Raw genomic sequence first — 98,384 nt, forward strand, 5'->3', positions numbered from 1 at the left:
TGGCCGGCCTTGCTGCCGCGCTTGATCAGATCGACACCACCACAGCCCGGGCAATCCATCACCTGCCTCCACGCAAAATCACCCCCATAGCAGAATCTCAAAAGCGTTCCGTGTAAACACTCCCCCCTCAAGGGGGGAGATCGACAAGAGGCAAGAACCCTGCTCCATCAGCAGCGTCGGAGATGGGCGAGGCGATGCCCCATCCGATCTCCCCCCTTGAGGGGGAGATGCCCGGCAGGGCAGAGGGGGGTTACGCCAGATCAGAAGATCTTGGCGAACTCTTCGACGTTCTTGGCATCGTAGATGAACGGATCGGCCATGGCGCCTTCGTTCTTGTCGTCGAGCTTGACGGTGCCCATGCGGCCCATTTTCAGTTCCGCGCCGGGCTTGGCTTCCGCGCCGCCGATCAGGTCATAGGCGATCATGGTGGCGGAATAACCGAGGTCGATCGGGTTCCAGATCGCGAAGGACTTGGAGGCGCCCGACTTCACATGGCCGGCCATTTCGGAGGGAAGTCCGAGGCCCGTGACGTTGATCTGGCCGATCTTGCCGGCGTCGGTGACGGCCTGGGCGGCGGCGACGATGCCGACGGAGGTCGGCGCGATGATCGCCTTCAGGTTCGGATGCGACTGAATCAAGCCCTGCGTCTCGCGATACGACTTGTCGGCAAGGTCATCGCCATAGACGGTGGCGACCACGTTGATGCCCTTGTAGTTGGGCAGCACCTTGGTCATTTCCTCGATCCAGACGTTCTGGTTTGTCGAGGTGGCGGTTGCCGACAGCACCGCGACGTCACCGCCCTCCGGCAGGTTATCGGCGGCGAGCTTGATGATCATGTTGCCGATCAGCGGGTTCGACGACGGGTTCAGGTGCATCGAGCGACCTTCGGGTGCGACGCCCGAATCCCAAGAGATGACCTTGATGCCGCGGTCCATGGCCTTCTTGAGGGCCGGTACGAGCGCATTGGTGTCGTTCGCCGAAACGGCAATAGCATCGACCTTCTGGGCGATCAGCGAGTTGATCACCTCGATCTGGCCTTCGGCGGTCGTCGTCGTCGGGCCGGTATAGATGACCTCGACGTCGCCGAGTTCCTTGGCGGCTTCCTGCGCGCCCTTGTTGGCGGCCTCGAAGAAGCCGATGCCGAGCGCCTTGACGACGAGGGCGATCTTCTTGGTTTCCGCCTGCGCGGTGGCCATCATCGCGACCGAGACGGCCGCGGTCACAAGCAATGTCTTCAGAATTTTCACGACTGTTTCCTCCCAGTGAAAATCAACCCGCCGGCGTCATGCCGACGACGGTGCATTCTGCGTTTTGGCGTCGGTCTGAACGTTTGCGACGATCAGGTTGACGCCGGCCTCCTCCAGCATCGCGGCATCCCTGTCCTCGATGCCCGAATCCGTGATGACGGTTGCGATGCGCTTCAGCCCGCAGAGAATGAGGCTGGAGCGCTTCTTGAACTTGGTGGAATCGACCAGAACGATGAGTTCGTCGGCCTGGTCGATGAGCTTCTGTTCCGCCTGGATGAGCAGCGGATCGGCCTCCATCAGGCCGAGCGGCCCGAGGCCCTGCGCCCCCATGAACATGCGGCGCGCATAGAAATTGCGCGTCACGTCATTGTCGAAGGGGCTGAGCACGATGTTCTGCTCGCGGTAGATGGTGCCGCCGGAGAGCATGATCGTGTTCTTCGAGTGCTTCAGCAGGTGTTCGGCGATGTTGAACGAGTTGGTGAAGACCTGCATGCGGCGGTTGGTCAAAAAGTGCACCATCTGGAACGTCGTCGTGCCGCCGTTGATGATGATCGGGTCGCCGTCCTCGCAGAGCCCGACCGCCTCCTTGGCGATCGCCTGCTTCTGGCGGGTGTTCAGCGTCTCGTTCACCGTGAAGGGCCGGCCGGCGAGGCCGACGAATTGCGGCGGATGCAGCGCCTCGGCGCCGCCGCGCACCCGGCGCAGCTTCTTCTGCACGTGCAGGGCTGCGATATCGCGGCGGATCGTCGCTTCGGAACTGTCGGTCAGGTCCACCAGTTCGGGCACGGTGACGACCGGCTTTTCCTGAACGGCGGACAGAATGATCCGATGTCTTTCCTTCTCGTGCATGGTTCCTCCAGTGCTGGCAATGCTTCCATCAGGAATGCGCAATGTCAATCACGATCAATCATATTTTTTCATTGTGCAGCGCAATATGACTGTTTTTGATCGTTTATGATTGACATCCGCGAAGTTTCCGTGAGATTTGAAAGCATGCCTTCAAGCGCGGCGATAGCCTTGCGCATACGAAACACCGGGAGGAAATGCCGATGCTGGAGAAGAACCAGGGCGCACGCCTTGCAACCCTGTGGGATGACGCAAAGGCGTCGACGATGAGCGAGCCCGAGCGGCTGCTTTATCGCTCCAACCTGCTCGGCTCCGACAAGCGCATTACCAATTACGGCGGCGGCAACACCTCGGCAAAGGTCATCGAGAAGGATCCGCTCGGCGCGGGCGAGGTGGAGGTTCTCTGGGTCAAGGGCTCGGGCGGCGATGTCGGCACGATCAAGATGGACGGCTTTGCCACGCTTTACATGGACAAGCTGACTGCGCTGAAGGGGCTCTATCGCGGCCTGGAGCATGAGGATGAGATGGTGGGTTACCTCCCCCACTGCACCTTCAACCTCAACCCGCGCGCCGCCTCGATCGACACACCGCTGCATGCCTATGTGCCGAAGAAGCATGTCGATCACATGCATCCGGACGCGATCATCGCGATTGCCGCCGCAAAGAACAGCCGCGAGCTGACGCAGCAGATTTTCGGCGACGATATCGGCTGGCTTCCCTGGAAGCGGCCAGGCTTTGAACTGGGCCTATGGCTCGAAAAGTTCTGCCTGGAAAACCCGACGGCGCGCGGCCTCGTGCTGGAAAGCCATGGGCTCTTCACCTGGGGCGATACGGCCAAGGAATGCTACGAGGTCACCATCGAGATCATCAACAAGGCGATCGGCTGGTTCGAAGAAAACAACACGGCGCCGGCCTTCGGTGGTGCGGTGAAGCCGGTGCTGGCCGCTGCCGAGCGCCGCGCGGTTGCAGAAAAGCTGATGCCGATCATCCGCGGCATGATCAGCGAGGACGAGAAGAAGGTCGGCCATTTCGACGATGGCGAGGCCGTGCTGGACTTCGTGACATCCAAGAATCTTGCGCCACTTGCGGCTCTCGGTACGAGCTGCCCCGACCATTTCCTGCGCACGAAAATCCGGCCGCTGGTGGTGGATTTCGATCCGGCCAATCCGGATATCGACAAGACGCTCGCCGGCCTCGCCGATGCCGTCGCCGCCTACCGTGCCGATTACGCCGCCTATTACGAGCGCTGCAAGCGGGACAACAGCCCGGCCATACGCGATCCGAATGCGGTGGTCTATCTGGTGCCGGGTGTTGGCATGATCACCTTTGCCAAGGACAAGGCGACGGCGCGGATTTCCGGCGAATTCTATGTCAATGCCATCAATGTCATGCGCGGCGCCTCTGGTGTGTCGGACTATGTCGGCCTGCCGGAGCAGGAAGCGTTCGACATCGAATATTGGCTGCTGGAAGAGGCAAAACTCCAGCGCATGCCGAAGCCGAAGAGCCTCGCTGGCCGCATCGCGCTCGTCACCGGCGGGGCCGGCGGCATCGGCAAGGCGACCGCCAACCGGCTGATGGCGGAGGGCGCCTGCGTGGTGCTGGCCGATATCGACGAGACGGCGCTTGCCGCCGCGCAAAACGAGCTTGCCGGCCGCTACGGCAAGGATGTCGTTCGCTCAGTGGCCATGAACGTCACCGACGAGGCGCTCGTGGCGAAGAGCTTTGCCGATACGCTGGTCGAGTTCGGCGGCCTCGACATTCTCGTCTCCAATGCCGGCCTCGCCTCCTCCGCCGTCATCGAGGAGACGACGCTGGAGCTGTGGAACAAGAATATCAGCATTCTCGCCACCGGTTATTTCCTCGTTTCGCGCGAAGCCTTCCGCATCTTCCGCCGGCAGAAGGCGGGCGGCAACGTGGTCTTCGTCGCCTCCAAGAACGGCCTTGCCGCCTCCCCCGGCGCCTCGGCCTATTGCACGGCGAAGGCCGCCGAAATCCATCTTGCCCGTTGCCTCGCGCTGGAAGGTGCCTCCGAGCAGATCCGCGTCAACGTGGTGAACCCGGACGCCGTGCTGCGCGGCTCGAAAATCTGGACCGGGGAGTGGAAGGAACAGCGCGCGGCGACCTACAAGACGGATGACCTGGAGGCGCATTATCGCGAGCGCTCCATGCTGAAAATGTCGGTCTATCCGGAGGATATCGCCGAGGCGATCTATTTCCTCGCCTCCGACATGTCGGCGAAATCGACCGGCAATATCGTCAATGTCGACGCGGGCAATGCCCAGTCCTTCACGCGCTGAGGAGATCGACCGATGACGATGATTTCCCAGGACGTGGTTTCGCGCGAGAACGACAGGCGTCTTGCCGATCTAAAGAGCGACTATCAGCATCTCGGCGCGCAGCTAACCCGTCGCGGCGTCGATATCGATGCGCTGAAGCGCAAGGTCGCGGCCTATGCGGTCGCGGTTCCCTCCTGGGGCGTCGGCACCGGTGGCACGCGTTTTGCGCGTTTTCCCGGCGAGGGCGAGCCGCGCAACATCTTCGACAAGCTGGAGGATTGCGCGGTCATCCAGGAACTGACCCGCGCGACGCCCACGGTCTCCCTACACATTCCGTGGGACAAGGTGACGGACCTCAAGGAATTGAAGGAACGGGGCAATGCGCTCGGCCTCGGCTTCGACGCGATGAACTCCAACACCTTTTCCGATGCGCCGCAGCAGGAGCATTCCTACAAGTTCGGTTCGCTCTCCCACGCCAATGCCGCGACGCGCCAGCAGGCCGTCGAGCACAATCTGGAATGCATCGCCATCGGCAATGCACTCGGCTCGAAGGCGCTGACGGTGTGGATCGGTGACGGCACGAACTTTCCGGGGCAGGCGAATTTCACGAAAAGCTTCGAGCGCTATCTCGATGCGATGAAGGCCATCTACAAGGAGCTGCCGGAGGATTGGCGGCTCTTTACCGAGCACAAGATGTACGAGCCGGCCTTCTATTCGACGGTGGTGCAGGACTGGGGCAGCAACTACCTGATCGCCCAGGAACTCGGCCCCAAGGCCTATTGCCTCGTCGATCTCGGCCACCATGCGCCGAACGTCAATATCGAGATGATCGTCGCCCGGCTCATCCAGTTCAAGAAACTCGGCGGCTTCCATTTCAACGATTCGAAATATGGCGACGACGATCTCGATACCGGCTCGATCGATCCCTACCGGCTCTTCCTCGTCTTCAATGAGCTGGTCGATGCGGAGGTTCGAAAGGCCGAGGGCTTTGCGCCGGCGCATATGCTCGACCAGAGCCACAACGTGACGGACCCGATCGAAAGCCTGATGCGCAGCGCCATGGAAGTCTGCCGTGCCTATGCGCAGGGGCTGATCGTCGATCGCGCGGCGCTCCTCGGCTATCAGGACGGCAATGACGCGCTGATGGCCTCCGAGACGCTGAAGGCCGGCTTTCGCACCGATGTCGAGCCGATCCTGGCCATGGCGCGGCTGGAGTCCGGCGGCGCGATCGATCCGGTCGCGACCTACCGGGCGGCGGGTTACCGGGCGAAGGTCACCGGCGAGCGGCCGGCGGTGGCGAGTGGGGGCGGCGGCATCGTCTGAGCGGCTGAAGAGAAGTTTTCAAAGCCCCTTGCTTTCCGGAAAACGGCTGCCAGATTGGGCAGTGACAGAATGATGCTGTCAAAGGGAGCATTCCATGGGCATTGAAAGCATTCTTATTTTTCTCCTCATCGGCGCCATTGCGGGCTGGCTTGCGGGCCTGATCGTCTCGGGCTTCGGCTATGGCCTCATCGGCAATATCGTCGTCGGCATCGTCGGCGCCTTCATCGCCGGTTTCCTGTTTCCCCGGCTCGGCTTCTCCATCGGCGGCGGTATCCTCGCCGCGATCATCAACGCCACGATCGGCGCGGTGATCCTGCTCGTGCTCATCAAGGTTCTCAAGCGCGCCTGACCAAGGCGCAAGAATCCAAAAGGCCGTGGCGGGAAACCACCACGGCCTTTTCGTTTCAGTTGACGCTTACCGGCTTGGAGCGCATGCGCGATACCGTCTCGCGCTCGGCGCGCTTGCAGCGCATCGGCGGCAGGCCGCGATCCATCAGCGCCATATCCTCCAGCACCATGTCGCCCATCTTCTTGAAGGCGCTGTCGAGCGCGCCGGCGCGGTGCGCCGAGCGCACGAAACCGGCAAGCGTTCGCACAGGATGATCGAGCGGCAGTGGTTCCTCCGGATAGACATCGCTTGCCGCAACGATATGGCCGGATGCGACGGCCGCCATCAGCGCCGGGAAATCGACCACGTCGGCGCGGCTGAGCAGGATGAAACCCGCGCCCTTGCGCATCGAGGCGAAGGCCTCGGCCCCGAGGAACCCCTTGTTCTCGCTCGTCACCGAGGCGACGACGAAGACGAAATCGCTCATCGCCAGCACTTCGGAAAGCGACGCCGGCTCGACGCCCGCTTCGCGCAGCATCGATGGCGGCAGCCAGGGGTCGAAGACGCGGATTTTCGCGCGGAAGCCGGAAAGCACGCGGTTCAGCGCCCGGCCGAGATCGCCGAAGCCGACGATGCCGATTTCGGAGCCGGAAAGGAGGCGGGCGGACTGGTTGCCCTCGCCGCCCCAGAGCTCTTTGCCCTCGCGGAAGGCGACGTCCGCATCGATCACCCCGCGCGCAAGGTTCAAGGCCATGGCAAGGCCGAGTTCCGCGACCGGCTCGGCAAAGACCTGTCCCGTCGTCACGACGTGGATGCCGCGCGAAAACAGGATTTCGTAGGGCATGTTGTTGAGGAGATTGCTCTCGACATTGAGAATGGCGCGCAGTTTCGGCATGCGCGCCAGCGTCTCGGCGGAGAGCGGTGGCTGGCCGAGGATGTAGCGCGCCTCGCCGAGCACATCGTCGGAAAGCCCGCCGATGTTTTCCGGATCGGCCTCGACGATGTGGTAGGTCCTGCGCAGTTCGGCCTCGGCCTCCCGCGTGAAGATCAAGTCCAGCGAGCGCGGCTCGGGCGCGCTGATCACCAGCGGCAGGGGGGCATCGGTCATGGCTGCTCCGGAGAATGGATGGGGGAATGTTACCAGTCGAGGCCGCGCAGGTTGCGCTCGCGCGACAGCGGCATGCCGCTGCCCGTCGTGGTCACGCCGCTGCGCGTGCAGTCATAGACCGTGCGGCCCCAATGCTGCTGCGTGCTGTTTTCCGGCGGCGGAATGTAGCGCGGCGTGCAGTCCACCCGCTCCTCGGCTTCATGCTCCTGCGTCGTCACGACACCGGGCAGGTCATGAAAAACCTGCGCCTGCGCGGCGGCCGGGGCAAACAGGAGGGTCAGGGCGACAAGGGCCAATCGTATCTTCATCGTCTCTTCCGGCCGGCGGCCGGTCCTTCGTCTTCCACAAAGAAGTACCGCGAGCCGGAAACATGCGCTATAGGCCTCACGATAATCGTGCAGCTTAGATGGGGTTTTTCATGGTAAGTGCAATCCGCTATCACGAAGGCGACATTTCCGCGGCGGATGCGGCCCGCTATACCGGCGCCATCGCCATCGACACCGAGACGCTCGGCCTCATCCCGCGGCGCGACCGGCTCTGCGTGGTGCAGCTTTCGCCGGGCGACGGCACGGCGGATGTCATCCGCATCGCCGCCGGCCAGAAGGAGGCGCCGAACCTGACGGCCATGCTGGAAGACCCGGCCCGCCAGAAGATTTTCCACTACGGCCGCTTCGATATCGCCGTGCTGTTCCACACCTTCGGTGTCACCACCACGCCGGTGTTCTGCACCAAGATCGCCTCGCGGCTGACGCGCACCTATACCGACCGGCATGGCCTGAAGGACAATCTCAAGGAAATGCTCGAGGTCGACATTTCCAAGCACCAGCAGTCCTCCGACTGGGCGGCCGAAACGCTGTCGCCCGCGCAGCTCGAATATGCCGCCTCCGACGTGCTGCACCTGCATGCGCTGCGCGACAAGCTGAATGCGCGCCTCGTGCGCGACGGCCGGCTGGCCCATGCGGAAGCCTGTTTCGCCTTCCTGCCGACCCGCGCCAAGCTCGACCTCATCGGCTGGGAAGAGACCGACATTTTCGCGCATAGCTGAGCCTTTTCGTGCAGGAGCAGCACCAGACCGGGCCGACGCTGGAGCCGCTGCGCCGCGCTATCCGCGGCCGGCTGGCGGCGTTGCCGTCGGGCCTTGCAGAATTCGTGCTGTTCGGGCTGAAGCAGGCCTGGGCCTGCCTGTTCGGCGGGCTGATGCTCGGGCTGATCATCCTGACGAAACTCGTCTGGCAGCCGGACTGGCCGATCCATCGCTACGACGCGCTGTTCGTGATGGCGCTCGCCATCCAGGTCACCTTCCTCAAGCTGAAAATGGAGAGCTTCGAGGAGGCGAAGGTCATCCTGATCTATCACCTCGTCGGCACGGCGATGGAGATCTTCAAGGTCCATATGGGCTCGTGGGTCTATCCCGAGGAGGCGCTCATCCGCATCGGCGGCGTGCCGCTGTTTTCCGGCTTCATGTACGCCTCGGTCGGCAGCTACATGGCGCGCGCCATCCGCATCTTCGACATGCGCTTCACCCACTTTCCGCCTTTCTGGGCGACGGCGCTCCTGGCGATTGCCATCTACGTCAATTTCTACATGCACCATTTTTTCATCGACATCCGCATGGTGCTCTTTGCGGCGACGGTGCTGCTGTTCTGGCGGGTGCGCATCTACTATACGGTCGAGCAGAAACCGCGATGGATGCCGCTCGTGCTTGCGGCTTTCTTCACCAGCATATTTCTCTGGATCGCCGAAAACATCGGCACGGCAACGGGTGTCTGGCTCTATCCGGGGCAGAAGACCTGGCACATGGTGCCCTTCACCAAGCTCGGCTCGTGGTATCTGCTGCTCTATGTCAGCTTCGTGCTGGTGACGGTCGTCTGCCGGCCGCAGCCGCCGGATACCCCCGAAATCCGACGGGCACAGGCTTAACGTTCGGTTAATCGCCTGCGGACTATCCTCCGGCAAGACTGGAGGTTGCCATGTTGACACCCCTGCAAAGCGCGCAGTCCACCGCCGCCGTCTCGGCGATGCAGTCGATCGTCGAGACGATCGAGGATCGGCGCCGCGAGGAAGCGGAAAAGACCAGCGGACGCAAGACCGATGACGTCCTGCAGCCGGCGGCCCTGCGTTCGGATGACACCGCGCGGCAGGCGAATGCCCGCATCAACGAACATTTCTTCGGCAGCAACGGCCGCGGCGAGGATACGCTCGCCAAGCTGATCTCCCGCTTCAGCGACGCGCTCGGCGTGACGCAGCAGGAGGGCGAAACGTCCCGCGCCTTCGCGCAGCGCCTTTCCGACATGCTGACGCTCGTCGACGGCATCGCGCTGCCGGCGAAGGGCAGCACGCTCGGCGGGCTCGGCACGACGCTGACCGCCGTCAAGCAGGCGATGGCCGGCCCCTCGGACGACCAGACCGCCAACCTTGTCGCCCGCCTCGCCTTCGCCTCCGGCGTGGAGCAGGGCGAGGAGGAAGCGGACGCCGATTTCGAAAAACGCCTTTCCAACATGCTGACGCGCCTGCGCGGCGAATTGCCGACGGACGTGGCGACGCTGGAAAGCAAATCCGGCCTTTCCGACCTCGGCCTCAAGGCGACGGATCTCGTCGCGGCGATCCGCAGCCCCTATGGCGCGGAAGCGGAGCGCGTGAAGGAAGCGCTTGCCGAGAAGGCGCGCGACGAAAAGGCGCTGACGCCCGAGATGCGCAAGGTGCTCGCCCGTCTGGAAGACACGGCCGACCCGAAGACCATCGAGGAACTCAAGCTCGACCGCACGAAGCGCGACCCGACCCGCGTCGAGGATGCCGAGACCCGCGCCGAGCGCGAGGAAACGATCCGCTCGCTGGAAGCCGGCGAGAAGCTCGAAGACGTCCAGAAGCTGCAGGACGCCGTCGGCCGCGCCCATGAGGATGCGACGAAGGGCAAGACGGACGGCAAGGCAGCGGACGACCCGGCAAAAGCCGCAGTCGACACGATCCAGTTGCTCGCAGCCGGTGCCGCGGCGACGGCACTTGCCGAGAAGACGCCGGCGAAATCCGACAAGGCCGCGACCGACGTCAAGGACATCACGGCGGAAACCGTTCGTGATCTCGATGCCGCCAGCGTGCGCGAGCAGGAGGAACGGGAAGAGGCGAAGAAGGAAATCTTCACGCTGCGCGTCGACGACAACGGCATCTACGACCTCATCACCCGCCAGCTCGTGGCCTGACGATCAGGGCTTGCGCCGCACGATTCCGAGCCGGGCGATGACTTCCGGCGGAATGGCATAGCGGCGGACCGCATCCTTCTGGCTGCGCAGGCCGCACATTTCCCGCTGGATGAAGAAGGCCCAGACTTTGTCTGCCGCGTCGTTCAGGAGGTCCTCGCGTTCCAGCTCGGTGCAGCCGGCGGCGAGGCGCTCGGCGAGCAGCGCCAGTGCCTTCTCGACCTTCAGCCCGTGCCGGCCGAGCGCATCCGCCCGTTCCGACATCAGCTCGTATTCCAGGATGTTCAGCCCCGTGTCCTTGGTGAAGGAGGGGGCGAGCGCCTGCGGCGGGCGTACCGTCATCTCTCGTCTCCAGTCATCGAAGCCAAGATGGAGCGGCGGACGCCCGTCTGCAAGGGGATCAGGCGGCGCGGGCGCGTACCTCGTCGAAGGTCCAGCCGCGCAAAAGCTTGCCGTCACGCCAGACCGGCTGGAGCAGGTTTTCGCGGCCGACCAGCTGGTCGATGCGCGCGGCTTCCAAGCCGCCGACGCCCGTAACCACCGCCTGCCGACCGGCCTTCGAGGCTTTCAGGTTCATCGTCGCCGGGCGCTTGTAGACGTCGTGCCAGGCGCCGGCCGTATCCTGCCGGGCATTGGCCTTCATGGCGAAGGAATAGGTGTCGCGGTTGACCTTCTGCAACAGCCCCGCGCCCATGCCGAAGGCGATGTTTTCCGCGGAGAAGCCGAAGGCCTCCAGCCGGCCAAGGATCAGGCCGATATCGGCGGGTGAAATGCCGTCGCCCTGGATGACGCGCACGCTGTCGTCGAGCACCTTGTAGCCCTTGGCATTCAGGTGCGTGCCGAAGGCATAGGCGAGCTGGCGCACGACCTGCACCGGTGTCTCCACCGGATCGCCGCTGTCGGGCCGCACGACCAGCGTGCCACCCGCCGTCTGCACCCGCTCCTTCAACTGCTTGCCCCAGATTTCCGCGACGGCATTGTTGATGTCGTAGCTGTCGGAGACGACGGCATAGAGGCCCTTCGCCCCGAACTTGTCGATCATGTTGCCATAGGCTTCCGCCTCGTGTTCCTGGCCCCAGGAGGTCATGGTCGAGTGTTCGGAGGCCGGGATCGAGAAGCCGGCCATGTCGGCGCCGTAGTAGCGGCGGGCGAAGAGCACGGCGCTGACCGTATCCGTGCCCATGAAGTTGACGAGATGCGCCGCACCGCCGATGCCCGCCTGCTCGAAGCTCGTCGTGCCGCGTGCGCCAAAATCATGCAGGCGGAAGGGGAGGACGGCGGCCGGGTCGTCGCAGGTCTTTTCCAGGATCGGCTGGATGATCTGCTTCACCTTGCGCGAATTGGAGGCGACCGTGCTCGGATACCAGATGGCGCGCAGAAGCGAGGTCTCGATATAGGAGGTCAGCCAGTAGCAGGCAGGATCGGTGTTCACCACCTGCACGACCGGAACGCCGCGGCGCACCATGGTTCCCTCCGGCAGCGCCTCGATCAGGAGCGGCAGGAAACCGCCGTGCTTGTTGACGATATGCGCCCAGCCCTCGCGGTTGAATGGCAGGCCGTGCGCCGTCACGATGCCTTCGGCCTCCTCGATATCCCCGCGCGTGACCGGCTTCGACAGATAGTCCTTGAGGAACATCTGGAGGCCGAAGAACAGCACTTCCGGCTGCTCGGAATGGCCGCGTGCCTCGACATAGGAGGAAATCGCGCGCGTTTCCGGCGGATATTGCAGGTAGTGGCTGAACTTGTAGCTGTCGGTGTTGAGGATGGGATTGGTGAGGTTCATCGAGGGGGTCTCCGCCGCATCCGCGGCCCGCAAAACACCGGCGGCCAACAGTGCCGAGAAGATTTACGCGAGCTGAGCATAAGGGGCAAGGCCCGTTTCGCGCGACAATTCGGGATGAACAATGCTGCATGCGCGAAGCGTTTCTGCACGCGTTAGCAATTCGTTAACCATAAAATGCCAATTCTAATGGATAGGAAGTTGTTCGGAACATCGGGCTCACCCGTCCGGCACAGTTGCAGCGGTTCAGTGCTTCGCCGGGTTACCCGTCGCCTCCGCAGAAATGCCCGGTTCGTCCGGGCCGAAGATCATCACCTCGCAGCGTCGCGCATGATGCGCCATCCGACGAACGATGGAACATTGGCAGGCTTTGCGATGCGGATAGCATCGGCCGGGAAGGACAGGAGGCGGGCATGCTGCCACGAGTGGCACCTACGACCGGGGCACTACAGCCCTCCCTCGCCCTTCAGGCCGGCACCCCCGTCGAGGCCGCCGTCAAGCCGCAGCTTTCCGCCGCCGCCCTCGCCAATCTCCGCGCCGAGGTGCTGCTGCGCCTCATCGAGACCATGCTCAAGCACATGCCGCGCACGAGCGAGCCGAGCCCGAGCCGCGACCTGCTCGAGACGCTGCTTGCCGCGCTGAAGACCCTGCCCGGCCGGGAGGGCGAAGGCGGACGCAAGCTTGCCGACATCCTCGCCAAGCTGCCACCGGAACTTCGCCCCGCCGTGGAAAAGCTGATCGGCACCGTGCTCTCCGCCATGCCGACGCGCAGCCTCGTCGAGGTGGTGCGCAACCCGAACGGACCGGAAGCGCAAAAGCTCGCCATCCTGCTGACGGCAAGCCTCGATGCCGACGATCTTCCCACCGCCGGCGCGGAACGCCAGCAGAAGCCGCTCGGCCTCACCGCCCAGCAGCTCGCCGCCGTCGGCCGCCATGGCCCGCAGCAGACCGCGCAGGCGACGCAGATCGCCGGCGATGCCCGCGCCCTCCAGACCGTGCTGAAGCGCATCTTCGATCTCGACAGCGGCAGCAAGCCGCGGACCGTGAGCACGGCGCGCGCAGTGGAGACGGAGCTGGCCCGCCCCGCCGCCCTCGCCGGCTCGAACCGCCTGCCGGTTCAAGCGAATACCACGGTGCGGACGGAACTGCCCGTGCCGGCTCCCATCGCCAAGGTCGCCGACCGGCCGCCGGTGGAAGCAACCGAGGCCGTGACGCGCGACAACGTCGATACGGAAGAAACGCAGAAAGCGGCCCCGGCCGTGAAGCGGGACGAGATACCCGCCAAGGCGCAGACCGCCAATGCGGCCGGCCAGGCGCTCGCCCGTAGCGTGCTGCAGGCCGTGGCGCGCGACCTGCCGCAGGCACTCGTGATGCAGGCCGTCGCCCATCTCATCGAAAACCTCTCGCCGGAAGAGGCAAAATTCCTGCAAGCACTGCTGGAACAGCCCATCGATCCGCCAGCGGAGCATAGCCTCAATCCCCTCCGCACCGAACTGCCGGAACAGGTTGCAGAACAGGCAGTGCAGGCCGAAACGGTCGCCGATGGCGGCAAGGTGCGCGCCGAGACCGCACAATCGACCCCTGTCCTGCCGCGCCAGACGGCCGAGCTGGACGACGCCCTGCCGCTGCCGCAGGCCCGGGAAACCGTCCGGGCCGCCGTCGCAGCCGACACGACACCCGAGAGGCTGCTTGCAGCGACGGTCTTGCCGCGCGAGGGCGTGCCGCTTGCCTTCGTGCCCTACCTGCCGGCGGAAGAGGACCTTGAATGGTTCGAAACCCGCGACACGGAGAAGGACGAAGAGCAGGCGGGGGGTGAAGGCGAAGGGGACGGCGAGGATGCCGACCCCGATGCCTCGGGCGACGAACCGGAAGAGGTCACCCCGGAAACCACCGACATGGTGCGCCGGCGCGAGAAGACGGCGGAGATGGTCGGCGTCATCGAGCCGGGCCTCGTCTTCTACCAAAAACTCGGCGACTACTGGACCTGAACGAAAAAGCCCGCGGAGATCGCTCTCCGCGGGCTTCTTATTTTTCAAGCAAGCAAGGCTTACTCGGCGTTGTTGCGGTTCTTCAGAGCCGCGCCGAGGATGTCGCCGAGCGACGCGCCAGAGTCCGACGAACCGAACTGTGCGACGGCTTCCTTCTCTTCGGCGATTTCGAGCGCCTTGATCGAAAGCTGGATCTTGCGATCCTTCTTCGAGAAGTTCAGCACGCGGGCGTCGACGGTCTGGCCGACCGAGAAACGCTCCGGACGCTGTTCGTCACGGTCACGCGACAGATCGTTGCGGCGGATGAACGAGGTGAGGTCTTCGTGGTTGACGAGACGCACTTCGATGCCGCCATCGTTGATCGCGATGACTTCAGCCGAAACGACGGCGTTCTTGCGCAGGTCGCCAGACGCAGCGGCGTCGCCGACCGAGTCCTTGCCGAGCTGCTTGATGCCGAGCGAGATGCGCTCCTTGTCGACGTCCACATCCAGAACGACAGCCTTGACGACGTCGCCCTTGTTGAACTCCTCGATGACCTGCTCGCCCGGACGGTTCCAGTCGAGGTCGGAGAGGTGCACCATGCCGTCCACGTCGCCGTCGAGGCCGATGAACAGGCCGAATTCGGTCTTGTTCTTGACTTCGCCTTCGACTTCCGTGCCAGCCGGGTGGCTGTGCGCGAAGGCCTGCCACGGGTTCTCGAGGGTCTGCTTGAGACCGAGCGAGATGCGGCGCTTCGTCGGGTCGACTTCGAGAACGACCACGTCGACTTCCTGGCTAGTGGACAGGATCTTGCCGGGGTGAACGTTCTTCTTGGTCCAGGACATTTCGGAGATGTGGATCAGGCCTTCGATGCCCGGCTCCAGCTCGACGAACGCACCGTAGTCGGTGATGTTCGTAACCGTACCGGAAATCTTCTTGCCGGTCGGGTACTTGGTGCCGATGCCATCCCACGGATCCGACTCGAGCTGCTTCATGCCGAGCGAGATGCGGTGGGTTTCCTGGTTGATGCGGATGATCTGAACCTTGACCTGCTGGCCGATGGACAGGATTTCCGACGGATGGTTGACGCGGCGCCAGGCCATGTCGGTGACGTGCAGCAGGCCGTCGATGCCGCCGAGGTCAACGAACGCACCGTAATCGGTGATGTTCTTGACGACGCCGTCAACAACCTGGCCTTCTTCGAGGTTCTGAACGATCTCAGAACGCTGCTCGGCGCGCGATTCTTCGAGAACCGTGCGGCGCGAAACGACGATGTTGCCGCGACGCTTGTCCATCTTGAGGATTTCGAAGGGCTGCGGATTGTGCATGAGCGGCGTGACGTCGCGGATCGGACGGATGTCGACCTGCGAACGCGGCAGGAAGGCAACGGCGCCGTCGAGATCGACGGTGAAGCCACCCTTGACCTGGTTGAAGATGACGCCTTCGACGCGCTCGCCGGCTTCGAACTTGACTTCGAGCTTGGCCCAGCTCTCTTCGCGGCGAGCCTTTTCGCGCGAAAGAACAGCTTCGCCCAGCGCGTTTTCGATGCGCTCGACATAGACTTCGACTTCGTCGCCGACCTTCAGCGTGCCGTCCTTGGACTTGGCACCGAATTCCTTCAGCGGTACGCGACCTTCGACCTTGAGGCCGACGTCGACGATGGCGACGTCCTTCTCGATGGCCGTAACGATGCCCTTGGCGACATAGCCTTCGGCCAGGTCGTTAGACGCAAAGGATTCCTGCAGAAGGGCTGCGAAATCTTCGCGCGTGGGGTTTGCTTGAGACATGAAAACTCCTGGTGTGCCACTCGGGCACGGGCGCCGGGGGTTAGCGTTGATGATAAACGGAGCTTTGTCCGCTGCCTCGTGAGGCAGCAAATCCGGCGCGGGGACAGGCTTCGTTCTAGTGCTTCAGAGCGGCGTCGATGATCGATTTAGCCGCCGAAAACGCCGCCTCTATACTCATTTCCGAGGTATCAAGCAAGTGCGCATCGTCGGCGGGGCGAAGCGGGCTGTCGGCACGGCCCATGTCGCGCTCGTCGCGGCGGCGGATATCGTCGAGGATCGTCTCGAAATCGGCCACCCCGCCGCCCGCCACGATCTCGTCCAGCCGGCGCGTCGCGCGCACTTCCGGCGAGGCCGTGACATAGAGTTTCACCGCCGCATCGGGGCACACCACCGTGCCGATATCGCGACCGTCGAGCACCGTGCCGGGCTCGCGCGCCGCAAAACCGCGCTGCGCCTCGACCAGCGCCCGGCGTACCGAGGGCATCACGGCGATTTTCGACGCCGCCTCACCGATGTCATGGGCGGACAGCACCGTGCGATCGAGCCCGCCGAGATCGAGATTGCGCGCCACACCGGCGGCCACCGCCTCGTCGTCGAGCGGCAGCCCGCGATCGATCAGCGCCTTCGCCGTCGCGCGGTAGGTCAGGCCCGTATCGAGATGATGAAAGCCATAGTCCTCCGCAATGCGGCGCGACAGCGTACCCTTGCCGGCAGCGGCGGGACCATCGATGGCAATCGTTTTCATAGAACACCCATGTGTCACATGTTTTTCATGAAGGGTGTTAGCGGAAGACGAGGGGCGATGCCAAGAGGCAAGACGCATGGCGTAAATTCATGAGCCGGCATCGCCATGCGCGAGCGTCAATCGTTCACCTCGATCTTCGCCCCAAGCCCCGCCATCAGATCCATGAACTCCGGGAAGCTCGTGGCGATCATCGTGGCGTCGTCCACGGTCACGGGATGTTCCGAAACGAGGCCCATGACGAGGAAGCTCATGGCGATGCGGTGGTCGAGATGGGTGGCGACGGCCGCACCCGCGGCATTGCCGAGACCCTTGCCATCCGGGCGACCGCGCACGACGAGCGAGGATTCGCCCTCGTCGCAATCCACGCCGTTAAGCTTGAGGCCGATCGCGACGGCCGAAAGCCGGTCGCTTTCCTTGACGCGCAGTTCTTCGAGGCCGTTCATCACGGTCGTGCCCTCGGCAAAGGCAGCGGCGACGGCGAGCACCGGATATTCGTCGATCATCGACGGCGCGCGGTCTTCCGGCACTGTCACGCCCTTGAGCTCGGAGGAGCGCACGCGCAGGTCCGCCACGTCTTCGCCGCCGGCAAGGCGCGCATTCAACACTTCAATATTGGCGCCCATTTCCTGCAAGGTGAGGATCAGGCCGGTACGGGTCGGGTTCATCAGCACGTTGAGGATCGTGATGTCCGAGCCCGGCACGAGGAGCGCCGCCACCAGCGGAAAAGCTGTAGAGGACGGATCACCCGGCACGTCGATGACCTGGCCGGTGAGCTTGCCGCGACCTTCAAGCCGGATCGTGCGCACGCCGTCCGCATCCGTCTCGACGGAGAGGTTGGCGCCGAAACCCTGCAGCATCTTTTCGGTGTGGTCGCGCGTCATGATCGGTTCGATGACCGTCGTGATGCCGGGCGTGTTGAGGCCGGCGAGCAGCACGGCGGACTTCACCTGGGCGGAGGCCATCGGCACGCGGTAGGTGATCGGCGTCGGGGTCTTCGGGCCATGCAGCGTCACGGGCAGGCGGTCGCCGTCGACAGACGTCACCTGCACACCCATTTCGCGCAGCGGATTGAGCACGCGGCCCATCGGGCGCTTGGTGAGCGAGGCATCGCCGATGAAGGTGGACGAGAAATCGTAGACGCCAACGAGGCCCATGGTCAGGCGGCAGCCGGTGCCGGCATTGCCGAAATCGAGCGGCGCTTCAGGCGCCAGCAGCGCGCCATTGCCGAGGCCGTTGATGATCCACGTGTCGCCATCCTTGCGGATCTTGGCGCCCATGGCCTGCATGGCCTTGCCGGTGTTGATGACGTCCTCGCCTTCGAGCAGGCCGGTGATGCGCGTCTCGCCGCTGGCAAGGCCGCCGAACATGAAGGAGCGGTGGGAAATCGACTTGTCGCCGGGGATGCGGACGGTCCCGGAAAGGCCTGAGGATTTGCGGGCGGTTGCGGGCCGGCTGCTTGCGCCGTGCGACATGGGCGTCTTCCTTATATACATCCACCGCTCCCCGGAGAGGATCGCCCGGGGAGAACGCGGGCTTGCTATCACAAACGATTTAAAGCGTCATCATCCCGCCGGAAAACATTCGTCCGGGATCGGCGGCCGTTTCCTCCCGAAGTTTGGCTTTGACAGGATTGCCCAAGACGACTATGGGGACCGGCTAATCATTCTACCGTTCAACGCGCCGGCAACCCGGCCCCGCCGGAAACATACGGCACAGAGAAGGCTTCGACTGTGGCAAAAGCGGAACTCGGAACCAAACGCATCGATCCGGAAACGGGCAGGAAGTTCTACGACCTGAACCGCGATCCGATCGTCTCCCCCTACACGGGCAAGTCCTACCCACTGTCCTATTTCGAGGAAACGGCGGCTGTCGCCGTCCTCGAAAAGGCTGAAGAAGAGGACGTCAACGAAGTCGATACGGAGAACACCGAAGTCGAACTCGTCTCGCTCGAGGATGCCGATGACGAAGCAGCGGCCGGCGACGACATCCCGGATCTGGGCGACGACGACGTCGAAATCGATGGCGACGAGGACGATACCTTCCTGGAGCAGGAAGAAGACGACGATGACGACATGACCGGCCTGATCGGCGTCACCGGCGACGAAGACGAAGTTTAAGCTTTTGATTTTCCGGCCGGTTTCAAAAAAACCGGCCGGATCTCATTTTTCGGCTTGCCATCTCCGATCACCGGAAGTAATAAGCCGCACACCGAACGGACACACCGCTTCGGTTCCCGGAAAACCGGCCATGCCGGACCCGTTATGGGGCTATAGCTCAGCTGGGAGAGCGCTTGCATGGCATGCAAGAGGTCAGCGGTTCGATCCCGCTTAGCTCCACCAAATTTTTACCAAGCCATTGAAAACTAAAAAGACCTTGGTTCCCAAGGCTTTGCGTTAACGCGACTGGTACATCTCGTGCTACATCTTGGGAGCATGAACGAGATGGCAAAACTAGACGACGGTTTCGTGCTGCGCGGCTCTGTCTGGCAGATACGGAAGATCATTCCCGAAGAGCTTCGGCCCTATTTTGATGACCGAGACCCAGGCGACGACCGCAAGCCTCGCAAGGAATATAAAAAGTCTCTCCGATCCGGCGACCGCACCCAGGCAATGGAGCAGTTTCGAATCGAGTCGGTGATCTTCGATGAGAAGATACGCGCCGCCAGGTCGAAGCTTGCCGTGGCGACTGTCGATGAAATCCGCATCGAACCTGAGACAATTACACCTGATGAGCTGCGCCGATCGATCCTGCTGCAAGACCTACGGAACCGTGCAGAGTTGTTTGCGGCAGCGGAAAAGGATTTGGAGGGATTCTGGCGAGGTGAGCTGATCGCATTCCCGCCGACCGAAGTCACCAGCACATTCACCCGCAACAGCATCATGGGCGCTCTTCCAGATAAGAAAGCGTCCCTGAGTTCGCTCGACTGGGAGGGCCTGCTATCGTATTGCATCCGATACCGGAACAAGCTCGCCCTGATCGCCGTGAACCAGGCGATAATGCGTGGCGACGTCAACAGCATGCTATCGCTGGCGGGTGGGGACATCCTTGCAGCTCATGCCCTTTTGCTGACCAAGCGCGATACGCTGGAAGAATTGGCCAAGGAAGGCGTTAAGCCGCAAACCGACGCTCTACCCTTGCCCACCGCATCAACCACACCCACGCCGCTCCCTGCGCCAATGACGACCGTTGCTCCAGGCGGCGTTCCTCTGCTGTCTGACGCAGTGATCAGTTGGTATGAGGAGAAGGAGCGTACTAAGAGCTGGACGGACACGACTCGGAAGGCTCACCAAGTCGCGATGCGACATTTTATCGATGTCGCCGGGGATAGACCGATTAATGCCTACAACAAGGGCCATGGTCGCGCGTTCAAAGAGCTTCTGCTCCGTCTCCCATCGAACTTCCATAAGAAAGGTCCGTTCGCGAACCTGCCGCTTCAAAAGGTCGCCGAAAAAGCTGCCGCAATGAAGCACAAGGATTTGATGTCGACGGCGACCGTGAATGGCATCCTGAGAAAGGTATCGTCGTTCTTCACCTGGGCAATGGGTCACTATGACGAATGCCATCGGAACCCACTCGACAAGATGACAGACCGCATCACCGTCAGCGCTCGAAGTCAGCGCAACGCCTTCGACGTGACGCAGTTGAAGACCATATTCCACGCGCCGCTCTACAAGGGGTGCAAAAGCGAAAGCCGTCTTCACACAGCCGGTGACATCGTCCTTCGCGATCATGGACGGTTCTGGGTGCCTCTCCTGGGCTTGTTCACAGGGGCGCGGCTGGGTGAAATCGTCCAGCTTCACACTGCTGACGTCAAAGAGAAGAACGGCATCCATTACCTCGATCTATGCGAGACGGTCGGCGTTTCAGATCACCCCAAACGCCTGAAGACGGACAGCAGCAAGCGAGAAATCCCGCTTCACCCGAAACTGATCGAATTCGGCTTCCTCCACTTCGTAAACGCTAGACGAAAGGCACGCCATGTGCGGCTCTTCCAGGAGCTGGTGAATGAATCGGACGACATGCTCTCCAACAAGATGTCAAAACAATTTGGCTACTGGCTCGACCAGACTGGCATTGAAGCCGAGGGCGACGTGTTCCACAGTTTCCGCCACACATTCAAAGACGCCTGCCGCAACTCAGGTGTGCCAGAAGAGATGTCAAAATCCCTCATGGGCCATGAGCAGGAAGGCATGTCAGCCCGCTATGGCGATGGCTTCTATTTGAAGACGCTCGCTGCCGAGATGGAAAAGGTGAGCTATCCTGGATTAGACTTAACTCATCTTAAGTTTTCCAGGATTACGAACTCCTAGCGTACATTTCGTTTTATTTGGCGCGGAAATGATGGAATAAATCCTACCTCAAAGGGTAAACGCCATGACCGAATTTACATCGTTGAGTATTGATGGGTGGCGGCAGTTTGATTCCGTTCAACTCGACCTGTCAAAGCAGATCACCGTATTAACCGGCCAAAACGGGTGTGGCAAAACAACATTGTTGAATCTGCTCAACCGGCACTTCGGCTGGAGCTTGAATTTTATCTCCACGCCTCTGTCCAGCAAGCGCACAACCAGACGCATATGGTCTGACCTGTATCGTTCGAAAGAAGAAGATTCCGATATCGACGAGAATTCCAATCCCCAGGTTGAGATTGGAAAAATTGGATACGCTGACGGCAGTTATTGCCACCTGACGATCAACAGCCTGGTCGCTGCACAATATGACATGCAGTACAATGGAATGCAGACTGTCCTCGGCTTACACATTCCGTCTCATCGCCCCGTGGCGTCTTACACCAGCGTTCCAAACATACCAACGGACCCAAGAACCGCTACCCAAGAGTACCAGCAGTATCAGCAGCTATTGATACAATTTTATGGGGGGCAGAGAGCCGAAAATCCTGGAAAAATCCAAAAGCAGTCCCTGATTTCTTTCGCTGTTTTCGGTGAAGGGAATTCGTCGGTAACACCCAACCTGAAAATCATGCATCACTATCAGCAATTTCAGGAAGTCTTGCGAAATGTTCTACCAAAATCGATTGGGTTCAAGCGGATAGAGATCAGAATGCCTGAAGTTGTCCTGGTAACCGACTCAGGTGACTTTACGCTTGATGCAATGTCCGGCGGCGTGAATGCGATATTCAGCATTGCGTGGCAGATACATATGTTTGCCCAGGATCAAACGGAATTCGTTGTAACTATAGATGAGCCTGAAAATCATCTGCATCCAAGCATGCAGAGGACCTTATTGCCGAACCTAGCGAAGGCGTTTCCCAGTGCCAAGTTCATAATCTCCACCCATAGTCCGTTCGTCGTATCAAGTTTTCCAGATGCGAACATTTACGCCCTGGTGCGAAATGAGCGGTCTAGGGTGGAATCGGTGCTCCTGGATTTAATGGATGTATCAGGTACCCCTAACGAGGTGCTTCGCGAAATATTGGATGTCGGCTCGAACCTTCCGGTGTGGGTGGAGGACGCCGTAAGCAGCGTAATCGAGCAGACGGCTGACCTCCCCCCGGAAGAGAAAGCAAAAGCAATAATGGCGCAGCTGGAGCGGCTCGGAATTGCAAATGCAATTGCTGAGTATGGGAACAAGTCGCCGAATGCGTAACATAGCAAAACTACCTATCCCAGGTATCCTGGAGAACAACTGGGTCGACTGGACAAATCAGTATAAAGCAGACAAATCGAACAAAACAAAAAAATATAGATATCGTCATGCTGATATTAAATCAACTCTCGTTGAGGAAACTGGAAGTAAATGCATTTATTGCGAAAGCAAGATAGGGCACAATACTCCAGGGGACGTCGAACACAAGACGCCCTCAAGCGTTGATGTTGAGAAACACTTTCTTTGGGAAAATCTCACGATCGCATGCACAGAATGCAACCGAAGGAAACTGGCATACTTCGACGTCGACAAGCCTTTCCTTGACCCTTACGAAGGTGATGTAGAGGGACGCATAATGCACCTTGGGCCTGTCGTCGGGTGGCACCCAGGGGATGAAGCTGCCGAGATATCGGTCAGAACACTTGAACTGCATGACAACAGTCGAATGGAACTCATCAAGAGAAAAATCGAGGCAATCGATAATCTGAACAATCTAGTAGCGCGCTATCATAAAGTGGATGGAGTGATGAAAGATTTGATGCTGATTTCAATACAAAAACTGAAGGATACAAAGTCCGAATATTCCGGAATGATAAATACTGTTTGCGATCGGTACGGATTATAGTGCCGTCACATAGAATAAAATTCGCTAAATGGATTAATTACACAGATGCTTGTCGATATTTTTGCTCGCCGATACGAGGAACGTCAGCTTCGTGAGGCGTTCGATGAGCGGGACAGCCGCTTGCTTGTCCAATCGTTTCGCATCCTGGCAGAGGACCTTTCGCCATATTACATGGACGGCAAGGAGAACCCAACATCCGTCAATTTCTGGACGACGCTTGAAAGCAGCCTATCGCGCGAACTTGGTGTTAAGCAGCTTTCCGAGCACTGGTCATCATATACCTCAAATGGGCGAATTCAGACGTTTAAAAATACCCTGCTCGCAGTCTGCGAAAGGTGGCTGACCCAGGCGCCTGCCGGTTCGCCTGACACCTTCATGAAGGAGCGATTGAGCCTTATCGAACTTGGCTTCCGCGCCAAAGAAACCGATATCGCGGCAATGAATGCGAGCGAGATATCAGATGGCGAAAAGCTATTTGCCTCGTTGACCAGCCCTGGACTGAGACTGCCGGGGAACCCGGAAGACAGCGTCCGTGCTCGGCGTACTATGCGAACGAAGACATTTTATAGCGCCGTCGAAGAGTTAAACACTCGCTTCCGCCAAGCCAGATATCCGCTGAACTACCATAATGGCTTCATTCAGATAGTGACTGACGATCTCGTGCAGACAGAAGTTGAAACCCCTTTTTGGTCTCTCCTGGCAGACCCGCAATGGCAGAACGTCGATATCGACATGAAAGAGGCGCTTGACCTTCGTGACAGCGATGGGCGAGACCCCGCCTTCTATGCGGCGCGAGCACTTGAAAGCACTATCAAGATCATCTCCGACGCCAAGGGATGGACCCATGGGAAAGAGAAGGGTGCCCATAACTATATCGAAAATCTCGGCTCGAAGACCAATGCGTTTATAGCACCCTGGGAAAGCGCCTCAATCAAGGATTTCTTTACACACGTTCGCAACCCGTTCGGGCACGGGGCTGGGAGCGCTGAAATGCCTTCTTTAAGTCGCCCGCAGACCGAGTGGGCGATTGAGTTCAGTATGTGTTGGATCAAGAATCTCATCCGCCGCCTATAGTGTTCCCCGCCTCACATCGCTGCTATAGCGCGGCGCCCGCTGCCATTCAGATTCTTTGTGCGCCACCGGGCGCAAGATGCCGTAGATTTCATGGATTCTAGCCAGGGACACGGTCAGGACACCAAATGCCTCCCTGTTGGCAGCCTCTGCCGTCTGGATAACTGTCGGCGGCAGACCACGGCGCCGGAGGATTTCCCCAGCGGTCGTGAAGCGCAGATATGCGTTGCGGGCGACGGTATGCTGCTCTTGGAGTTCCGTTTCCAAGTCGATTGTCATTTCAATGCCCCCAGTTGAGCCAACAGGGCGGCGGTCGACTGATCATTCTCCGCAAGGTCGCCGGGGCTGAAAGTGATGGATAGCAGGTCGACCAGCTTGGAAACGACGGTGACAGCTGTCTTCGCATCGGCAGCGGCTTTTGCCTGGGCAAGGGCGGTCAGGAGGCTGTCGATCAGATAGTTCCGTGCGAAACCCAGGTCCGCGAGGTCTTCCGCCCGCACCGAGTTACCCTCGTGCAGCGACAGAAGGTTTTCGCGCTGTGATTTGAAGGTGTCGATGGCAGCGGCAACGTCTGGACGGTTTTCGAGCCGATAGCCGTTTACTGTAGCGCCAGCATATCCAGCGGCCTTGTACGCCTTTTCGACAGATAGGCCCTGGGCGCGGTGTTTCGCGAAGGCAAGTTGGCGGGTCAGAAGTCCGCGAGAGGTCATTTGGCGATCCTTATTGGTCGTGTTTTTGTATGGATCGACAGGCCGATTGCCTGACTATCATCTATTAGCCATTCTACATCAAAGCGGGTAAATCATCAATAAAATTGATTGATGGCTCAATAGGGTCACGCTAGTTGAAGCCCGTGACAGCTACTGGGTGCAGGCGCGACCCCCAGGGGGTACGAGGGTTTGGGTCCCCGGCGCCGAAAGATTTCTAAGGGGGTGGGGTCAGATGCCCAGGCCGACCCGCAAGAGCAGGTAACCGAAAAACAGAAACATAACGGTTTCAGCCAGCTTGATGATGAAGCCGCTCATGCTACGACCTCCTTCTTCTCGACTCGCTTGGCAAGGCGGGAGAGTGTCGACCTGGAGCAGCCTGTTGCCTGCACGATGCTGTTCCAGGACTGCCCGCTGGCGAGCATCTTGACGATAGCAGCATTGCGGTCAGCATCTTCACGGCGCCCCTTGTAAGCGCCTTCCGACTTCGCTTTGGCGATGCCCTGAGACTGGCGACGACGACGATCTTCATAATCCTTGCGGGCAATCGCTGCGAGCATGTCAAGCATCATTCCGTTGATGGCGTCCAGCATACGGCTATGGATGTCGTCTTTATCGGCGGTGGCGAGCATCCAGGACGTCGGCAGGTCGAGCGCGACCACCTTTACATGCTTTGCCTTGATCTCCGCCTTGAGGGCTTCCCAGTCGACAGTATTCAGGCGGGACAGCCGGTCGACCTGCTCGACCAAAAGAATGTCCCCAGGTCTGCAATCCTTCAAAAGCCGAAAAAGCTCTGGGCGCTTCAGGGAGGCGCCGGATTCATTCTCTACGTACGAGGCGGCGATTGTCAGGCCGCGCTCATCAGCGAACCTCTGTAGGTCGGTGCTGGCGCGGTTGGCATCCTGGTCTCTGGTGGACGCTCTCAGGTAGGCTCGAACGAACATGAAAACTCCATACGGTTCGTTTTACATGGTTCGATCTTAATGGTTCTGCATAAGTAGTCAATCGCAATATAGCGAACCAATCAAAATATAGTTCGGCTGATGTATACCCATAAAGAACCACTTATTCGATAATATCTGAATATAAATCTATATTTACATAATTATTTTACATATTAAATTATAATACTGGCCGCAACGTCGCCTATTCCATTATAAAATTTCTGATGTTCGCGCTGGAAATAAATGATTTTATTTCGGAAAAACTAAAATCCGCCACGCGGTAAATCAAAATCGGTTTCCGGTAATTTGAAATCGAGCGCGAGCCGTCTCAAATTTTCAGCATAGGTTTTTGCTGCGAAAAATCCGCGTTCCGTGGTCGGATTGAGGGTGTCTAGCGAAGATAGAGAGCAATCACGACAACAGCGACGATGATAGCGGCAAAGGCGATCCACGCCCACCGAGACATGGGACTGGGGGTGTAGTCGTTGCCCGGTCCTGGTGACTTATCCCATCCGCTGACCATGGCAACCTCTTGTTCCCACCAAGGAACTCACCCTACAACTTCCGAGATGAAAATCGAGGGGAGTCGACTGTGCCTGGTGAAGAAACGGCAAGGGAATGGACAGATGCCGAACTGATGGCTTGCGTCGTCGCCTATCGCGAAATGCAAGTTGAACAAGTCGCCGGGCAACCAGTGAACAAGACGGCAAAACGTAACCAGGTTCTGGCTACCACGCTGACGTCGAGATCGGCAGGGTCATACGAGTTTCGGATGTCGAACATCAGTGCGGTGGTGGATGAGCTAGGCCTTCCGATCCTGATCGGCTACCAACCGCGCCGTAATGTGGGCGCTAAGGTTACGGCCAAACTGTTGCCAATGATTAATTCCGTATGGCAACGCCAGCAGTCTTCTGAAGCTCCGACAGCCGACCCCGAAGCGCTCCAGACCCGCGTGAAGTCGGCGCGATCGAAAGTCAAAGCAAACGCGGCAATGCCCCCGCCGATCAATCCGGTAAGCGGTAGCAAGGTCGAGTCGACCACGACGAGGTTCGTTCGCGATCCTAACGTGATCGCCTGGGTGCTTGTCATGGCAGCTGGCAAGTGTGAAGCCTGCGGCGACCCCGCACCATTCTTACGTGATGATGGGGAACCGTACCTGGAGGTTCACCATGTCCGCCCGCTTGGCGAGGGCGGGCCAGATAGCGCCGACAACGCAGTGGGGATTTGCCCGACGTGCCACCGCCGATTTCATCATAGTGTAGACAAAGATCGCTACCGCCGCGAGACAATAAAGAAGGTCACGCGCCTGATCAATTATCCTGCTCTGACGATTGATGAAGAGATTTCATAGCGACTTTGGCACTAACAAATTTGCGAGTTGAGCGAGCATGAGCGGCGCCTATGGTTTTCGGACAACCAAGGAGCGATGAATGACCAAAGACCAGATTGCCGACTTCATCCACGACGTGGTCGACGCCGGATGCGATCCTGTTGCCGTGGGTGACAATTGCTGGCTGTATGGCGATGCGGACTTACCGCCAGAAACGGCGCTAGCCCTTCAGCCGACACTCAGCGAAATAGACCGCCGCTATGGCGACCGGGACCACCTGCATTTCGAGATCATCGACCATCTTCATTCGATTGGCAGGTCGTTTCGGCTTACCTGACACTCAGGGCGCCAATGAGCGCGAAATATGCATTGCCTGCCCCTTCTGCCCCTTTCCAGAGGGGCAGCTGCCCCTTCGAATTACGCAACGAATTCATGGTGATAGTGTGTAAACGGGGCAGAAGGGGCAGATCTCTCAACCTTTATATATGGCCGTAGATTCTGTTTTATTTTTCTTCTGCCCTATGCATCGAACGGGTTGAGTTTTCTGCCCCTTCTCCCCCGTCGACACCCTAACAATCTGATTTTACACAGCAATTTCACAGGGCAGACTACCCCTTCTCCCCTTTCCAAAGGGGCAGACCGCAAATGAGAAACGCCCGCTCGAAAGCGGGCGCTCGATCACACTCAACACTCCACCCAGTCAAACTGGCACGAATGTAAATCGCTTGCTGCCGTCCGTGGTGCCGTCGATACCGAAACGCACAGCCTGCATTGTACGCAGAACGTCACCGTTTTTCGTCTTTTCCCAGCCCGATGCACCATTGCGGTCGACCCAAGAGCGATGGGATAATTCAAAAGTTCTCGCCTGGAGGCGTCCTAGCCTTTCGCTAAGCTGCTTCGACTGAACAATGTTCGGATCACGAAGGCCCAAGGCACCAAGGTCGACCTTGAACCCTTCATCATCCTCGTCATCGCCGAAGTCAGCCTTCGCCGCCTTGAGGACGTCGGCAGCAGTAAACCCCTGGGGGACCGCCTGCTTCTTCCCGTGCTGCGTCTTCTCGACCAATCTGTTGCTGGCGCGAGCACTCGCCTGCTTGTCTTCCAGCATCGCAAGCAGCGCCTGCATGAATCCGGTCTCGGCGTCGGTATCCTGCTTCTTTGCACCACGGAATGCGCCTAGGTTCGAAAGGAACCCGTCGACCCCTGCGGCCTCCAGGATACCGCCCATCACGCGGGCGTAATGCTCGAACGATGCGAATTGAAGGTCTGCGAGGTGGCATCCCTTGGCGAACCAGTTTTGGACGATCACGAGGCACGCCCAGACCAGTTTGCCACGGTTGTCTGCCATCCAGGTTTGAAGAGGATTGTGCCGAAAGCTCCTACCGGTCGTCGGGTCGACCGACTTGGCATCGAGGCGGATAGGGACGATGCGGCGAACCTGTTCATCTTCCATTTCGATGTTGTTGGAAGTGAACACGATCTGAGACCGGACTCTGGCTTCAAAGTTCTGGTTTCCGCCCAGGATGCGGTCGGACCAAACGTCTGCCGTGATCAACGACGCCAAAGCGCCGCCTCTCAGCTTGCCTTTGATGTTGTCGAATACCAGGAGGGAAACGCCTGCCATGAGCTTTGACGTGATGACCTTGCGCATCTCCTCGTCATTCGACGTGTAGGGCTGCATGGCAGCGCGAGCGCCGTTCGCGATGATGCTTGCGGCATCAGTCAGCAACGATGCGCCTGTGCCTGGGGAAGGCTTGTCGACAAGATAGGCGGGGGCAGCACCGTCGAACAGATCACGGACGAACTGATGGAGAAGGAACGCCAAGGCGTTTGCCTTCGAACCCCGTCCGGTGTCATCGGTGGCATTTGAGCCGTCGAAGTCATCCGTAAACGGAAAACCGCCCAGGACGTCGACCATGAGCAATTCCAACGCCTCTGCAACGTCATCGTCAGACGGCTTATCCTGGATCGGGTCGACCTCCAAACCTCGAAGGTCGAAATAGTATTTCAGATTCTGAGCATACCCACCGCCGCGATGAAGGGTGCCATCGCGAGCGTGAAGCGGAATGCGGGTGAACCTCAGAAGTTCCGGGAAAAGTCCCTTGCCCTGCCCCATGATGTCACGAAGCACGTCTAGAGGAAGTGAGACATCCCGCTTCTTCCCGTCGCTCGTCTCGCTCAGGACGATGACAGCGCGATTGCATTCATATGCCATCCGGTCGGGCGTCAACTCCTCCAGGGTCATGCCGCCGTCAGCAGCCGCAACCGTGCGGTAGCGACCGCCATTGTAGTCAAACATGTATTCGGGGGTGTTGCGTAGAGCCAGCCCGCGTCTTGTTTCCTCGCCCTGACGTTCGAACCCGTCACTGGTGAAAATGGTCGGCTTTGGATTGCCCTTGATAGTCGCGGCGCGTGAGGCCTTGGCATGATCTAGCCTTGCTCTCGACCTCGCGTCCTTTAGGAGTTGATTGAATTGCGCGACACTCAACGGGATGTTGCGCTTCAAGTCATCTTGGGTTTTCAGCTCTAGCGCCTTGTTGTCCGCCTTCGCCATCTCCGCAAAGACTTTAGCGCAGTCATCACTGGCAATGTCGCGGTTTGACTTGAAGGACGATAGCGCCAAGTCAAAGACCTCTTGATCGAATGACGGTTTTTCGGCTTCAGTCCAGTTGAGCGAAATGCCTTCGATCCCCTTCGCTCGCCATTTCTCGACTAAGGGGCTGATGTCAATCGCCTGACCGTCGTCGCCGACGACGCCCGCATCGTCGTCAACGAATTCCAGCAAGGTTTCGATGCCGTTGAAGCGGCCATCGTCCTGCATGGTTTCTACCGCTTGTGCCAGGAAATTCAGACGATTGCGACGACCTTTGCAATGCCCATGTTGGCAATGCATGACGTAGTGTCCGACGTCGGAAATCACGGCATTGATGCAGATGAAACCGGCATCATTTGCATTGTCGCCGCTCTCGTGTGGCGAATGCTCATGATCGAACGGGCATTCCGTCGTCACCTTGACGTCACCCTCATTGGTGCGCTTGTTCGGATAGTGCTCGGCCATGAAATCGGCGACTTGAAAAGCCGCGCTGAAATCGCGGTCGAACAACGTGATCCAGTGCGGTACCTTGTCGGCAGTCTTTACCTTGCTTCCCTTGGCCTTGCTGGGGACCGTTGCTAGGTCGATGGGGTAGTCGTCTAAATCCAAGCTTTTTCCGACGACGATTTCGACATGTTTCTGTGAGCCTCGCTTATGCGAAGACCAATAGAAAAGGCGGTTCGGATCGGTGCAGGCCTCGTCAAACTTAATGCGCAACTTCAGGGAAACCGCTTCAATTTTAGCGGCCCAGATAGCGGCAGCCCGATCCAGATCGTTCTTGCCTTCTTTCATGAACTCGAAGTCCCACGCCAATGGCATCACGATGCGGAATTTCTTCACGGGGGCATGGGTTAGCGCGCACCCTACCTCCGAGCCTTCGTGAACGATGGGGCCGCCCCTCACGTCATCAGCAAATTTTGGAAGCAAATTGCCGGATTTGATGATGTAGTCCCGCGCCTGATCGTTGGTGATCTCGTCACCAAAATCCTCGACCGCAATGCCCAAGTATTTGCCGAAGTCCTTGAGCTTTACGAACGTCTCCGTCTTCATGTGGGAATGAGTGGACGCAATGATTCCGCACAGACCGGCATCTTGTAGGCACTTTCGTAGATACGTTTCATCCTCGCCAGTGTCAGAGTCTAGCACCATGATGCTAGATTTCAGCATGCTCGTTTTTCCGCGTGAGATGGCGCCGGTAGTTAGCTCGCCTTGCAGATAGGCAGGGCCATCCTTCTGGGAGCGCTTGTCATGGGTCGTGATCTTTGTGAGGAAGGTCGATCCATTATAGGTCCGTTTCCCGACATCTGCCGAGTCTTTAGCGTTTTTCGGTTCGGAAAGCGTGATACCGAAGTCGAACAATTCCTCGACCTGGGCATATGTGCCGCCATAAATGCGGCAGTCGGGATTACCCGGAAAGGTCTCGAAGCTTTCGACTGCGATTAGGTCTTCAGTTTGATGAATCGACATCATGCAGCCCTCCCGATCTGGGTGGCGCCAACGTCATTTGCGACACTCAACGTCCAGGAAGGCGGCGCCTGACTGAAACCCACCCGCGCAGTTCGGATGCTCTGTCGGACATCGTCCACGATCATCCAGGCTGGCGTGAGTTCGCCGTTCGCGTGGGTGCTGTCACTACGTCGCGAACGCATGGCATGAAGCTCCTCAGCGTCATGGAACTCGTGCGGCGATAGGGCTTCGTAGTATTCGAGGTTTTCGCTGTCGGTGTGGTCTGGGCATTGTTCAGCAAAGATGGAAAACATCTTCGCGTAGCCATCGTGAGATGGATCGTATTTTGGAGAATTGGTCACTTTTAGTCCTTCGAATAGCAGAAGGAAACTTGACAAATCGACAATTAAATCATATGTTTAACCTATCGAAACATCGAGTCTCATTCGGTGTTTGAGATTGGGCATACTTGGCGAGCGCCGGAGCAATCCAGCGCTCGCTTTTTTCGTCGTGGCGACATCAGTCCACGGGCATCATGCGATCACGGAACACATGTTGCGCCCGTGGTGCAGGAAGTCGGATAAGGCTGTCAGCTCGGTCCCGCTGAACAGCAAATAGCGGGTCGCCCAAGCGAAGAAGCCCAGGGCGGTAGTCTCCAATCGCCGTTGCAAGAAGACGTTTATCCCAGAGGTAGAACCGCGTCTTCGAACCGTCTGGCGCGATCTGGCAGAACGACGGGGTGGCGGAATAGGCGCACACGTCGTCCCCCTCGAACGTTACCGCTGCGAAGCGTCCTTGATCATCGATAAGATTGATTGCTGCCTCCGATGCCAAAAGGTGCGGGAGGCTCTGGAATGTCACCGGTTCCCCGGTGGTTGCTTTTAGTTCAATGCCTGCTTGTACGGCGGGTGCGAGGGCATCGCGGACCAGCCCCAATTTTTCCAGGGCATCGACGGAATTCACGGTCATTCAGCATACTCACTTCTGTTGCTTTCGTTGCGTTTCTCCCTCGGTTTCAGTTTCCGTAACATACAACATCTTTCGGGTTCTGAAAAGAAAAATGTTCTGCGGATCGTTATAATTTGGGAATCATATTCGTAATAGAGCTATATAGACCTATTAAATTCCGCAAAGTGAGCCACTTAAGAAAAATTTTGACTCGTTATGTAATACTGTTACAATGCTCTCAATCAACGTTATTGAGGTTATGAATATGAGAAAACGTAAGACAGCAGAGGAGCGTAAAACTCCTTTCTCCGTGACTGCTTCAGCTATTGAGCGGACAAGCATTGACAATGCGGCTAGGGCCGCTGGCCTGCCACGCTCAGTCTTCATCGTCCGAGTTGTCGGCGACTACATCGCCTTCCAGAATCGCCAAGTCGGCGGACTGCAGGAGGCCGCATGACCTGCCTTGTGACCCCTGACGAGGCGCGAACGATCCATGCCTATTTTCGCAACGTGCGGATCGTCCGCGATCTTACTGACTTGGCGGAGCTGCGACGCCTGACACTCCAAGAAGGGCGTGCGTTGCGCGCCAGCCTGGCGGAGGTCGACGCACTCCGTGGACAGGTCCGCATCATCAACGAACGATCATTCAACAACACCAAGAGCGATCAAGTCGCCGCTTAATCTAGGAAGGAAATTTCCGTGAACTTGAACCTTGAGAAGCTGAAGAGCTATTCCACGACAACGCAGATGCATATCGGTCGCGCATTCGAGCGCTTCAACGTATTGAATGCCAAGCCGGTAAAGACTGCTGCGGAAATTCTGGAACTGGAACGCCACCGCAAAACACTTGGGCCGTTCGATTCCGACGCAGCGCCCGTCTTGAACAACGCGCCGGATCGCCGCGAGCAGAAAGCCGCAGAGGTTGCCGACCTGAACCGGGGCTTGATCCTGAACCAGATCAAGGTCGAAGCTGCCGCTATGTCGGGCGCCCAGCGCCTAACCCTGCATCGTCAATCCGCTGCGCTCGCAAAGCTGATCGTCAAAAACCCTGCCAGCCTTTCGGTCCAGGAGCAGGCTGACATTGAGCGCCTGAAGGCCAACGTCATTCGATTTGTCGGACCCGCAGAACGTCCAGGCCGCGACACCGATTTCAAGGTGGCGTCATGACCAGCCCACACATTGCTATGAATGCCACCGTCGTACGCGATAGCCGGTCGACCGCCGACCTTGCTGCCGAGCATTCGGCGGCATCGGCTCGCATCAACCAACCTCACCCCTATTACCACGGCAAGGTTGTACCTCACGAGCCGAGCCAGGAAGAGCGCGACGCCGTACAGGCCCGCATCGATTCCTACAGACAACACGCCTTCCAGGCGGCCGAAGCCGCCGAGCACGACCATTGGAGTTACTGAGATGACGACCGAGAAACATGACATCCATACCGGCCTCACAGTTCTGAAACACCGCGATCTCCTGAACGACGCGAAGAAGGGGATGCCGATGACCGATGTTCCCGCAGGCGCCGCCCAGCGCCGCGCACGTATCCGCGACCTGGAAGGTGTCCGCATCTACCGGGGAACGGAGTCAATCGTGGTCAGCTCGCTGAACGCCCGCGACCACTGCCAGCACCTAGGCTGGAGCGAGATGCCGACACCGGAATGGCTGGCGGCTAATCCGACTCAATAAGTATCTGAAGCAGGAATGAGCCTGCCGACGATACCGGACGGAGACCCCGCTTGCCGAAAGGCTTGCTCCGTCCGGCAACTCCTAAAACCTTTCGGCGGCTTTGCCACGTTACCGCCCTGTCTCCCGCGCCGTCAAAGATGCGGACGCTCCCACGACGAGTGCCGCTAAAGCGCTCCTTCAATCTGACGACGTTGCGCCAAGCGGCCTTTGATCTGATTTTCAAGCTTAGCCAGCACCACCTTGTCAGTAGTAAGCTTTTGGAGCTTTTTGATCTCGGCAAGCTTCTTATGCTGTCGATTTGGTAGCTTCAGGGTGCCATTTCGAATTATCACTCCCGTGATGTCTGCTGGCGACCCTACAAGACTGACTTCTTTTTCCCGTTTCAGCTTGAAACCATTTTTGACGATGATCTGCTTCACCTGCCACACCAGCGCGCCTGGAACTGTCGACCCGGACAACGTGATGTCGTCGGCATATACGCTTAGAGTGCAGCCAGCACCTGCGACGGCCTCGGCAACCTCCGCCCACATTCTCCTGTTCGAAAAGTACGCGAGAATGGGGCTGCATGGCGCCCCCTGAGGCAACCTTCCATTTTCGGTTACGAGAGACACTAGGACTGCTGTAACATCGGGCGCGCACTTCATGACGTTGGAGAAGAACCAAGCAACCCGATCCGCGCTGCAGCTGGGGAAGTAATCTGCAATGTCGAGCAACCAGAAAGCGCTGTTGTTCACGTGCCTTTTGGCGTTGTCGACATAAGACACCCCCTTTACCGGGCTACACAGAAATCCGGGAGGCTCTATCCGAGCGAGGAGATTTGCGACCCGCGTTTGCAGCTTTTTTAGCGGGTCAACCGGAATATCTATAGGGCGGTAGCTCGCTGCTTGCTCGGCTGGTGGCGGCTCCTTCAACCACGGAGCCGTGTCGCTGTCCTTTGGCTTCCATCGCTTCTTATAGCGAACCTCAATCGCCCCCACCGACTTCAAGTGTGCAGGCGAACATAGCAGGACGTCTGCAAGCTTCTTTCGCGTGCGTATATTGAACAATGCGCTGGCTTCCAGCGCGTGAAATTGGATTGTCTTAGGCGGCATCTGACGAAGACTTCTGCTCGATCAATTGCAAAAAATTGATCACCTTAGAGGCAATGAAAGATTTAGCTTTTTCTCCCTTGCCAGCCTTTTCAATATTTTCAGAAAAAAACATAATTGAAGACATAGGTATCCCAAATGTCTTAGAATATCTGTCAATTAAATCCAGTGAAGGAGTCTTGGTTCCACCCTCGATTTCTGAAAGATGAGATTTTGATATACCTAGTTTCTCAGCGGCTTCGACCTGCTTCAGGTCGTGGAACACTCGAATTAATCTCAAGGCTTCGGACAACATATTACAATTCCTTTCCTTGTAGATATTGGGTTAACGGCCTATCACGACGATCCGAAGATATCGAGGCATAACCGCACGAGGCGGTATATGGTCAAAGCCAGCCGGAAAGCCGACTTCAACATTCGCGGATTTTTCAGCTGTTTCCAGCACCAAGAGACGATCCGTTTCCAGCGCGTCTTCGTTCCACTCTTTAGCCGCTGCTGCTGGCGATCACTTTCTTCTATAGACATATAGAGTTCCTTCTGTTTGCCCTCGGGACCATCCCTAAGGGTCGTCGCCAAACAGTGTCGGAACCAGCAGCACGCACCTTCTACCTAGAAGCAGCCCGCTCGTCGGGGCTGCTTCTGCTTCGCCCGCCGCCGCCGTCCCCTCTCGGGTCCTCGGGCGTCCGGGTAAGATCAGAGGACACGAAGGCCCTCCACGGCACTCCCATTTCTGAGAATGGCCTGAAAATGACGACTTCTTCCGCTCGTGATCTGCATTGAGAGATAGGGAGCTTTCACTCAAAGGTCAAGAAGAAAGTTCGCTTATGGCGAACTTTCTTCTTTCACATGATGACTTTCCGACTTTTCAGGCTAAGCATGATCCCTAAGCCCGCCTACAAACTGCGACGCAGGGGCAGAGCAGCTGTGGCGATAGAACTGAAGGCGTTCTCGCTTTTGAAGCTGCCAAGGCAACCGACTCGCCTAGGTCCGCGAGCGGTCAATCGCCTGACAGCAATCGCAAGATCATCTTCGCCTTCTGCCGCCATTTCCGAATGTTGGTCGGGGTCGGCTCGCGCTCTACGGCTTCTGCAAGCCGTTCGGCATGGATCATCAGGCGGGCATGAGTATCGATGGATAGAGCTTGTTGCATGGCGTAACTCCGTTTGTTGGAACGGGTCGAACATATGCGTGTTAAGTCACTATCCACCAGGATATTATTTCTGACATTTCAATGGCTTAATGGAAAATTTTCTATCCTCACAGCGCAGAATGTCAGAATTTTTGACATGGAACGTCGCCTGTAGCTTTAACCATAGTAGTGGGCGCGCAAATTGCATCGAAAACTAGGGTTGATATCTGCCAGGAACTGGTACAAAACTGGGACATCAACCGGTACACGATTTGTAGAACGTCACCCGTAACGTGTTGTTTTCAAATGGCTAACGAGCTAAATCGACTTCCCGCTTAGCTCCACCAAACTTCCCCTGATCCATAAAAGACTGAAACCGCCAGCACCCTACGGCTGTTCGCGCGTGCCTGGCACTTCGCGCTGGTCGGCATCTTCGAGGTCAGTCTTCACGACGAAGGCGTCCGTGTGCTGGCGGGCGGCTTCGCGTACGGCGGCGAGGTTGGGGACGTCGTCGCCCTCGATTTCGCCGTCACCCTGGTCAATTTCGCGGGCGGCCTGAAACCAGTGATCGTCGGGCTTGCCGTCAGGCTGGCCTTCCTGCTGCCAGAGTTCGTGGGCGCGTTTGCGGATTTTTTCTTCGCGGTCGTCGGTCATGGAGTTGCTCCCTTCGCATTTCAGCAATGAACGAAGGGCGTGGCGGGATGTTCCGCGCCCTGCCCTTCGCCTCCGCTGGATTATGCCCCCGCTTGCGCAGGTAAGGAAGCGCGAATAAGCATGGGCTTTCGGGCGTCTCAGGGATTGGACGCACGCCTTGTCGGGGGACAAACATGAGCTTTACGGAAACGACGACCACCTCCTGGTTCTCCAGGTTGAAGGGCGCGCTGATCAAGATCGTGGTCGGCTTCATCCTTCTCATCGCCTGCATCTGGCTGCTGTTCTGGAACGAGGGCCGGTCGGTGAAGACCTATAGGGCGCTCGTCGAGGGCGCAGGGCTGGTCGTGTCGGTCGACAATGGCAGCGTCGATCCGGCAAACGACGGAAAGCTCGTGCATATTTCCGGGCCGGTGAAGCCGGTCGGCGTGCCGGAGGACGACGTGCTCGGCATTTCGGCGGATGGCGCGGTCGGCGTCAATCGCATCGTCGAGATGTACCAGTGGATCGAGACCTCGAAGTCGGAGACGCGCAAGCAGCTCGGCGGCAGCGAGGAGACGGTCACCACCTATTCCTACCACAAGGAATGGAAGAGCAACGAAGTCAACTCCAACAACTTCCGCCAGTCGGGCCATGACAATCCGCAAAAACCCATCGACGATGCGAGCTTCCCGGTGAAATCCGCCACGATCGGCGCCTTCAGCGTGGATGGCCGCGCGGTCGCCCGCCTTGGCGACGAGCGCCCCGTGCCGCTCACCGCCATTGAGGCGAACCGGATGAGCGAGGCCGTGACGCTCGGAAAGCCCGTTTCAACGATTGCCGGCCAGGCCGTCTTCTCCTTCAACCCGGAGGACCCGCAGGTCGGCGATATCCGTATCCGCTTCGAGCGCTCGGACATTTCCGAGGCGAGCTTCGTTGGTGCGCAGCGCGGCAGCGGGCTGACACCCTACAAGACGACGAACGGGCGCGACCTCTTCCTGAGCGACGCCGGCCTTCTTGATGCGCCAGCCATGTTCGACGCGGCGCAGAGCGAGAACACGATCATCACCTGGCTGGTGCGGGTCGGCGGCCTCGTCGGCATCTTTGTCGGCTTCGCCTTCATCCTGTCGATCCTCGGCGTGATCGCCGACGTGGTGCCCTTCATCGGCTCCATCGTGCGCTTCGGCACGACGGCGATCGCCCTCATCTTCACCCTGCTGATCGGCCCGGCCGTCATCGCCATTGCCTGGATCGCCTATCGGCCGTTCGTTGCCATTGCGGTTCTCGCCGCCGGCATTGCGATCGCGGCCGGCATCCTCTATCTGCGGCGCGGCAAGGCGGCGGCGACAACACCGGCTCTCGGGAGAGCGTGACCGCGCCCGCACGACAACAACAGGGCGGGTGACGCTTGACCTACTATGCCTCGAAGATCTTCTGGCTCGCGGCCCAGCCCTTGTCGCTTGCCCTTCTGCTGGTCGTGTTCGGCCTGCTGGCCGGGCTACTGCGCTGGAAGCGGCTGCGGACGGCGGCAAACATTTTTGCTGCCCTCCTGCTCTTCGTCACGCTGTTCACCTCGACCGGCGCGGTGCTGCTGCAGGTTCTGGAAGACCGCATCCCGCGGGCCGAATTGCCGGCGGGCGGCCCCGGTTGCGTCATCATGCTCGGCGGTGGCGTGGAGGCGGAGGTGATCGCGGCGCGCGACGGCTTCGAGATGAACCAGGCCGGCGACCGCTTCATCGAGACGCTGCGGCTGGCGCGGGAGTTTCCCGCGGCGCGCATCCTGATTTCCGGCGGCGACGGCTCGTTCAGCGGCAACTATGAGGGCGATGCCGCGGTGGCGACGCGCTTCTTCGAGGCTCTCGGGGTTCCTGCCGACCGGCTGATCCGCGAGACGGAATCGCGCACCACCTTCGAGAATGTCGAGAACACCAAGGCGCTATTGGCGGCAAACGGCCTTGACCGCTGCCTGCTGGTGACCTCTGCCTTCCACATGCCGCGCTCGGTGGGCCTGTTCCGTAAGCTCGACATCGACGTGCTCCCCTGGCCGACGGATTTCCGCACGACGGGCCAGGCCGGCCTCGCCTTCGATTTCAGCCAGCCCTCGACGAACAGTCAGCTGATGACGACGGCATTGCGCGAATGGACGGGCCTGCTCGCCTACTATCTCGCCGGCCGCACGCACGCGCTGTTCCCGCAATAGAAGCTATTTTTTCGAGATCGTGTCGAACTGGGCGCCGCGCACGCGGATTGTCATGATGCAATATTCGGAATCGTCGCGACCGCAGCTTGCCGCATTGGCCTTCAGTTCCAGCACCATGTTGCCGTAGCGCTTCTTCAGCTCGTAACCATAGAGATCGGCATTGGCGGCGAGGAAATAGCCGCCCTCGGCGACCTGGATGTAGAATTCGTAGGGGCAGCCGACATTGCCGCACAGGCCGCCCGGCGTGCCATCGCAATTGACCGCGCCGAGATTGACGATGGCGTCGAGAAGGCTGTCATTGTTGAAATCGATCGCCTCGGAAAAGTCCTCGCCGTAGATCGGCGTCTTGCAGCGCTTGGCGACCTCGGCCTGCGCCGTGGCGATGGCATCCGGCACGATTTCCGCCGCGCGGACCGGCAGGACGGTCGAAACGAGCGCTGCGCAGACAAGCGCCAGGATTCTGATGCGGATGGCCATCTCTCAAACCTTTCCATGGCAGGCGATTCGGTCATTATGCGAACGGGCCGGCGCGCTGCCTGATTCTGCCCCGGTACACGGGCGCGCACTCTAGCGCGGCAAAGCTGTCGCGAGGCTTGGCCCGAGAACGGGCCTGTGATGGAAGGGAACAATAAGCGTGCCGATCCTGGAACTGCTCGATTATACCGGCGTGGCGGTCTTCGCCGCCACCGGCGCGCTTTCGGCCTCGCGCAAGCAGCTCGACATTATCGGCTTTCTCTTCCTTGCGGCGGCGACCGGCATCGGCGGCGGCACGTTCCGTGACGTCATCCTCGGCGCAACGCCCGTCTTCTGGGTGGTCAACCCGACCTATCTCATCGTCTGCGTGGTGGTGGCGCTTGTCGTCTTCGTGCTCGCGCACCGCATCGAGTCGCGCTACCGGCTTCTGCTCTGGCTCGATGCGATGGGGGTCTCGGCCTATTGCGTGATGGGGGCGGCGAAGGGCCTTGCCGCCACCGGATCGCCGACGGTCGCGATCACCACCGGCGTGCTGACCGCAAGTTTCGGCGGCATCCTGCGCGACCTGCTGGCGGGCGAGCCTTCCGTGCTGCTGCGGCCGGAAGTCTATGTCACGGCGGCACTCATCGGCTCCGCGGCCTTCACGGCGGCAAGCGTTGCCGGCGCCCCGCTCTGGCTCGCCTCGGCGATCGGAATCGGCGCGGCCTTCATCGTGCGCGGCGGAGCGTTGCGGTTCGGCTGGCGGTTTCCGGTCTACAGGCCGCGGCCGGGACGGCATCCGGATGACGTGATGTGAGGGCTTAGAGTGCTCTCAGGGCTTGCGCGGGCGCAGGCGGATGATCACATCAACGTGAGCGATCTCCATGCCTTCCGGCGGCTCCGGCAGGTTGCCGATCGCGATATTGCTAACCGGAATGTCGAGAACGTGGTTCTCGCCCTCGACGAAGAAATGGTGGTGGTCCGAGACGTTGGTGTCGAAGTAGGTCTTCGAGCTTTCGACCGCGAGAACGCGGATAAGGCCCGCCTCGGTGAACTGGTGCAGCGTGTTGTAGACGGTTGCGAGAGACACCGGAACGCCCGCAGTAACCGCTTCTTCGTGCAGTTCTTCCACTGTCAGGTGGCGGTCGCCCTTGGCGAACAGCAGGTCGGCGAGAGCCACGCGCTGGCGCGTCGGGCGCAGGCCGGAATGGCGCAGGCGCTCTTCGATGGGCAACTCGTGTGCATGCGTCATGGGCGACGGATCCGCTTGTCTGGCCTTGAACAACAATCTTGATATTTCGATATAACTTTAGCGCCGCCGGGATTCAATAGGATTACGGCGCTTGAAAGGCGCGCAACAGGCGGAAAAACCGGGGCCTTTGCTTGCCCTGCCCGAATTTAGGCTGGCTGTCACCGCAAGCATCATGTATGCGGACTGCTGAATTAACGTATCGCCCGGCCAGGGCGCGACGATAAAAAGGGGTGGTTCGGGGTGCTTCAATTCGCGCCTTAGCTGCTCTAAATCTAAACGCAATAAGCGTCTACGCGACCGGGGATGAGACATTCGATGACGACCAGGCAATCCAGCTACAACTATGAGGAAATTCTGAGCTGCGGCCGCGGCGAGCTTTTCGGCCCCGGCAATGCCCAGCTTCCTCTGCCTCCCATGCTGATGGTCCATCGCATTACCGATATTTCCGAAACGGGCGGTGCCTTCGACAAGGGCTATATCCGCGCCGAATACGACGTGCGCCCCGACGACTGGTATTTCCCCTGCCACTTCCAGGGCAACCCGATCATGCCGGGCTGCCTCGGCCTCGACGGCATGTGGCAGCTCACCGGCTTCTTCCTCGGCTGGCTCGGCGAGCCCGGCCGCGGCATGGCGCTCTCCACCGGCGAAGTGAAGTTCAAGGGCATGATCCGCCCGACCACGAAGCTCCTGGAATACGGCATCGATTTCAAGCGCGTCATGCGCGGCCGCCTCGTGCTCGGCACGGCCGACGGCTGGTTGAAGGCCGACGGCGAGACTATCTATCAGGCATCCGACCTGCGCGTCGGCCTGTCCAAGGACAAGGAAGCCTGAGGCGGCGGCCTACGCCGCCTTCACCACGAGACGTTCTAGATAAAGGTCAGAAACATGAGACGGGTTGTTGTCACGGGTCTGGGGATCGTATCCTCCATCGGGAACAATGCTGACGAAGTGACGGCGTCGCTGCGCGATGCGCGCTCCGGCATCAGCTTTTCCCAGGATTTCGCCGACCACGGCTTCAAGTGCCAGGTCTGGGGTGCGCCGAACATCGACACGGCCGACCTCGTGGATCGCCGCGCGGCCCGCTTCCTGTCGCAGGGCGGCTCCTGGAACCACGTCGCCATGAAGCAGGCGATCGCCGATTCCGGCCTGGAAGAGGCCGATTATGCCGCCAACGAGCGCGCCGGCATCATCATGGGTTCGGGCGGCCCCTCCACCCGCACGCTGATCGAGGCCGCCGAGATCACGCTGAAGAACAATTCGCCCAAGCGCATCGGCCCGTTCGCCGTGCCGAAGGCGATGTCGTCCACGGCATCCGCGACGCTTGCCACCTGGTTCAAGATCCACGGCGTCAACTATTCGATCTCCTCGGCCTGCTCCACCTCGGCGCACTGCATCGGCAATGCCGCCGAAATGATCCAGTGGGGCAAGCAGGACATCATGTTCGCCGGCGGCCACGAGGACCTCGACTGGACCATGTCGAACCTCTTCGACGCCATGGGCGCCATGTCCTCCAAGTACAACGACACGCCCGCCACCGCATCGCGCGCCTATGACGTGAGCCGCGACGGCTTCGTGATTGCCGGCGGCGCCGGCGTGCTGGTGCTGGAAGAATACGAGCGTGCCAAGGCCCGCGGCGCCAAGATCTATGCGGAAATCGTCGGCTACGGCGCGACCTCGGATGGTTACGACATGGTCGCTCCGTCGGGCGAAGGCGCGATCCGCTGCATGCGCCAGGCGCTTGCCACCGTGAAGGGCGACGTCGACTACATCAACACGCACGGCACCTCGACGCCCGTCGGCGATTCGAAGGAGATCGGCGCGATCCGCGAAGTCTTCGGCGACAAGATCCCGCACATCCAGTCGACCAAGTCGCTGACCGGCCATTCGCTGGGGGCTGCCGGCGTGCAGGAATCGATCTACGGCCTCCTGATGATGCAGGCCGGCTTCATCGGCGAGAGCGCGCATATCACCGAACTCGACCCGGAATTCGACGGCGTGCCGATCGTGCGCAAGCGCATCGACAATGCCAAGATCGACACCGTTCTTTCCAATTCCTTCGGCTTCGGCGGCACGAACGCCACGCTGGTCTTCCAGCGCCACAACGGATGACCAGCATGACGGGGATCATGAACGGCAAGCGCGGCCTCATCATGGGGGTCGCGAACAACCACTCCATCGCCTGGGGCATCGCCCAGAAGCTCGCGGGCCAGGGCGCGGAACTCGCCTTCACCTACCAGGGCGAAGCGCTCGGCAAGCGCGTGAAGCCGCTTGCCGCCGAGCTCGGCTCGGACTTCGTCATCCCCTGCGACGTCGAGGACATCGCGTCGGTGGATTCGACGATCGAGGCGATCAAGGAAAAGTGGGGCAAGCTCGACTTCGTCGTGCACGCCATCGGCTTTTCCGACAAGAACGAACTGAAGGGCCTCTACGCCGACACCTCGCGCGACAATTTTTCGCGCACCATGGTCATCTCCTGCTTCTCGTTTACGGAGATCGCCAAGCGGGCGGCAGAGCTGATGACGGAAGGCGGTTCGCTGCTGACGCTGACCTATGGCGGCTCGGTGCGTATCATGCCGAACTACAACGTCATGGGTGTCGCCAAGGCCGCGCTGGAAGCCTCGGTGCGCTACCTTGCCGGCGACTACGGCCCGCGCGGCATCCGCGTCAACGCGATCTCGGCAGGCCCGATCCGCACGCTGGCCGGTGCCGGCATTTCGGATGCGCGCGCCATGCTCTCCTGGCAGCAGAAGAACGCGCCGCTGCGCCGCACCGTCACCATCGAGGATGTCGGCAATTCGGCGCTCTACCTGCTTTCGGACCTGTCGAGCGGCGTCACCGGCGAAATCCACTACGTGGACGCCGGCTACAACATCACCTCCATGCCGACGCTCGAGCGTCTGGCGAAGGCCGACAGCGAATAGGATTTGCGGCGCGAAGCGAAAACTTCGCGCCGTCTTCCCCTGCGCTCAAAGCGCCATCAGCACGACGACGAGCAGGATGACCACGGCGAGTACGCCGAGGAACAGCACGCGCACGCGGCTGTTCATTTCCGGCACTTTTCCCTCCGCAGCGCGCTTCAGGAAGGCGAGCGGCACTTCGGAGGTCGGCGTGTGCCCTTCCGCCTCCTTCACATCCTTGACGATGACTTCCGCCACATCTTCCGTGATCGGCGGTCTTGCAGGTCCAAAAGCCATTACGGATCTCCTGAACGGAACGGTTCCGTGATGGTGGACCTCTTTCATTGAAATGGCAATCGGTCGCTATTCCAGCACGACAGGCACAAGCGAGAGGACGAGCAGCAACGCCATCGCGCGGTTGAACAGCCGGAGGCTGCGCTCGCGGGTGATGAAGCGAGCAGCGCCCACGCCGACAACGGTCCAGGCCACGGTGCTGACAAGTGTCGCACCGCCGAAGATGACGGCGAAGGCGGCCGGAACCGTCAGGTCTCCGGCGCTGCCGCTGCCATAGGTGACGACGGCGCCCGCCACCATCACCCAGAGCTTTGGATTGACGAGTTGCAGCAGCGCACCCTCGACGACCGTGAACGGCCGCTGCCTGCCGCTCTCCGCGGCAAAGCCCGCGGGCGCGGCGTTGGCAATGCGCCAGGCGAGCCAGAGCAGATAGGCAACGCCCACCCATTTCAGCACCAGGTGCACGCGCGGCTCCGAGACGATCGACCCGCCCGCCGCCGCAACGACGAAGATGATGACGGCGACACCGATGCCCATGCCGATCGCCACCGGAAGCGTGCGGCGGAAGCCGTAATTCGCCCCGGAGGCCGTCACCATCGTGTTGTTCGGCCCCGGTGTGCCCGCCATGGCGAATGCAAAGCCCGATGCCGTCAGAACCCAAGTCCAGTCCATATCGCTCTCCTCGTCAAACCGGGCAAGCCTAGCCGACCCCGTGCGCAACGGGGTTGCCAAGATGCCAAAGCTGGGGAAAAGTTTGGCATCCACTGCCGATAGTTGGCTTGAACGTTTGTGAGGATTCCAATGCAGCTCGACGACATAGACCGCCGCATCCTGCGCGAGTTGCAGCAGGACGGCCGGATGCAGAATATCGAGTTGGCACGGCGCGTCGGCCTGTCGCCCTCGCCCTGCCTGCGCCGGGTCAAGCTGCTGGAAGAGGCGGGCGTGATCAGCCGCTACGTGGCGGTCGTCGACCAGGCGAAGGTCGGCCTGCAGCTTTCCATGTTCGCCCGCGTCTGGCTCACGGCACAGGATGCCGAGACGATCGACCATTTCATCGCCGCGATGAAGCGGCTGCCGGAGGTGGTGGAGTGTTACATCATGCTCGGCGAGAGCGACGCGCTGTTGCGCGTCGTCGTGTCGGACCTCGCGGACTACCGCCGCTTCCAGGCGGCGAACCTCACCCGCAAGAACGGCATCCAGAACGTCAAGACGGACGTGCCGAGCGAGACGATCAAGCAGACCTTCGCGCTGCCGCTGTGAGCATTTAGACTAGCGCTTGCCCCAGAGGACCTTGAAGCGGGCGTTGCGGCAGACCTCGCCGCTTTCCTTGAAGGCCTCCTTCAGCACCGGCTCGTAAGGCAGGCCGCGGTTGGCGACCATCAGCAGGCGACCGCCGACCTTGAGCGCCTTCGCCGCTGCCTGGATCATGCCCGCGCCAAGCGCGTGGTCGGCCGCATGGCCTTCATGGAAGGGCGGGTTCATGACGATGAGGTCGTAGTGGTCGCGCGGTATCTCGGCCGTCAGGTCGAACCAGTAGTAGCGAGTCGGGATGTTCGGGCAGTTCTCCGCCATGTTCTCCTTGGCGGCTTCGAGCGCTTCGTAATGCGCCTCGAACAGGTCGATGCCCTTCACCTGCGGCGCGCGGCCGCCGAGCATGACGGAGAGATAACCCCAGCCCGCGCCGAAATCGGCGGCATGGCCGTGAAAATCTTCCGGAATGCGGGTGGCGAGCAGTTCCGAGCCGTCATCGATCCGGTCATGCGAGAACATGCCCGGCGCTGCGGTAAAGCGGCCGACGATGCGCACCGGCTTGGCCGCGATCTTGGCGATCGCGTCCGCCGGATCTTCCGGGCGGGCGAACCAGATGGCGAGGCCGTGGTATTTCGGCATGTAGTCGCCGGTGAGGCCAAGCTGGTCCAGGCGCTTGCGCATGGACTGGATGCCGTCTTCCTTGCCGCCGGCAACGATGATGATGCCGCCGGTGCGCACGCGGCGCAGCGCTTCCGCGATGCGGTTCTCGTTCTCGCCCTTGTGCTTGTTGATCAGGATGAGCGCGCCGTCATAGTCCTCGCCCTCGACCAGCGGCTTGACGGGCACGCGCACCGCCTCCAGGCCGCGATAGAGCGGGCGAAGCGGCTGGACCGCGTCGAGCACCGCCCTAAAGCCTTCCGGCGGCCGCTGGCCGGCCTCTGCGCCGAGGAACAGATAGCGCTCGTCCTCGCCGGGCATGGCGAGCGTGCCGGAGGCGAAAGGATGGAACAGGGTTTTCAGGGCTTCGCGGGTCATATGGGTGGGCTTTCGGACGGGCGGGAGAACAGATTGAGCATAAGTAAAAGGGGCGCGGAACGTGCCGCTCCGCGCCCCTTTCAAAGGTAGAGAGTAGGCTTACTCGGCGGCTTCGCCGTCGCCCTTCTTCTCGGCAGCGACTTCCTTGCCGGTCGCCTGGTCGACAACCTTCATGGAGAGGCGAACCTTGCCGCGCTCGTCGAAGCCCATCAGCTTGACCCAGACCTTGTCGCCTTCCTTGACGACGTCGGAGGTCTTGGCAACGCGCTCCTGGGCGAGCTGCGAGATGTGCACGAGGCCGTCACGCGGGCCGAAGAAGTTGACGAAGGCGCCGAAGTCAGCGGTCTTGACGACCGTGCCTTCGTAGATCTGGCCGACTTCCGGTTCCGCGACGATCGAGTGGATCCACTTGCGGGCCGCTTCGATCTCCTTGCCGGAGGACGATGCGATCTTGATCGTGCCGTCGTCTTCGATGTTGATCTTGGCGCCGGTCTTCTCGACGATTTCGCGGATGACCTTGCCGCCCGTGCCGATGACTTCACGGATCTTGTCGACCGGGATGTTCATGACTTCGATGCGCGGTGCGAATTCGCCTAGCTGGCTGCGGCCTTCGGAGATGGCATTGGCCATTTCGCCGAGGATGTGCTTGCGGCCGCCCTGCGCCTGGCTGAGCGCGACCTTCATGATCTCTTCGGTGATACCGGCGATCTTGATGTCCATCTGCAGCGAGGTGATGCCGTCGGCGGTGCCGGCGACCTTGAAGTCCATGTCGCCGAGGTGGTCTTCGTCACCGAGGATGTCGGAGAGAACGGCGAAACGGTCGCCTTCGAGGATCAGGCCCATGGCGATGCCGGCAACCGGCTTTGCCAGCGGAACGCCGGCGTCCATCAGTGCGAGCGAGGTGCCGCAGACCGTCGCCATCGAGGACGAGCCGTTCGACTCGGTGATCTCGGAGACGACGCGCAGCGTGTAGGGGAACTGTTCCGCCGTCGGCAGCATCGGGCGGATGGCGCGCCAGGCAAGCTTGCCGTGGCCGATTTCGCGGCGGCCCGGGGAGCCCATGCGGCCCGTCTCACCGACCGAGTAGGGCGGGAAGTTGTAGTGCAGCAGGAAGCGTTCCTTGTACATGCCGGTCAGGCTGTCGACATACTGCTCGTCTTCACCGGTACCCAGCGTCGCAACGACGACGGCCTGGGTTTCACCGCGGGTGAAGAGCGCCGAACCGTGCGTGCGCGGCAGGATGCCGACTTCCGAGACGATGGCGCGAACGGTGTCGAGATCGCGGCCGTCGATGCGGCTCTTGGTGTCGAGGATGTTCCAGCGAACGATCTTGGCCTGGAGGTGCTTGAAGACGGCGCCGATGACTTCGGCCGTGTACTTCGGCTCGACGCCTTCCGGGAAGAAGTGGGCCTTAACCTTCGCCTTGACGGCGTCGACGGCGGCGTAGCGGTCGGCCTTCTGGGTGATCTTGTAGGCGGCGCGCAGTTCGGTTTCGGCGAGGCCCAGCATTTCGGCTTCGAGCGCGGAATGGTCTTCCGGGTTGAAGTCGCGGGGTTCCTTGGCAGCCACTTCAGCGAGCTTGATGATCGCGTCGATGACCGGCTGGAAGCCCTTGTGGCCGAACATGACGGCGCCGAGCATGACGTCTTCGTTCAGTTCCTTGGCTTCGGATTCGACCATCAGGACGGCGTCCTGCGTGCCGGCGACGACGAGGTCGAGAACGGACTCGTCCATCTCGTCGAGATGCGGGTTGAGGACGTATTCGCCGTTGATGTAGCCGACGCGCGCACCGCCGACCGGGCCCATGAAGGGAACGCCGGAGATCGTGAGCGCTGCGGAAGCGGCAACCATCGACAGAACGTCGGGATCGTTTTCGAGGTCATGCTGGACGACCGTGACGACGACCTGCGTGTCGTTCTTGTAGCCTTCCGGGAAGAGCGGACGGATCGGACGGTCGATCAGGCGGGAAACCAGCGTTTCCTTTTCCGACGGGCGGCCTTCGCGCTTGAAGTAGCCACCCGGGATCTTGCCGGCGGCGTAGGTCTTTTCCTGGTAGTTGACGGTCAGCGGGAAGAAATCCTGGCCCGGCTTCGGCGCCTTGGCGGAAACGACGGTGGCGAGAACGACGGTTTCGCCGTAGGTCGCGAGAACCGCGCCATCAGCCTGACGGGCGATCTTGCCGGTTTCCAGCTTGAGCGGACGGCCCGCCCATTCGATTTCAACCGTATGGGTATCGAACATGTCTTGTCCTTCTTGGCAGATACGCGCACCGCCGCCCGAAAAGGCGCAGGTGGTCTATCCGCTTTCATGACGCATCATGGGCAAGACAACGGGAGGCTTCCGGGTGGTGGCTCGCGAACTCTGCGGGCGAAGGCTCTGTGAGCCCGGCCGACGACAGGCGCGCGCCTGAAGCATCCAGCAATCCTGCCCCATGACAGGTCATCGGTTGGTTCCGCAGGACCGGCCCATCCGGCCTGCTGGAGAATTCCGTTTCACGAGGCGGTCGCAACCGGCACAGGCAAAACGGTGTGTCCTTGTTTCGCAATCCCAAACGCAAAACCGCGGTCCGCGCTCCTGCTGGAATTGCTTTAGCGGAATTCTCTTCCGCGAAAGAAAGCGGCGGGCGCTCGTGAGAACGCCCGCCGAAAAGGCTTAGCGGCGAATGCCCAGGGCAGCAATCAGCTTGCTGTAACGGGCTTCGTCCTTCTTCTTGAGGTAATCAAGAAGCGAGCGACGGCTGGAAACCATGGTCAGAAGGCCACGACGGGAGTGGTTGTCCTTCTTGTGGTCCTTGAAATGGCCGGTCAGGTTGTTGATCCGCTCGGTCAGGATAGCAACCTGGACTTCCGGGGAACCGGTGTCGCCTTCGACAGTTGCATATTCCTTGATCAGCGCAGCCTTGCGCTCAGCAGTAATCGACATCGTATGTCCTTTCATGAATGGAGAACTTAGGACGCCAAAAGCCGGGATGTCGTCCAGCAATGGCCGTGAATGCAAGCGGAGCCTAGGCCCGCATTGCTGGCGGTGCCTATAAACCATTCCCTTATGAAAGGGAAGAGCCGTCGTTCGGGACGCCTAGCGCTGCTCGGCCGGCTGGCTCGGTCCCGCCTCGCGCGTTTCACCCGGCTGCTTGCACACGACATAGGCGCCGAAGATCCAGCCGAGCCGTTCACCCTGCCGCGCCACGAAGAGCCAGTGTTTCTGGCCGACCTTCATCTCGTCGACCACCTCGACGATCGAGCCGTTCGCAAGCGTCGTCAGGATCGTGCCGTTGGGCGCCGTGCGCACGTTGAGCGGCGTGCCCGTCGGGTCGTCGACGTAACATTCGCCATAGGCGGCGAAGGCGGAAGGGATGGAGGCGACAAGGCATGCCAGGACGGCGAACACACGCAAGAAGGACGTCATGAAATAGACCTGCAATGGATATGTCGGAAGAAAGTCGGCTTACTCATGGCGCGGTGCCCTGCTGGTGGACGTCCTCATCGCGCAGTCGCGCCAGGGGGATCGTCACCCGCCATTCGATGCCGTCGTCATGCACGATGAAGTCGAGCTTGGCATCGAGCGCCATGCCGAGCATGCGCTCCAGCACCACGCTGCCGAACCCCTTGCGGCTTGCGGCGATGGCGTCCTTGTCGATCGTTGCCCGGCTTTCGCGCCAGACGAGATTGAGGTCGTCGCCCGATGTCACCCAGCTCAGCGAGACCACGCCCGTCTCGTTGGCGAGCGCGCCGTATTTCGTGGCATTGGTGGAAAGCTCGTGCAGCGCCATGCCGAGCGTCTGGGAGGCCTGCGGGTCGAGCAGCACGGCGGGGCCGGCAATGCGTACGCGCGTCGTGTCGTCCGGCGTGAAGGGTTTTAGCTGGTTCTTGGCGAGTTCGGCGAGGTTTACGCCCTGGGTGGCATTGGCGATCATCAGGTCCGTCGAACGGGCGAGACCGGCGACGCGCTTGCGGAAAGTATCCGCAAAGTCGGCCGCATTGTCCGCACCCGCCGCCGACTGGTTCAGCATAGCCTGGATGACGGTCAGCTGGTTCTTCGAGCGGTGCGCCACCTCGCGCATCAGGAAGCGTACCTCGTTTTCCGATTTGACGCGGGCATCGGCCGCCTCGGCGAGCGCGCGCGACACAGTCTCCAGCTCGGAAATGGCATAGGGGCGCGGCGCGACCCGTTCGCCGTGGCCGAGCCGGCGCGCATCATGCGCCAGCAGCCGCACGTCGCGCGACAGCACGCGCGCGATGCCAACGGCGCTGGCGGCGGCAAGGGCCGCAAAGACCGCGCCGCCGATCGTCAGCCAGAGGAAGGAGGAGACGGCCGGCCCCTGCACATCCGACGACTTTGCCCAGGCGATCATGCGCCAGCCGGCAAGCGAGGAGAATTCCGTGACGACCTGATATTCTGTGCCGCCCTGCCGCATGGTGCTGACACCGAGGCGCAGCGACGGCACGACGCGCAGGAAGAAGGGCGTTCCCGTCTTCTGCTTGTCATCCGTCGAGACGATGACCGTGCCCTCAGAATCGAGCACCGCGGCATTCCAGCCGGGCGAGAGAATATCCGGATTGACCGCGCGCCGGAGCGACTCGGCATTCTTCGTCAGCGTCAGCAGCACATGCTGGCCATTGGCAAGGCGCATCGGCTGGTAGACGTTGAACACCCATTGCTGCGCGGTCCTGCCGAAGAACAGGTCCGAGACGATGCGCTCGCCGCGCGCCAGCGCCAGGCCGGCGGAGACCGGCTCCGAGGTCGTGTTCAGCGCTGTGCCATAGGGTACGCGCGTGTTGAGCAACTGCCGCATCGTCTGGTCGATGACGAGGAAGTAGACGTCCGTGCCTTCGAGCGCCTTGGTCGCCTGCCCATGCAGGGACGCGTAATCGCCCTTCTCCAGGCTGTCCGACGTCGACAGGAAATTCAGCGTCGAGAACATGCCGGAAATCTCGCGCTCGACCGCTCGGTTCACGGCGCCCGTCGAGGTGCGCAACAGCGATTCGAAGATGCGTTCCTGCGCCTCGTTGGTGCGCTTCAGCACGACGATCGAGAAGAGGAAGGACGGAATGACGATGACGAGGATGAGGCAGACGAGGTAGAAGACGACCGGGTGGTGCATGCGCCGGCGGCTCTGAACAGGGCCTGCGCCCTCACCCGCGTCCTCATCGGACACCGTTCTGTCAGTCGGCGCAATCGTCAACGGCCAGCCCTTTCACCCTTCGCCCGCGACCGGGCGAGACGGCAATGCGCCGCCCTGCCCGCTTGTGAGCGAACCTCGCCGGCCATAAAGCCTGTAGCTTGTGGTGAAATCAAGTCGGCAGCGATTGGTTCCGCCGACCCTTTGTTAGCCGGCAAAGACCCGCTTGGGCCGGAATTCGCCGCCGCCGATCTCGCCGATCGCCACCAGTTTTCCGCGCGCCGTGGCATAGGCCTCGTCCGCCGAAACCGGCGCATCGCGGCCGCGCAGGATGATCGGATTGCCCATGCGCAGCCGATGCGCCTGGTCGTCGTTGATCACGATCTGCGGCAGGCTGGACAGCGCCTCGCCGGTGTCAATCAGGAAAGCGTCGAGTGCCGCAAGGCGCTCGGCCTCGTCCTCGATCTTCTCCAGCGCCGTGAGGTCGGCGAGCGGCACCATGTCGTCCTCGCCGAAGGGCGCGACGAAGCTGCGGCGCAGCCCGGAAATATGGCCGTAACAGCCGAGCTGGCGGCCGAAATCGCGGGCGAGCGCGCGCACATAGGTGCCCTTGCCGCATTCGACCTCGAATTCCGCCGTGTTCTCGTCCGGGCAGCCGATCAGCGTCAGTCGATGGATTTCCACCTCGCGCGACGGAATCTCGACGACTTCGCCTTCGCGGGCGAGATCGTAGGCGCGCTCGCCGTCGATCTTGATTGCGGAAAACTGCGGCGGGATCTGCTGGATGGTGCCGGTATATTCGCCGAGGATCGCCTTGATCTCATCGGCGGTCGGGCGCTTGTCGGCGCTCTGCGTCACCGTACCTTCGAGGTCGTCCGTGCTGCGCTCCTCGCCCCAGGTGACGGTGAATTCGTAAATCTTGCGGCCGTCCATGACATAGGGCACGGTCTTGGTCGCGTCGCCCAGCGCGATCGGCAGCATGCCGGAGGCGAGCGGATCGAGCGTGCCGGCATGGCCGGCCTTCTGCGCCTTGAACAGCCACTTGATCTTGGCGACGGCTTCGGTCGAGCCGAAATCGAACGGCTTGTCGAGGATAAGCCAGCCGGAAATCGGCCGGCCCTTGGGCTTGCGGGGCTTGGACATCTTATTCCTAGGTTATTTGTCGCCGTCGTCGTCGGCGGCAAGATCGCGAGCGACTTCCGGCGAACGCAGGATTTCGTCGATCTTCTTGTAATTGTCGAAGCTCGTATCGTCGCGGAAGCGCACGTCGGGCATGTACTTCATCTGGCGCAGCTGGGAGCCCATACGGCCGCGGATGAACTTTGCGTTCCGGTTGAGCGCCTCGATCACCGTGTCATGGTCCTTCACCCCGAGCGGCGTCACGAAGGCCGTGGCATGCTTGAGGTCGGGCGACATGCGCACCTCCGAGATGGAGATCACCGTCGTCTCGATCAGCGGATCGCGCACTTCGCCGCGCTGAAGCACCTGGGTGATCGCCGCGCGCACCTGCTCGCCCACGCGCAGCATGCGTTGCGAAGGCGCTGAGGATGTTGCTCTTACCATGGTCGTCACCTTTAAAAAAATGCGAGCGCCGAAACGATCCGGCGCTCGCATGATGTTTGGATCGCCGGACGCTTAGAGCGTGCGCGTGATGTGCTCCACGCGGAAGCACTCGATCGTGTCGCCGGCGCGGATGTCTTCGTAGTTCTCGAAGGCCATGCCGCATTCCTGGCCCATCGGCACTTCGGCGACTTCGTCCTTGAAGCGCTTGAGCGTCTTGAGCTTGCCTTCGTGGATGACGACGTTGTCGCGTACGAGACGCACGCCGGCACCACGCTCGACCTTGCCTTCGATGACGCGGCAACCCGCGACCTTGCCGACCTTCGTGATGTTGAACACCTCGAGGATCTCGGCATTGCCGAGGAAGGTTTCGCGCCGTTCCGGCGAGAGCAGGCCCGACATGGCCGCCTTCACGTCATCCACCAGATCGTAGATGATGTTGTAGTAGCGGATTTCGAGACCGGCACGCTCGGCCGCGGTGCGGGCCTGTGCGTTGGCACGGACGTTGAAGCCGATGATGGCGGCATTCGACGCCTCGGCGAGCGAGATGTCGGATTCGGTGATGCCGCCGGCGCCCGAATGCACGATGCGCGCACGGACCTCGTCGGTGCCGAGCTTGTCGAGAGCACCGGCAATGGCTTCGATCGAGCCCTGCACGTCGCCCTTGATGACCAGCGGGAACTCCTTGAGACCCGTGGACTGGAGCTGGCTCATCATCTGCTCGAGCGAGCCGCGCGAACCAGCCTGGCGGGCAACCTGCTTCTCGCGGGCGAGACGCAGACGGTATTCCGAGATTTCGCGGGCGCGGCTTTCGTTTTCGACGACGGCGAAGCGATCGCCGGCAGCCGGGGTGCCGGACAGACCCAGCACTTCGACGGGCATGGAAGGCCCTGCCGACTTGACGTGTTCACCCTTGTCGTTGACGAGCGCGCGCACACGGCCCCACTGGTCGCCGGCCACGATGATCTGGCCGGGCGTCAGCGTGCCCTTCTGCACGAGAACCGTCGCGACCGCACCGCGGCCGCGGTCGAGTTCGGCTTCGACGACGACGCCCTCGGCGGTGCGGTTGACGTTCGCCTTGAGGTCGAGGATTTCGGCCTGCAGCAGCACGGCTTCAAGCAGCTTGTCGAGGTTCAGGCCGTTCTTGGCCGAGACTTCGACGTCGAGCGTTTCACCGCCCATCGATTCGACGAAGACCTCGTGCTGAAGGAGCTGGTTGCGCACCTTCTGCGGATCGGCTTCGTGCTTGTCGATCTTGTTGATCGCCACGATGATCGGAACACCGGCCGCCTTGGCGTGGTTGATGGACTCGATCGTCTGCGGCATCACGCTGTCGTCGGCCGCGACCACGAGGATCGCGATGTCCGTCGCCTGCGCGCCACGGGCACGCATCGCGGTGAACGCGGCGTGGCCGGGGGTGTCGATGAAGGTGATCTTGTGGCCGTTGTGCTCGACCTGGTAGGCGCCGATATGCTGCGTGATACCGCCGGCTTCGCCGGAAACAACGCTCGTCTTGCGGATGGCGTCGAGCAGCGAGGTCTTGCCGTGGTCGACGTGACCCATGATGGTCACGATCGGCGGACGGGCTTCCAGGTCGCCGTCGTCGTCCGACACGTTGAAGATGCCCTCTTCGACGTCGGATTCCGAAACGCGCTTGACGGTGTGGCCGAATTCGCCGGCAATGATTTCAGCCAGGTCGGCGTCGATCAGATCGCCGGGCTTCATCATCTGCCCTTCCTTCATCAGGTACTTGATGACGTCGACGGCGCGTTCGGACATGCGCTGCGACAGTTCCTGGATGGTGATGGTTTCCGGCAGGATGACTTCGCGCATGACCTTTTCGCGGGTCTCCTGCATCTGGCTGCGCTTGAACTTCTCCTGGCGGCGGCGCATGGCCGAAAGCGAACGGCCACGCTGCGTGGCGTCCTCGTCGGTCGAAGCGGTCGTCAGCGTCAGCTTGCCCTGACGACGGCCGTCGTCGGCCTTCGGACGGGCCGGGACCTTGGCAGGTTCCGGACGCGTGACCTTGCCACGGTTGACCGGGGCACCGCCGCGCGGGCGTGCTGCTTCTTCCTCTTCCGTCTCGCGACGGCCACGGCCGGGAACGGCTGCAGGCGTGACGGCCGGAGTGGTGCGGGTCGGCTGCGGGCGGCTGTCGGCACCTGCAGGCGCCGTAACGGCGGGCTTTGCGACCACGACCGGCTCGGCGGCAACCTCGGCCACGGCCGGGGCGGGCGAAGCGGCCTCGATGGCGCGGCGCTCGGCCTCTTCCTTCTCCAGGCGCAGACGTTCTTCTTCGGCGGCCTTCTGGCGCGCTTCCTCTTCCACCTTGCGGCGGGCCTCGTCCTCGGCGCGCTGGCGCGCTTCGGCGGCGTCGCGGATCTGCGCTTCTGCAAGCGCGCGGCGACGGGCCTCGACTTCATCGGGGGAAAGCTGGTTCAGCACGACGCCGCCGCGCGGACGGCTATGTTCCACCTGGGGAGTCTGGCGCTGCACCGGGCGCGGCTGCTGCGGCTGCGGCGTGGGCTGGCGCTGCTGCACCGGTGCAACAGGTGCTGCTACAGTGCGTTCGTCTCCCGGGCGGCTGAAGTGGCGCTTCGTGCGGGTCTCGACCACGACGGCCTTCGTCCGGCCACGACCCATGTCCTGGCGAACGGTTCCCTGCTGAACCCCCGAGGGCTTCAGGCTCAGGGTCTTCTTGCCAGCCACACTGATCGTCTTGTCGTCTTCGTTGTCGGTCATTCCGTTCCGTTCCTAAGATCAGAGCCGGATGCGTATCACCAGACTCCGTCGTTCAATTGTGTTCGTCCAATGCGATTTCGGCCGGCCGAATGCCGGTAACCGCGTCATCGGTTGGTATGGCCAGCGCCACCTTTTGCCATCATTTGGCTGTCGCCCCGGTACTTTTCGAGCATGATTGCGCGCTTCACTACACCCTCACCCGCCTGCCCTGCAAGCGCTGCGGCGTGGATAAAAGCATTCTGGCCCAAAAGGCCCTCCAATTCACTCTCCGAGAAGAGCTTGAAGGACGGTATTTCCGTCTCGTCATCGCGCAGGAAGCTTGCCGCCTTGCGCGCCTGGTCAATTTTACGCACGCCATCGGCGGCGGCATCCGTCGCGTGGAAGACCGCTAGTGCCGCCAACGCACGCACCGCCTGGTCGACCTTCGAGGAACCCGTGATGAACTGGGCCGCCTTGCGCGCCATGTTCATCATGCCGCCGAGCTGGCCCGCCAGAAGCCGGTCCACTTCGGCGCCGAGTTCCGCATCCGCCCTGGCTTCCGCCTTCAGCGCCCGCGAGAAAAGCTTCTTGGCGACCGCCTTGTCGACGATCGCCCGTTCGGCCTTCACCCAGCATCCACGTCCGGGGAGCTGACGCTTCAGGTCCGGCACGACATTCCCGTCCGGGCCGGCGACGAAGCGGATCAGATCATCCGCCTCACCCTTTTCGCGCGTCACGATGCACATGCGGTCGTTCACGCCGTCGTCGTCCTTCTTACCCATATAGGTCCTCGCAATTCCGTTCGCAAAACCGTTCATACACTTTTGCTGGAATGCTCGGCCAACGGCGTCTCCAGCGCGCGGGACGCCGATCAGGCGTCCTGCTCGCCGCCTTCGACGACCGGTTCTTCTTCGGTAGCAAGGTCCTCTTCCGTGATCCAGCCAACCGCAAGGCGGGCCTGAACGACCATGGCTTCGGCTTCGGCGCGCGAAACTTCGAGCTTCGAGAACAGGCCCTCGAACTTCTTCGTCTCGCCGTCCTTGCGTTCCGACCAGCCGACGAGATCGTCAGCCGCGCAGCCCGCAAAGTCTTCCATGGTCTTGATGCCGTCCTCGCCGAGCGCGACGAGCATCTGGCCCGTCATGCCGTCGATCTGGCGCAGCTCGTCGGCAACGCCGAGTTCCTTGCGCTTGGCGTCCATCTCGGCCTCGATGCGGTCGAGATATTCGCGGGCACGCGTCTGGATTTCCTGGGCCGTGTCTTCGTCGAAACCGTCGATCGAGGCGATTTCGTCGAGATCGACATAGGCCAGTTCCTCGACGGCGGCAAAGCCTTCCGACGCCAGAACCTGGCCGACCATCTCGTCGACGTCGAGCGAATCCATGAACAGGTTGGTGCGCTCGTTGAATTCCTTCTGGCGGCGCTCGGACTCTTCGGCTTCCGTCAGGATGTCGATATCCCAGCCGGTGAGCTGCGAGGCGAGGCGCACGTTCTGGCCACGGCGGCCGATGGCGAGCGAAAGCTGCTCGTCCGGAACGACCACTTCGATGCGTTCCGCATCCTCATCCAGAACGACCTTGGCGACTTCCGCCGGCTGAAGGGCGTTGACGATGAAGGAGGCCGGGTCCTGGCTCCACGGAATGATGTCGATCTTCTCGCCCTGAAGCTCGCCGACGACGGCCTGAACGCGCGAACCGCGCATACCGACACAGGCGCCGACCGGATCGATCGAACTATCGTTCGAGATGACGGCGATCTTGGCACGCGAACCCGGATCGCGGGCAACGGACTTGATCTGGATGATGCCGTCGTAGATTTCCGGCACTTCCATGGTGAAGAGCTTCACCATGAACTGCGGATGGGTACGCGACAGGAAGATCTGCGGACCGCGCTGCTCGCGGCGCACGTCGTAGACGAAGGCGCGAACGCGGTCGCCGTAGCGCATGTTTTCGCGCGGGATCATCTCGTCGCGGCGGATGATGCCTTCGCCACGGCCGAGGTCGACGATGACGTTGCCGTATTCGACGCGCTTGACCGTGCCGTTGACGATCTCGCCGATGCGATCCTTGTATTCGTCGAACTGGCGGTCACGCTCGGCTTCGCGCACCTTCTGCACGATGACCTGCTTGGCCGACTGGGCGGCGATGCGGCCGAAATCCATCGGCGGCAGCGGATCGGCGATGAAGTCGCCGAGCTTGGCGTCCGGGTTGCGGTCGCGGGCAAGCTCCAGCGGGATCTGCGTCGAATAATCCTCGGCCTTCTCGACGACTTCCAGCAGGCGCTGGAGGCGGATTTCGCCGGTCTTGGAATTGATGTCGGCGCGGATGTTCGATTCCGTGCCGTAACGCGAGCGGGCCGCCTTCTGGATGGCGTCGGCCATCGCGGCAAGCACGATCTCGCGGTCGATGACCTTTTCACGGGCCACGGCATCCGCGATCTGCAGAAGCTCAAGCCGGTTCGCACTGACTGCCATTGTCTCAGGTCTCCATGATCAAGCCGGGGCGAAGCCTCCGGTTCCGTCCTCTCCGTTTCGCCCGCATCGGGGGCAAAACGCACTCACATAGTCATTCGTCGTCTTCGACTTCGTCGTTCTGGTTCGCGGCCTGCGCAGCCTTCGCCTTCTTGTCGGCGGTCAGCGCGTCGCGGATCAGGTCGTCGGTCAGGATCAGCTTACCCTCGGCAAGCGCCGTGAACGGGATGACGACCGAGGGCTCCTCGCCATAGGCGGGCTGGTCCCGCTCCAGCGTAAAACCGTTTTCGTCGGCGGCGACGATCTTGCCGCGGAAGCGCTTGCGGCTGTCGACGAGGATCGACGTCTCGCACTTCACCAGGTGGCCGAGCCAGCGCGTGAAATCCGACTTGCGGACCATCGGCCGGTCGATGCCGGGCGACGACACTTCGAGATGATACGCCTTGTCGATCGGATCCTCAACGTCGAGCACCGGCGAGACGGCCATCGAGACCTTCTCGCAATCCTCGACGGTCATCGTGCCGTCCGGCCGCTCGGCCATGATCTGCAGGGTCGCGCCGTTCTGTGCCGAAAGGCGAACGCGCACCAGCCGGTAGCCGATCTGCTCGATGCTCGGCTCGATGATCTCAGCAACGCGCCGGTCGAGACCGGTCTCGACGATCAGGCGCGGCTCGACGGCCGCATTTTCTGTCTGGGTCGTGTCGTTCATGACATGCCCTCCCGGGATAGTCGTTATCATGCGCTCGATCGGGGCAATAAAAAAGAGCGGGTCCTCGCGGGCCCACTCTTCATCTGACGATCAAGAATTTGAGGGTGATATAGACGCTCTCGCCCGCAATTGCAAGTTCGGCTTCCCAGGCCCGTTTTTCGCTCGGCTTCGACTTGCCGCATTCCCCTGATGGGCTAGATTGCTCGTAACGCTGCGTCGAGAATGAGTGCCTGCCCGTGCCAGACCGGACATCCCCCCTTGCCCCCTTCCGGAACGAAACCTTTCGGCTGATCTGGGCGGCAAGCCTGGTCTCCAACTTCGGCGGGCTCATCCAGGCCGTCGGCGCCGCGTGGATGATGGCCTCGATCTCGTCTTCCGCCAACATGGTGGCGCTGGTGCAGGCCTCGACCTCGCTGCCGATCATGCTGTTTTCCGTCGCCGCCGGCGCGCTCGCCGACAATTTCGACCGGCGCAAGCTGATGCTGACCGCCCAGTGTTTTATGCTGACGGTGGCGATCGCGCTGACGCTCTGTACCTGGTACGGCGTCATCACGCCCTGGCTGCTCCTCACCTTCACCTTCCTGCTCGGCTGCGGCACGGCGCTGAACAACCCGGCCTGGCAGGCCTCCGTCGGCGACATGGTTCCGCGCGAGGACCTGCCCGCCGCAGTCTCCCTCAACAGCATGGGTTTCAACCTCACTCGCAGCGTCGGCCCCGCCATCGGCGGCGCGATCGTCGCGGCGGCGGGCGCGGCAGCCGCCTTTGCGGCGAATGTGCTGAGTTACTTCGCCCTCCTCTTCGTACTCTTTCGCTGGAAACCGGCCATTCCGCCGCGCACGCTGCCGCGCGAGGATTTCATCCGCGCCATCTCGGCCGGCCTGCGCTATGTCTCGATGTCGCCGAACATCGGCAAGGTGCTCCTGCGCGGCTTCGCCTTCGGCCTCGCGACCAGCTCCATCCTCTCGCTGCTGCCGCTGATCGCGCGCGACCTCGTCTCCGGCGGGCCGCTGACCTACGGCGTGCTGCTCGGCTGTTTCGGGCTCGGTGCCATCGGCGGCGCCTTGATGAATGCGCGGCTGCGCGAGCGCTTCACCAGCGAGACCATCGCCCGCCTCGCCTTCACCGGCTTTGCCGTCAGCGCGAGCGTTTCCGCCATCAGCACTTCGGCGTTTTTGACCGGGGCCGTGCTGCTGATTGCCGGGGGCTCCTGGGTCATGGCTCTCTCGCTGTTCAACACGACCGTGCAGCTCTCGACGCCGCGCTGGGTGGTGGCGCGCGCGCTTTCGCTCTACCAGACGACAACCTTCGGCGGCATTGCGGCGGGAAGCTGGATCTGGGGCACGACGGCGGATACGCACGGGGCGCAGACAGCGCTTCTCGCCTCCGCCGTGGTGATGATCGCCGGTGCGGCGCTCGGCCTTCGTTTCGCGCTGCCGGAATTGCAGAGCCTCAATGTCGATCCGCTCAACCGCTTCAGCGAGCCGGACCTGCCGTTGGACCTGAAGCCGAGAAGCGGCCCGATCGTCATCCTGATCGACTACGAGATCGCCGAGGGCGACATTCCGGACTTCCTGGAGGCGATGACGGAGCGGCGGCGCATCCGCATTCGCGACGGCGCCGGACAATGGGCGCTGATGCGCGACCTCGAAAACCCGACCGTCTGGACCGAGACCTACCACGTACCGACCTGGGTGGAATATGTGCGCCACAACCAGCGCCGCACCCATGCGGATGCCGCCAATGGCGAGAAGCTGAACCAGCTGCACAGCGGCGCCGAGCCGCCCCGCGTCCACCGCATGATCGAGCGACAGACGATCATCCCGCACGAATACGAGCGGTTCAAGCAGCAGGTGGAGATCCACTAATCAGCGAAGTTTCGTCTTCAGCGAGGCATCCGGATAACAGGTCGGCGTAAGGCCGGCCTTTGCCTGCCAGTCGCCGAGCGAGCGGCGCGTCTTGTAGCCCGGCAGCCCATCGACCTTGCCGACGTCATAGCCCTTGGCGACCAGCGCCTTCTGCATGGCGAGCACATCCGAGCGCAGCATCTTGCCGACATCGCCCCATTCGCCGCGGAACGGGCCGCTGCCATAGGCGATGCGATCGGCGAGATTGCCGATGAAGAGGGCGTAGAGGTCGGAGTTGTTGTATTCCTTCAGCACATAGAAATTCGGCGTGACGATGAATTCCGGCCCATGCGTGCCGGCCGGAACCAGCATCATGCCGGAGGCCTTCGCCTCGCCGGAGGAAAAGCCCTTGCCGGAAACGCGCGTGATGCCGGTCGATGCCCAGGCCGAGATCGGCTTTTCAAGGTCCGGCCCCTCCTGCGCGCAGGAAACGCCGGCCGGAATCGTGACCTCGTAGCCCCAGCCACGGCCGGCCTGCCAGCCCTTCTTGGCCAAATAATTGGCGATCGACGCCAGGCTGTCCGGCACCGAGCCCCAGATGTCGCGCACGCCATCGCCATCGAAATCGACGGCATATTGCAGGAAGCTCGTCGGCATGAACTGCGGCTGGCCGAGCGCGCCGGCCCAGGAGCCCTTCAGCTGCGCCACCGTCCGATCGCCGCCATCGACGATATGCAGCGCTGCAATCAGCTCCTTGCGGAACATGTCCTTGCGCGTCGACATGAAGGCCTTCGTCGCGAGCACCTCGACTGCCGAATAGGGGATTTTCGCGCTGCCGAAGCCGGATTCGCGGCCCCAGATCGCGACGACGATCTCGCCCGGCACGCCAAAGCGCTGCTCGACCTTGCGCAGCGTCGCGGCATGGGTTTTCGCGAGGCTGCTTCCCCGCCCCGCCAGTCCCTGCAAGCGCTTCTCGGAGAAATAGGCGCCGGGCGAGGAAAATTCCGCCTGGCTCTGCGACTGTTCCTTCTTGGGCTTCGAGCCGGGCGGCACGAGATCGGGCAGGTCCCAATTGAGCGTCACGCCCTCCATCGCCGCGCGAAAGGTCTTCTCGCTGACGCCGGTTTTTTGCGCGGCCGGCCAGAGGTCCTTGTCGATCCAGGCCCGGAACATCTTTTCGACTTCGCCCTTGGAGGCGGCGTGGGCGGGAAGGGCAGCGGCGAAGAGCGCCAGTGCAAGTATGGGTGCGAAGCGGGCGCGAATACCCCCCTCTGCCCTGCCGGGCATCTCCCCCTCAAGGGGGGAGATCGAATCGTGGCACCGCCTTGCCCCCAGCCGATCTCCCCCCTTGAGGGGGAGATGCCCGGCAGGGCAGAGGGGGGTGAGCCGAAGGAGCCAACCTATCATAATCGAAACCCTTCCCTCAGATCGCCGTGCGGGCGCGCAAAGCGGCCGTCAATGTTCCTTCGTCGAGATAGTCGAGCTCGCCGCCGACCGGCACGCCGTGTGCGAGCCGCGTGATCTTCACGTCGAGGCCGGAGAGCTGGTCGGTGATATAATGGGCCGTCGTCTGGCCCTCGACGGTCGCGTTGACAGCGATGATGAGTTCGCGCACGCCGCCCTTTGCCACCCGGTCGACGAGGCCGCGGATGTTGAGGTCGTCGGGGCCGATGCCGTCGAGCGGCGAGAGCGTGCCGCCGAGCACATGGTAGGCGGCGTTCATCGCCGCGGCGCGCTCCAACGCCCAGAGGTCGGAGACGTCTTCGACGACAATGATGACCGTGTGGTCGCGGCGCACGTCCGTGCAGACGGTGCAGGGATCGCTGGTATCGACATTGCCGCAGCACGAGCAGATACGCACCTTGCGATGCGCCTCGCCCATTGCGTCGGCGAGCGGCCCCAAGAGCTGGTCCTTCTTCTTGACGAGATGCAGCGCCGCGCGGCGCGCCGAACGCGGCCCGAGGCCCGGCACTTTCGCCAGGAGCTGGATCAGTTTTTCGATTTCGGGGCCGGTGACTCGTTTTGCCATTGCCGGTATCTAGCCCATATCCAGGGGAAACGGAATCTCGGGAGTTCGACGCGTGATCAAAATCCTCGCCGTGTGCACGGGCGTCGCCCGCCCGGTCCCTGGCAAAAGCTACAAGACCGGCATTTTCAAGACGCCCACCGATGCGGCTATCATGGTGGACCGTGAAGGCCTGCTCGGCGATGCGATCTGCAACAAAAAGCACCATGGCGGGCCGGAACAGGCGGTCTACGGCCTCGGCTCGATCGACCTCGACTGGTGGTCGAAGGAACTCGGCCGGACGATCGAGCCCGGAACCTTCGGCGAAAACCTCGTCATCGAGGGCGTCGATAGCCGTGCGGTCTCCGTCGGCGACCGGTTCGAGACGGAGAGCGTGCTGATGGAGGTGACCTCCACGCGCATTCCCTGCAACACGCTGACCGCGCGCATGGGCGATCCGGGTTTTGCCAAGCGCTTCATGCAGGCCGGCCGGCCGGGTTTTTATTGCCGCGTGCTGCGCGACGGGGTGGTCCAGGCGGGCGACGCGGTGACCTATACGCCATTTGACGGCGAGCCGGTCTCGATGCCGGAACTGTTGCGCACCTATGGCAGGAACCTGCCGGAGAATGACCGGCTGCGCTATCTCGCGGCCCCCATCAACGACAAGCTGCGGGCCGCGCTGACCGGCTGATCAACGCGCGGCAATCGCCGCCGCCGCCCCCGCCATGGTGCCGGCGCTGACACGGTTGGCGATGCGCACGGCGCGCGGGCTTTTCAGGAACAGGCGCGCACGGGAAGCGAGGAAGACCCAGGCAAGGTCGATCGCCACCAGCACGACGAACATCGTCACGACCAGTTCCACCCAGCCGACCAGCGTGACGGCGCCGAGATCGATGATCGCCGGCAGGAGGGCCACGTAGAACATCATGATCTTGGGATTGCCGAGCGTCACCGTCAGCCCGGCGAAGAACAGTTTCAGGCCGGAACGCGCTTCGGGAAGTGCCGCTTCGTCCGCATCGGTCGGGGCGAACCACATCTTCCAGGCGAGGTAGAGCAGGTAGGCGACGCCAAACCATTTGATGGCGACGAAGGCGGCGTGGAAGGTTTCGGCAATCGCGGCAAGACCGAGCACGGCGCAGGTGAGCCAGATGCCCTCGCCGACCCACATGGCGGCGAGGAAGGGCAGCACGTCCCTGGCGCCGCGCGACAGAACACGGGCGACCAGCGCCGCGATGCTCGGACCGGGCGAGCCCGCCGCCATCATCAGCGCGCCGGCAAAGACAAGCAGAGTCATCAGGCTCATCGAAATCCTCCTCGAAAAACCCGACCTTATAGAATCAGAACGGCAGTTTGAAGCCGGGCGGGATCGGCAGGCCGGCGGTCAGCGCCTTGGTCTTTTCGGCGGTCAGCGCCTCGGCCTTGTCCTTGGCGTCCTTGTGGGCGGCGACGATCAGGTCTTCGAGGATCTCGACGTCGTCTTCCTTGAACAGCGACGGATCGACCTTCAGGCCCTTGAGGTTGCCCTTGCCGTCGAGCGTGACCGAGACGAGGCCGCCGCCGGAGGTGCCGGCGACTTCGAGCGCCGCGATCTCCTCCTGCATCTTCTCCATCTTGGCCTGCATTTCCTTGACCTTGCCCATCATGCCCATGATGTCGCGCATCGGTCTCTCCTCTTTTTATTGACTGTCAGGTTTCGATATCGTCGCCGGGCAGGATGTCGCCCTCGGCGGATTCCGCGACGGCCGCGACCTCGGTGGTCTCCGGCTCGTCTTCCGTTTCCTGCACCTTGATGCGCACGTCGGTGATCTTGGCGCCCGGAAAGCGCTGCAGGATCGCCGCCACGTCCGGGTCCTGGCGCGCATCGGCGACGCGCGCCTCCTGCGCCTGGGATTCGGCTTCCGACAGGGTCGGGCCGCCGGCCTCGCGCGACAGAATCACCATCCAGCGCGCGCCGGTCCATTCCTGCAAGCGGTTCTGGAGGTCGGGCACGAGCGATTTCGGCGCATCATTGGCAAGACTGATTTCCAGCCGTCCGGCCTCCACGCTGACCGGACGCACGAAGGCGCGCACAAGCGCGCGCAGCCGGATGTCGCGGTTCTTGGTGCAGAGATCGGCGACGTCCGAGAGCGACTTGACCGGCACCAGCGGCACCGCCGCCGGCTGCTCGGCCGGCACGGGCTCGATGCGGCCGACCGGTTCGGGCGCGGGATCGGCCTGCGGCACGGGGCGTAGCATGGTCACGGTCGCGCCGCCCGACTGGGCGCGCTGGGCCGGGGCGTCCGGCTGCCGTGACATGGCCGAAACGGCGGCGGCCTGCGACGTCGGCTGGCCACCGTTGCCGCTATAACCGGCGGATTGCGGCGCGCGGGCGCCATCGCTGCCGGAAAACTCGGCGAGGCGGCGGGCGGCGTCTTCCGGCGAGGGCAGGTTTGCGGCATGCGCCAAGCGGATGATGACCATTTCGGCGGCACCGGCCGGGCGGCTGGAGGATTCCGTTTCCGGAATGCCCTTCAGCAGCATCTGCCACATGCGCGACAGCGCGGTGACCGCGATGGAATTGGCGAATTCGACGCCGCGCACGCGCTCGATCTCGCTCAGCGACTGGTCGCCGGTAGCGTCGGGCACATATTTCATGCGGGTGACGAGATGGGTGAAATCGGCAAGGTCCGTCAGCACGACGGGCGGGCTGGCGCCGGCCTCGTATTGCGCGGCGAACTCGGCAAGGGCCGAAGCCGCGTCGCCCTTCACGATATGCTCGAAGAGATCGACGATGCGGGCGCGGTCGGCAAGGCCGAGCATGGAGCGCACGGCATCCACCTCCACACGCCCGCCGCCATGCGCGATCGCTTGGTCGAGCAGCGACAGGCCGTCGCGGGCGGAGCCTTCGGCGGCACGCGCGATCATGGCGAGCGCATCGGCCTCGGCCTCGACGCCTTCCTTGCCGAGAATGGTGGTGAAGAGGCCGACGAGATCGGAGGCATCGATGCGGCGCAGGTCGAAGCGCTGGCAGCGCGACAGCACCGTGATCGGCACCTTGCGGATCTCCGTCGTCGCAAAGATGAACTTGACGTGCTCCGGCGGCTCCTCGAGCGTCTTCAACAGGCCGTTGAAGGCCTGCGTGGAGAGCATGTGCACTTCGTCGATGATGTAGACTTTATAACGCGCCGAAACCGGGCGGTAGCGCACCTGCTCGATGATCTCGCGGATGTCATCGATGCCGGTATGGGAGGCGGCGTCCATCTCGATCACGTCGACATGGCGGCCTTCCATGATGGCCTGGCAATGTTCGCCGGGCACACGAAGGTCGATCGTCGGGCGGTCGATCTCGGGGGTCTTGTAATTCAGCGCGCGGGCGAGGATGCGGGCGGTCGTCGTCTTGCCGACGCCGCGAACGCCCGTCAGCATATAGGCCTGCGCGATGCGCCCGGTCTCGAACGCATTGGTCAGCGTGCGGACCATCGGTTCTTGGCCGACCATCAGGTCGGAGAAATCCTTGGGGCGGTATTTTCGCGCGAGTACCCGGTAGGCGGCGGGCTTTTCGCTGGACGGATTTTTGATGTCGTCGCTCATCGACCCTGCCGTTATTCAAATGTCTGTCCCGACAGGACGGCCAGAAGCAGGACGGTAAGGTGGGAGGCTGGCACGATGACCCGTGCCGGGCTCGTTGGGGCTGCTTCCTTCCGGACCTGACCCGGTTGGCGAGTGGCTCGTCCACCACCAACCTCCCGTCCCCCATATCGGCAATATTCCAACCGAATGCAAGCGCGAGCGACAAAAAACTATTGGGGGAATTTCGATGCCATGGCATGACTCTCTTCCATGATCGCAATTCCGGACGCAAAACCGCAGCGCCCTTTTGCTGGAGTTGCTCATAACAAGCATGCCGGAGGCCCCCGTGAGCGAATTTCGACCCGATGAACGGCTGGCGCGCGACAGCGATCTCCTGACGAAGATCGGCCTGTGCGAACTGCGCCTGATGAAGGATGGCCGCTGGCCCTGGCTGGTGCTGGTGCCGCAGCGCCCGGATGTCAGCGAGATTTTCGACCTGACGCCGCTCGACCAGACCATGCTCGCCTTCGAGACGACGCTGGTCGCCGAAGCGCTGAAGGCCGCGACGGGGGCGACGAAGATCAATACCGGCGCACTCGGCAATATCGTGCGCCAGCTTCACGTCCATGTCATCGCGCGCAGCGAAGGTGACCCGAACTGGCCCGGCCCCGTCTGGGGCTACGGCGCCGCCGAACCCCGCTCGGCCGACGACACCAAGGCCTTTGCAGCCAAGATCCTGGACGCGCTCTCGCCATGAAGCCATCGCTTTTCGATCTCTACCGCCCGCATCCCGAACCGAGCACCATGGTCGCCTTTGCGGAAAACAGCCTCGACCGCCAGTCGGAGCACCGCGCGCCGGATTGCCTGGAGCAGGCCTTCAAGGCCGCGACCGTGCATGCCTTTGCGCTGGCCGGCGGCAAGCTCGTCGTCAAGCATGACGAGAAGATCATCGACCCGCTGTTTGCGCCCTACGAGCTTGCCGAACTCGACCCGATCCCGGAGGAATCCATCCTTCTCGGCTACCTGAAGAACGGCGAGCCGCGGCTGGCGATCCCCGTCAGGGCCGATCCGGATACCTTGCAGGAGCCGCTGAAGGCCACGGACGGGCGCACGCTCTATCGCCAGCAGATGCTCGACGACGACCTGCTCGGCCAGTTCGCGCAGGCCTCCAGCCTGATGACCTGGAACGGCAATAACCGCTTCTGCGGCAAGTGCGGCTCGCCGACGCGCTCGGAGATCGGCGGCTATCGCCGGGTCTGCGAGGCGTGCAGCCACACGATCTTCCCGCGCACCGACCCGGTCGCGATCATGCTGGTCATCGATATCGAACGCGACCTGTGTCTCCTCGGCCGCTCGCCGCACTTTCCGGAAGGCATGTATTCGTGCCTGGCCGGTTTCCTTGAACCCGGCGAGACGATCGAGCACACGGTGCGCCGCGAGACCTTCGAGGAATCCGGCATCAAGGTCGGCCGCGTGCGCTACCACGCCTCGCAGCCCTGGCCGATGCCGCATTCCCTGATGATCGGCTGCTACGGCGAGGCGATCTCCTTCGAGATCCACCGCGACGACAAGGAACTGGAAGACTGCCGCTGGTTCACCCGCGAGGAGACGGCGGCGATGATCGAGCGCAGCGCCTCCTCGGGCGTCGCCCCCGGCTCCACCACCCCGCCGCCGAAGGGGGCCATCGCGCACCGGCTGATGCGCGACTGGCTGGACTGGAAAGGTTAGAAAGCACTCCGCATGGGATGCGCCCGGTAGGTGCCGAGGATGCGGACCTTTTCGGAAAAGAAGCGCAGTTCTTCCAGCGCCTGGCGGACATGCGGCTCGTCCGGATGGCCTTCGATATCGGCATAGAACTGCGTGGCGATGAACTTGCCGCCAATCTGGTAGCTTTCGAGCTTCGTCATGTTGATGCCGTTGGTGGCGAAGCCGCCGAGCGCCTTGTAGAGGGCGGCCGGGATGTTGCGCACATTGAAGACGAAGGTGGTGACGACGATGTCGTCGCCGCTCTGCTCCGCCTTCTTCTCATCGCGCGACAGCACGACGAAACGCGTCATGTTGCTTTCGGTGTCCTCGACGTTTTCCTGAAGGATCGACAGGCCGTAGAGATCGGCGGCAAGGCGCGGGGCAAGGGCCGCCATGGAGCGGTCGCCGGTTTCCGCCACCAGCTTGGCAGCACCCGCCGTGTCACCGGCGATCACCGGTTTCCAGCCGTTGAGGCGAACGATCTTGCGGCACTGGCCCAGCGCATGGATATGGCTGTGCACCGTGCGGATCTCGTCCTTCGTCACACCCGGCAGCACCATGAGCTGGAAGCGGATCGGCATGAAATATTCGCCGACGATGTGCAGGCGCGATTCCGGCAGGAGATGGTGGATATCGGCAACACGGCCGGCGATCGTGTTCTCGATCGGGATCATGCCGAGATCGGCATCGCCGTTCTCCACGGCGAGAAAAGCATCCTCGAAGGTCTGGCAGGGCAGCGGCTCCATGTTGGGGAACATGTCGCGGCTCGCCATGTCCGAATTGGCGCCGAACTCGCCCTGGAAGGCGATCTTGTTGGTCTTCATGATCATGACGGTTCGCCTCAGACTGGGTTGGCCGCGAGGATGGCGCGGGCTTTTTCGAGGTCGGCCGGGGTATCGACGCCAAGCGGCACGGTGTCGACGATCTCGGCATCGATGCGCATGCCGGCTTCGAGCGCCCGAAGCTGCTCCAGCGATTCGCGCTTTTCAAGCGTCGAGGGTTTCAGCGCGACGAAGGCTTCCAGCGCCTTGCGGCGGTACGCATAGAGGCCGATATGGTGGTAGAGCGGCCCCTTGCCATGCGGCGCGGTCGCGCGCGTGAAATAGAGGGCGCGCAGGCGGCTGTCGCTGAGCGGCGAGCCGACGATCTTCACGACGTTCGGATTGGTCTTCTCTTCCTCGTCGCTAATCTCGGTCGTCAGCGTGGCGATGTCGGTCGAGGCGTTTTCCAGCGGGCGGAGGGCGGCGCGGATCGTTTCCGGGTCGATCGTCGGCAGATCGCCCTGCACGTTGATGATGAATTCGGCACGGCCCTCCGGGTCGCTCTTGGTCAGCGCCTCGTAGATGCGGTCGGAGCCGGACTGGTGATCGACCCGGGTCATCACCGCCTCGAAGCCCGCTGCCACGACAGCGTCAAAAATGTCCGTATGATCGACGGCCACGACGACACGACCGACATCGGCCGCGGCGGCACGGCGGGCCACCTGGACGATCATCGGCAGGCCGGCAATATCGGCCAGCGGCTTGCCCGGAAGCCGCGTCGAGGCCATGCGCGCCGGAATGAGGACGAGGGTCGTGTCAAAATTGGCGGGTTTCATCTCAGGCCCTTCAAAACCCCCGGGAAAAGTGTCAAAACGTCTCAGTGCGGGGGCTACAATCACTGTTGCAACGAAGCAGCAAAAGACATAGGTTCCGCGCGATTTCAAGACTGGCCGGCGCATGTCCGCTGGTTCCTAGGGGAGCGTTTGGATGAACTCTTATGTGAACATGGGCGTGGGTGCCCTATTGGGCACCGTCTTCGTACTGATGTCCGTGTCGATCGCTTCTGAAGGCATTTTCCACTCGGCGCACCCCGAGAAGGAAGGTTTTGCCATCGTGGCCGAGGAGACCGGCGGCGAGGAAGCGGGCGGCGACGCCCCCGCAGCTGTTCCGATCGCGACCCTGCTCGCCACCGCCGATGCCGGCGCCGGCGAAACCGTCTTCAAGAAATGTGCGAGCTGTCACACCCCAGAGAAGGGCGGACCGAACAAGGTCGGACCCGGTCTCTGGGACATCGTGAACCGCCCGATCGCCTCGCATGAAGGCTTCAGCTATTCCGCCGGCATGACGACCTTCTCCGAAGGCCACAAGGTCGTGTGGGACTACGACCACCTGAACTTCTTCCTCGAAGCACCGAAGAAGCACGTTCCGGGCACCGCCATGGGCTTTGCCGGTCTCAAGAAGAACGATGAGCGCGCCAACCTGATCGCCTACCTGCGTACACTTTCCGACAGCCCGGCCGCCCTGCCGACCGCGTCGAACGAAGGCGCTGCCGCAACGACCGAGGGTGCGACCACAACCGAAGGTGCCGCTCCCGCCGATGGCGCGGCGACGACCACCGAGGGCGCAGCCCCGGCGGATGGCGGCGCGGCCACCACGACGACGACCGAAGGGACGGCACCGGCCGAAGGCACGACCACCGAAGGCACCACGGAAAAGCCGGCTCAATAAAAGCGGCCCGCATCCGAGACGACAAAACCCGGCCTTCGCGCCGGGTTTTTTGTTGCCTTCAGGTGAGCAGCCAGGCCCAGAAGGAGACGGTGAAGACGCCGAGCGCCGTCGTCATGGTGATCGTCGAGGAGGCGAGCGCGTGGCCGACGCCGAAATGGTTGGCGAGCAGCCAGGCATTGACGCCGGTCGGCACCGAGGAGGTCAGCACCATGGCGGCCGTCCATTCCGGGCTGAGGCCGAGCAGCCGGCAGGCGACATAGACGCAGCCCGGCAGAAGAATAAGTTTGAGGCTGGTCATGGCCAGCGCGATGCCGGCATTGCCGCCGACCTTGTACTTGTTGAGCGCCATGCCGATCGAGACGAGGGCCGCGGGTGCCGCCGTCGCCGCCAGTTGGTCGACCACCACCTTGATTGGCCCGGCAAGCGGCACGCCGCCCACATGGAACAGCGCGCCGGCTGCAAGTCCGATGACCAGCGGATTGCGCACCAGGCTCTTGCCGATGCCGAGCAGCAGGGCGCCGAAACGCTGCGGCTCACGCGTGCCGCTCTTGCGCTCCGCACGCTCCATCAGCACGGTGCCGGCGATCATCATGACCGGCAGGTGCACGGAGAGCAGCACGGAGATCGCCACCAGCCCGTCCTCACCCACGATGCGCGAGACGAGCGGCAGGCCGATGAAGACCGTATTGGCGAAGGCGGAGGAGACGCCGGCGAGCACGCCAATCCGCCGGTCGCGCTTGAAGCCAAGCGTCGCCACCAGATGGGCGATCGTCCAGGTGACGGCGACGCTGGCGAAATAGGCGAGCCAGATGCGCAGCGGCGATTCGCCGGCAAAATCCGCCTCGGCGATGGTGCGAAACAGCAGCACCGGAACCGCCACGCGGAAGACGAATTCGCCGAGCCCTTCGCCCAGCTCCTCCCGCAGATAGCGAGTGCGCACGAGCACCCAGCCGATCAGGATCAGCGCGAAGATGGGCAGGACATTGAGGGCGACGTCCGACATGAAACCGTCCGGAAAACAGGGAATGAGAGACGACGGACAGCCGCCTTGGAGCAATTCCAGCAAAACTGCGTAGCGATTTTGCGTCCGGAATTGCGTAAAAACAACAAGATAGAGCATTTTCGCGTTTCGGAGAAAAGTGGAAATGCTCTCAAGGCGTCATGGGTAGGCCAAACGTCAGGGAGGGTCCAGCACGAAGCCGGCGCGAGGGCGCGCCGGAAATGAAAAAAGCGAGGGTTATCCCCCCGCTTCCTCATCCCGACCTGGCCGGGGAAGTGCTTCGCGCGGTGCCAGTACATCCGTGGTCACTGCTGTGCGAAACACGACTTTCGTGTCTGACGAGGTTCTACCGAGCCGCTATTACAGCGGTATGACAGAGGAATGCCCGTCGATGAAAACAAGTCTGCGCGCATATGGTTAACAAAAGGTTAACGCGCCGAAGGGCAAAATTTTCGCATTTCCGGCGATTGAACGGCGGAGCTGAAACGTCTTCCCCCTGGTTCCATGCGCCACCCCCTTCCGGCCTTCCCGACGCGCCCCTGTCTTTCGATTGACAAGCCGATCCCGGGTCTGGACAGTGGCGGCGGCAACGAGACGGGCAGCGTTAGAGCATTTCCGCTTTTCTTCGAATCGCGAGAAACGCCCTAACGCTTGGTTTTTACGCAATTCCGGACGCAAAACCGCGTTTTGCACCTTTGCTGGAATTGCTTGAGGAGGACTTGATGTCTATGCGCGCATTCTTCGGTTTCTCGGCACTTCTTCTTATGGCCGTGGCCTCCCCTCCCCTTCCCGCCAGCGCCCAGGAGACGCGCACCGTCGTGACGACGGAAAACCGCGATTATTTCGGCTTTGATCTGCGCACTGTGCAGGATGTGACGCTGGACCAGTGCAAGGCAGACTGCGTCGACGACCTCTCCTGCCGCGCCTTCACCTACAATCCCAAGGTGAAATGGTGCTTCCTGAAGAGCGACTTCAACCAGCTCAACCCCTTCCAGGGCGCGATTGCCGGCAAGATCGTCAAGGCCGACACGGCTGCAGACATCGGCGCGCCGGCCGCCCTGCCGTTCATTACCGAATATATGATGAGCGACGCCCGCTCCTTCCGCAACGGCCTGTCGCTTGCCGCCGACCAGCAGGGCCAGGGTGCCGAAAGCCTCGCCTCGCTCGGCCGCATCGAGACGGCATCCGGCCGGTTCGACTATGCGCTGACCGCTTTCAGGGGTGCCCTCTCGCTCGCGCCGGACGACTACTATCTCTGGATGGAGACGGCCGAGTCGATGGCGCGCGCCTTCAACAACAGCTATCTCGCAAGCCAGGGCGCGCTCGCCGCCATCAACGCCTATGAGCTCTCGCGCACGACAGAGACCCGCGCCAGGGCGCTCGCCGTGCTTGCCGACACGCTCGACAAGTCGAGCAACTACCGCGCCGGCATCAACGCCTACAAGGCGAGCCTGGACCTGAAGGACGACGTCGCGGTGCGCTCGGCCTATCTGGGGCTTCGCGCCCGCCAGGGTTTCCGCATCGTCAACCACACGATCGATTCGGATAGCGCGACGCCGCGCGCCTGCGTCGAGTTCTCCGAGCCGCTCGTCAAGTCGGGTGCCGACTACGCCTCCTTCGTCACGCTGGATGGCGCCGCACCCAAGGCCGTGGAAGCCAAGGATCGGCAGATCTGCGTCGAGGGCCTGACCCATGGCCAGCGCTACAAGATCGCCTTCCGCCCCGGCCTTCCGTCGGCCGTCGACGAGCCGCTGGCATCCATGGTCGATCTCGACATCTACGTGCAGGACCGCACCGCCATGGTGCGCTTCACCGGCGACAGCTTCGTGCTGCCGGGCAGCGCGCGCCGGGGCATCCCGATCGTCTCGGTCAACACGGACAGCGCCGACCTGAAGCTCTACCGCGTCGGCGACCGCGCCATCGCCTCGCTGCTCGCTGACAGCCAGTTCCTGACGCAGCTCGACGGCTATTCGGCCGAGCGCATCGAAAGCCAGAGCGGCCAGCTCGTCTGGCAGGGCAAGATCGACATCTCGCCGGAGCTTAACAAGGACGTCGTGACCAGCTTCCCGGTCGACGAGGCGCTGCCGGAGCGCAAGCCCGGCGTCTACGTGCTGACCGCCGCCGCCTCGAACGGCCGCACCAACGAATGGGAAGCGAAGGCCACCCAGTGGTTCGTCGTCTCCGACGTCGGCCTCACCACCTATGCCGGCACGGACGGCCTCAACGTCTTCGCCCGCTCGCTCGACAGCGCAGCGCCGATCGACGGCGTCGAACTCCAGCTGATCGCCAAGAACAACGAGGTGCTCGGCACCGCGACGACCGATGCCGACGGCCGCGCGACCTTCACCGCCGGCCTGATGCGCGGCACCGCCGCCATGACGCCCGCCGTGATCCTCGCGAAAAAGGGCGATTCCGACTTCGTCTTCCTCGACATGACGCGCGCCGGCTTCGACCTCTCCGACCGCGGCGTCACCGGCCGCCCGGCGCCGGGCGCCATCGACGTGCTCGCCTGGACCGAACGCGGCATCTACCGCGCCGGCGAGACGGTGCATGCGACGGCCCTTGCCCGCGACATCGAGGCGAATGCCGTCGAAAAACTGCCGCTCACCTTCGTCTTCAACCGGCCGGACGGCGTGGAAGACCGCCGCATCGTCAGCGATGGCGCCGCCCTCGGCGGCCATGCCGTGGACCTGCCGTTGCAGGCAAACAGCATGCGCGGCACCTGGACCATGCAGGTCTATACCGATCCCAAGGGCACGGCGATCGGCGAAAAGCAGTTCCTCGTCGACGATTTCGTGCCGGATCGCATCGAATTCGACATGACGAGCGAGGCCAAGGCCATCGAGACCGGCGTTCCGGCGCAGGTATCCGTGGAAGGCCGCTATCTCTACGGCGCGCCCGGTGCGGGCCTTGAGATCGAGGGCGATGTCACGCTGAAGCCGACGCGCGCGGACACCGCTTATCCCGATTATGTCTTTGGTCTGGCGGATGAAGAGGCGATCGAGGCCAGCAGCACGGCGCTGGAAGGCCTCGACGTGCTCGACGACGACGGCAAGGCGACCTTCGACGTCAATGTCACCGACCTACCCGCGACGACGCAACGCCTCGAAGCGCTCGTGACGCTGCGCATGACGGAAGCCGGCGGGCGCGCCGTCGAGCGTTCGCTCACCCTGCCGGTCAAGGCGACCGGCCCGATGATCGGCGTCAAGCCTGAGTTCAAGGACGAGCTTACGGAAAACAGCGTCGCGAATTTCAACGTCATCGCTGTTGGTGCCGATGGTGCCAAGCAGGCGATGCAGGGCATGCCTTGGAAGCTTCTCGCCGTCGAGCGGAACTACCAATGGTATCGCGACGGCAGCTCGTGGCGGTATGAGCCGGTGCTTTCGACCAAGCAGCTGGCCAACGGCACTGTCGATGCCACGGCGGATGGCGGCCAGATCTCGGTTCCCGTCACCTGGGGCCGCTACCGCCTGGAAGTGGAAAGCGCCGAGCCGGACGGCCCGGCCACCAGCATCGAGTTCGATGCCGGCTGGTACGTCGCCGCCACCTCGACGGAAACGCCGGACGCACTGGAAATCTCGCTCGACAAGGAAAACTATGCGGTCGGCGACACGGCGAAGCTGAAGATCTCGCCACGCCATGCCGGCCAGGTTCTCATCACCATCGGCGCCGAAAGCCTGATCGCCACCCAGACTGCCGCGATCGGCGCCGAGGGCGGCGAGGTGAACATCCCGATCACCAAGGAATGGGGTCCCGGCTCCTACGTCACCGCGACGCTGTTCCGTCCCGGTGCGGACCGTGAAAGCCGCATGCCGATGCGCGCGATCGGCATCACCTGGCTGAAGGTCGACCCCGCCGAGCGCAAGCTTAACGTCGCACTCGACGTGCCGGAAAAGACGCTGCCGCGCCAGGCGCTCGACATCTCGCTCCAGGTCGCCGGTGCCGGCGCCAACGAGGACGCCTATGTCACGGTTGCCGCCGTCGACGTCGGCATCCTCAACCTCACCCGCTATGAAGCGCCCGATCCGGCCGGCTGGTACTTCGGCCAGCGCCGCCTTGGCATGGAAATCCGCGACCTCTACGGCCGCCTGATCGACGGCTCGCTCGGTGCTACCGGGCGGCTTCGCACCGGCGGCGACGGCGGCGAAGGCGCCCTCCAGGGCAACCCGCCGACCGAAAAGCTCGTCGCCTTCTTCTCCGGTCCCGTGAAGCTCGATGCGGAAGGCAAGGCCAAGGTCAGCTTCGACATTCCGCAGTTCAACGGCACAGCCCGCCTCATGGCCGTCGCTTGGACGAAGACCGGTGTCGGCAGCGCCACGAAGGATGTCATCATCCGCGACCCGGTCGTCGTGACCGCCAGCCTGCCGAAGTTCCTCTCCCCCGGGGACCGCGCAGACCTGAGGCTCGACATCGCCAACACGGATGCGCCTGCCGGCGACTACACGGTCGAGATCACGCACAATGCGTCGGTGATGGTCGAGCAGACCGGCACCGGCCAGACGCTGCGGCTCGAACCCGGCGCAAAGTCCGCGCTCACCCTGCCGCTGATCGGCGGCGAGGTCGGCGATGGCGTCGTCACCGTAAAACTCTCGAACGGTGCGGGCATGTCGCTCGAACAGGCGCTCAACATTCCGGTGCGCCCGGCCGCCATGCCGATCACCACGCGCCGGCCGATCGAGATCGCCGCGAATGGCAGCCTGACGATCGACGACCAGCTGCTGGCCGACAGCCAGCTTGCCGGCGCGTCCGTCAGCCTCAGCGTCTCGCGCGCAGCCGCCTTCGACATCCCGGCGCTGCTGATGGCGCTCGACCGCTACCCCTATGGCTGCGCCGAGCAGACGACGAGCCGGGCGCTGCCGCTGCTCTATCTCAGCGAACTCTCCAAGCAATCCGGCCTGCCGGAGGACACGGAGACGCAGAAGCGCGTGCAGGACGCCATCTACCGCGTGCTCGCCTATCAATCCTCGTCGGGCAGCTTCGGCCTCTGGGGTCCGGGTTATGGGGATCTCTGGCTCGACTCCTTCGTCACCGACTTCCTGACCCGCGCGCGCGAACAGAAGTTCGACGTGCCGGAGCAGGCCATGCTGCAGGCGCTTTCCAACCTGCAGAACGCCATCTCCTACGACGTGAATGTCACCAACCAGGGCAACGAGATCGCCTATGCGCTCTACGTGCTTGCCCGCAACCGCAAGGCCGCGATCAGCGACCTGCGCTACTATGCCGACACGAAGCTCTCGGAGTTCTCCTCGCCGCTGTCGCGCGCGCATCTCGCCGCGGCTCTCGGCCTCTATGGCGATGCCCAGCGCTCGATGACGATCTTCTCGAATGCGCTCGGCCTCTCGCGCGACAGCATCCTGAACGCCAGCCTCTCGCGCAACGACTACGGTTCGTCGCTGCGTGACGGGGCCGCCGTCCTGGCGCTCGCCGCCGAAGCCCGGCCGGTGCCGGATATCATTCCGCAGCTCACGAAGATCGTCGCCAAGCAATGGGAAGAAAAGCGCTGGACCAGCACGCAGGAACAGACCTGGATGCTGCTTGCCGCCCGCTCCGTGAAGGACGCCGACAAGGACCTGAAGCTTGAGATCAACGGCGTTGCCCGCGATGGCGGCTATGCCGCGCAGATGACCGGCAAGGCCCTGCTTGAAAACCCGCTGACGGTCGCCAACCGCACCGGCGAGCCGGTCTCGGCCGTGCTCACCACCGTCGCGGCCCCGGTCGATCCGCTGCCGGCCGGCGGCGACGGTTTCGCCATCGAGCGCACCTACTACACGCTCGACGGCGAGGAGGCGAACGTCACAGAAGCGACGCAGAACGAACGCTACGTCGTGGTGCTGAAGGTGACGGAGAGCAACGACTGGCCGTCGCGCATCATCATCACGGACCTACTGCCCGCCGGCTTCGAGATCGACAATCCGAGCCTCGTCGACAGCGCGAAACTGGCGAATTTCGACTGGGTCGGCGAAGTGGAGCCGGCGCATACCGAGTTCCGCTACGACCGCTTCGTGGCTGCCTTCAACCGCAGCGGGGGCGATACCCGCGAGGTGACGCTTGCCTATGTCGTGCGCGCCGTCACCCCCGGTACCTACGACCATCCGGCCGCGCAGGTGGAGGACATGTACCGTCCGCAATACTCCGCCCGCACGGCGACCGGCCGCATGCAGGTCGTCAAGGCCGAGTAAGAGGACCGGTCCATGGCGCTCTGGCGCAAGCTCGTTATCGGCTCCCTTGGCGGGGCGGCGTCCATCGCCGCCCTCGCCTTCGGCCTCGACTATGCGGACAAGGCCTATCCGCCGCCGATCTCGGTCGCCGGCACCGTGTCCAAGGAAGTGCTCGACCGCGACGGCCGGCTGCTGCGCGCCTTCGCCACGCCGGACGGGCTCTGGCGGCTGAAAACCACGGCGGCCGATGTTGATCCGCAATTCCTGCGCATGCTCGTCGCCTATGAGGACCGGCGCTTCCACGAGCACGCCGGCATCGACCCGCTGGCGCTGCTGCGCGCCGCCGGGCAATTCGTCACCAATGGCCGCATCGTCTCGGGCGCCTCGACGCTCTCCATGCAGGTCGCCCGCCTGATCGAGCCGCGCGAAAACCGCTCGATGCTGGCGAAACTGCGCCAGATGGCCCGCGCCATCCAGCTCGAACGGCGGCTCACCAAGGCGGAAATCCTCGATCTCTACCTGACCCTCGCCCCCTACGGCGGCAACCTGGAAGGGATTCGCGCGGCCAGCCTCGCCTGGTTCGGCAAGGAGCCGAAGCGGCTTTCGGTGGCCGAGGCCGCCCTCCTCGTCGCCCTACCGCAGCTTCCGGAAAAACGCCGGCCGGACCGGCACCGGGCGGTGGCGGAAAAGGCCCGCGAACGCGTGCTGAACCGCATGGCGGTCTCCGAGATCGTCGGCGAAGGCGAGGCCGAACGCGCTTCCGCCGAGGCCGTGCCGGATCGCCGCCGCCAGCTCCCCTCCTATGCCGCCCATCTTTCGGAAATGGCGCTACGCAAAGACCCGAAGGCGACCGAACACAGGACGACGCTCGACCGCACCGTGCAGGACGGGCTTGAAACAGTAGCCCGCGAGGCCGCCGAACGGCTCGGCGCGAAAATCTCGATCGCCATGGTGATGGCGGACGCCCGTACCGGCGAGATTCTCGGCGAGGTCGGCTCGGCGGATTATTTCGACGGCAGCCGCGCCGGCTGGATCGACATGACGCGCATCCGCCGCTCGCCCGGTTCCGCGCTGAAACCCTTCATCTATGGACTTGCCTTCGAGGAAGGCCTGGTGGCGCAGGAGACGATCGTCGAAGATCGACCGTCCGACTTTTCCGGCTACCGTCCGCGCAATTTCGACATGACCTATCAAGGCGATGTCAGCGTGCGCAAGGCGCTGCAACTGTCGCTGAACGTCCCTGCCGTGCGCCTCTTGGAAGCCGTCGGCCCGACGCGGCTGATGGTGCGCTTCCGCCGTGCCGAGGTGCATGCGGAACTGCCGCCGGGCGAAACGCCGGGGCTCGCGATCGGCCTTGGCGGCGTCGGCGTCACGCTGCGCGAACTCACCCAGCTCTATGCGGCGCTCGCCAATCGCGGCATGCCGGTGCGGCTCGGCGACGGCATTTCGCGCAATGCGTCGCAGATCGAGGGCGAACCGCTGCTCGACCCCGTCGCCGCCTGGCAGGTCTCCGACGTGCTGTCCGGCGTCACCCCGCCGACCGGCAGCCGCCGCCTCGGCATCGCCTACAAGACCGGCACGAGCTACGGCTACCGCGACGCCTGGTCCGTCGGCTACGACGGCCGCCATGTGCTCGGCGTCTGGGTCGGCCGTGCCGATAACGGCGCCGTGCCCGGCCTGACCGGCTATGGCGCCGCCGCCCCCATCCTCTTCGAGGCCTTTTCGCGCTCCGGCGTCACCATCACCGCGCTGCCGCGCGCGCCGTCCGGCGCCGTGCGCATCGCGCAGGCCGAACTGCCCGCCAGCCTGCGCCGCTTCTCTACCACCACGGGCGGCCTCGTCGCGACCGTGGCGCGCGAGCCGGCGCCGGAAATCATCTACCCGCCGGAAGGCGCCCATGTGGAACTCGGCGCCACCACGAGCTCGGATATCTCACCACTCGTGCTGAAGCTGCAAGGCGGCCGCGCACCCTTCCGCTGGCTCGCCAACGGCAAGGTATTGCCGGATGCCTCCCGCCGACGCACGACGCAGTGGATGCCGGAAGGTGCCGGATTTTCGACGCTGACGGTGATCGATGCCGTCGGGCGTGCGGCGAGCGTGCGGGTGTTTATCGAGTAGCAAAGCCTGCCCGCAAACTCCTGGGACAGGATGACGACATTGCCGCGCTCCCCTTCTCCCCCGCGGGGAGAAGGTGGCCCGAAGGGTCGGATGAGGGGGTGGCGCGACGGTGCCCGTAGCTTTGTGCCTGCGGCATCCCCCTCATCCCGCTGCCGCGACCTTCTCCCCGCGGGGGAGAAGGGGATCAATTGCAATGGTTTCATTCCATAGGCGACTGACCCGCCTTCGAGGAAACGGGGTCGATGACGTCCGTTCGGCCCGAATTATTTGACAGAATCCATCGGCACCCAACCCGGCTTGCGCTTCTCCAGAAACGCCGCGATCCCCTCCGCCGCTTCCGGCGTTTCCCAGGTATCGGCAAGCCGCGTCAGCGTCATCTCGATGACCTTCTCGTCGATCGGCGGAGCCAGCGCATGCGCCAGCGCCTTGGTGGCCGCAACCGCCTCGGGGGACGCCGCGAAATAGGGCGTGATCTCCGCCTCGATCGCCCCGTCCAACTCAGTCTCCGCTACGACGCCGCTGACGAGGCCGATGCCCCGTGCGGTCGGCGCGTCGAACAGGCGGGCGGAGGTGGCAAAGCGCAGAAGCGCCGCGGGGCCGATGCGGGCGGCAACATAGGGGCTGATCGTTGCGGGGATGAGGCCGAGGCGGGTTTCCGTCAGGCCGAAGCGGGCGCCTTCCACGGCGATCGCGGCGTCGCAGACGCTGATCAGGCCGACGCCGCCGCCATAGGCCTGGCCGTTGACGCGGGCGATCAAGGGTTTCGGCAGGTCGCGCAGCGCCTTCAGCATCAAGGCGAGCCGGCGCGCTTCGGCGATGCGCGCCTCGCGGGTGGCGGCCATCTGCTCCTTCATCCAGTTGAGATCGCCGCCCGCGCAAAAACTCTCGCCCTCGCCCGTCAGCACGACGACGCGCACCGCCTTGTCCTCGCCGAGCAGGCTCGCGACAGCGGTCAGTTCGCGGATCATCAGGCCGGAGAGCGCATTGTGCTGCGCGTGGCGGCGAAGCGTTAGCGATGCCACGCCGCGCCGATCGACAGATACGGAAATCGTTTCGAAATGCATGACCACACCTCCTCTGCGCAGCGCGCAAATCGCTAGGCACTTTTCCTGGCATCGGTCTTGCCGGTGATCTGCCGGGCAAAGGCCGCGGCCACCGCCAATTTCTCCCGGTCGAGCCCCGTCTCGTATCCCTCGGCCGCTAGCATGTCGGCAACGGCGAGCGTGTCCACATTGCCGCGCGCACCCGGCGCATAGGGGCAGCCGCCGAGCCCGCCGACCGAGGCATCGAAGACGGTGAGCCCATGATCGAGCGCCACGCGGATATTGTCGAGCGCCAGCCCGTTCGTATCGTGGAAATGGCCGGCGAGATTTTCCGGGAAGGCGACGGCGAGCACGACATCCAGCATGGCCGCGACCTCCGCCGGCTTGGCGCGGCCGATCGTATCGCCAAGGCTCACCTCATGGCAGCCGAGGCGCAGGAGTTGCCCTGTCACCCGCGCCACCGCGCAAGGCTCGACCGGACCATCATAGGGGCATTGCACGACGCAGCTCACATAGCCGCGCAGCGGAAAGCCGTCCGCCTTTGCTGCTTCGGCGACCGGCCGGGCGCGCTCGATGCTTTCGGCAATCGAGCAGTTGAGATTGGCGCGGGAAAAGCCTTCGGAGGCCGAGAGGAAGACGGCGACTTCATCGACGCCGGCGGCCTTCGCCGCCTCGTAGCCCTTCATGTTGGGCACCAGCGCCGCATAGGAAAGGCCGGGCCGACGCGCGATGCCCGCCATCACCTTGGCGCCATCGGCAAGCTGCGGCACCCATTTGGGGCTCACGAAACTCGTCGCCTCGATGCGCCGGAAACCGCAATCCGACAGGAGGTCGATCAGCGCGATCTTGTCCGTAGACGGGATGATCGCCTTCTCGTTCTGCAACCCGTCGCGGGCCGCCATCTCGACGATTTCGATGCGCCGGCTCATGCGGCCTCCTCGGGCTCCAGCGAGATGAGAAGCGCGCCTTCCGCCACCTGATCGCCGACCGCGACCGGCACCGTCGCCACCACGCCATCGCGGGGTGCTGCCAGCACCAGCTCCATCTTCATCGCCTCCATGGTGACGAGCGCATCACCCTTGGCGACGCGCGCACCCGGCTCCGCCGAGACGATGCGCACCAGGCCCGGCATGGGCGCCGAGAGCCGATCCCCGCCGGCGGCCGCCTCGCCATGATGGCCGGCCTCTTCGGCGATTGCGAAGGTGTGGGCGTGGCCGGCGAAGAAGACGAGGATATTGGCTCCCTCGCGATACACCGTTGCAGACAGAACGCGGTCGTCGAACGCTGCGCGGACGAAACGTTCATCGGTCGACTGCACGGCGATATCGGTGGTGATGCCGTTGTGTTCGATATGGAAGCGGTTCGTTTCGCGCGCTGTCACGCGCAGCCCATGTTCCGCATCGCCGTGATCGAGGAAAACTGTCTGCGCCGCCTCGCCCCACAGCCGGAAACTGCGCAGATGTGCCCATGGATCGGGATCGGCCGGGGCTTCGAGGAAGCCGAGCGCCGATAGGGCGGCCAGCGCAAAAGCCTCCTCGGAGGCGTCGGGTTCGTTGAGCAGGCTTTCGCCCGCGCGTCCGATCAGGCCCGTATCGACGTCGCCCGCCGCAAAGGCCGGCAGGCGGCAGAGGCGGGCGAGGAAACCGGCATTGGTCGTGACCCCGCCGACGCGGCAGGTTTCGAGCGCCGTTTCCAGCTTTGCCAACGCCTCCGCGCGGGTGCGGCCGTGCACGATCACCTTGGCGATCATCGGGTCGTAATAGGGCGTGATCAGGTCGCCGGCACGCACGCCGGAATCGGTGCGGGCGTCCTGCGGCAGGTCAAAGACGGAGAGGCGGCCGGTCGCGGGCAGGAAATCGCGCGCCGGGTTTTCCGCGTAGAGCCGCGCCTCGAAGGCCCAGCCGTTAATCGAAAGCTCCTCCTGCCGTTTCGCCAACGGTCCGCCAGCGGCGACGTGGAGCTGCCATTCGACGAGGTCGAGGCCGGTGATCGCCTCCGTCACGGGATGCTCGACCTGGAGGCGCGTGTTCATTTCCATGAAGTAGAAGCGGTCCTGCCGGAGCCCCTCGGAGACGTCGGCGATGAACTCGACGGTGCCGGCGCCGCTATAGCCGATCGCTGCGGCTGCTCGCACCGCAGCCTGCCCCATCGCCGCGCGCATTTCCGCCGTCATGCCGGGGGCCGGGGCCTCCTCGATCACCTTCTGGTGCCGGCGCTGGAGGGAGCAGTCGCGCTCGAAAAGGTGCACGACATTGCCGTGTTTATCGCCGAAAACCTGCACCTCGATGTGGCGGGGTTTCGTCATGTATTTTTCGACGAGCACGCGGCCGTCGCCGAAGGCGCTTTCGCCCTCGCGCCGGGCGCTTTCCAGCGCGGCGGCAAAATCGGCGGGGCGCTCGACACGCCGCATGCCCTTGCCGCCGCCGCCGGCGCGCGCCTTGATGAGCACCGGATAGCCCATGGCCTCGGCCTCGCCGGCAAGGAAGGCGGCGTCCTGCCGCTCGCCATGGTAGCCGGGCACGACGGGCACGCCCGCCTTTTCCATCAGCGCCTTGGCCGCATCCTTGAGGCCCATGGCGCGGATGGCGCTCGCCGAAGGACCGATGAAGACGAGGCCGGCCGCCTCCACCGCCTCGACGAAATCCGGGTTTTCCGACAGGAACCCGTAGCCGGGATGCACGGCTTCGGCGCCGCTCGCCTTGGCCGCCTCGATGATCGCCGGAATGTTCAGGTAGCTTTTTGCCGCCTCCGCCGGGCCGATGCGGATCGCCTCGTCGGCCATCGCGACATGCAGCGCATCGCGGTCGGCATCGGAAAAGACGGCGACCGTCGAAACGCCCACCTGCCGGGCGGTGCGGATGACGCGGCAGGCGATTTCGCCGCGGTTGGCGATGAGGATTTTTCTGAACATCCCAGATCCGGCTTTCTATTGCGCTGCTATGGCTTCGACTTCCAGCAGCCACTTCTCGTCGAAGATCGAGCAGATGACGACGCTCATCGCCGGCGCGTTGGCGCCGAGATAGTCGCTGCGGATTTCGCGATTGGCGGTGGCGTGGTGGCGGTCGGAAAGGTAGGTCGTGACCTTGACGAGGTCGGACTTCGCCATGCCGGCGGCCTTCAGCTGGGCGTCGATATTGCGCCAGACGAGCCGGGCCTGCGCCTCGAAACCCTCCGGCACCTTGTCGTCGTCCGAGACGGGGATCTGGCCGCTGATGAACACCAGCCTCTTGAAATCCTCGATCTTCACGGCCTGCGAGTAGCCGCCGCGCGGGTCGGGCGCGTTCTTGGCATTGATCGATTCGCGGTTCATGGACTTCCCTCCTCTACATCCGGAAAATGCCGAAACGGGTGGGCTCGATCGGCGCATTGAGCGTCGCCGAGAGCGAGAGCGCCAGCACGTCGCGCGTCTTGCGCGGATCGACGATGCCGTCGTCCCAGAGCCGCGCCGAAGCGTAGAGCGGGTGGCTCTGGCGGGCGAACATGTCGATGGTCGGCTGCTTGAAAGCGGCCTCCTCCTCGGCACTCCAGCTGCCGCCCGTGCGCTCGATGCCCTCGCGCTTGACGGTCGCCAGCACGCCGGCCGCCTGCTCGCCGCCCATGACGGAGATGCGGCTGTTCGGCCAGGTCCAGAGGAAACGCGGCGAATAGGCCCGGCCGCACATGCCGTAGTTCCCGGCGCCATAGGAGCCGCCGATCAGCACGGTGAGTTTCGGCACATTCGCGGTGGCGACCGCCATGACGAGCTTGGCGCCGTTCTTGGCAATGCCCTCCGCCTCGTATTTGCGGCCGACCATGAAGCCGGTGATGTTTTGCAGGAAGACGAGCGGAATGCCGCGCTGGGCGCAGAGTTCGATGAAATGCGCGCCCTTTAGCGCCGCTTCGGAGAAGAGCACGCCGTTGTTGGCGATGATGCCGACGGACAGGCCATGCAGGGCGGCGAAACCGCAGACGAGCGTCGTGCCGAAGCGGGCCTTGAACTCGTCAAAACGGGAGCCGTCGACCACCCGGGCGATCACTTCGCGGACGTCATAGGGCGTGCGGGTGTCGGCTGGCACGATGCCGAGCAGCTCTTCCGGGTCGTAGAGCGGGGCGTCGCCGTTACCGGATTTGGTAACGTCCCGCTTGCGCGTGTTGAGATTGGCGGCGATCTGACGGGCGATGGCGAGTGCGTGCCGGTCGTCGCGGGCGAGGTGATCGGCGACGCCGGAGAGGCGGGTGTGCACGTCGCCGCCGCCGAGGTCTTCAGCCGTCACGATCTCTCCTGTTGCGGCTTTCACCAGTGGCGGGCCGGCGAGGAAGATCGTGCCCTGGTTTTCGACGATCACCGTCTCGTCGCTCATCGCGGGCACGTAGGCGCCGCCGGCGGTGCAGCTGCCCATGACGACGGCGACCTGCGGGATGCCGGCGGCAGACATCTGCGCCTGGTTGTAGAAGATGCGGCCGAAATGATCGCGGTCGGGGAACACCTCGTCCTGGTTCGGCAGGTTGGCGCCACCGGAATCGACGAGGTAGATGCAGGGCAGACGGTTATCCGCGGCGATCTCCTGCGCGCGAAGGTGCTTCTTGACGGTGATCGGGTAGTAGGTGCCGCCCTTCACCGTGGCGTCGTTGCAGACGATCACGCATTCGCGGCCGGAGACGCGGCCGATGCCGGCGATCATGCCGCCGGAGGGCGAGGCGCCGTCATAGAGGCCGTGGCCGGCGGTGAGGCCGATTTCGAGGAAGGGGGAACCCGGATCGAGCAATTGCGCGATGCGGTCGCGCGGCAGCAGTTTGCCGCGGGAAACGTGGCGATCGCGCGCCTTTGCGCCGCCGCCATCCATGGCGAGGCTGGTCGCCTCCTCCACCAGCGCCAGCGCGCCGAGCATCGCCTTGCGGTTTGCCGCAAAGGTCTCGCTGCGAGTGTTCACGGACGAGGGGATGACCGGCATCACAGCGTCTCCTGGAAGATTTCGCGGCCGATCAGCATGCGGCGGATTTCCGAGGTGCCGGCGCCGATCTCGTAGAGTTTCGCGTCGCGCAGCAGCCGGCCCGTCGGGTAGTCGTTGATATAGCCGTTGCCGCCGAGCGCCTGGATGGCTTCGAGTGCAAGCTTCGTCGCCATTTCGGCGGAGAAGAGGATGCAGCCGGCGGCGTCCTTGCGCGTCGTCTCGCCGCGGTCGCAGGCGCTCGCGACGGCATAGACATAGGCGCGCGCGGCGTTGAAGGCGACATACATGTCGGCGACCTTGCCCTGCATCAGCTGGAATTCGCCGATCGACTGGCCAAACTGCTTTCGCTCGTGCAGGTAGGGCACGACCACGTCGAGGCAGGCGGCCATGATGCCGAGCGGGCCGCCGGAGAGCACGACGCGCTCGTAATCCAGGCCGGACATCAGCACGTTGACGCCGCGGCCCACCGTGCCCATCACGTTCTCCTCCGGCACCTCGCAATCGGTAAAGACCAATTCGCAGGTGTTGGAGCCGCGCATGCCGAGCTTGTCGAGTTTTTGCGCGGTCGAGAAACCGGCAAAGCCTTTCTCGATCAGGAAGGCGGTGATGCCGCGGGAACCCGCTTCCGGGTCGGTCTTGGCGTAGACCACCAGCACATCGGCATCCGGACCGTTGGTGATCCACATCTTATTGCCGTTCAGCACGTAGCGGTCGCCGCGCTTTTCGGCCTTGAGCTTCATGGAGACAACGTCGGAGCCTGCACCCGGCTCGGACATGGCGAGCGCGCCGACATGTTCGCCGGAAATCAGCTTCGGCAGGTACTTCTGGCGCTGCTCCGGCGTCGCGTTGCGCACGAGCTGGTTGACGCAGAGGTTAGAATGGGCGCCGTAGCTGAGGCCCACCGAGGCGGAGGCGCGGCTGATCTCCTCCATCGCCACACAGTGGGCGACATAACCCATGCCGGAGCCGCCATAGCTCTCCGGCGCGGTGATGCCGAGCAGGCCGAGATCGCCCATCTCGCGCCAGAGCGGCATGGGGAAGGTGTTGCTGCGGTCGATTTCGGCAGCCTGCGGGGCGATGCGGTCCGTCGCGAAACGCCGTACGCTTTCGCGCAGCGCCTCGATATCTTCGCCAAGCCCGAAGCTCATTCCGGCTTCATACATGTTCGTCCTCCCCAATTTCGCGACCTCAGGCGGCCGTCTTCTGCTGTCCTGCCGTGTCGAAGGCCGCGCGCATCTGCGGCTCCCGCGCCCTCACACGCTTTGCCGCCTCCTCCTTCACCGGTCCGTAGCCCCGAATCTCGCCGTAAAGCGTGAGAAGCGCAACGGCGGCGTCGAGGGTCTCGCGGCGAAGATTTGACAGCACATGTGCCACGAGCGCCTCGTAGTCGGCGATGAGCTGACGTTCCATGCGGCGTTCTTCCGTGCGGCCGAACGGGTCGAAAGCAGTGCCGCGCAGGCCCTTGAGCTTTGCCAGCAGGCCGAAGGCCGGCAGCATCCAGCGGCCGAAGCGGCGCTTCTTCGGCCGGCCGTTGGCGTCCTCGCCCTTCAGGAAGGGTGGCGCGAGGTTGAAAGCGATGCGGTAATTGCCCTCGAACTGCTCCGTCAGCCCCGCCTTGAAGGCCGGATCAGTGAAGAGCCGCGCCACCTCGTATTCGTCCTTGTAGGCGAGGAGCTGGGCGTAGACATGGGCGACGGCGCGGGTCAGCCGGTCGTCCGGCCCGAGCGCCTTTTCCGCCTGGCGGACCTTGTCGACGAGCGCGGTGTAACGGCCCGCGAGCGCCGCGTTCTGGTAGGCCGTCAGGTGCTTGACGCGGTGGGCGATCAGGTCCGGCGTCGCCATGGTTTCAAGCGTTGCGGTGCGCTTTCCGGGCTCCAGCAGGCGCTCGGCGCGGGCCGGATCGGCGGCGATCAGGCGGCCCCAGCCGAAGGCGGAGAGCGTGGCATCGACCGCGACGCCGTTCAGCGCGATCGCCTGTTCGATCGACTGACGCGTCAGCGGGATCAGGCCCTTCTGCCAGGCAAAGCCCGTCATCAGGATGTTCGTCGCCATGGCATTGCCGGCGACCCTTTCGGCGATCGTCGTGAAATCGAGAAGATGCGAGGGCTCGCGAAGGGCAGCACGCACCGTGCTCTCGACATCGCCGCGGCGGAAGTCGAAGTCGCGCTTGCGCACGAAATCGGCGACCGGCGTCAGCTTGGTGTTGACGACGCCCATGGTGCGGTGGTGGTCGCAGAGCGTCACGGCATCCTTGGAGGAGGCCACGACATCGTCGGCAGCAATGAGCAGGTCCGCGCCGCCGGTGATGATGCGCGGCGAGGAGACGTCCTGATCGTGGAGGCCGATGCGCAGATGGCTCATCACGGCGCCGCCCTTTTGCGCAAGGCCGGCCATGTCGAGGATCATCGGCGACTTGCCGTCGAGATGGGCGGCCATGCCGAGGATAGCGCTGATGGTGAGGATGCCCGTGCCGCCGATGCCGGCGATGGCGACATTGTAGGAGCGGTCGCCGATCTTGACGATCTCCGGTTCGGGGATGCCCGTAAGATCCGGGTTCGAGCGCGCGGTCTTGCGCAGGCGTCCGCCCTCGACCGTCACGAAGGAGGGGCAAAAGCCCTTGAGGCAGGAATAATCCTTGTTGCAGGTCGACTGGTTGATCTTGCGCTTGCGGCCGAGTTCCGTGTCGAGCGGCTCGACGGAGACGCAGTTCGACTGGGTGGAACAGTCGCCGCAGCCTTCGCAGACGGCGGGGTTGATCATCAGGCGGACCGGCGGGTCCTCCATCAGGCCGCGCGAACGGCGGCGGCGCTTTTCGGCCGCACAGGTCTGCACGTAGACGATGGCGGAACAGCCGGGCGCCTCGCGGATATCGCGCATCACCCGGTCCATCTCGTCGCGATGGCGGATGATGACGCCGGGTGCGAGCATGGACGGCGAATAGGCCTCGGGATGGTCGGAGACGAGATAGATCGGCGCAACGCCTTCGTCATGGATCTGGCGCGTCACCGCCTCGGGGCTGATCGGCCCGTCCACGGCCTGCCCGCCGGTCATCGCCACAGCATCGTTATAGAGCAGCTTGTAGGTGATGTTGACGCGGGCGGCGACCGACTGGCGGATCGCCAGGATGCCGGAATGGTAATAGGTGCCGTCGCCGAGATTGACGAAGATGTGCTTTTCATCGGTGAAGGGCGCGATGCCCGACCACGGCACGCCCTCGGCGCCCATATGGGTGAAGGTGGTGGTGTCGCGGTCCATCCACTGGACCATGTAATGACAGCCGATGCCGGCCGTGGCGCGGCTTCCTTCCGGCACCTTCGTGGACGTGTTGTGCGGACAGCCGGAGCAGAAATAGGGCACGCGCTCGATGGGTGCCGCGTGCGCCTTGCGGATCTTTTCGCGCTCCAGCAGGTAGGCGAGCTCGTCGGCGATGACCTTCTTGAGGCCGGCGTCGAACTCGAAATGCAGGAGGCGCGCGGCAATCGCCCGGGCCACCATGCCGACGGTCAGCGCCTGCGACAGCGGCAGGAACGCATGGTCCTCATGGTCGAACTTGCCGATGATGCGCGGGCGTTCACCGTGATGCCAGTTGAAGAGCTGCTGCTTGATCTGGTTTTCGATGATCTCGCGGCGCTCTTCCACCACGAGCACCTCTTCGAGCCCTTGCGAGAACTCGCGCACGCCCTCCGGCTCCAGCGGCCAGGGCATGCGGACCTTGTAGATGCGCATGCCGATCTCGGCCATCTCTGCAGGGCCAAGCGAGAGTTCCTTCAGCGCCTGGAGCACGTCCTCATAGGCCTTGCCCGAGGCGATGATGCCGAAGCGCGCCTTCGGCACGTCATGCGTCACCTCGTCCACCCGGTTGGCGCGGGCGAAGGCGATGGCCGCGTAACCCTTGTAGGTCTGCAGCCGCTCGTCCTGCGGCAGCGGCGGATCGGGCCAGCGCAGGCTGAGGCCACCCGGCGGAAGCTCGAAATTCTCCGGCAGGACGAACTGGCGGCGCTCGCCGGCGAGATCGACGGAGGCCGTCGTCTCGACCGTGTCGGAGATGAACTTCATACCGACCCAGCAGCCGGAATAGCGCGACATGGCGGTGCCGAGCAGGCCGTATTCGACGAATTCGTGGATCGACGAGGGATAGAGCACCGGCATGAGGGCCGACATGAAGGCGTGGTCGGACTGGTGCGGGATGGAGGACGACTTTGCCGAATGGTCGTCGCCGGCAAAACAGAGCACGCCGCCATGTTTCGAGGTGCCGGCGGCATTGGCGTGTTTGAACACGTCGCCGCAGCGATCGACGCCCGGCCCCTTGCCGTACCAGTAACCGGCGACGCCATCCTTCAGCGCGCCCGGCGAAAGATGGAGCTGCTGGGTGCCCCAGACGGCGGCGGCCGCCAGATCCTCGTTGACGCCCGGCCGGAACACGATGTCGTGCGCGGCCAGGTGCTTGCCGGCTTTGGCAAGCTGCTGGTCGTAACTTCCGAGTGGTGATCCGCGATAACCCGAGATGAATGCGGCGGTGTTCAGCCCCGCGGCACGGTCGCGCCGCATCTGAACGATCGGCAGGCGCACGAGTGCCTGGATGCCGGAAAGGAAGATCCTCCCACTTTCCGCCGTATACTTGTCCTCGAGAGAAAAGCTCTGCTTCAGCATGACTTCCTCCTCGATGGCCCTCCTCCGTGAAAGCCATCCTCCATATGTAGGAGCCTACGCCTGGATTGGGAGGAGCGGGTCCTTATTTTCCCCTTGCAGCATCACGATTTAGGGATGGCATCCGCAAAGCGGGCCTCTCAACGCAAAGCCATCCTAGTGGCGCGTCAGATCGGTACGCGGTGGGTGTTCTTCAGCTCGTCGAGGGCGAAGCTGGAATTGACGAACCCGACGCCGGGAAGCTTCAAAAGAGCCTTCTTCAGAATCTCCTCGTACTGGCGCACATTGCTTGTCAGCACGCGCAGAACATAGTCGTGCTCGCCGGTCATCGAATAACATTGCACGACCTCGGGCATGTTCTTAACCGCCTTCTCGAACTCCAGCAGCGTCTCCTCGTCATGCTGCTTCAGCCGCACGAAACAGAAGACGGAAACCTCGAAGCCGACGAGTTTCGGGTCGATCGCGACGATGCGGCCGCGGATGATGCCGAGGCGCTCCATCTCCTTGATGCGCCGCCAGCACGGCGTGTGGCTGAGGCCCACGCGCTCGCCGATCTCGGCGACCGTCAGGTCCGGTTCGCTCTGGAGCAGCCGCAGGATCTTGCGGCTCGTCTCGTCCATGCCGCCCTCGGCCATCGACTAGAGAAGCCCGCGAGAGGAAAGGTTGCGCATCAGCGCGGTGATGCCGAAGGTCCAGGGCGGGCATTCGGTGGAGAGACGCACGGTGTTGGTAAGGGCGCCCAGTTCGGCATTGGAGATCGTCACGCGGTCGCCGGCCTTGTGGGTAAAGCCCTGGCCCGGCGCATCGCGGTCCTCGACCGGTGCAAACAGCGTGCCCATGAACAGCATGAAGCCATCGGGATATTGATGGTGCCTGCCGATGGTCTGGGACACGAGGTCGAGCGGATCACGGCTGATCTCGCGCATCGTGCTGCGGCCCTTCAGCACGAAACCGTCCTCGCCTTCGATCAGGAGGTCGAGATCGGCCTTGCGCACGTCGTCGATCGCATAGGTCTCGTCGAACAGGCGGATGAAGGGGCCGATGGCGGAGGAGGCATTGTTGTCCTTCGCCTTGCCGAGCAAGAGCGCGGAACGGCCTTCCACGTCGCGCAGGTTCACGTCGTTGCCGAGCGTCGCCCCTTTGACGCGGCCCTGGCTGTCGACGGCGAGCACGATTTCCGGCTCCGGATTGTTCCACTTCGAAATCGGATGCAGGCCGACCGAAGCACCCCAGCCGACGGAGGCGAGGACCGGTGCCTTGGTGAAGACCTCCGCATCCGGCCCGATGCCGACTTCGAGATATTGCGACCAGACGCCCTCCTCGATCAGCGCCGCCTTGACCTTGGCGGCGGCGTCCGAGCCCGCCTTCAGGTCACGCAGGCTGTCGCCGATAATGGCGGTGACGCGGCCGCGCACCTTTTCCGCCATGGCCGGATTGCCCGCCGCCTTTTCCTCGATGACGCGTTCGATCATCGAGCGGGCGAAGGTGACGCCGCAGGCCTTGACGGCCTGGAGATCGCAGGGGGCGAGGAGGTGAAGGCGGGAGAAATCGCCCGCCCCTTCGACCGAGGCGTCGAGTACGGCGTCAACGGCGCCGAGAGCTTCGCCCGGCGCAGCGTGGGCGACAGCGGCCGGATCGTCCTTCTCCAGGAGATCGCGCATCGTCGGCAGATCGGCCGACGTGATGTCGAACAACGCACCGTCGCGCACGAGCACGATGGCCGGTCCCTGCACATCCGGACGCCAGACGCGCCCGACAAAGGTTCCCCGCGAAAAATCTCCTGCCGTCACCGCCACGCGCGTTCCTCCCAGAATCCTCGCCCCGAGTTCTAGACCGAAAGAGGCGGCGGCGAACAGGGCGAAGACGGCCGCTGGCCGATTTTCCGCTCAGCCATGCACACCGAGCGCATGGGCGACGATCATCGTCGCAGCCAGCAGCAGCACCGTCGCTTCCGCGACCGTCCGCAGGACGAGCCAGGCGGCCGCGAGGCGACCCACATGCAGGTCATGCTCGAACCAGCGGACTTCCACGATGATGTACCAGAGCAGGGACAGCAACGAGATCGCTGTGCCTAGGGCCACCATCTCCTGGTGGCCGGTGCGGGCGATGTTCATGCCGGCGCTGAGCCCGAAGGCAAAGGGAGCCGCAACGTAGCATTGGCTGTAGAAAGGCGGCTTCAGCGTCTCTCGGTCGAGCGCCGCGCCCGTGCGCCCCAAAAGCCGCACGGCCATGAGCAGCGGAAAAATGCTGAAGAGAAAGGCGCGAAAAATCAGGAGATTGGTGTCGTTGCGCAGCATCTCCGGCAGCATGGCATCGTCCCGGTGGGCGATCAGCGCCAGTTCGAGCCCGTGGGCGAAGAGCAGCGTGAGCAACAGGAAGAGCGGCGGGCTCAGCGTATCCTTGTAGCGCTCCTCCTGCGTATCGCCGAGTTCGACATCGGCATAACGCATCATCTGCTGCGGCCGGCGCAGCGTGCGCCAGAGCGTGACCGGATAGAACACGAGCTAGGAGACGAGCTCGTAGAGCAGTTCTTCCAGCGACTGCAAGAGACGCATAAAATCCATTTTTGGCATCCCCGTGGCGCGGTCGTTCCGGCATACCGGGTTTTCACGCCAGCGAGAAGCCTTGGGATTGGCGGCCCCGGCGGAGCCGCCAGCCATGTCATGCCGGGCGGGTGTGCACGGCCGAGACGATGGTGATCGCGGCCAGGAACAGCACCACGCCGCTTGCGACGAAGACGCTCGAAACACCGTTGGCATCGAACAGCGCACCACCGGCAGCGGCACCGGTCGCGATCGCGAAATTGATCGCGGCGACGAAGAGGCCGCCCGCACTTTCGGCTTCATCCGGCACGGCGCGGGTGATCCAGGTCGACCAGGCGACCGGCACCGCACCAAAGGCGAGGCCCCAGAGCGCCACCATGGCGGCATCAGCCACGAGATCGCCGCCGAACATCGAGAGCGACAGCGCCAGCGCGCCCATCACGACCGGCATGATCGTCAGCGTCAGGCGCATGGAGCGCTCCAGCAGCACGGCACCCAGGTAATTGCCGAAGAAGGTGGCGATGCCGAAGCCGAGCAGCACGGCCGAAACACCTTCCACGCCGACACCCGTTACATTCTCAAGGAACGGCCTGATATAGGTGAAGAAGGCGAAGTGGCCGGTGAAGACGAGCAGGATCGCGAACATCGCGAAGCCCACGCCCGGTCGCGCCAGAACCTCGATCAGCGTTCCAAAGCGCGAATGCCCGCGCGGCGGCAGCGACGGCAAGGTCGCAAGCTGCACGACGAGTGCCAGCGCGCCGAGCACGGCAGCCCCGAGGAAGACATTCCGCCAACCGACGATATCGCCGACATAACTTCCGACCGGCGCGGCGAACACCGTCGCCGCCGAAACGCCGAGGAACATCACCGACAGCGCCTTCGGCACCACGGCCTCCGGCACCAGCCGCATCATGGTCGCGGCCGAAAGCGTCCAGAACCCGCCGAGCGCCATGCCGAGCAGCACGCGGCCGACGAGCAGCATGGCGAGGTTCGACGACATCGCCACGAGCAGGTTGGAAAAGATCAGCAGGACCGAAAGGCCGATCAGCACAAGCCGGCGGTCGAGCTTGCGCGTCACCACCGTGATCAAGAGGCTGGTCACCAGCGCCACCGCGGCCGTCGCCGTTACGGCCTGTCCGGCCATGCCCTCCGAAATCCTCAAATCCGCCGCCATCGGCGTCAGCAGGCTTGCGGGCAGAAATTCCGCGCCTACCAGCCCGAACACGCCGAGCGTCATCGCGATCACGGCCCCCCAAGCCGGCCGGACATCCGCCTCGCTCTCCGGCGCGGCTATCGTTGCATCCGTCATGTGCAGTCCCTTTCCTGTTGCAATGCGTGCTCCAACAGGTGGGTTGAAATGCCAGACGCGCAATGCCATTTTATCCGCAATGTTTGATCGATCGTCCGACCCAGCCAAAAATGCGCATGATCCCGTCAGCGAACTTCTGATGGGCATGCGCCTGCGCGGTGCGAGCTATGGCAGGCTCCAGCTGACGCCGCCCTTCGGTATCCGCTTTCCGGCGGGTCCGGAAGCCCGTTTCCACTTCGTCGCCCGCGGCAAGGTCTTTTTGCGGACGCATGGCGAGGCGGGCCGCGAGCTCGCCTGCGGCGACGCCGTGCTGCTGCCGAGCGGCGGACCGCACGAGATCGTCACCGGCCCGAACGTCCAGATACGCGACTATGACAGCTACAAGATGACACCGCTCTGCCCCGACGTGGCGGCGGTGGAGGCCTGCGTCAAGGAGACGAGCCGGGAAAACGACACGCTGATCTTCACCGGCCGCATGGAATTCGAGCTCGACACGCTGCATCCGCTCGTCGGCCTGATGCCGCAGGTTATGTCCGTCGGTGCGCTGATCGGCCGCCAGCCGGAGCTGATGCCGCTGCTCGACGCCATGGAGCGGGAAATGTCGGAGGAGCGCGTCGGCGCGGCCGGCATCCTCGCCCGCCTTGCCGACGTCATCGCCGCCTCCATCGTACGCGGCTGGGTGGAATGCGGCTGCGGCGATGCGACAGGCTGGATCGAGGCGCTGCGCGACCCGCGCCTCGGCCGCGTCATCGCAGCGCTGCACCGCGAGCCCGGCCGCAACTGGACGCTCGCCGAAATGGCGCACGAGATGGGCAGTTCCCGCTCGGTCTTCGCCAAGCGCTTCGTCGATGTCACCGGCATGACCCCGCAGCGCTATGTGCTGGCGCTGCGCATGCGGCTTGCCGAACAATGGTTCCGCCGCGACAAGCTCTCCATCGACACCGCCGCCCGCCGCCTCGGCTTCGGCTCCCAGGCCGCCTTCGCCCGCGCCTTCAAACGCGTCGTCGGTGAACCACCCGGTCATACGCGCAAGAAGGCGGCGCCAAACGGGGCGGAGATGGGCAAAACGGGACGCGGAAATGGCGCCGCCGGAAGGCCTTGACCTGGATCGCGGCGTTTACGGGCATTGACGCCGTTTAGCGGGAAAGTCGGATTTATTTGGCCCTGTCCTAAAACAGAGTCCGAAAAAATCTTTTAGCATAAGCGGTAGAAGCGCGATCGCGCTGGAACATGCGCGCGTACCGCGTAGATCGGCGCCATATGGAACGCTAACCTGTCCTCCACGTTCTCAAAGTGTGTATCGAACTTAAGGAGAGCACGATGGAAGAGAACCTTATTGCCCAGCTCAACGCAACGGGCGCCGATTTGCGGCGGCGAGCACTGGAAATCGACAAGTCAAGCGAAGAGCCAGATACCGCTCTGATAATGCATGGCCTGGCAACGGCAATGGACGCGATCCGTGCTCTTGCCGCGACGGCAGGCCGACTAGACGGCCCCCTTGGCCTCGGAAAGAGTGGACATTAGGAGCGGCAATCGACGAAAGCGAGCGCCCTGGGGGAAGGGCGCCCGCATATTTACTTGTGGGTTGGAACGCTTGGAGCAACTGGTCAGGCCGGCTGCGAAATCTAGAGCAAGTAATCCGCTTCCGCTCCGAGACCGAACCCGCCGAGCAGGCCACCCAGCACATCTCCGAGATCATCCAGAACGTCATCGACGAGGTTGCCGAGACCGTTGTTATTCAGGAGGTTGGTCAAGCCGTCTTCCATGCCACCCTGGCCGCCAAGAGACGACAGCAGATCATCGACACCTAGCCCATCGACCAGGCTTTCCAGCGAGAACTCATCGACCCCGAGGCCGCCAAGCACGCCGCCAAGCCCGAGTTCATCAAGCAGATCGCCCACACCAAGGCCGTCCAGCAGGTCATCAACAGCCCCGGTCAGACCGGACAGGCCGACACCCAGATCGAGAACGGCATTGTCACCGGTGACGATTTTTTCGACGCTGTAGAAGTTCTGCGTTTCACCCCCACCGAGGAGATTGAATCCTCCGTCGATATTGAGGGAAATCAGAACGTCCTGGGCATCGCCTTGGATGTACGCGGTGTCGGTTCCATCGCCGCCGTAAACGGTGTCGTTGCCGTCGGCATAAAGAATGTCGTCGCCCGCGCCGCCGCCGATGATGTCGTCACCTTCGCCGCCACGCACAGTGTCGTTTCTGTCGCCGGCATAGACCGTGTCGTTACCCGCCCCACCGTCGATGTCGTCGGAGCCAGAGTTCGGGGAAATCTTCGGGCCGCCGTAGACGATATCGTTGCCAGCGCCGCCGCGGACAATATCGTCGCCGGCGCCGTGAAAGAGCGTGTCGTTGCCCGCGCCGCCATCGATCTCATCGTTGCCGGCATTGCCCCAGATCAAATCGGCGCCGCCGCCGCCCTGGGCATTATCATCGCCAATACCGAGGCCGATCGTGTTGTCGCCGTCGTTGCCGACAACCGTATCGTTACCACCCTGGGCGAATACGCTTCCCTGCCGATCGCCAAAAACAAATGTGTCGCTGTCGGCGGTGAGAAAATAGGTCTTTGCCATTTGTCCACTCCTGCGAACCTTGAGTTGAACGGGCCGGTATTGGCTCGTGCTACAAATACGGACGCGGATGATAAAAGTTCAATCAAGGCGGGTAGATTGTAATGCTCTGGTAATTGAAGGATTAATCGACTATCGCTAACGTTGCAGGATGAACCAAGTTTTGTTCCGTCAAGGCAGCAACCTAGGAACGAACAGGCATTGCTAATCTTTCGTTGACTCCAAGACGGAATCACACGCTAAGAATGTGCAAACTCAAAGCTTTTGGGGTAGTCTGGTGCAATCGCGGATTAACCAATGGTTAGTTTGGATCACGAGGTGCACATGTATACAGGGCACAGTTTATCCATTCCGCCTTTGCAGCCAGAAGAAGTGGCGGGGCTACGAGCTATTATAGACGAGTGGTGTCACGAGTATGGTTGTAACATCACGGGTAAGCTTGCACAGGACAGGGCGAAAAAGCTCTTACTTGCGTATAGCGCGGGTGTTAGGGACGCCGAGGCGCTTCGCAATCTGATCCGGCCATTTTAGATCCCGTCCGAGCGACTAGGCGCCGCAAATGTCGTCCCGCTTTATGCAACTTTAATTTCTGGCACGACAAGTCGATTCAGCCGACAATCATAGGTCTCGCGCTTTTTTCATCGAAGCCCTTATTGAGCATGCAACTGAAAGCCATTGTGCTGATGGCAATATATACGTTCGCTTCCCCCGTAACAGCCGAGGCAAGGTAATTTCATGCACGGATCAAGAGCAGCGTTCATCGAGACAAATGGGCGGCGTAGGGACAGCACCCTGCTTACGCCGCCCCATCGCACTGGCTAGAAGACTGCGATGTACTTCAGCAAAGCAATGATGCCGATAATGATGACGACAATTTGCGCGATCTGTTTTGCACGTCCATCGAGCGGCAATCGTCCGATGAGATAGAGGACCAGCACGATTACGAGGAAGGTAATCAAAATGCTGACGAGAACCGATGTAGCCAAAGCCCCAACTCCTTAAGCCAGCGCTGAATTGCGCTGTAAGGGCGTAACTATGGCCCTTTGCGAGTATGACAAGTGCCCCGCAACGAGCTTGTGGCTGCTTGCATCGCGGCAAACAGTCCCGTCGATCTACACCGTGTCGGACCGACGCTCGTTCTGGCTGGCTTCATGGAGGAGAAATGGCGGCCGGCTTGCTTACACAGACCGACGATATGTCGAGCTCACAAAAACCCGCCCACCCCGGAAGAGGCGAGCGGATTTGGAGCAGTACAGGCCTTTGCGGAAGTGGAGGCTAAGCGGCCTTTTTAGCCGCCGTGGTCTTGTTGATCGCCGTCACTGCGAGGTTCGTCAGCTTGTTGTTGGTCGCCTTTTCCTGGTCGAGGATTTCACTCAGGAGCTTGTGCGCCTCGTCGTGGCCGAGATCCTTCGCCCATTCGCGAAGCGACCCGTAACGGGCGATTTCGTAGTGTTCCACGGCCTGGCAGGCGGCGAGCAAGCCGGCATCGAGCGCCGTTCCTTCCGCCTCTTCCATCAGTCCGTCTGCTTCCTTGATAAGGCCCTCGATCGCATCGCACTTCTCTCCAGATGCCTTCTTGCCGATCGACTTGAAGACCTGCTCAAGCTTCTTGATCTGATCCTTCGTTTCCGAAAGATGGTCCTCTGCCGCCTTCTTAAGTTCGGCGCTTTTTGCAGCCTTCGCTACCTTGGGCAAAGCCTTCGTCATAGCGTTCTCGGCGTAATAGATGTCTTGGAGTGTGTGTTCGAATATATCGGCGAGCGTTTTCATGTTGGGACTTCCTTCTGGCTGAGACTGGAGCACCAACAATGGGAGGTGAGGCAGATAGTTCCGTTAACCTACCGAGCTTTGATAGCGATAGCCGCAAAATACTGTGCGCAAGCCGCTATTGGGGTACGCTCTGTGAGTTTTGTGTCGCTAACGCGTTCACAGTTGCCATGGTCGGCTGCGAGCCCGTCGAAAGAGTGTCATGCTCAATGACCTGAGCCCCTGAACTTCCTCCAGATTTTGGTAGAGTCCGTCGTATCAAGGAGACGGACGGAATGAAGCATTCA

90 protein-coding genes, 1 tRNA gene and 1 other RNA gene are annotated in these 98,384 nt (G+C 62.6%); 35 read left to right on the top strand and 57 right to left on the bottom strand.

From position 1 onward, the window contains the following. Positions 1-260 precede the first annotated feature (260 nt). Both rhaS and AC1Q6Z_RS30450 read right to left on the bottom strand, forming a co-directional pair. Positions 261-1,247, bottom strand: a complete 987-nt coding sequence (gene rhaS / locus AC1Q6Z_RS30445) for a rhamnose ABC transporter substrate-binding protein (protein WP_439615016.1) — start codon at positions 1,245-1,247, stop codon at positions 261-263. A 36-nt stretch (positions 1,248-1,283) separates the two neighbouring features. Continuing rightward, positions 1,284-2,096, bottom strand: a complete 813-nt coding sequence (locus AC1Q6Z_RS30450) for a DeoR/GlpR family DNA-binding transcription regulator (RefSeq protein ID WP_256120770.1) — start codon at positions 2,094-2,096, stop codon at positions 1,284-1,286. A 200-nt stretch (positions 2,097-2,296) separates the two neighbouring features. On the opposite strand from AC1Q6Z_RS30450, the gene AC1Q6Z_RS30455 reads away from it, so the two are divergent. From AC1Q6Z_RS30455 to AC1Q6Z_RS30465, 3 genes are all read left to right on the top strand, one after another. Next, entirely contained in the window at positions 2,297-4,390 is a 2,094-nt protein-coding gene (locus tag AC1Q6Z_RS30455) for a bifunctional rhamnulose-1-phosphate aldolase/short-chain dehydrogenase (protein ID WP_492650152.1), read from the top strand. 12 nt (positions 4,391-4,402) lie between these two features. Further along, positions 4,403-5,692 carry an L-rhamnose catabolism isomerase gene (gene rhaI / locus AC1Q6Z_RS30460; protein WP_492650153.1) on the top strand — a complete coding sequence of 430 codons (1,290 nt, stop codon included), beginning with the start codon at positions 4,403-4,405 and terminating at the stop codon, positions 5,690-5,692. 94 nt (positions 5,693-5,786) lie between these two features. After that, positions 5,787-6,041, top strand: a complete 255-nt coding sequence (locus tag AC1Q6Z_RS30465; protein WP_256120773.1) for a GlsB/YeaQ/YmgE family stress response membrane protein — start codon at positions 5,787-5,789, stop codon at positions 6,039-6,041. Positions 6,042-6,096: 55 nt separating this feature from the next. Here AC1Q6Z_RS30465 and AC1Q6Z_RS30470 read toward each other — a convergent pair whose 3' ends face one another. Together AC1Q6Z_RS30470 and AC1Q6Z_RS30475 are read right to left on the bottom strand one after the other, a co-directional pair. Further along, entirely contained in the window at positions 6,097-7,128 is a 1,032-nt protein-coding gene (locus AC1Q6Z_RS30470) for a hydroxyacid dehydrogenase (RefSeq protein WP_256117793.1), read from the bottom strand. 29 nt (positions 7,129-7,157) lie between these two features. Beyond that, the gene (locus tag AC1Q6Z_RS30475; protein WP_439615012.1) at positions 7,158-7,436 is read right to left on the bottom strand and encodes a hypothetical protein; all 279 of its coding nucleotides are present in this window, start codon (positions 7,434-7,436) and stop codon (positions 7,158-7,160) included. A 110-nt stretch (positions 7,437-7,546) separates the two neighbouring features. On the opposite strand from AC1Q6Z_RS30475, the gene AC1Q6Z_RS30480 reads away from it, so the two are divergent. The 3 genes from AC1Q6Z_RS30480 to AC1Q6Z_RS30490 are packed head-to-tail and all read left to right on the top strand — an operon-like array spanning position 7,547 to position 10,325. After that, positions 7,547-8,173, top strand: coding sequence for a ribonuclease D (locus AC1Q6Z_RS30480; protein ID WP_492650154.1), 627 nt, complete (start codon positions 7,547-7,549; stop codon positions 8,171-8,173). 8 nt (positions 8,174-8,181) lie between these two features. Next, a complete protein-coding gene (locus AC1Q6Z_RS30485; protein WP_492650155.1) occupies positions 8,182-9,048 on the top strand; it encodes a DUF817 domain-containing protein in 867 nt (288 codons plus the stop codon). Positions 9,049-9,098: 50 nt separating this feature from the next. Further along, a complete protein-coding gene (locus AC1Q6Z_RS30490; protein ID WP_492650156.1) occupies positions 9,099-10,325 on the top strand; it encodes a hypothetical protein in 1,227 nt (408 codons plus the stop codon). A gap of 3 nt (positions 10,326-10,328) precedes the next feature. On the opposite strand, the gene AC1Q6Z_RS30495 is transcribed toward AC1Q6Z_RS30490, so the two are convergent. Next, positions 10,329-10,664, bottom strand: a complete 336-nt coding sequence (locus AC1Q6Z_RS30495; RefSeq protein WP_256117800.1) for a DUF6665 family protein — start codon at positions 10,662-10,664, stop codon at positions 10,329-10,331. Positions 10,665-10,722: 58 nt separating this feature from the next. Continuing rightward, entirely contained in the window at positions 10,723-12,105 is a 1,383-nt protein-coding gene (locus AC1Q6Z_RS30500; RefSeq protein ID WP_492650157.1) for a nicotinate phosphoribosyltransferase, read from the bottom strand. Between the two features lie 410 nt (positions 12,106-12,515). On the opposite strand from AC1Q6Z_RS30500, the gene AC1Q6Z_RS30505 reads away from it, so the two are divergent. Continuing rightward, complete coding sequence (locus tag AC1Q6Z_RS30505) at positions 12,516-14,090, top strand: hypothetical protein (RefSeq protein WP_492650158.1); 1,575 nt, start codon at positions 12,516-12,518, stop codon at positions 14,088-14,090. A gap of 59 nt (positions 14,091-14,149) precedes the next feature. Here the strand turns inward: AC1Q6Z_RS30505 and rpsA are convergent, their stop codons facing one another. The 3 genes from rpsA to aroA all read right to left on the bottom strand — a co-directional run bounded on the left by rpsA (position 14,150) and on the right by aroA (position 18,073). Continuing rightward, complete coding sequence (gene rpsA, locus AC1Q6Z_RS30510; protein WP_256117804.1) at positions 14,150-15,856, bottom strand: 30S ribosomal protein S1; 1,707 nt, start codon at positions 15,854-15,856, stop codon at positions 14,150-14,152. A gap of 115 nt (positions 15,857-15,971) precedes the next feature. Continuing rightward, entirely contained in the window at positions 15,972-16,601 is a 630-nt protein-coding gene (gene cmk, locus AC1Q6Z_RS30515; protein WP_256117805.1) for a (d)CMP kinase, read from the bottom strand. A gap of 116 nt (positions 16,602-16,717) precedes the next feature. Next, positions 16,718-18,073 carry a 3-phosphoshikimate 1-carboxyvinyltransferase gene (gene aroA, locus AC1Q6Z_RS30520; protein ID WP_492650159.1) on the bottom strand — a complete coding sequence of 452 codons (1,356 nt, stop codon included), beginning with the start codon at positions 18,071-18,073 and terminating at the stop codon, positions 16,718-16,720. A gap of 258 nt (positions 18,074-18,331) precedes the next feature. Here aroA and AC1Q6Z_RS30525 point away from each other — a divergent pair, with 258 nt between their 5' ends. The 6 genes from AC1Q6Z_RS30525 to AC1Q6Z_RS30550 all read left to right on the top strand — a co-directional run bounded on the left by AC1Q6Z_RS30525 (position 18,332) and on the right by AC1Q6Z_RS30550 (position 23,907). Next, positions 18,332-18,718 carry a TIGR02300 family protein gene (locus AC1Q6Z_RS30525; RefSeq protein WP_256117808.1) on the top strand — a complete coding sequence of 129 codons (387 nt, stop codon included), beginning with the start codon at positions 18,332-18,334 and terminating at the stop codon, positions 18,716-18,718. Positions 18,719-18,864: 146 nt separating this feature from the next. Then, positions 18,865-18,940 (top strand) — tRNA-Ala (locus tag AC1Q6Z_RS30530). A gap of 93 nt (positions 18,941-19,033) precedes the next feature. Next, positions 19,034-20,911: a tyrosine-type recombinase/integrase gene (locus AC1Q6Z_RS30535; RefSeq protein WP_492650160.1), complete on the top strand. Its 1,878-nt coding sequence runs from the start codon at positions 19,034-19,036 to the stop codon at positions 20,909-20,911. Between the two features lie 64 nt (positions 20,912-20,975). Next, positions 20,976-22,208 (top strand): AAA family ATPase, encoded by a 1,233-nt coding sequence (locus tag AC1Q6Z_RS30540; RefSeq protein WP_492650161.1) that lies wholly within the window; start codon positions 20,976-20,978, stop codon positions 22,206-22,208. Continuing rightward, positions 22,201-22,833, top strand: coding sequence for an HNH endonuclease (locus AC1Q6Z_RS30545; protein WP_492650162.1), 633 nt, complete (start codon positions 22,201-22,203; stop codon positions 22,831-22,833). The genes AC1Q6Z_RS30540 and AC1Q6Z_RS30545 overlap by 8 nt, the downstream gene beginning before the upstream one ends. Before the next feature lie 45 nt (positions 22,834-22,878). Continuing rightward, complete coding sequence (locus AC1Q6Z_RS30550; protein WP_492650163.1) at positions 22,879-23,907, top strand: AbiJ-NTD4 domain-containing protein; 1,029 nt, start codon at positions 22,879-22,881, stop codon at positions 23,905-23,907. Here AC1Q6Z_RS30550 and AC1Q6Z_RS30555 read toward each other — a convergent pair. The 3 genes from AC1Q6Z_RS30555 to AC1Q6Z_RS30565 all read right to left on the bottom strand — a co-directional run bounded on the left by AC1Q6Z_RS30555 (position 23,902) and on the right by AC1Q6Z_RS30565 (position 25,555). Continuing rightward, positions 23,902-24,183 carry a hypothetical protein gene (locus AC1Q6Z_RS30555; protein WP_492650164.1) on the bottom strand — a complete coding sequence of 94 codons (282 nt, stop codon included), beginning with the start codon at positions 24,181-24,183 and terminating at the stop codon, positions 23,902-23,904. The genes AC1Q6Z_RS30550 and AC1Q6Z_RS30555 overlap by 6 nt on opposite strands. Next, a complete protein-coding gene (locus tag AC1Q6Z_RS30560) occupies positions 24,180-24,614 on the bottom strand; it encodes a hypothetical protein (protein WP_492650165.1) in 435 nt (144 codons plus the stop codon). The genes AC1Q6Z_RS30555 and AC1Q6Z_RS30560 overlap by 4 nt, the downstream gene beginning before the upstream one ends. Before the next feature lie 311 nt (positions 24,615-24,925). Then, positions 24,926-25,555 (bottom strand): recombinase family protein, encoded by a 630-nt coding sequence (locus AC1Q6Z_RS30565; RefSeq protein WP_492650166.1) that lies wholly within the window; start codon positions 25,553-25,555, stop codon positions 24,926-24,928. Between the two features lie 592 nt (positions 25,556-26,147). Between AC1Q6Z_RS30565 and AC1Q6Z_RS30570 the strand changes: the two genes are divergently transcribed. Together AC1Q6Z_RS30570 and AC1Q6Z_RS30575 are read left to right on the top strand one after the other, a co-directional pair. Then, a complete protein-coding gene (locus tag AC1Q6Z_RS30570) occupies positions 26,148-26,906 on the top strand; it encodes an HNH endonuclease (RefSeq protein WP_492650167.1) in 759 nt (252 codons plus the stop codon). Positions 26,907-26,985: 79 nt separating this feature from the next. After that, positions 26,986-27,222, top strand: a complete 237-nt coding sequence (locus tag AC1Q6Z_RS30575) for a Y4lK-related protein (protein ID WP_492650168.1) — start codon at positions 26,986-26,988, stop codon at positions 27,220-27,222. 363 nt (positions 27,223-27,585) lie between these two features. Here the strand turns inward: AC1Q6Z_RS30575 and AC1Q6Z_RS30580 are convergent, their stop codons facing one another. The 3 genes from AC1Q6Z_RS30580 to AC1Q6Z_RS30590 form a co-directional block, all read right to left on the bottom strand. Beyond that, positions 27,586-30,948, bottom strand: coding sequence for a hypothetical protein (locus AC1Q6Z_RS30580; protein ID WP_492650169.1), 3,363 nt, complete (start codon positions 30,946-30,948; stop codon positions 27,586-27,588). Next, on the bottom strand, positions 30,945-31,286 hold the full coding sequence (locus tag AC1Q6Z_RS30585; RefSeq protein ID WP_492650170.1) for a hypothetical protein: 342 nt from the start codon (positions 31,284-31,286) through the stop codon (positions 30,945-30,947). Before AC1Q6Z_RS30585 ends, AC1Q6Z_RS30580 begins: the two co-directional genes overlap by 4 nt. A gap of 157 nt (positions 31,287-31,443) precedes the next feature. After that, positions 31,444-31,893 (bottom strand): hypothetical protein, encoded by a 450-nt coding sequence (locus AC1Q6Z_RS30590; RefSeq protein WP_492650171.1) that lies wholly within the window; start codon positions 31,891-31,893, stop codon positions 31,444-31,446. 432 nt (positions 31,894-32,325) lie between these two features. Here AC1Q6Z_RS30590 and AC1Q6Z_RS30595 point away from each other — a divergent pair, with 432 nt between their 5' ends. The 4 genes from AC1Q6Z_RS30595 to AC1Q6Z_RS30610 are packed head-to-tail and all read left to right on the top strand — an operon-like array spanning position 32,326 to position 33,558. After that, on the top strand, positions 32,326-32,553 hold the full coding sequence (locus AC1Q6Z_RS30595) for a hypothetical protein (protein ID WP_492650172.1): 228 nt from the start codon (positions 32,326-32,328) through the stop codon (positions 32,551-32,553). Between the two features lie 18 nt (positions 32,554-32,571). Beyond that, entirely contained in the window at positions 32,572-33,039 is a 468-nt protein-coding gene (locus AC1Q6Z_RS30600) for a hypothetical protein (protein WP_492650173.1), read from the top strand. Continuing rightward, positions 33,036-33,284 carry a hypothetical protein gene (locus AC1Q6Z_RS30605; protein ID WP_492650174.1) on the top strand — a complete coding sequence of 83 codons (249 nt, stop codon included), beginning with the start codon at positions 33,036-33,038 and terminating at the stop codon, positions 33,282-33,284. Before AC1Q6Z_RS30600 ends, AC1Q6Z_RS30605 begins: the two co-directional genes overlap by 4 nt. Before the next feature lies 1 nt (position 33,285). Then, entirely contained in the window at positions 33,286-33,558 is a 273-nt protein-coding gene (locus AC1Q6Z_RS30610; protein WP_492650175.1) for a hypothetical protein, read from the top strand. Between the two features lie 164 nt (positions 33,559-33,722). Here AC1Q6Z_RS30610 and AC1Q6Z_RS30615 read toward each other — a convergent pair whose 3' ends face one another. From AC1Q6Z_RS30615 to AC1Q6Z_RS30630, 4 genes are all read right to left on the bottom strand, one after another. Beyond that, entirely contained in the window at positions 33,723-34,649 is a 927-nt protein-coding gene (locus AC1Q6Z_RS30615; RefSeq protein ID WP_492650176.1) for a reverse transcriptase family protein, read from the bottom strand. Then, complete coding sequence (locus tag AC1Q6Z_RS30620; RefSeq protein ID WP_492650177.1) at positions 34,639-34,941, bottom strand: helix-turn-helix transcriptional regulator; 303 nt, start codon at positions 34,939-34,941, stop codon at positions 34,639-34,641. Before AC1Q6Z_RS30620 ends, AC1Q6Z_RS30615 begins: the two co-directional genes overlap by 11 nt. A 702-nt stretch (positions 34,942-35,643) precedes the next feature. Beyond that, the gene (locus AC1Q6Z_RS30625; protein WP_492650178.1) at positions 35,644-35,796 is read right to left on the bottom strand and encodes a hypothetical protein; all 153 of its coding nucleotides are present in this window, start codon (positions 35,794-35,796) and stop codon (positions 35,644-35,646) included. 366 nt (positions 35,797-36,162) lie between these two features. After that, the gene (locus AC1Q6Z_RS30630; RefSeq protein WP_413818659.1) at positions 36,163-36,429 is read right to left on the bottom strand and encodes a DUF2934 domain-containing protein; all 267 of its coding nucleotides are present in this window, start codon (positions 36,427-36,429) and stop codon (positions 36,163-36,165) included. A 173-nt stretch (positions 36,430-36,602) separates the two neighbouring features. On the opposite strand from AC1Q6Z_RS30630, the gene AC1Q6Z_RS30635 reads away from it, so the two are divergent. Both AC1Q6Z_RS30635 and AC1Q6Z_RS30640 read left to right on the top strand, forming a co-directional pair. Next, the gene (locus tag AC1Q6Z_RS30635) at positions 36,603-37,778 is read left to right on the top strand and encodes a TMEM43 family protein (protein ID WP_492650179.1); all 1,176 of its coding nucleotides are present in this window, start codon (positions 36,603-36,605) and stop codon (positions 37,776-37,778) included. A 35-nt stretch (positions 37,779-37,813) separates the two neighbouring features. After that, positions 37,814-38,605, top strand: a complete 792-nt coding sequence (locus AC1Q6Z_RS30640) for a YdcF family protein (protein WP_492650180.1) — start codon at positions 37,814-37,816, stop codon at positions 38,603-38,605. A gap of 3 nt (positions 38,606-38,608) precedes the next feature. On the opposite strand, the gene AC1Q6Z_RS30645 is transcribed toward AC1Q6Z_RS30640, so the two are convergent. Next, entirely contained in the window at positions 38,609-39,082 is a 474-nt protein-coding gene (locus AC1Q6Z_RS30645; RefSeq protein WP_492650181.1) for a hypothetical protein, read from the bottom strand. A gap of 157 nt (positions 39,083-39,239) precedes the next feature. On the opposite strand from AC1Q6Z_RS30645, the gene AC1Q6Z_RS30650 reads away from it, so the two are divergent. Next, the gene (locus AC1Q6Z_RS30650) at positions 39,240-39,875 is read left to right on the top strand and encodes a trimeric intracellular cation channel family protein (RefSeq protein WP_435267527.1); all 636 of its coding nucleotides are present in this window, start codon (positions 39,240-39,242) and stop codon (positions 39,873-39,875) included. A gap of 15 nt (positions 39,876-39,890) precedes the next feature. Here AC1Q6Z_RS30650 and irrA read toward each other — a convergent pair whose 3' ends face one another. Beyond that, positions 39,891-40,310 carry an iron response transcriptional regulator IrrA gene (gene irrA, locus AC1Q6Z_RS30655; protein ID WP_256117815.1) on the bottom strand — a complete coding sequence of 140 codons (420 nt, stop codon included), beginning with the start codon at positions 40,308-40,310 and terminating at the stop codon, positions 39,891-39,893. A gap of 315 nt (positions 40,311-40,625) precedes the next feature. Between irrA and fabA the strand changes: the two genes are divergently transcribed. From fabA to fabI, 3 genes are read left to right on the top strand one after another with little or no spacing between them, the layout of a single operon-like run. Continuing rightward, positions 40,626-41,141: a 3-hydroxyacyl-[acyl-carrier-protein] dehydratase FabA gene (fabA, locus tag AC1Q6Z_RS30660; RefSeq protein WP_256117816.1), complete on the top strand. Its 516-nt coding sequence runs from the start codon at positions 40,626-40,628 to the stop codon at positions 41,139-41,141. A gap of 54 nt (positions 41,142-41,195) precedes the next feature. Next, positions 41,196-42,419, top strand: coding sequence for a beta-ketoacyl-ACP synthase I (gene fabB, locus AC1Q6Z_RS30665; RefSeq protein WP_256117817.1), 1,224 nt, complete (start codon positions 41,196-41,198; stop codon positions 42,417-42,419). Between the two features lie 5 nt (positions 42,420-42,424). Then, positions 42,425-43,231, top strand: a complete 807-nt coding sequence (fabI, locus tag AC1Q6Z_RS30670; RefSeq protein WP_256117819.1) for an enoyl-ACP reductase FabI — start codon at positions 42,425-42,427, stop codon at positions 43,229-43,231. Positions 43,232-43,276: 45 nt separating this feature from the next. Here the strand turns inward: fabI and AC1Q6Z_RS30675 are convergent, their stop codons facing one another. Together AC1Q6Z_RS30675 and AC1Q6Z_RS30680 are read right to left on the bottom strand one after the other, a co-directional pair. Further along, positions 43,277-43,504 carry a hypothetical protein gene (locus tag AC1Q6Z_RS30675; RefSeq protein ID WP_256117823.1) on the bottom strand — a complete coding sequence of 76 codons (228 nt, stop codon included), beginning with the start codon at positions 43,502-43,504 and terminating at the stop codon, positions 43,277-43,279. A 66-nt stretch (positions 43,505-43,570) separates the two neighbouring features. Further along, complete coding sequence (locus tag AC1Q6Z_RS30680; RefSeq protein ID WP_492650182.1) at positions 43,571-44,173, bottom strand: LysE family translocator; 603 nt, start codon at positions 44,171-44,173, stop codon at positions 43,571-43,573. Positions 44,174-44,302: 129 nt separating this feature from the next. On the opposite strand from AC1Q6Z_RS30680, the gene AC1Q6Z_RS30685 reads away from it, so the two are divergent. Next, positions 44,303-44,761 carry an Lrp/AsnC family transcriptional regulator gene (locus AC1Q6Z_RS30685; protein WP_256117825.1) on the top strand — a complete coding sequence of 153 codons (459 nt, stop codon included), beginning with the start codon at positions 44,303-44,305 and terminating at the stop codon, positions 44,759-44,761. A gap of 9 nt (positions 44,762-44,770) precedes the next feature. On the opposite strand, the gene AC1Q6Z_RS30690 is transcribed toward AC1Q6Z_RS30685, so the two are convergent. The 11 genes from AC1Q6Z_RS30690 to rimP all read right to left on the bottom strand — a co-directional run bounded on the left by AC1Q6Z_RS30690 (position 44,771) and on the right by rimP (position 58,366). Continuing rightward, on the bottom strand, positions 44,771-45,787 hold the full coding sequence (locus AC1Q6Z_RS30690; RefSeq protein WP_492650183.1) for a class I SAM-dependent methyltransferase: 1,017 nt from the start codon (positions 45,785-45,787) through the stop codon (positions 44,771-44,773). Positions 45,788-45,886: 99 nt separating this feature from the next. Beyond that, positions 45,887-48,028 (bottom strand): polyribonucleotide nucleotidyltransferase, encoded by a 2,142-nt coding sequence (gene pnp, locus AC1Q6Z_RS30695; RefSeq protein ID WP_256117828.1) that lies wholly within the window; start codon positions 48,026-48,028, stop codon positions 45,887-45,889. Between the two features lie 411 nt (positions 48,029-48,439). Further along, entirely contained in the window at positions 48,440-48,709 is a 270-nt protein-coding gene (gene rpsO, locus AC1Q6Z_RS30700) for a 30S ribosomal protein S15 (RefSeq protein WP_230807809.1), read from the bottom strand. Positions 48,710-48,862: 153 nt separating this feature from the next. Beyond that, positions 48,863-49,192 (bottom strand): SH3 domain-containing protein, encoded by a 330-nt coding sequence (locus tag AC1Q6Z_RS30705; RefSeq protein ID WP_256117829.1) that lies wholly within the window; start codon positions 49,190-49,192, stop codon positions 48,863-48,865. A gap of 43 nt (positions 49,193-49,235) precedes the next feature. After that, a complete protein-coding gene (locus tag AC1Q6Z_RS30710) occupies positions 49,236-50,942 on the bottom strand; it encodes a sensor histidine kinase (RefSeq protein WP_492650184.1) in 1,707 nt (568 codons plus the stop codon). Between the two features lie 171 nt (positions 50,943-51,113). Further along, positions 51,114-52,049 carry a tRNA pseudouridine(55) synthase TruB gene (truB, locus tag AC1Q6Z_RS30715; RefSeq protein WP_439629933.1) on the bottom strand — a complete coding sequence of 312 codons (936 nt, stop codon included), beginning with the start codon at positions 52,047-52,049 and terminating at the stop codon, positions 51,114-51,116. Between the two features lie 12 nt (positions 52,050-52,061). After that, positions 52,062-52,469: a 30S ribosome-binding factor RbfA gene (gene rbfA / locus AC1Q6Z_RS30720; protein ID WP_256117838.1), complete on the bottom strand. Its 408-nt coding sequence runs from the start codon at positions 52,467-52,469 to the stop codon at positions 52,062-52,064. Between the two features lie 72 nt (positions 52,470-52,541). Then, on the bottom strand, positions 52,542-55,208 hold the full coding sequence (infB, locus tag AC1Q6Z_RS30725) for a translation initiation factor IF-2 (protein ID WP_492650185.1): 2,667 nt from the start codon (positions 55,206-55,208) through the stop codon (positions 52,542-52,544). Positions 55,209-55,312: 104 nt separating this feature from the next. Continuing rightward, a complete protein-coding gene (locus AC1Q6Z_RS30730; protein WP_256117841.1) occupies positions 55,313-55,969 on the bottom strand; it encodes an RNA-binding protein in 657 nt (218 codons plus the stop codon). Between the two features lie 89 nt (positions 55,970-56,058). Next, on the bottom strand, positions 56,059-57,660 hold the full coding sequence (nusA, locus tag AC1Q6Z_RS30735) for a transcription termination factor NusA (RefSeq protein ID WP_435267518.1): 1,602 nt from the start codon (positions 57,658-57,660) through the stop codon (positions 56,059-56,061). 91 nt (positions 57,661-57,751) lie between these two features. After that, positions 57,752-58,366 carry a ribosome maturation factor RimP gene (rimP, locus tag AC1Q6Z_RS30740; protein ID WP_256117843.1) on the bottom strand — a complete coding sequence of 205 codons (615 nt, stop codon included), beginning with the start codon at positions 58,364-58,366 and terminating at the stop codon, positions 57,752-57,754. 236 nt (positions 58,367-58,602) lie between these two features. Here rimP and AC1Q6Z_RS30745 point away from each other — a divergent pair, with 236 nt between their 5' ends. Then, positions 58,603-60,231, top strand: coding sequence for an MFS transporter (locus AC1Q6Z_RS30745; RefSeq protein WP_256117844.1), 1,629 nt, complete (start codon positions 58,603-58,605; stop codon positions 60,229-60,231). Here the strand turns inward: AC1Q6Z_RS30745 and AC1Q6Z_RS30750 are convergent, their stop codons facing one another. Then, positions 60,232-61,497, bottom strand: coding sequence for a lytic murein transglycosylase (locus tag AC1Q6Z_RS30750; protein ID WP_492650186.1), 1,266 nt, complete (start codon positions 61,495-61,497; stop codon positions 60,232-60,234). A gap of 136 nt (positions 61,498-61,633) precedes the next feature. Next, positions 61,634-62,239, bottom strand: a complete 606-nt coding sequence (recR, locus tag AC1Q6Z_RS30755; protein WP_439629928.1) for a recombination mediator RecR — start codon at positions 62,237-62,239, stop codon at positions 61,634-61,636. Between the two features lie 55 nt (positions 62,240-62,294). Between recR and AC1Q6Z_RS30760 the strand changes: the two genes are divergently transcribed. Next, positions 62,295-62,906 carry an MOSC domain-containing protein gene (locus tag AC1Q6Z_RS30760; RefSeq protein WP_492650201.1) on the top strand — a complete coding sequence of 204 codons (612 nt, stop codon included), beginning with the start codon at positions 62,295-62,297 and terminating at the stop codon, positions 62,904-62,906. Here AC1Q6Z_RS30760 and AC1Q6Z_RS30765 read toward each other — a convergent pair whose 3' ends face one another. From AC1Q6Z_RS30765 to ffs, 4 genes are all read right to left on the bottom strand, one after another. Continuing rightward, positions 62,907-63,518, bottom strand: coding sequence for a LysE family translocator (locus AC1Q6Z_RS30765; protein ID WP_492650187.1), 612 nt, complete (start codon positions 63,516-63,518; stop codon positions 62,907-62,909). Positions 63,519-63,552: 34 nt separating this feature from the next. Continuing rightward, a complete protein-coding gene (locus AC1Q6Z_RS30770; RefSeq protein ID WP_256117849.1) occupies positions 63,553-63,876 on the bottom strand; it encodes a YbaB/EbfC family nucleoid-associated protein in 324 nt (107 codons plus the stop codon). Between the two features lie 25 nt (positions 63,877-63,901). Beyond that, on the bottom strand, positions 63,902-65,785 hold the full coding sequence (locus AC1Q6Z_RS30775) for a DNA polymerase III subunit gamma/tau (RefSeq protein WP_492650188.1): 1,884 nt from the start codon (positions 65,783-65,785) through the stop codon (positions 63,902-63,904). Between the two features lie 59 nt (positions 65,786-65,844). After that, positions 65,845-65,941, bottom strand: an RNA gene (ffs, locus tag AC1Q6Z_RS30780) — signal recognition particle sRNA small type. 154 nt (positions 65,942-66,095) lie between these two features. On the opposite strand from ffs, the gene AC1Q6Z_RS30785 reads away from it, so the two are divergent. Next, positions 66,096-66,521: an HIT domain-containing protein gene (locus tag AC1Q6Z_RS30785; RefSeq protein WP_256117852.1), complete on the top strand. Its 426-nt coding sequence runs from the start codon at positions 66,096-66,098 to the stop codon at positions 66,519-66,521. Then, complete coding sequence (nudC, locus tag AC1Q6Z_RS30790) at positions 66,518-67,492, top strand: NAD(+) diphosphatase (protein ID WP_492650189.1); 975 nt, start codon at positions 66,518-66,520, stop codon at positions 67,490-67,492. Before AC1Q6Z_RS30785 ends, nudC begins: the two co-directional genes overlap by 4 nt. On the opposite strand, the gene AC1Q6Z_RS30795 is transcribed toward nudC, so the two are convergent. Together AC1Q6Z_RS30795 and AC1Q6Z_RS30800 are read right to left on the bottom strand one after the other, a co-directional pair. Then, positions 67,489-68,340 (bottom strand): prephenate dehydratase, encoded by an 852-nt coding sequence (locus AC1Q6Z_RS30795; RefSeq protein ID WP_256117854.1) that lies wholly within the window; start codon positions 68,338-68,340, stop codon positions 67,489-67,491. The genes nudC and AC1Q6Z_RS30795 overlap by 4 nt on opposite strands. 11 nt (positions 68,341-68,351) lie before the next feature. Continuing rightward, complete coding sequence (locus AC1Q6Z_RS30800; protein WP_439629922.1) at positions 68,352-69,107, bottom strand: 3-deoxy-manno-octulosonate cytidylyltransferase; 756 nt, start codon at positions 69,105-69,107, stop codon at positions 68,352-68,354. A 151-nt stretch (positions 69,108-69,258) separates the two neighbouring features. Here AC1Q6Z_RS30800 and AC1Q6Z_RS30805 point away from each other — a divergent pair, with 151 nt between their 5' ends. Further along, on the top strand, positions 69,259-69,999 hold the full coding sequence (locus tag AC1Q6Z_RS30805) for a c-type cytochrome (protein WP_439629920.1): 741 nt from the start codon (positions 69,259-69,261) through the stop codon (positions 69,997-69,999). 58 nt (positions 70,000-70,057) lie between these two features. Here AC1Q6Z_RS30805 and AC1Q6Z_RS30810 read toward each other — a convergent pair whose 3' ends face one another. Beyond that, entirely contained in the window at positions 70,058-71,002 is a 945-nt protein-coding gene (locus AC1Q6Z_RS30810) for an AEC family transporter (protein ID WP_492650190.1), read from the bottom strand. 725 nt (positions 71,003-71,727) lie between these two features. On the opposite strand from AC1Q6Z_RS30810, the gene AC1Q6Z_RS30815 reads away from it, so the two are divergent. Both AC1Q6Z_RS30815 and pbpC read left to right on the top strand, forming a co-directional pair. Next, a complete protein-coding gene (locus AC1Q6Z_RS30815) occupies positions 71,728-77,178 on the top strand; it encodes an alpha-2-macroglobulin family protein (RefSeq protein WP_492650202.1) in 5,451 nt (1,816 codons plus the stop codon). A 12-nt stretch (positions 77,179-77,190) separates the two neighbouring features. Beyond that, on the top strand, positions 77,191-79,275 hold the full coding sequence (gene pbpC, locus AC1Q6Z_RS30820) for a penicillin-binding protein 1C (RefSeq protein WP_492650191.1): 2,085 nt from the start codon (positions 77,191-77,193) through the stop codon (positions 79,273-79,275). A gap of 263 nt (positions 79,276-79,538) precedes the next feature. Here the strand turns inward: pbpC and AC1Q6Z_RS30825 are convergent, their stop codons facing one another. From AC1Q6Z_RS30825 to AC1Q6Z_RS30875, 11 genes are all read right to left on the bottom strand, one after another. Further along, positions 79,539-80,339, bottom strand: a complete 801-nt coding sequence (locus AC1Q6Z_RS30825; RefSeq protein WP_492650192.1) for a crotonase/enoyl-CoA hydratase family protein — start codon at positions 80,337-80,339, stop codon at positions 79,539-79,541. Positions 80,340-80,371: 32 nt separating this feature from the next. Then, complete coding sequence (locus tag AC1Q6Z_RS30830) at positions 80,372-81,247, bottom strand: hydroxymethylglutaryl-CoA lyase (protein WP_492650193.1); 876 nt, start codon at positions 81,245-81,247, stop codon at positions 80,372-80,374. Next, positions 81,244-83,229 carry an acetyl/propionyl/methylcrotonyl-CoA carboxylase subunit alpha gene (locus tag AC1Q6Z_RS30835; protein WP_492650194.1) on the bottom strand — a complete coding sequence of 662 codons (1,986 nt, stop codon included), beginning with the start codon at positions 83,227-83,229 and terminating at the stop codon, positions 81,244-81,246. Before AC1Q6Z_RS30835 ends, AC1Q6Z_RS30830 begins: the two co-directional genes overlap by 4 nt. A gap of 15 nt (positions 83,230-83,244) precedes the next feature. Next, a complete protein-coding gene (locus AC1Q6Z_RS30840; protein WP_327506415.1) occupies positions 83,245-83,628 on the bottom strand; it encodes a RidA family protein in 384 nt (127 codons plus the stop codon). Between the two features lie 13 nt (positions 83,629-83,641). After that, positions 83,642-85,249 carry a carboxyl transferase domain-containing protein gene (locus tag AC1Q6Z_RS30845; RefSeq protein ID WP_492650195.1) on the bottom strand — a complete coding sequence of 536 codons (1,608 nt, stop codon included), beginning with the start codon at positions 85,247-85,249 and terminating at the stop codon, positions 83,642-83,644. Continuing rightward, entirely contained in the window at positions 85,249-86,397 is a 1,149-nt protein-coding gene (locus AC1Q6Z_RS30850; RefSeq protein WP_492650203.1) for an isovaleryl-CoA dehydrogenase, read from the bottom strand. Before AC1Q6Z_RS30850 ends, AC1Q6Z_RS30845 begins: the two co-directional genes overlap by 1 nt. 40 nt (positions 86,398-86,437) lie before the next feature. After that, positions 86,438-89,899 carry an indolepyruvate ferredoxin oxidoreductase family protein gene (locus AC1Q6Z_RS30855; RefSeq protein ID WP_492650196.1) on the bottom strand — a complete coding sequence of 1,154 codons (3,462 nt, stop codon included), beginning with the start codon at positions 89,897-89,899 and terminating at the stop codon, positions 86,438-86,440. Between the two features lie 164 nt (positions 89,900-90,063). Continuing rightward, positions 90,064-90,516, bottom strand: coding sequence for an Lrp/AsnC family transcriptional regulator (locus AC1Q6Z_RS30860; protein WP_256117868.1), 453 nt, complete (start codon positions 90,514-90,516; stop codon positions 90,064-90,066). Between the two features lie 18 nt (positions 90,517-90,534). Continuing rightward, positions 90,535-91,692 carry a fumarylacetoacetate hydrolase family protein gene (locus tag AC1Q6Z_RS30865; RefSeq protein WP_492650197.1) on the bottom strand — a complete coding sequence of 386 codons (1,158 nt, stop codon included), beginning with the start codon at positions 91,690-91,692 and terminating at the stop codon, positions 90,535-90,537. Positions 91,693-91,782: 90 nt separating this feature from the next. Further along, positions 91,783-92,397: a permease gene (locus tag AC1Q6Z_RS30870; protein WP_492650198.1), complete on the bottom strand. Its 615-nt coding sequence runs from the start codon at positions 92,395-92,397 to the stop codon at positions 91,783-91,785. Positions 92,398-92,557: 160 nt separating this feature from the next. After that, positions 92,558-93,748, bottom strand: a complete 1,191-nt coding sequence (locus tag AC1Q6Z_RS30875; protein ID WP_256117871.1) for an MFS transporter — start codon at positions 93,746-93,748, stop codon at positions 92,558-92,560. A 79-nt stretch (positions 93,749-93,827) separates the two neighbouring features. Here AC1Q6Z_RS30875 and AC1Q6Z_RS30880 point away from each other — a divergent pair, with 79 nt between their 5' ends. Together AC1Q6Z_RS30880 and AC1Q6Z_RS30885 are read left to right on the top strand one after the other, a co-directional pair. Then, positions 93,828-94,850 carry an AraC family transcriptional regulator gene (locus AC1Q6Z_RS30880; protein ID WP_256117872.1) on the top strand — a complete coding sequence of 341 codons (1,023 nt, stop codon included), beginning with the start codon at positions 93,828-93,830 and terminating at the stop codon, positions 94,848-94,850. Between the two features lie 218 nt (positions 94,851-95,068). Further along, on the top strand, positions 95,069-95,272 hold the full coding sequence (locus AC1Q6Z_RS30885; RefSeq protein ID WP_492650199.1) for a hypothetical protein: 204 nt from the start codon (positions 95,069-95,071) through the stop codon (positions 95,270-95,272). Between the two features lie 101 nt (positions 95,273-95,373). Here the strand turns inward: AC1Q6Z_RS30885 and AC1Q6Z_RS30890 are convergent, their stop codons facing one another. The 3 genes from AC1Q6Z_RS30890 to AC1Q6Z_RS30900 form a co-directional block, all read right to left on the bottom strand. Continuing rightward, a complete protein-coding gene (locus AC1Q6Z_RS30890) occupies positions 95,374-96,333 on the bottom strand; it encodes a calcium-binding protein (RefSeq protein WP_492650200.1) in 960 nt (319 codons plus the stop codon). Positions 96,334-97,148: 815 nt separating this feature from the next. Continuing rightward, the gene (locus AC1Q6Z_RS30895; RefSeq protein WP_256117875.1) at positions 97,149-97,316 is read right to left on the bottom strand and encodes a Thivi_2564 family membrane protein; all 168 of its coding nucleotides are present in this window, start codon (positions 97,314-97,316) and stop codon (positions 97,149-97,151) included. A 289-nt stretch (positions 97,317-97,605) separates the two neighbouring features. Further along, entirely contained in the window at positions 97,606-98,100 is a 495-nt protein-coding gene (locus AC1Q6Z_RS30900; RefSeq protein WP_256117876.1) for a YciE/YciF ferroxidase family protein, read from the bottom strand. Positions 98,101-98,384 lie beyond the last annotated feature (284 nt).

The organism is Shinella sp. GW835-FHT14H05 (assembly GCF_058793575.1).

What these genes read in the sequence shown, in the direction of transcription:
- irrA (WP_256117815.1), bottom strand. Translation starts at nt 40,310, where the DNA reads ATGACGCATGCACACGAGTTGCCCATCGAAGAGCGCCTGCGCCATTCC.
- AC1Q6Z_RS30575 (WP_492650168.1), top strand. Translation starts at nt 26,986, where the DNA reads ATGACCAAAGACCAGATTGCCGACTTCATCCACGACGTGGTCGACGCC.
- AC1Q6Z_RS30595 (WP_492650172.1), top strand. Translation starts at nt 32,326, where the DNA reads ATGACCTGCCTTGTGACCCCTGACGAGGCGCGAACGATCCATGCCTAT.
- AC1Q6Z_RS30500 (WP_492650157.1), bottom strand. Translation starts at nt 12,105, where the DNA reads ATGAACCTCACCAATCCCATCCTCAACACCGACAGCTACAAGTTCAGC.
- rimP (WP_256117843.1), bottom strand. Translation starts at nt 58,366, where the DNA reads ATGAACGACACGACCCAGACAGAAAATGCGGCCGTCGAGCCGCGCCTG.
- AC1Q6Z_RS30825 (WP_492650192.1), bottom strand. Translation starts at nt 80,339, where the DNA reads ATGCATTTCGAAACGATTTCCGTATCTGTCGATCGGCGCGGCGTGGCA.
- fabA (WP_256117816.1), top strand. Translation starts at nt 40,626, where the DNA reads ATGACGACCAGGCAATCCAGCTACAACTATGAGGAAATTCTGAGCTGC.
- AC1Q6Z_RS30775 (WP_492650188.1), bottom strand. Translation starts at nt 65,785, where the DNA reads ATGAGCGACGACATCAAAAATCCGTCCAGCGAAAAGCCCGCCGCCTAC.
- rhaI (WP_492650153.1), top strand. Translation starts at nt 4,403, where the DNA reads ATGACGATGATTTCCCAGGACGTGGTTTCGCGCGAGAACGACAGGCGT.
- nusA (WP_435267518.1), bottom strand. Translation starts at nt 57,660, where the DNA reads ATGGCAGTCAGTGCGAACCGGCTTGAGCTTCTGCAGATCGCGGATGCC.
- AC1Q6Z_RS30770 (WP_256117849.1), bottom strand. Translation starts at nt 63,876, where the DNA reads ATGCGCGACATCATGGGCATGATGGGCAAGGTCAAGGAAATGCAGGCC.
- AC1Q6Z_RS30450 (WP_256120770.1), bottom strand. Translation starts at nt 2,096, where the DNA reads ATGCACGAGAAGGAAAGACATCGGATCATTCTGTCCGCCGTTCAGGAA.
- AC1Q6Z_RS30750 (WP_492650186.1), bottom strand. Translation starts at nt 61,497, where the DNA reads ATGCCCGGCAGGGCAGAGGGGGGTATTCGCGCCCGCTTCGCACCCATA.
- AC1Q6Z_RS30590 (WP_492650171.1), bottom strand. Translation starts at nt 31,893, where the DNA reads ATGACCGTGAATTCCGTCGATGCCCTGGAAAAATTGGGGCTGGTCCGC.
- AC1Q6Z_RS30900 (WP_256117876.1), bottom strand. Translation starts at nt 98,100, where the DNA reads ATGAAAACGCTCGCCGATATATTCGAACACACACTCCAAGACATCTAT.
- AC1Q6Z_RS30605 (WP_492650174.1), top strand. Translation starts at nt 33,036, where the DNA reads ATGACCAGCCCACACATTGCTATGAATGCCACCGTCGTACGCGATAGC.
- AC1Q6Z_RS30505 (WP_492650158.1), top strand. Translation starts at nt 12,516, where the DNA reads ATGCTGCCACGAGTGGCACCTACGACCGGGGCACTACAGCCCTCCCTC.
- AC1Q6Z_RS30730 (WP_256117841.1), bottom strand. Translation starts at nt 55,969, where the DNA reads ATGGGTAAGAAGGACGACGACGGCGTGAACGACCGCATGTGCATCGTG.
- rpsA (WP_256117804.1), bottom strand. Translation starts at nt 15,856, where the DNA reads ATGTCTCAAGCAAACCCCACGCGCGAAGATTTCGCAGCCCTTCTGCAG.
- AC1Q6Z_RS30830 (WP_492650193.1), bottom strand. Translation starts at nt 81,247, where the DNA reads ATGAGCCGGCGCATCGAAATCGTCGAGATGGCGGCCCGCGACGGGTTG.
- AC1Q6Z_RS30805 (WP_439629920.1), top strand. Translation starts at nt 69,259, where the DNA reads ATGAACTCTTATGTGAACATGGGCGTGGGTGCCCTATTGGGCACCGTC.
- AC1Q6Z_RS30845 (WP_492650195.1), bottom strand. Translation starts at nt 85,249, where the DNA reads ATGCCGGTCATCCCCTCGTCCGTGAACACTCGCAGCGAGACCTTTGCG.
- AC1Q6Z_RS30610 (WP_492650175.1), top strand. Translation starts at nt 33,286, where the DNA reads ATGACGACCGAGAAACATGACATCCATACCGGCCTCACAGTTCTGAAA.
- AC1Q6Z_RS30840 (WP_327506415.1), bottom strand. Translation starts at nt 83,628, where the DNA reads ATGAACCGCGAATCGATCAATGCCAAGAACGCGCCCGACCCGCGCGGC.
- AC1Q6Z_RS30540 (WP_492650161.1), top strand. Translation starts at nt 20,976, where the DNA reads ATGACCGAATTTACATCGTTGAGTATTGATGGGTGGCGGCAGTTTGAT.
- cmk (WP_256117805.1), bottom strand. Translation starts at nt 16,601, where the DNA reads ATGAAAACGATTGCCATCGATGGTCCCGCCGCTGCCGGCAAGGGTACG.
- AC1Q6Z_RS30705 (WP_256117829.1), bottom strand. Translation starts at nt 49,192, where the DNA reads ATGACGTCCTTCTTGCGTGTGTTCGCCGTCCTGGCATGCCTTGTCGCC.
- rpsO (WP_230807809.1), bottom strand. Translation starts at nt 48,709, where the DNA reads ATGTCGATTACTGCTGAGCGCAAGGCTGCGCTGATCAAGGAATATGCA.
- AC1Q6Z_RS30560 (WP_492650165.1), bottom strand. Translation starts at nt 24,614, where the DNA reads ATGACCTCTCGCGGACTTCTGACCCGCCAACTTGCCTTCGCGAAACAC.
- AC1Q6Z_RS30850 (WP_492650203.1), bottom strand. Translation starts at nt 86,397, where the DNA reads ATGAGCTTCGGGCTTGGCGAAGATATCGAGGCGCTGCGCGAAAGCGTA.
- AC1Q6Z_RS30645 (WP_492650181.1), bottom strand. Translation starts at nt 39,082, where the DNA reads ATGGCCATCCGCATCAGAATCCTGGCGCTTGTCTGCGCAGCGCTCGTT.
- AC1Q6Z_RS30455 (WP_492650152.1), top strand. Translation starts at nt 2,297, where the DNA reads ATGCTGGAGAAGAACCAGGGCGCACGCCTTGCAACCCTGTGGGATGAC.
- AC1Q6Z_RS30535 (WP_492650160.1), top strand. Translation starts at nt 19,034, where the DNA reads ATGAACGAGATGGCAAAACTAGACGACGGTTTCGTGCTGCGCGGCTCT.
- pnp (WP_256117828.1), bottom strand. Translation starts at nt 48,028, where the DNA reads ATGTTCGATACCCATACGGTTGAAATCGAATGGGCGGGCCGTCCGCTC.
- AC1Q6Z_RS30810 (WP_492650190.1), bottom strand. Translation starts at nt 71,002, where the DNA reads ATGTCGGACGTCGCCCTCAATGTCCTGCCCATCTTCGCGCTGATCCTG.
- AC1Q6Z_RS30490 (WP_492650156.1), top strand. Translation starts at nt 9,099, where the DNA reads ATGTTGACACCCCTGCAAAGCGCGCAGTCCACCGCCGCCGTCTCGGCG.
- truB (WP_439629933.1), bottom strand. Translation starts at nt 52,049, where the DNA reads ATGTCCAAGCCCCGCAAGCCCAAGGGCCGGCCGATTTCCGGCTGGCTT.
- AC1Q6Z_RS30480 (WP_492650154.1), top strand. Translation starts at nt 7,547, where the DNA reads ATGGTAAGTGCAATCCGCTATCACGAAGGCGACATTTCCGCGGCGGAT.
- AC1Q6Z_RS30580 (WP_492650169.1), bottom strand. Translation starts at nt 30,948, where the DNA reads ATGATGTCGATTCATCAAACTGAAGACCTAATCGCAGTCGAAAGCTTC.
- AC1Q6Z_RS30835 (WP_492650194.1), bottom strand. Translation starts at nt 83,229, where the DNA reads ATGTTCAGAAAAATCCTCATCGCCAACCGCGGCGAAATCGCCTGCCGC.
- AC1Q6Z_RS30885 (WP_492650199.1), top strand. Translation starts at nt 95,069, where the DNA reads ATGGAAGAGAACCTTATTGCCCAGCTCAACGCAACGGGCGCCGATTTG.
- infB (WP_492650185.1), bottom strand. Translation starts at nt 55,208, where the DNA reads ATGACCGACAACGAAGACGACAAGACGATCAGTGTGGCTGGCAAGAAG.
- AC1Q6Z_RS30620 (WP_492650177.1), bottom strand. Translation starts at nt 34,941, where the DNA reads ATGTTGTCCGAAGCCTTGAGATTAATTCGAGTGTTCCACGACCTGAAG.
- AC1Q6Z_RS30860 (WP_256117868.1), bottom strand. Translation starts at nt 90,516, where the DNA reads ATGGACGAGACGAGCCGCAAGATCCTGCGGCTGCTCCAGAGCGAACCG.
- AC1Q6Z_RS30685 (WP_256117825.1), top strand. Translation starts at nt 44,303, where the DNA reads ATGCAGCTCGACGACATAGACCGCCGCATCCTGCGCGAGTTGCAGCAG.
- AC1Q6Z_RS30875 (WP_256117871.1), bottom strand. Translation starts at nt 93,748, where the DNA reads ATGACGGATGCAACGATAGCCGCGCCGGAGAGCGAGGCGGATGTCCGG.
- AC1Q6Z_RS30635 (WP_492650179.1), top strand. Translation starts at nt 36,603, where the DNA reads ATGAGCTTTACGGAAACGACGACCACCTCCTGGTTCTCCAGGTTGAAG.
- AC1Q6Z_RS30690 (WP_492650183.1), bottom strand. Translation starts at nt 45,787, where the DNA reads ATGACCCGCGAAGCCCTGAAAACCCTGTTCCATCCTTTCGCCTCCGGC.
- nudC (WP_492650189.1), top strand. Translation starts at nt 66,518, where the DNA reads ATGAAGCCATCGCTTTTCGATCTCTACCGCCCGCATCCCGAACCGAGC.
- AC1Q6Z_RS30890 (WP_492650200.1), bottom strand. Translation starts at nt 96,333, where the DNA reads ATGGCAAAGACCTATTTTCTCACCGCCGACAGCGACACATTTGTTTTT.
- AC1Q6Z_RS30880 (WP_256117872.1), top strand. Translation starts at nt 93,828, where the DNA reads ATGTTTGATCGATCGTCCGACCCAGCCAAAAATGCGCATGATCCCGTC.
- pbpC (WP_492650191.1), top strand. Translation starts at nt 77,191, where the DNA reads ATGGCGCTCTGGCGCAAGCTCGTTATCGGCTCCCTTGGCGGGGCGGCG.
- AC1Q6Z_RS30545 (WP_492650162.1), top strand. Translation starts at nt 22,201, where the DNA reads ATGCGTAACATAGCAAAACTACCTATCCCAGGTATCCTGGAGAACAAC.
- AC1Q6Z_RS30465 (WP_256120773.1), top strand. Translation starts at nt 5,787, where the DNA reads ATGGGCATTGAAAGCATTCTTATTTTTCTCCTCATCGGCGCCATTGCG.
- AC1Q6Z_RS30785 (WP_256117852.1), top strand. Translation starts at nt 66,096, where the DNA reads ATGCCGGAGGCCCCCGTGAGCGAATTTCGACCCGATGAACGGCTGGCG.
- AC1Q6Z_RS30565 (WP_492650166.1), bottom strand. Translation starts at nt 25,555, where the DNA reads ATGTTCGTTCGAGCCTACCTGAGAGCGTCCACCAGAGACCAGGATGCC.
- AC1Q6Z_RS30765 (WP_492650187.1), bottom strand. Translation starts at nt 63,518, where the DNA reads ATGAGCCTGATGACTCTGCTTGTCTTTGCCGGCGCGCTGATGATGGCG.
- AC1Q6Z_RS30855 (WP_492650196.1), bottom strand. Translation starts at nt 89,899, where the DNA reads ATGCTGAAGCAGAGCTTTTCTCTCGAGGACAAGTATACGGCGGAAAGT.
- aroA (WP_492650159.1), bottom strand. Translation starts at nt 18,073, where the DNA reads ATGTCGCACGGCGCAAGCAGCCGGCCCGCAACCGCCCGCAAATCCTCA.
- AC1Q6Z_RS30675 (WP_256117823.1), bottom strand. Translation starts at nt 43,504, where the DNA reads ATGGCTTTTGGACCTGCAAGACCGCCGATCACGGAAGATGTGGCGGAA.
- AC1Q6Z_RS30495 (WP_256117800.1), bottom strand. Translation starts at nt 10,664, where the DNA reads ATGACGGTACGCCCGCCGCAGGCGCTCGCCCCCTCCTTCACCAAGGAC.
- AC1Q6Z_RS30470 (WP_256117793.1), bottom strand. Translation starts at nt 7,128, where the DNA reads ATGACCGATGCCCCCCTGCCGCTGGTGATCAGCGCGCCCGAGCCGCGC.
- AC1Q6Z_RS30555 (WP_492650164.1), bottom strand. Translation starts at nt 24,183, where the DNA reads ATGACAATCGACTTGGAAACGGAACTCCAAGAGCAGCATACCGTCGCC.
- rbfA (WP_256117838.1), bottom strand. Translation starts at nt 52,469, where the DNA reads ATGGTAAGAGCAACATCCTCAGCGCCTTCGCAACGCATGCTGCGCGTG.
- AC1Q6Z_RS30800 (WP_439629922.1), bottom strand. Translation starts at nt 69,107, where the DNA reads ATGAAACCCGCCAATTTTGACACGACCCTCGTCCTCATTCCGGCGCGC.
- AC1Q6Z_RS30630 (WP_413818659.1), bottom strand. Translation starts at nt 36,429, where the DNA reads ATGACCGACGACCGCGAAGAAAAAATCCGCAAACGCGCCCACGAACTC.
- AC1Q6Z_RS30475 (WP_439615012.1), bottom strand. Translation starts at nt 7,436, where the DNA reads ATGAAGATACGATTGGCCCTTGTCGCCCTGACCCTCCTGTTTGCCCCG.
- AC1Q6Z_RS30680 (WP_492650182.1), bottom strand. Translation starts at nt 44,173, where the DNA reads ATGGACTGGACTTGGGTTCTGACGGCATCGGGCTTTGCATTCGCCATG.
- AC1Q6Z_RS30550 (WP_492650163.1), top strand. Translation starts at nt 22,879, where the DNA reads ATGCTTGTCGATATTTTTGCTCGCCGATACGAGGAACGTCAGCTTCGT.
- recR (WP_439629928.1), bottom strand. Translation starts at nt 62,239, where the DNA reads ATGGCAAAACGAGTCACCGGCCCCGAAATCGAAAAACTGATCCAGCTC.
- AC1Q6Z_RS30615 (WP_492650176.1), bottom strand. Translation starts at nt 34,649, where the DNA reads ATGCCGCCTAAGACAATCCAATTTCACGCGCTGGAAGCCAGCGCATTG.
- fabB (WP_256117817.1), top strand. Translation starts at nt 41,196, where the DNA reads ATGAGACGGGTTGTTGTCACGGGTCTGGGGATCGTATCCTCCATCGGG.
- fabI (WP_256117819.1), top strand. Translation starts at nt 42,425, where the DNA reads ATGACGGGGATCATGAACGGCAAGCGCGGCCTCATCATGGGGGTCGCG.
- AC1Q6Z_RS30625 (WP_492650178.1), bottom strand. Translation starts at nt 35,796, where the DNA reads ATGCAACAAGCTCTATCCATCGATACTCATGCCCGCCTGATGATCCAT.
- AC1Q6Z_RS30815 (WP_492650202.1), top strand. Translation starts at nt 71,728, where the DNA reads ATGCGCGCATTCTTCGGTTTCTCGGCACTTCTTCTTATGGCCGTGGCC.
- AC1Q6Z_RS30795 (WP_256117854.1), bottom strand. Translation starts at nt 68,340, where the DNA reads ATGATCATGAAGACCAACAAGATCGCCTTCCAGGGCGAGTTCGGCGCC.